General features: G+C 69.7%; 105 protein-coding genes and 3 pseudogenes (1 of these 108 only partly in view). 41 read left to right on the top strand and 67 right to left on the bottom strand.

The genetic code is table 11. The annotated features are described in order from the left end of the window. Positions 1-530: the 5' end (the start) of an SPOR domain-containing protein gene (locus tag BM145_RS08900; protein ID WP_093333306.1), read on the bottom strand. It extends 1552 nt beyond the left edge of the window; the window shows 530 of its 2082 coding nt (coding positions 1-530); it begins with the start codon at positions 528-530; the stop codon falls past the left edge of the window. A 117-nt stretch (positions 531-647) separates the two neighbouring features. Here BM145_RS08900 and BM145_RS16030 point away from each other — a divergent pair, with 117 nt between their 5' ends. Next, complete coding sequence (locus tag BM145_RS16030) at positions 648-797, top strand: hypothetical protein (RefSeq protein ID WP_177200136.1); 150 nt, start codon at positions 648-650, stop codon at positions 795-797. Positions 798-1186: 389 nt separating this feature from the next. On the opposite strand, the gene ftsZ is transcribed toward BM145_RS16030, so the two are convergent. From ftsZ to BM145_RS08805, 19 genes are all read right to left on the bottom strand, one after another. Further along, positions 1187-2659, bottom strand: a complete 1473-nt coding sequence (ftsZ, locus tag BM145_RS08895; RefSeq protein ID WP_093333305.1) for a cell division protein FtsZ — start codon at positions 2657-2659, stop codon at positions 1187-1189. 136 nt (positions 2660-2795) lie between these two features. Continuing rightward, the gene (gene ftsA, locus BM145_RS08890) at positions 2796-4058 is read right to left on the bottom strand and encodes a cell division protein FtsA (RefSeq protein WP_093333304.1); all 1263 of its coding nucleotides are present in this window, start codon (positions 4056-4058) and stop codon (positions 2796-2798) included. A gap of 3 nt (positions 4059-4061) precedes the next feature. Next, entirely contained in the window at positions 4062-5018 is a 957-nt protein-coding gene (locus BM145_RS08885) for a cell division protein FtsQ/DivIB (protein WP_093333303.1), read from the bottom strand. Then, positions 5015-5974 carry a D-alanine--D-alanine ligase gene (locus BM145_RS08880; RefSeq protein ID WP_093333302.1) on the bottom strand — a complete coding sequence of 320 codons (960 nt, stop codon included), beginning with the start codon at positions 5972-5974 and terminating at the stop codon, positions 5015-5017. Before BM145_RS08880 ends, BM145_RS08885 begins: the two co-directional genes overlap by 4 nt. A gap of 139 nt (positions 5975-6113) precedes the next feature. Beyond that, the gene (gene murB / locus BM145_RS08875) at positions 6114-7157 is read right to left on the bottom strand and encodes a UDP-N-acetylmuramate dehydrogenase (RefSeq protein WP_245739213.1); all 1044 of its coding nucleotides are present in this window, start codon (positions 7155-7157) and stop codon (positions 6114-6116) included. Then, positions 7136-7336: a hypothetical protein gene (locus tag BM145_RS08870; RefSeq protein ID WP_093333301.1), complete on the bottom strand. Its 201-nt coding sequence runs from the start codon at positions 7334-7336 to the stop codon at positions 7136-7138. The genes murB and BM145_RS08870 overlap by 22 nt, the downstream gene beginning before the upstream one ends. Next, positions 7333-8739, bottom strand: a complete 1407-nt coding sequence (gene murC, locus BM145_RS08865; protein WP_093333300.1) for a UDP-N-acetylmuramate--L-alanine ligase — start codon at positions 8737-8739, stop codon at positions 7333-7335. The genes BM145_RS08870 and murC overlap by 4 nt, the downstream gene beginning before the upstream one ends. 42 nt (positions 8740-8781) lie before the next feature. Further along, positions 8782-9933 (bottom strand): undecaprenyldiphospho-muramoylpentapeptide beta-N-acetylglucosaminyltransferase, encoded by a 1152-nt coding sequence (gene murG / locus BM145_RS08860; RefSeq protein WP_093333299.1) that lies wholly within the window; start codon positions 9931-9933, stop codon positions 8782-8784. Between the two features lie 163 nt (positions 9934-10096). Continuing rightward, complete coding sequence (locus tag BM145_RS08855) at positions 10097-11278, bottom strand: FtsW/RodA/SpoVE family cell cycle protein (protein WP_093333414.1); 1182 nt, start codon at positions 11276-11278, stop codon at positions 10097-10099. Between the two features lie 74 nt (positions 11279-11352). Then, positions 11353-12783: a UDP-N-acetylmuramoyl-L-alanine--D-glutamate ligase gene (gene murD / locus BM145_RS08850; protein ID WP_245739209.1), complete on the bottom strand. Its 1431-nt coding sequence runs from the start codon at positions 12781-12783 to the stop codon at positions 11353-11355. Beyond that, entirely contained in the window at positions 12780-13850 is a 1071-nt protein-coding gene (gene mraY, locus BM145_RS08845; RefSeq protein WP_093333297.1) for a phospho-N-acetylmuramoyl-pentapeptide-transferase, read from the bottom strand. The genes murD and mraY overlap by 4 nt, the downstream gene beginning before the upstream one ends. Next, a complete protein-coding gene (locus BM145_RS08840) occupies positions 13851-15221 on the bottom strand; it encodes a UDP-N-acetylmuramoyl-tripeptide--D-alanyl-D-alanine ligase (protein ID WP_093333296.1) in 1371 nt (456 codons plus the stop codon). A 124-nt stretch (positions 15222-15345) separates the two neighbouring features. Then, positions 15346-16761: a UDP-N-acetylmuramoyl-L-alanyl-D-glutamate--2,6-diaminopimelate ligase gene (locus tag BM145_RS08835; protein ID WP_093333295.1), complete on the bottom strand. Its 1416-nt coding sequence runs from the start codon at positions 16759-16761 to the stop codon at positions 15346-15348. A 10-nt stretch (positions 16762-16771) separates the two neighbouring features. Then, positions 16772-18502 carry a peptidoglycan D,D-transpeptidase FtsI family protein gene (locus BM145_RS08830; protein WP_177200135.1) on the bottom strand — a complete coding sequence of 577 codons (1731 nt, stop codon included), beginning with the start codon at positions 18500-18502 and terminating at the stop codon, positions 16772-16774. Then, positions 18499-19128, bottom strand: a complete 630-nt coding sequence (locus BM145_RS08825) for a hypothetical protein (protein WP_093333294.1) — start codon at positions 19126-19128, stop codon at positions 18499-18501. Before BM145_RS08825 ends, BM145_RS08830 begins: the two co-directional genes overlap by 4 nt. Then, on the bottom strand, positions 19125-20075 hold the full coding sequence (gene rsmH, locus BM145_RS08820) for a 16S rRNA (cytosine(1402)-N(4))-methyltransferase RsmH (RefSeq protein WP_093333293.1): 951 nt from the start codon (positions 20073-20075) through the stop codon (positions 19125-19127). Before rsmH ends, BM145_RS08825 begins: the two co-directional genes overlap by 4 nt. Next, positions 20072-20578 carry a division/cell wall cluster transcriptional repressor MraZ gene (locus BM145_RS08815; protein WP_093333292.1) on the bottom strand — a complete coding sequence of 169 codons (507 nt, stop codon included), beginning with the start codon at positions 20576-20578 and terminating at the stop codon, positions 20072-20074. Before BM145_RS08815 ends, rsmH begins: the two co-directional genes overlap by 4 nt. A 629-nt stretch (positions 20579-21207) precedes the next feature. After that, positions 21208-21477: a hypothetical protein gene (locus BM145_RS08810; RefSeq protein ID WP_245739207.1), complete on the bottom strand. Its 270-nt coding sequence runs from the start codon at positions 21475-21477 to the stop codon at positions 21208-21210. Positions 21478-21534: 57 nt separating this feature from the next. Then, on the bottom strand, positions 21535-22503 hold the full coding sequence (locus BM145_RS08805) for a cysteine synthase A (protein ID WP_093333291.1): 969 nt from the start codon (positions 22501-22503) through the stop codon (positions 21535-21537). Positions 22504-22603: 100 nt separating this feature from the next. Here BM145_RS08805 and BM145_RS08800 point away from each other — a divergent pair, with 100 nt between their 5' ends. The 5 genes from BM145_RS08800 (at position 22604) to aat (ending at position 25713) form a co-directional block, all read left to right on the top strand. Beyond that, positions 22604-22867 (top strand): type II toxin-antitoxin system VapB family antitoxin, encoded by a 264-nt coding sequence (locus BM145_RS08800; RefSeq protein WP_093333290.1) that lies wholly within the window; start codon positions 22604-22606, stop codon positions 22865-22867. Continuing rightward, positions 22864-23259: a type II toxin-antitoxin system VapC family toxin gene (locus BM145_RS08795; RefSeq protein WP_093333289.1), complete on the top strand. Its 396-nt coding sequence runs from the start codon at positions 22864-22866 to the stop codon at positions 23257-23259. Before BM145_RS08800 ends, BM145_RS08795 begins: the two co-directional genes overlap by 4 nt. A 230-nt stretch (positions 23260-23489) precedes the next feature. Then, a protein-coding gene (locus BM145_RS08790; protein WP_143090148.1) for an IS5 family transposase occupies positions 23490-24247 on the top strand; the annotation gives its coding sequence in 2 pieces (ribosomal slippage) (positions 23490-23808 and positions 23808-24247; 759 coding nt in all). 242 nt (positions 24248-24489) lie between these two features. Beyond that, positions 24490-24870 (top strand): hypothetical protein, encoded by a 381-nt coding sequence (locus BM145_RS08785; protein WP_093333287.1) that lies wholly within the window; start codon positions 24490-24492, stop codon positions 24868-24870. A gap of 108 nt (positions 24871-24978) precedes the next feature. Continuing rightward, positions 24979-25713, top strand: coding sequence for a leucyl/phenylalanyl-tRNA--protein transferase (gene aat / locus BM145_RS16355; protein WP_093333286.1), 735 nt, complete (start codon positions 24979-24981; stop codon positions 25711-25713). Positions 25714-25748: 35 nt separating this feature from the next. Here aat and BM145_RS08775 read toward each other — a convergent pair. The 5 genes and pseudogenes from BM145_RS08775 to BM145_RS08755 form a co-directional block, all read right to left on the bottom strand. After that, positions 25749-25982 (bottom strand): annotated as a pseudogene (locus BM145_RS08775) (DUF2155 domain-containing protein); the annotation flags it as partial. A 216-nt stretch (positions 25983-26198) separates the two neighbouring features. Then, positions 26199-26591, bottom strand: coding sequence for an NADH:ubiquinone oxidoreductase subunit NDUFA12 (locus BM145_RS08770; RefSeq protein ID WP_093333285.1), 393 nt, complete (start codon positions 26589-26591; stop codon positions 26199-26201). Between the two features lie 11 nt (positions 26592-26602). Then, positions 26603-27100 carry a DUF192 domain-containing protein gene (locus tag BM145_RS08765; RefSeq protein WP_093333284.1) on the bottom strand — a complete coding sequence of 166 codons (498 nt, stop codon included), beginning with the start codon at positions 27098-27100 and terminating at the stop codon, positions 26603-26605. Beyond that, complete coding sequence (locus BM145_RS08760) at positions 27097-27672, bottom strand: cold-shock protein (protein ID WP_093333283.1); 576 nt, start codon at positions 27670-27672, stop codon at positions 27097-27099. Before BM145_RS08760 ends, BM145_RS08765 begins: the two co-directional genes overlap by 4 nt. 24 nt (positions 27673-27696) lie before the next feature. Next, positions 27697-28278 (bottom strand): RecX family transcriptional regulator, encoded by a 582-nt coding sequence (locus BM145_RS08755; protein ID WP_093333282.1) that lies wholly within the window; start codon positions 28276-28278, stop codon positions 27697-27699. Between the two features lie 95 nt (positions 28279-28373). Here BM145_RS08755 and BM145_RS08750 point away from each other — a divergent pair, with 95 nt between their 5' ends. Then, complete coding sequence (locus BM145_RS08750; protein ID WP_093333411.1) at positions 28374-30152, top strand: fatty acyl-AMP ligase; 1779 nt, start codon at positions 28374-28376, stop codon at positions 30150-30152. A 133-nt stretch (positions 30153-30285) separates the two neighbouring features. Beyond that, positions 30286-32631: a putative bifunctional diguanylate cyclase/phosphodiesterase gene (locus BM145_RS08745; protein WP_245739205.1), complete on the top strand. Its 2346-nt coding sequence runs from the start codon at positions 30286-30288 to the stop codon at positions 32629-32631. Between the two features lie 172 nt (positions 32632-32803). Here BM145_RS08745 and BM145_RS08740 read toward each other — a convergent pair whose 3' ends face one another. Further along, positions 32804-33271: an MAPEG family protein gene (locus tag BM145_RS08740; RefSeq protein WP_177200134.1), complete on the bottom strand. Its 468-nt coding sequence runs from the start codon at positions 33269-33271 to the stop codon at positions 32804-32806. Positions 33272-33346: 75 nt separating this feature from the next. After that, a complete protein-coding gene (locus BM145_RS08735; RefSeq protein WP_245739203.1) occupies positions 33347-33937 on the bottom strand; it encodes a uracil-DNA glycosylase in 591 nt (196 codons plus the stop codon). 143 nt (positions 33938-34080) lie between these two features. Here BM145_RS08735 and BM145_RS08730 point away from each other — a divergent pair, with 143 nt between their 5' ends. The 4 genes from BM145_RS08730 (at position 34081) to BM145_RS08715 (ending at position 38242) form a co-directional block, all read left to right on the top strand. After that, complete coding sequence (locus BM145_RS08730) at positions 34081-34983, top strand: ATP-grasp domain-containing protein (RefSeq protein WP_093333280.1); 903 nt, start codon at positions 34081-34083, stop codon at positions 34981-34983. Further along, entirely contained in the window at positions 34983-35999 is a 1017-nt protein-coding gene (locus BM145_RS08725; protein ID WP_093333279.1) for an LLM class flavin-dependent oxidoreductase, read from the top strand. Before BM145_RS08730 ends, BM145_RS08725 begins: the two co-directional genes overlap by 1 nt. A 426-nt stretch (positions 36000-36425) precedes the next feature. After that, positions 36426-37724, top strand: a complete 1299-nt coding sequence (locus BM145_RS08720; RefSeq protein ID WP_093333278.1) for a dicarboxylate/amino acid:cation symporter — start codon at positions 36426-36428, stop codon at positions 37722-37724. Then, positions 37721-38242 (top strand): biliverdin-producing heme oxygenase, encoded by a 522-nt coding sequence (locus BM145_RS08715; protein WP_245739201.1) that lies wholly within the window; start codon positions 37721-37723, stop codon positions 38240-38242. The genes BM145_RS08720 and BM145_RS08715 overlap by 4 nt, the downstream gene beginning before the upstream one ends. Positions 38243-38248: 6 nt before the next feature. Here the strand turns inward: BM145_RS08715 and BM145_RS08710 are convergent, their stop codons facing one another. The 7 genes from BM145_RS08710 to rpiA form a co-directional block, all read right to left on the bottom strand. Then, complete coding sequence (locus BM145_RS08710) at positions 38249-40357, bottom strand: histidine kinase dimerization/phosphoacceptor domain -containing protein (RefSeq protein WP_093333277.1); 2109 nt, start codon at positions 40355-40357, stop codon at positions 38249-38251. 88 nt (positions 40358-40445) lie between these two features. Beyond that, positions 40446-41195 (bottom strand): HAD-IIB family hydrolase, encoded by a 750-nt coding sequence (locus BM145_RS08705; RefSeq protein WP_093333276.1) that lies wholly within the window; start codon positions 41193-41195, stop codon positions 40446-40448. Continuing rightward, entirely contained in the window at positions 41192-41998 is an 807-nt protein-coding gene (locus tag BM145_RS08700) for a Cof-type HAD-IIB family hydrolase (protein WP_093333275.1), read from the bottom strand. The genes BM145_RS08705 and BM145_RS08700 overlap by 4 nt, the downstream gene beginning before the upstream one ends. A gap of 121 nt (positions 41999-42119) precedes the next feature. Beyond that, the gene (gnd, locus tag BM145_RS08695) at positions 42120-43115 is read right to left on the bottom strand and encodes a phosphogluconate dehydrogenase (NAD(+)-dependent, decarboxylating) (protein WP_093333274.1); all 996 of its coding nucleotides are present in this window, start codon (positions 43113-43115) and stop codon (positions 42120-42122) included. 22 nt (positions 43116-43137) lie between these two features. Then, positions 43138-44259, bottom strand: coding sequence for a transaldolase (tal, locus tag BM145_RS08690; RefSeq protein ID WP_093333273.1), 1122 nt, complete (start codon positions 44257-44259; stop codon positions 43138-43140). Between the two features lie 121 nt (positions 44260-44380). Further along, positions 44381-46486 carry a transketolase gene (gene tkt / locus BM145_RS08685; RefSeq protein ID WP_093333272.1) on the bottom strand — a complete coding sequence of 702 codons (2106 nt, stop codon included), beginning with the start codon at positions 46484-46486 and terminating at the stop codon, positions 44381-44383. A 66-nt stretch (positions 46487-46552) separates the two neighbouring features. Beyond that, entirely contained in the window at positions 46553-47236 is a 684-nt protein-coding gene (gene rpiA, locus BM145_RS08680; RefSeq protein ID WP_093333271.1) for a ribose-5-phosphate isomerase RpiA, read from the bottom strand. A 118-nt stretch (positions 47237-47354) separates the two neighbouring features. Here rpiA and BM145_RS08675 point away from each other — a divergent pair, with 118 nt between their 5' ends. The 7 genes from BM145_RS08675 to BM145_RS08645 all read left to right on the top strand — a co-directional run bounded on the left by BM145_RS08675 (position 47355) and on the right by BM145_RS08645 (position 56606). Beyond that, positions 47355-48575 (top strand): efflux RND transporter periplasmic adaptor subunit, encoded by a 1221-nt coding sequence (locus tag BM145_RS08675; protein ID WP_245739200.1) that lies wholly within the window; start codon positions 47355-47357, stop codon positions 48573-48575. A 7-nt stretch (positions 48576-48582) separates the two neighbouring features. Beyond that, positions 48583-51879, top strand: coding sequence for a multidrug efflux RND transporter permease subunit (locus BM145_RS08670; RefSeq protein WP_093333269.1), 3297 nt, complete (start codon positions 48583-48585; stop codon positions 51877-51879). 98 nt (positions 51880-51977) lie between these two features. Further along, a complete protein-coding gene (locus BM145_RS08665) occupies positions 51978-53612 on the top strand; it encodes an efflux transporter outer membrane subunit (protein ID WP_093333268.1) in 1635 nt (544 codons plus the stop codon). Between the two features lie 32 nt (positions 53613-53644). Continuing rightward, positions 53645-53992 carry a hypothetical protein gene (locus BM145_RS08660; RefSeq protein ID WP_093333267.1) on the top strand — a complete coding sequence of 116 codons (348 nt, stop codon included), beginning with the start codon at positions 53645-53647 and terminating at the stop codon, positions 53990-53992. Positions 53993-54135: 143 nt separating this feature from the next. Then, positions 54136-55200 (top strand): alpha/beta fold hydrolase, encoded by a 1065-nt coding sequence (locus BM145_RS08655; protein ID WP_093333266.1) that lies wholly within the window; start codon positions 54136-54138, stop codon positions 55198-55200. A gap of 13 nt (positions 55201-55213) precedes the next feature. Then, positions 55214-55750, top strand: coding sequence for a GNAT family N-acetyltransferase (locus BM145_RS08650; RefSeq protein WP_093333265.1), 537 nt, complete (start codon positions 55214-55216; stop codon positions 55748-55750). 52 nt (positions 55751-55802) lie between these two features. Then, positions 55803-56606, top strand: coding sequence for an esterase/lipase family protein (locus BM145_RS08645; RefSeq protein WP_093333264.1), 804 nt, complete (start codon positions 55803-55805; stop codon positions 56604-56606). 291 nt (positions 56607-56897) lie between these two features. Here the strand turns inward: BM145_RS08645 and BM145_RS08640 are convergent, their stop codons facing one another. The 3 genes from BM145_RS08640 to BM145_RS08630 form a co-directional block, all read right to left on the bottom strand. Beyond that, positions 56898-57371: a phasin family protein gene (locus BM145_RS08640; protein WP_093333407.1), complete on the bottom strand. Its 474-nt coding sequence runs from the start codon at positions 57369-57371 to the stop codon at positions 56898-56900. Next, entirely contained in the window at positions 57371-58861 is a 1491-nt protein-coding gene (locus BM145_RS08635) for a WS/DGAT/MGAT family O-acyltransferase (protein WP_093333263.1), read from the bottom strand. The genes BM145_RS08640 and BM145_RS08635 overlap by 1 nt, the downstream gene beginning before the upstream one ends. A gap of 120 nt (positions 58862-58981) precedes the next feature. Further along, a complete protein-coding gene (locus BM145_RS08630; RefSeq protein ID WP_143090147.1) occupies positions 58982-59311 on the bottom strand; it encodes a hypothetical protein in 330 nt (109 codons plus the stop codon). Positions 59312-59418: 107 nt separating this feature from the next. Here BM145_RS08630 and BM145_RS16025 point away from each other — a divergent pair, with 107 nt between their 5' ends. Then, positions 59419-59574, top strand: coding sequence for a ferritin family protein (locus BM145_RS16025; RefSeq protein ID WP_177200133.1), 156 nt, complete (start codon positions 59419-59421; stop codon positions 59572-59574). A 156-nt stretch (positions 59575-59730) separates the two neighbouring features. On the opposite strand, the gene BM145_RS08620 is transcribed toward BM145_RS16025, so the two are convergent. From BM145_RS08620 to BM145_RS08600, 5 genes are all read right to left on the bottom strand, one after another. After that, positions 59731-62916, bottom strand: coding sequence for a cytochrome P450 (locus tag BM145_RS08620; protein ID WP_245739198.1), 3186 nt, complete (start codon positions 62914-62916; stop codon positions 59731-59733). Between the two features lie 168 nt (positions 62917-63084). Beyond that, entirely contained in the window at positions 63085-63375 is a 291-nt protein-coding gene (locus BM145_RS08615) for a hypothetical protein (protein WP_093333259.1), read from the bottom strand. An 87-nt stretch (positions 63376-63462) separates the two neighbouring features. Continuing rightward, positions 63463-63996 (bottom strand): hypothetical protein, encoded by a 534-nt coding sequence (locus BM145_RS08610; protein WP_093333258.1) that lies wholly within the window; start codon positions 63994-63996, stop codon positions 63463-63465. Between the two features lie 91 nt (positions 63997-64087). After that, positions 64088-64666, bottom strand: a complete 579-nt coding sequence (locus BM145_RS08605; RefSeq protein WP_093333257.1) for a hypothetical protein — start codon at positions 64664-64666, stop codon at positions 64088-64090. Between the two features lie 89 nt (positions 64667-64755). Next, positions 64756-66027, bottom strand: a complete 1272-nt coding sequence (locus tag BM145_RS08600) for an AAA family ATPase (protein WP_093333256.1) — start codon at positions 66025-66027, stop codon at positions 64756-64758. A 158-nt stretch (positions 66028-66185) separates the two neighbouring features. Here BM145_RS08600 and acnA point away from each other — a divergent pair, with 158 nt between their 5' ends. Continuing rightward, entirely contained in the window at positions 66186-68873 is a 2688-nt protein-coding gene (gene acnA, locus BM145_RS08595) for an aconitate hydratase AcnA (protein ID WP_093333255.1), read from the top strand. Between the two features lie 61 nt (positions 68874-68934). Here acnA and BM145_RS08590 read toward each other — a convergent pair whose 3' ends face one another. The 8 genes from BM145_RS08590 to BM145_RS08550 all read right to left on the bottom strand — a co-directional run bounded on the left by BM145_RS08590 (position 68935) and on the right by BM145_RS08550 (position 76919). After that, entirely contained in the window at positions 68935-70347 is a 1413-nt protein-coding gene (locus BM145_RS08590; RefSeq protein WP_093333254.1) for an amino acid permease, read from the bottom strand. A gap of 79 nt (positions 70348-70426) precedes the next feature. Beyond that, positions 70427-70780, bottom strand: coding sequence for a HesB/IscA family protein (locus BM145_RS08585; protein WP_093333253.1), 354 nt, complete (start codon positions 70778-70780; stop codon positions 70427-70429). Between the two features lie 119 nt (positions 70781-70899). After that, positions 70900-71355 carry an SUF system Fe-S cluster assembly protein gene (locus BM145_RS08580; protein ID WP_093333252.1) on the bottom strand — a complete coding sequence of 152 codons (456 nt, stop codon included), beginning with the start codon at positions 71353-71355 and terminating at the stop codon, positions 70900-70902. 10 nt (positions 71356-71365) lie between these two features. Then, on the bottom strand, positions 71366-72586 hold the full coding sequence (locus BM145_RS08575; protein WP_093333251.1) for an aminotransferase class V-fold PLP-dependent enzyme: 1221 nt from the start codon (positions 72584-72586) through the stop codon (positions 71366-71368). Then, on the bottom strand, positions 72583-73659 hold the full coding sequence (locus BM145_RS08570; protein WP_245739196.1) for a SufD family Fe-S cluster assembly protein: 1077 nt from the start codon (positions 73657-73659) through the stop codon (positions 72583-72585). Before BM145_RS08570 ends, BM145_RS08575 begins: the two co-directional genes overlap by 4 nt. 145 nt (positions 73660-73804) lie before the next feature. Then, positions 73805-74659: a Fe-S cluster assembly ATPase SufC gene (sufC, locus tag BM145_RS08565; RefSeq protein ID WP_093333249.1), complete on the bottom strand. Its 855-nt coding sequence runs from the start codon at positions 74657-74659 to the stop codon at positions 73805-73807. A gap of 323 nt (positions 74660-74982) precedes the next feature. Then, positions 74983-76467 carry a Fe-S cluster assembly protein SufB gene (gene sufB, locus BM145_RS08555; protein WP_093333248.1) on the bottom strand — a complete coding sequence of 495 codons (1485 nt, stop codon included), beginning with the start codon at positions 76465-76467 and terminating at the stop codon, positions 74983-74985. Further along, positions 76467-76919, bottom strand: a complete 453-nt coding sequence (locus BM145_RS08550; protein WP_093333247.1) for an SUF system Fe-S cluster assembly regulator — start codon at positions 76917-76919, stop codon at positions 76467-76469. The genes sufB and BM145_RS08550 overlap by 1 nt, the downstream gene beginning before the upstream one ends. Positions 76920-77119: 200 nt before the next feature. On the opposite strand from BM145_RS08550, the gene BM145_RS08545 reads away from it, so the two are divergent. Genes BM145_RS08545 through BM145_RS08535 form a run of 3 tightly spaced genes read left to right on the top strand, consistent with a single transcriptional unit; the run spans position 77120 to position 81766 of the window. After that, positions 77120-78169, top strand: coding sequence for a quinone-dependent dihydroorotate dehydrogenase (locus tag BM145_RS08545; RefSeq protein ID WP_093333246.1), 1050 nt, complete (start codon positions 77120-77122; stop codon positions 78167-78169). 33 nt (positions 78170-78202) lie between these two features. Then, a complete protein-coding gene (gene ggt, locus BM145_RS08540) occupies positions 78203-79939 on the top strand; it encodes a gamma-glutamyltransferase (protein ID WP_425441088.1) in 1737 nt (578 codons plus the stop codon). Positions 79940-79978: 39 nt separating this feature from the next. Further along, entirely contained in the window at positions 79979-81766 is a 1788-nt protein-coding gene (locus BM145_RS08535) for an AMP-dependent synthetase/ligase (RefSeq protein ID WP_093333405.1), read from the top strand. A 12-nt stretch (positions 81767-81778) separates the two neighbouring features. Here BM145_RS08535 and BM145_RS08530 read toward each other — a convergent pair whose 3' ends face one another. Continuing rightward, positions 81779-82006 carry a hypothetical protein gene (locus BM145_RS08530; protein WP_143090146.1) on the bottom strand — a complete coding sequence of 76 codons (228 nt, stop codon included), beginning with the start codon at positions 82004-82006 and terminating at the stop codon, positions 81779-81781. 57 nt (positions 82007-82063) lie between these two features. After that, entirely contained in the window at positions 82064-84973 is a 2910-nt protein-coding gene (locus BM145_RS08525; RefSeq protein WP_093333244.1) for a M16 family metallopeptidase, read from the bottom strand. A 196-nt stretch (positions 84974-85169) separates the two neighbouring features. Here BM145_RS08525 and BM145_RS08520 point away from each other — a divergent pair, with 196 nt between their 5' ends. From BM145_RS08520 to BM145_RS08465, 12 genes are all read left to right on the top strand, one after another. Further along, on the top strand, positions 85170-85742 hold the full coding sequence (locus BM145_RS08520) for a NifU family protein (protein WP_093333243.1): 573 nt from the start codon (positions 85170-85172) through the stop codon (positions 85740-85742). Further along, complete coding sequence (locus tag BM145_RS08515; RefSeq protein ID WP_093333242.1) at positions 85742-86341, top strand: malonic semialdehyde reductase; 600 nt, start codon at positions 85742-85744, stop codon at positions 86339-86341. Before BM145_RS08520 ends, BM145_RS08515 begins: the two co-directional genes overlap by 1 nt. A gap of 137 nt (positions 86342-86478) precedes the next feature. Then, positions 86479-87132, top strand: coding sequence for a tRNA (adenosine(37)-N6)-threonylcarbamoyltransferase complex dimerization subunit type 1 TsaB (gene tsaB, locus BM145_RS08510; protein WP_093333241.1), 654 nt, complete (start codon positions 86479-86481; stop codon positions 87130-87132). Further along, complete coding sequence (locus tag BM145_RS08505) at positions 87132-87599, top strand: GNAT family N-acetyltransferase (protein ID WP_093333240.1); 468 nt, start codon at positions 87132-87134, stop codon at positions 87597-87599. The genes tsaB and BM145_RS08505 overlap by 1 nt, the downstream gene beginning before the upstream one ends. A gap of 84 nt (positions 87600-87683) precedes the next feature. Continuing rightward, on the top strand, positions 87684-88106 hold the full coding sequence (locus BM145_RS08500; RefSeq protein WP_093333239.1) for a Fur family transcriptional regulator: 423 nt from the start codon (positions 87684-87686) through the stop codon (positions 88104-88106). Positions 88107-88236: 130 nt separating this feature from the next. Continuing rightward, entirely contained in the window at positions 88237-88947 is a 711-nt protein-coding gene (locus tag BM145_RS08495; RefSeq protein ID WP_093333238.1) for a lysophospholipid acyltransferase family protein, read from the top strand. A gap of 27 nt (positions 88948-88974) precedes the next feature. Continuing rightward, positions 88975-90291, top strand: a complete 1317-nt coding sequence (miaB, locus tag BM145_RS08490) for a tRNA (N6-isopentenyl adenosine(37)-C2)-methylthiotransferase MiaB (RefSeq protein WP_093333237.1) — start codon at positions 88975-88977, stop codon at positions 90289-90291. Positions 90292-90358: 67 nt separating this feature from the next. Further along, positions 90359-91369 carry a PhoH family protein gene (locus BM145_RS08485; RefSeq protein ID WP_093333236.1) on the top strand — a complete coding sequence of 337 codons (1011 nt, stop codon included), beginning with the start codon at positions 90359-90361 and terminating at the stop codon, positions 91367-91369. Positions 91370-91427: 58 nt separating this feature from the next. Further along, positions 91428-91937, top strand: a complete 510-nt coding sequence (gene ybeY / locus BM145_RS08480; protein ID WP_093333235.1) for an rRNA maturation RNase YbeY — start codon at positions 91428-91430, stop codon at positions 91935-91937. Next, positions 91938-92834, top strand: a complete 897-nt coding sequence (locus tag BM145_RS08475; RefSeq protein WP_093333234.1) for a hemolysin family protein — start codon at positions 91938-91940, stop codon at positions 92832-92834. Between the two features lie 160 nt (positions 92835-92994). Beyond that, positions 92995-95211, top strand: coding sequence for a catalase/peroxidase HPI (katG, locus tag BM145_RS08470; protein WP_093333233.1), 2217 nt, complete (start codon positions 92995-92997; stop codon positions 95209-95211). Positions 95212-95417: 206 nt separating this feature from the next. Continuing rightward, entirely contained in the window at positions 95418-96740 is a 1323-nt protein-coding gene (locus BM145_RS08465; RefSeq protein WP_093333232.1) for a PQQ-dependent sugar dehydrogenase, read from the top strand. Positions 96741-97066: 326 nt separating this feature from the next. On the opposite strand, the gene BM145_RS08460 is transcribed toward BM145_RS08465, so the two are convergent. Further along, a complete protein-coding gene (locus tag BM145_RS08460; RefSeq protein ID WP_093333231.1) occupies positions 97067-97369 on the bottom strand; it encodes a polyhydroxyalkanoic acid system family protein in 303 nt (100 codons plus the stop codon). 6 nt (positions 97370-97375) lie between these two features. After that, positions 97376-97798: a VOC family protein gene (locus BM145_RS08455; RefSeq protein WP_093333230.1), complete on the bottom strand. Its 423-nt coding sequence runs from the start codon at positions 97796-97798 to the stop codon at positions 97376-97378. Positions 97799-97962: 164 nt separating this feature from the next. On the opposite strand from BM145_RS08455, the gene lnt reads away from it, so the two are divergent. After that, on the top strand, positions 97963-99513 hold the full coding sequence (gene lnt, locus BM145_RS08450; protein ID WP_245739193.1) for an apolipoprotein N-acyltransferase: 1551 nt from the start codon (positions 97963-97965) through the stop codon (positions 99511-99513). A gap of 40 nt (positions 99514-99553) precedes the next feature. Then, complete coding sequence (gene metK / locus BM145_RS08445) at positions 99554-100759, top strand: methionine adenosyltransferase (RefSeq protein ID WP_093333228.1); 1206 nt, start codon at positions 99554-99556, stop codon at positions 100757-100759. A gap of 47 nt (positions 100760-100806) precedes the next feature. Here the strand turns inward: metK and BM145_RS08440 are convergent, their stop codons facing one another. The 3 genes from BM145_RS08440 to BM145_RS08430 all read right to left on the bottom strand — a co-directional run bounded on the left by BM145_RS08440 (position 100807) and on the right by BM145_RS08430 (position 102989). Then, positions 100807-101436, bottom strand: a complete 630-nt coding sequence (locus tag BM145_RS08440; RefSeq protein ID WP_093333227.1) for a hypothetical protein — start codon at positions 101434-101436, stop codon at positions 100807-100809. 121 nt (positions 101437-101557) lie between these two features. Next, a complete protein-coding gene (locus BM145_RS08435; RefSeq protein WP_177200132.1) occupies positions 101558-102169 on the bottom strand; it encodes a phosphatase PAP2 family protein in 612 nt (203 codons plus the stop codon). Positions 102170-102179: 10 nt separating this feature from the next. Then, entirely contained in the window at positions 102180-102989 is an 810-nt protein-coding gene (locus BM145_RS08430; protein WP_093333225.1) for a formate/nitrite transporter family protein, read from the bottom strand. 65 nt (positions 102990-103054) lie between these two features. On the opposite strand from BM145_RS08430, the gene trmB reads away from it, so the two are divergent. From trmB to dcd, 3 genes are all read left to right on the top strand, one after another. Beyond that, the gene (gene trmB / locus BM145_RS08425) at positions 103055-103744 is read left to right on the top strand and encodes a tRNA (guanosine(46)-N7)-methyltransferase TrmB (protein WP_093333224.1); all 690 of its coding nucleotides are present in this window, start codon (positions 103055-103057) and stop codon (positions 103742-103744) included. A 126-nt stretch (positions 103745-103870) separates the two neighbouring features. Continuing rightward, entirely contained in the window at positions 103871-106048 is a 2178-nt protein-coding gene (locus tag BM145_RS08420; protein ID WP_093333223.1) for a TonB-dependent receptor, read from the top strand. 73 nt (positions 106049-106121) lie between these two features. Next, positions 106122-106676: a dCTP deaminase gene (dcd, locus tag BM145_RS08415; RefSeq protein ID WP_093333222.1), complete on the top strand. Its 555-nt coding sequence runs from the start codon at positions 106122-106124 to the stop codon at positions 106674-106676. Here dcd and BM145_RS08410 read toward each other — a convergent pair. From BM145_RS08410 to BM145_RS08365, 10 genes and pseudogenes are all read right to left on the bottom strand, one after another. Next, entirely contained in the window at positions 106671-106970 is a 300-nt protein-coding gene (locus BM145_RS08410; protein WP_093333221.1) for a hypothetical protein, read from the bottom strand. The two genes, dcd and BM145_RS08410, sit on opposite strands and share 6 nt — an antisense overlap. Further along, positions 106958-107959, bottom strand: a complete 1002-nt coding sequence (locus tag BM145_RS08405; protein ID WP_093333220.1) for a chemotaxis protein CheB — start codon at positions 107957-107959, stop codon at positions 106958-106960. The genes BM145_RS08410 and BM145_RS08405 overlap by 13 nt, the downstream gene beginning before the upstream one ends. Positions 107960-107989: 30 nt before the next feature. Continuing rightward, a complete protein-coding gene (locus BM145_RS08400; protein WP_093333219.1) occupies positions 107990-108430 on the bottom strand; it encodes a chemotaxis protein CheW in 441 nt (146 codons plus the stop codon). A gap of 23 nt (positions 108431-108453) precedes the next feature. Beyond that, complete coding sequence (locus tag BM145_RS08395) at positions 108454-108816, bottom strand: response regulator (protein WP_093333218.1); 363 nt, start codon at positions 108814-108816, stop codon at positions 108454-108456. Between the two features lie 29 nt (positions 108817-108845). Beyond that, positions 108846-109406, bottom strand: coding sequence for a chemotaxis protein CheD (locus tag BM145_RS08390; protein WP_093333217.1), 561 nt, complete (start codon positions 109404-109406; stop codon positions 108846-108848). Then, positions 109403-110434: a protein-glutamate methylesterase/protein-glutamine glutaminase gene (locus BM145_RS08385; protein WP_093333216.1), complete on the bottom strand. Its 1032-nt coding sequence runs from the start codon at positions 110432-110434 to the stop codon at positions 109403-109405. The genes BM145_RS08390 and BM145_RS08385 overlap by 4 nt, the downstream gene beginning before the upstream one ends. Next, positions 110431-111291 carry a CheR family methyltransferase gene (locus BM145_RS08380; RefSeq protein ID WP_093333215.1) on the bottom strand — a complete coding sequence of 287 codons (861 nt, stop codon included), beginning with the start codon at positions 111289-111291 and terminating at the stop codon, positions 110431-110433. The genes BM145_RS08385 and BM145_RS08380 overlap by 4 nt, the downstream gene beginning before the upstream one ends. Beyond that, positions 111288-113407, bottom strand: a pseudogene (locus tag BM145_RS08375) (chemotaxis protein CheA). The gene BM145_RS08380 and the pseudogene BM145_RS08375 overlap by 4 nt, the downstream one beginning before the upstream one ends. 15 nt (positions 113408-113422) lie before the next feature. Beyond that, complete coding sequence (locus BM145_RS08370) at positions 113423-113683, bottom strand: STAS domain-containing protein (protein WP_093333214.1); 261 nt, start codon at positions 113681-113683, stop codon at positions 113423-113425. A 37-nt stretch (positions 113684-113720) separates the two neighbouring features. Continuing rightward, a pseudogene (locus BM145_RS08365) lies at positions 113721-114096 on the bottom strand (methyl-accepting chemotaxis protein); the annotation flags it as partial.

Genomic DNA, 114096 nt, shown 5'->3' with positions numbered 1-114096 from the left:
TCGAGCTGTTCCAGCGCCTGCGCCTGCTTGCCGGCGATGCCGAGCGACAGGGCGTAGCGGCGCGCGGTTTCGTCGTCGGCGCCGTTCTGGAGCGCCAGGCGATAATCGCGGTGGGCACGCTCCTGCTGGCCGACGAGATCGAGCGCGAGGCCACGGTCGGCGGCGTAGCGCGCGACCGGCCAGCCCAGGCTCTCGGCCTGACCGAAGAAGCGCAGCGCCTCGCCCGGCCGCTCGGATCGCACCAGGATCGATCCCATGCCCGCCTTCACCCGGCCGCTGCGGGGATCGACCTTGTCGGCGCGCGCGAACAGCGCGGCGGCGCCGGACAGGTCGCCCAGGCGGAGCGACAACTCGCCCGCGGTGGTCAGCGCGACGATGTTGCGCGGGTCGGAGGCGAGCAGCCGCATCTGCGCGGCGAGGAGGTCGGCGTCGGTCTGGCCGAGCGGCTGGACCACCTCCTGTGCGACGAGGCCGACAGGCAGGCACGTCGCGGCGAGGAGGGCGGCGATCAGGGAATGATGGCGGATCATGAGCGTCCCAAACCTACACCCCAGCCGGGCCGTCGCGGCAACGCCGTGGGCGCAGCGCAGCGACGAAGCGGGCTCTTGAGGCGACGAAAGGGAGTGTCATCGATCGACGCTGGAAGCTTGGCGGGGATCAACATGCGGCGTCGCCCCAACTTTGTCGGCTCGTCTGGCCTGGCGCACGTCGAGTTCGGCGCGGCGGCGGAACGGGACGCCATCGCCCGCGGCCAGCCTCTCTCCATGCGGGCTCTCGACCCCGAATTGCTGAAATAGAGACGAACGACGAAGGCCAGTGCCGCTCGCCAACGTTCGCCGTCCACTCTCCCGTCACCCCTGCCTAGAGGATGATGACGTTAGCTTGGACCCAGCACCGTTCGCCCTGAGCGACGTCGAAGGGCAGGCCCCAGGTGAACCGTGCGCGGCCTGTGCTTCGACTTCGGCGCCATGCGCCGAAGTTTATCCTCAGCTTGTCGAAGGGCTCAGCCACGAACGGGTCAGGTGGATGTCATCGTGCTCTACTGCCGGGGTCCACCGCGCCTCCAGATCAGACAACCGTTCGTTCGCGGCGCGGTGGATGCCGGAACAAGTCCGACATGACGGAGAGCTTCCGCATAGGTTCCGCTTCGACCCACGTAAGGTCAGGTCAGAAGCGGATCACGTCCTCACTGATTGTTCTGGCGGTGCAGGAAGCGGGGGATGTCGAGCGGCTCGGCGGTGTTCGCCGCATCGTCGTCGCGCGGGGCACCGCGCGCGGCGTTGGACATCCGCTCGAACAGCGTGCCGCCCAGCTTGACGCGCGGTGCCGCGGCGGGTTCGGGCGTCGCGGCCTCCGTACCGGGGGCGAGCCAGCGGCGGCGCGATCCGCCCTCGTCGGCGGCGGGCGTCGGCGCGGCCACCGGTGCCGGGGCGGGTACGGGGGTAGGCGCAGGCGGCGGCACCACCGCCTCGGCGCCGAGAACCAGTTCATCCTCCTGCGCCTGCGGGATGGGCGCGGGCGCGGATACCGGCGGCGCGACCTCGGCCGCGGGTGCCGGCACGGGCGCGGGCGGCGGCGCGGCGGGCGTCGGCTCGGCTGCGCGGTGAGCGGCGGGCTCCTCGCGGCGCGCGCCGGCGAAGCTGAACGAGCGCGCGGGCTCGGCCTGCGCCTTCACCGGCTCGGGCGCGCGCTCCACCGCCTCGATGCCGGTGGCGACCACCGACACGCGGATGCGGCCCTCCAGATCGGGGTTGAACGCCGAGCCCCAGATGATGTTGGCGTCCGGATCGACGAGATCGCGGATGTGGTTCGCCGCCTCGTCCACCTCCAGCAGGCGCATGTCGTCGCCGCCAGTGATCGAGATGATGACGCCTTTGGCCCCCTGCATCGACACGCCGTCGAGCAGCGGATTGGCGATCGCCTTCTGCGCCGCCTCCAGCGCGCGGTTGTCGCCGGACGCCTCGCCCGTGCCCATCATCGCCTTGCCCATCTCCTGCATCACCGAGCGGACGTCGGCGAAGTCGAGATTGATGAGGCCGGGCATGACCATCAGGTCGGTGATGCCGCGCACGCCCTGCTGCAGCACCTCGTCCGCCATCGAGAACGCCTCCTTGAAGGTGGTGTTCGCGTTGGCGATCAGGAACAGGTTCTGGTTCGGAATGACGATCAGCGTGTCGACGTACTTCTGCAGCTCCTCGATGCCCTGGTCGGCGGCCTTGGAGCGGCGGTTGCCTTCGAAACTGAACGGCTTGGTAACGACGCCGACGGTCAGGATGCCCATGTCGCGCGCCGCCTTGGCGATGACGGGGGCCGCGCCGGTGCCGGTGCCGCCGCCCATGCCGGCGGCGATGAACACCATGTGCGCGCCCTCCAGCATCTTGGCGAGGTCGTCGATCGTCTCCTCGGCGGCGGCGCGGCCGATCTCGGGACGGGCACCCGCGCCCAGGCCCTGCGTGATCTTGGTGCCGAGCTGCACGCGGCGCGGCGCCGTCGACTGTTTCAGCGCCTGCGCGTCGGTGTTGGCGACCAGGAAGTCCACGCCCTGCACGTCCGCGCGCATCATGTTCGCGATCGCGTTGCCGCCCGCGCCGCCGACGCCGATCACCGCGATCCGCGGAGTCAGCTCGTCCACCTCGGGCGCCATAAATTCGATGCTCATCGCCACTTCACTCCGCCGTCACCGATCGGGAAACGCGCCGACCGGACCCCTGATTAACCCTTTTACATCCGCATCGCCGCGCCGCCACTACAAAAGCGCCGCCCCTGCAAAAGCATCGCCCCAGTATAGGCCGCACTCAGTAGTTCGCCCGTGCCGCCTGGATCAGCTTGCGGAAGATGCCCATGCCGCTCGGCCGATGCACCGTCTGCGCGGGGCCGGCGACGCTGCGCAGATCGACCGGATCGGACGCGGCATAGTAAGCGAGCCCTGCCAGCGTCGCGAAGGCGGGGCCGGCATGCGCCTCCGGCAGGCCGGTCAGCCCGCGCGGCCGACCGAGCCGGACCGACCGGCCGAGCGCCTGCTGCGCATAGTCGGCGATGCCCTTCAGCTCCGCGCCGCCGCCGGTGAGCACGACCTGGCGGCCGACCGGCCCCTCGAACTTCAGGGCGGCGAGCGCTTTCCTGATCTCGCCCATCTGGTGCTCCAGCCGCTGGCGGACGACGCCGATCAGCTGCGCCTTGGTGATCTGCGTGCCGCCGTGCACGTCGTCCTCCGCGCCCACCGGGGTCACCGGGATCATGTCGTGATTGTCGCGAGGGGATGCGTTGGCGGAGCCGTGGAAACATTTCATCCGCTCGGCCTGCTGGCGGCGGGTGCCGAAGGCCGAGGCGATGTCGTCGGTGATGTCGGCCGCGCCCATCGCGATCGAGTGGAGTCCGACCAGCATCCCGCCCGCGAACAGCGACACGTTGGTGATCCCCGCGCCCAGCTCCACCAGCGCCACGCCCAGCTCGCGCTCCTCGTCGCTCAAACAGGCGAGGCCGGTGGCGACCGGCGAGGCGATGATCGACTTCACCTCCAGATGCGCCGAACGGACGCACAGGTCGAGGTTGCGGACGGGCGACCCGTCGGCGGCGACGACGTGGATGTGGACGCCCAGCCGGTCGGCGTGAAGGCCGAGCGGCTTCTTGACCCCGGTCAGTCCGTCCAGCGTATAGAGCGCGGGCTGCGCGTGCAGCACCATGCGCCCCTGCGGGTCGATCGACTGGCGACCGGCGTGGAGGAGCGCATCGATGTCCTGCTGCTCGACCCGGTGGCCGCCCAGTTCCAGCTCCACCTCCGCGACGTCGCTGACCAGGCCGCCGGCGGAGAAGCCGACCCACACATTCTCGATGTTCAGGCCGGCGATCCGTTCCGCCTGTTCCACCGCCTCGCGCACCGCCGCCTCGGTCGCGGTCATGTCGGCGATATAGCCGCGCTTGACGCCGCGGCTCTCGCGCTGGCCAGTGCCGAGCACGACCAGCTCGCCGCCGTCGCCCTTCTGCGCGATCATCGCCGACACCTTGGACGACCCGATGTCGAGCGCGGTGATGAGACCTTCCGGTGCCGCCTTGGCCATGCCCTACCCCTCAGCCGCCCCCGCGGCGTTTGCCTCGCCTGCCGTCGCGCCGCTCTCGGCGGGATCGGGTGCGCCCGTCAACGCCGGATCGGCCAGGGCATGATTTTGATTCATCCCCGGTTTTCTTGCAACCAGCTTCGACGGATCGCGCATGTCGAACCGCAGCCAGCCGCGGCCGAGCAGCGGCCGCTGCCCGTCCAGCTCGGCGAAGGTGACCAGCGCCTTGGCCGCCCCCTCCTCCGGCAGGGCCAGTACCTCGCCGCTCTCGAACGTCAGATCCCAGCGACGATTGCCGACCCAGGTGGCGGCGCGCACGCGGGGTTTGAGCGCCGGAGCGGCATTCAGCAGCGCCTGATAGGACGCCTCCTGCCGGTCGGCGCCGGGGCCGATGACCAGCGGCAGGTCGGGGATCGCGTCCGGTCGCACTGCCTCCAGCAGCACGCCGTCGGCATCGATCAGCGTCAATTGCCCACGATCCTGCCACACGGCGGCGGGCGTGCGCTCGACGATGTCGATCAGCAGCGTGTCGGGCAACCGGCGCGACACGTGCGCGTCGGCGATCCAACCGTAGCGGAGCAGCCGCTGGCGAATGCCGTCCAGGTCGACCGCCATCATCGACGTCTCGTTCTGCTTGTCCTCCAGCGCGACGGCGTAGACCGACATGCGGTCCATCCGCTTCAGCCCCGTGATCTCGATCTGCTCCACCCGCAGCCCCGCCTGCCCGGCCGTCTCGGCGAGCGCCGCGCCGACCATGCCGGGCACGCCCAGCCACATCAGCCCGGCCAGCACCACGGCGCCGGCGGCGCCCGTCATCGTCCAGGTCACGGTGCGCTTCAGCACCGCCTCGCTGACCGGCAGGCACTGCACGACGCGGTCGAGAACCGACACCTTGCGGACCGGCTGCTTGCGCCGCGGCGAGGGCCGCTGCGGCGCGGCGCCGCGCTTGATCGTGCGGCTCACGGAACAGGGTCCCGCGGATGGTCCTTCAGCGCCTCGTCGACGATCGCCTGGACCAGCTCGGCGTAGCTCATGCCGATATGGCGAGCCTGTTCGGGAACCAGGCTGAGCGGCGTCATGCCCGGCTGGGTGTTGACCTCCAGCAGGAACAGCCCGTCGACGCCGCGCTCGTCGTCCCAGCGGAAGTCGGAGCGGCTGGCGCCGCGACAGCCGAGCAGGCGATGCGCCTCCAGTGCCAGCGAACGGCATGCCTCCGCGATCTCGTCGGGGATCTGCGCGGGGCAGACATGGGTGGTCAGCCCGTCGGTATATTTGGCGTTGAAATCGTACCACCCGTTCTTGGGGATCAGCTCGGTGACGCCCAGCGCCCGGTCGCCCAGCACGGCGGCGGTCAGCTCGCGCCCGCGGATATAGGGCTCGGCCAGCAGTTCGTCGAACTCCTGCCACGGGCCCTGAGCATCGGGCGATATCGGATTGCCGTAGTTACCCCCAGGTCCATCGGCGTCGGTGACGATGGCGACGCCGACCGACGAGCCCTCGTTGACGGGCTTGAGGACGTACGGCCGCGACAGCGGGTCCGCCGCGTGGATGTCGGCCGACTTGACGATGCGGCCGCCCGGCATGGGGATGCCGTGCGGCACCAGCGCCTGCTTGGTCAGCACCTTGTCGATCGCGATCACCGAGGTGGCGAGGCCGGAATGGGTGTAGCGCAGGCCCATCAGGTCCATCATGCCCTGCACGGTGCCGTCCTCCCCCGGCGAGCCGTGCAGCGCATTGAAGACGAGGTCGGGCGTCGCCTCCGCCAGCCGCGCGGCCACGTCGCGCCCCATGTCGATGCGGGTGACGCGGTGGCCGAGCGACTCCAGCGCATCAGCGATGCCCGCGCCGGATTGCAGCGATACCGGCCGCTCGGCCGACCAGCCGCCCATCAGGACGACGATGTGGAGGGGGGTGGTCATAAGGATCGATCCGGCAAATGAGGCGCATCATCGCTGCGACCTTCGTCACACCGGGCTAGTCCCGGTGTCCAGGACCAAGCAGCGCCATCGTTCGCGGCTCTGGATGCCGGGACGAGCCCGGCATGACGACGGAGGTGGGTCATGATCCTCCCCGTTCACGGGGAGGTGGCGCCGCGTAGCGGTGACGGAGGGGCGTTTCCTCGTCGCGTGGGGCTCGCGAAGAGGCCCCTCCACCATGCTCCGCATGGTCCCCCTCCCCGCGAGCGGGGAGGATCGGAAGCGACGCCACCCCCACCCGCTGGATTTCCCATTCGAGGCTCACGCCCGAATGCGCCCTCACCCGGTCCCGCACGTCGTCGCCGAGCGCCTCGATGTCCGCGCTGGTCGCGTCGCCCGTGTTCAACAGGAAGTTCGTATGCTTCTCCGATACCTGCGCGCCGCCCCTCGTCAGCCCCCGGCACCCCGCGGCGTCGACCAGCGCCCACGCCTTGTGGCCGTCCGGATTCTTGAAGGTCGAGCCGCCGGTCTTCGACCGCAGCGGCTGAGACGCCTCGCGCGCGGCGGCGATGCGGTCCATCTCGGCGGCGATCGCGGCGGGCTCGCCAGGCTGGCCGCGGAAGGTGGCGGAGACGACTACCGCCCCCTCGGGCAGGTCACTGTGCCGGTAGGTGTAGCCGAGATCGCCCAGCGCCAATGTTTGTCGCTCGCCCGAGCGGAGGACGACGTCGCACTCCACCAGCACGTCCTTCACCTCGCGGCCATAGGCGCCACCGTTCATCCGCACGAAACCGCCGACCGTGCCGGGGATCGAGCGCAGGAACTCGACGCCCGCGACCCCAGCGTCGCGCGCGATCGAGGAGACGAGGATGCCGCTCGCGCCGCCGCCGCAGCGCAGCGTCGTCCCGTCCAGCGCCTCGACCCTGGCGAAGGGCTTGCCGAGACGCACGACGATCCCGGGCACCCCGCCGTCGCGGACGATGAGGTTGGAACCGAGACCAAGCGCCATCACCGGCACCGCCGGATCGAGGCCGCGGAGGAGATCGGACAAATCGTCGGCGTCCGCGGGCTCGAACAGCCACTCGGCCGCGCCCCCCGCCTTGAACCAGACCAGCGGGGCGAGCGGTGCGCCGGGAGTCAGTCTGCCGCGAACGGCCGGCAGCGTCACCACGGACCGGCGCCCCACAGCCGCATCCACGCCTGCCAGGCGGCGACGTTCGCCTCCGCCGCCTTGACCGAGGCGGCCTGCGCGTCGGCGAACGCCTTGCCCGTGTCGACCGCCTGCTGGCCGAGCTTCAGCCCCTCCGCCTGCGCGTCGAGGATCTGCTTCTGCGCGTCGAGCGATGCCTTGAACCAGTCGGTCATCTCGTCTTCTCCCGCACCGCGTCGGCCAGGCCGGCGGCCCATTTGGTGATGTCGCCCGCGCCCAGGCAGACCACCATGTCGTCGGGCCGCAGCGTGCCGGCGAGTTCCGCGGCGAGCGCGTCGGCATCGGCGATCGTCGCGGCGTGGCGATGGCCACGGCGCTTGAGCCCGCCGACCAGCGTGTCGGCGTCGACGCCCTCCACCGGCGCCTCGCCCGCGGCGTAGACGGGGGTGACGAGCACGCGATCGGCGTCGTTGAACGCGGTTTGGAACTCCTCCATCAGATTGCCGAGCCGCGAGTAACGGTGCGGCTGGACGACGGCGATCACCCGCCCCTGCGCGCCTTCCCTGGCGGCGGCGAGGACGGCGCGGATCTCAACCGGGTGGTGGCCGTAATCGTCGATAATGGTGGCGCCGCCCACCTCGCCTACCTTGGTGAAGCGCCGCTTGACCCCGCCGAACGCGTGGAAACCGCGCTGGATCGTCGCGTCCTCGATGCCGAGTTCCAGCGCCACGCCGACCGCGGCGAGCGCGTTCTGCACGTTGTGGCGGCCGGCCATCGGCAGCTCGATCGCCTCGATCGTCCGCGTATGGCCGTCGCGGTCGCGCACGGCCACGTCGAAGCGGTTGCCGCCGGGAACGGGCGTCACGTTCACCCCGCGCACGTCGGCCTGCGCCGAGAAGCCGTAGGTGACGACGCGGCGGTCGCGCACGCGCGGCAGGATGCCCTGCACTTCCGGATGATCGAGGCAGAGCAGCGCCGCGCCGTAGAAGGGCACGTTCTCGACGAACTCGACATAGGCGTCCTTCGCCCGGTCGAAGCTGCCGTAATGATCCAGATGCTCGGGATCGATGTTGGTGACGACCGCGATGGTGCCGTCGAGACGCAGGAAGCTGCCGTCGCTCTCGTCGGCCTCCACCACCATCCAGTCGGATGCGCCCAGGCGAGCGTTGGAGCCGTAGCTGTTGATGATGCCGCCGTTGATGACGGTCGGGTCGACGCCCCCTGCATCGAGCAGCGCCGCAACCATCGACGTGGTGGTCGTCTTGCCGTGCGTGCCGGCCACCGCCACCGTGGATTTCAGCCGCATCAGCTCGGCCAGCATCTCCGCGCGGCGGACGACGGGCACGCGCTTCTCCAGCGCCGCCTCGACCTCGGGGTTGGAGCGGACGATGGCGGTGGAGACGACGACGACGGCCGCGTCGCCGATATTCTCCGCCTTGTGGCCGATGGCCACCGCGATACCCCGGTCGCGCAGGCCCTGGACGACATAGCCCTCGGCGACGTCGGAGCCCTGCACGCGGTAGCCGAGATTGTGCATCACCTCGGCAATGCCGGACATGCCGATGCCGCCGATCCCGACGAAGTGGATCGTGCCGATATCGGTCGCGACGCCGCGCATCCTAATTCCTCCCCTGCAAGGGGAGGTACGAAGACAACGAAATCACGCGAACGCCTCCCTGGGCTGACGCGTGGCGACCGGCAGGCGCGCCAGCGGCGCATCGAGGCTCTCGACCAGATCGGCCAGATCGCTCACCGCCGTCGGCCGACCGACGCTCTTGGCGCGACCGGCGGCATTCTCCAGCGCTTCCGGATCGAGGCCCAGCTTCTGCATCTGCTTGGCGAGTTCCACCGCGGTGAACGCCCCTTGCGCGATCGTCCGCGCGCCGCCCGCCGCCGTCATCTCGCGCGCGTTCGCCGTCTGGTGATCGTCGGTCGCGGAGGGCAGCGGCACCAGGATCGCCGGCCGCCCCGCCGCGGTCAGCTCGGCGATCGTCGACGCGCCCGCGCGACCGATCACGAGGTGTGCCCAGGCGAGCTGCTCGGGCATGTCGGGCAGGTAGGTGGCGAGCTCGGCGGCGATGTGGTGCTCGGCATATTGCGCGCGCGCCGCGTCGATGTCCTCGATCCGCGCCTGGTGCGTCACCTGCAGGCGGCGGCGGAAATTGGGCGGCAGCATCGCCAAACCGTCGGGCACCACCTTGGACAGCACGCTCGCGCCCTGGCTGCCGCCGGTCACCAGGACGCGGAAGATGCCGTCCTCCTCCAATAACGGATAGGGTCTGGCACGAAGCGCCAGAACCGCCTCGCGCACCGGATTGCCCACGAGGTGCGTCTTGCCCGCGAGCCGCGCCGGCAACCGCTGCGTCTCCGCGTAGGAGGTGGCGATCGCGTGGACCTTGCCCGCGACCAGCCGATTGACCCGGCCCAGCACGGCGTTCTGCTCGTGCACGGCGGTGGGGATCTTGTCGGCGAAGGCGGCGAGCAGCGCCGGCAGCGCCGGGTAGCCGCCGAAGCCGACCACGGCGGCGGGACGGAAGGTCCGGTACAGTTCGCGCGCCATCGCCCGCCCGCGCCACATCTCGCGCACCGCCGACGCCCAGCCCTGCGGCCGCTTCACCTGAAAGCGACCGGCAGGCAGGACGTGCGTCTGCACGCCCTCGAACAGACCCGGAAAGCGCACGCCGCGCGCGTCGGAGACCAGCGCGACGCGGTGGCCACGTCTCGTCAATTCCTGCGCCAGCGCCGCCGCCGGTACCATGTGACCGCCCGTACCACCGGCCGCCAACACATAATGTCTAGGTTGAGAACTCATGATTGCCGATGGCCATGACGGAGCCGGATCGAGCTCGCAGGAAGGAAAGAGGAGGAGGCGATGCGGCGCATCGTTGACGACGAATGACACACCTGCGGGATCGATCCGGCCCGCCGCTTCGCGGTCGCCCGGAGCCGTCGGCAATCATGAGTTCTCACCCTTGTCATTCACCGCTCCAGCGGACCACGTAGGGGCTCCGCGTCAGGAACGGATTGCGCCGGGTGAAGGCGAGGAGCAACCCCATGCCGATCGACAGCGCGATCATCGACGATCCGCCATAGCTGATGAACGGCAGCGTCATCCCCTTGGACGGCGCCAGGCCGGTGTTGACCGCCATCGAGACCAGCGCCTGCGCGCCGAACTGCGTCGCCAGGCCGGCGGCGGCGAGGAGCTTGAACTCATCCTGCTCGTCGAGCAGTTTCACGAACACGCGCACCACGATGGCGAGGAAGACGACCGCGACGACCGAGCAGGCGATCAGCCCGAACTCCTCGCCGATCACCGAGAAGATGTAGTCGGTATGCGCTTCCGGCAGCCCGAACTTGGCCGATCCCGCGCCGGGGCCGGTGCCGGTCCAGCCACCGCTGGTCAGCGTGCGGTGCGCGGCGTCGACCTGGAAATGGTCGGCGGCCCCCTCCCCCTCGATGCCGGGGAACAGGAACGCGTCGATCCGCTGACGCGCCGTGCCGTAGAAGAGATAGGCGCAGACCAGCCCGACCGGCACCATGCCGACGATGCCGGCGAGCACCCGCGTCGGCGTCCCCGCGATCATCAGCAGCGCCATCCATACCGAGCAGAAGATCACCGTCTGGCCGAAATCGGGTTGCAGCATCAGCAGCACCGCCACGCCCGCGGTCATCGCGCCGGTGATGAACACGGTCGGCAATTCGCGATCCTTCGCCTTCAGCGACAGCAGCCAGGCGACCGTGACGATGAACAGGGGCTTCAGGAACTCGGACGGCTGGAACTCGGCGATGCCGACGCCGATCCAGCGGCGGGCGCCGTTATGCTCGGCGCCGATCACCGGCGCGAGCGCGAGCAGCGCGACGAACACCGCCGCGCCCGACACCGCCAGCCGCCGCGCCTGCGCGACCGGCAGCATCGACACCGCGATCAGCACCGGCAGCGACAGGCCCACCCACATCAGCTGGCGCCAGAAATAATAGAGCGGCGCGATCTTGTGATGCTCGCCCGAGTAGCGCACCGCCGTCGCCGGGCTCGCCGCCGCGACCGCGATCAGGCCGATCGCGATCAGGCAGGCGGTGAGCGCCAGCAGCATCCGGTCGATGTCCCAGAACCAGGTGCCGAGCGGCGACCGGTCACCGCGGCCGCCACGCTTCCTCATCTGCGCCATCAGCGCGCGACCGCCCCTGTCATTCCCCAGACGGTCGGTTCCCGAACCGCCGGCGCGGACGTCGGTCATGCGAGCTTCTCCACGAGAGACCCGAACGCGGCCCCGCGCTCTTCATAGTCGCGATATTGATCGAAGCTAGCGCAGGCGGGCGACAGCAGCACCGTGTCGCCGGGCCGCGCCGCGGCGGCGGCGTGCGCGACGGCGATGTCGAGCGAGCCGGCGTTCTCAACGACGGGCACGCGGCCCTTCAACACTTCGAAGAACCGCGGCCCCGCCTCGCCGATCGTGTAGGCGGCGACGACGTTGCCGAAATAGGGCGCGCAGGCGTCGAGATCGTCGCCCTTGGCGCGCCCGCCGACGATCCAGTGGATGCGCGGAAAGGCACCGAGCGCGGGCGCGGCGGATTCCGGGTTGGTGGCCTTGGAATCGTTGACATAGGCGACGCCGTCGATCGTGGCGACGCGCTGCATGCGGTGGGGGAGGCCGGTGAAAGTGCGGAGGCCTGCGTCGATCGCGCCGTGCGGCAGGCCCAGCGCGAGGCATGCGATCCTGGCCGCCCAGGCATTCTGTGCGTTGTGCGGGCCTTGCAGGGAGGGCCAGTGCGACTGCTCGTCGGCAAAGTCGATGGCATAGTCGCCACCGAACCATTGCGTCAGCTCGGCTCCCGTCGTCATCGCGCGGACGGCGCTGCCGACCCCGTTCTCGTCGCTCGCGACCACGGCGACCTGGTCCCATGCCTGCATGTCGAGCAGCCGCAGCTTGGACGCGCGATAATCCTCGAAGCCGTCGTAGCGATCGAGGTGGTCGGGCGTGACATCGAGGAGCACCGCCACCTCGCAATCGAGCGTGCGGGTCAGGTCGATCTGGTAGCTCGACAGCTCCAGCACGTAGACGCCGCCTTCCAGCAACGGCTCCTGCGCCAGGATCGGCAGGCCGATATTGCCGCCCATCAGGCTCGGCACGCCCGCGGTTCGCAGGATGTGGTGGACGAGCGCGGTGGTGGTCGACTTGCCGTTGGTGCCGGTGATGCCGACCACCTTGTGCGGCGGCAGCGACGCGCGCGCCTCCGCGAACAGCTCGATATCGCCGATGATCGGCACCCCCGCCGCCCGCGCCACCGCGGCGATCGGGTGGGTGTTGAGCGGCACGCCCGGCGACACCACCAGCGCGTCGAAGCCGGCGAGGTCGTCGAGCGGGGCGATCACCACGTCCTCCCCAAGCCTGCTTGGGGAGGGGGACCGCTCGGCGTCAGCCGAGTGGTGGAGGGGCGCCGTCGAAGACGGCGGCTGCGCCACCTGCCCCTCCACCATCGCCTTCGGCGACGGTCCCCCTCCCCGAGCAAGCTCGGGGAGGACTGAAGAACGCCGCGTCTCGTCCGCATCCCACGCCTGCACGTGCGCGCCCGCCGCCAGCAACGCCCGCACCGTCGCCGCGCCCGACCGCGCAAGGCCCAGCACCGCGTAGCGCCTGCCCCTCCAGACCGGGGAGACGATCACCGGAGTTTCAGCGTCGACAGCCCGGCGAGCGCCAGCACCAGGCTGATGATCCAGAAGCGGATCACCACCGTCGGCTCGCTCCAGCCGAGCTGCTCGAAATGGTGGTGGATCGGCGCCATGCGGAAGACGCGCTTGCCCGTGCGCTTGTAGAAGAACACCTGGACGATGACGCTGAGCGCCTCCACCACGAACAGCCCGCCGACGATGCCCAGCACGATCTCGTGATGCGCGACCACCGCGATCGTGCCGAGCGCGCCGCCGAGCGCCAGGCTGCCGGTGTCGCCCATGAACACCGCCGCGGGCGGCGCGTTGTACCAGAGGAAGGCGAGCCCCGCCCCCACCACCGCGCCGCAGAAGATCGCCAGCTCGCCCGCGCCGGCCACGTGCGGGATGCCGAGATAGTCGGCGAAGCGGACGTTGCCGGCGAGGTAGACGATGACCATGAAGGTCACGGAGGCGATGATGACCGGCATCGTCGCCAGCCCGTCCAGCCCGTCGGTCAGGTTCACCGCGTTGCCGAACGCGACGATCGTGAACGCCGCGAACACGGGGTAGAACCACCAGAGTTCGAGGTAATAGCGGTTGGTGAACGGCAGGAAGAGCCCCGACCCGTTCTGGCGCATGATGATCCAGGCGGCGATCCCTGCGATCAGGAACTCCAGCAGCAGCCGGACGCGGCCGGGGATGCCGGCGGTGGTCGCCTTCCGGACCTTATCGTAATCGTCCATGAACCCGATCGCGCCGAAGCCCAGGGTGACGAACAGGCATGCCCAGACGAACGGGTTCGACAGGTCCATCCAGAGGAGGATCGCCAGGCTCATCGCGGTCAGGATCATCAGGCCGCCCATGGTCGGCGTGCCGCGTTTGGCGAGGTGGGTCTGCGGCCCGTCGGCGCGGATCGGCTGGCCCTTGCCCTGGCGCACGCGCAGCCAGCCGATGAACTTCGGGCCGATGATCCAGCCGATGATGAGCGCCGTCGCCACCGCCGCGCCGGTGCGGAAGGTCTGGTATCGGATGAGGTTGAGCAGCCCCGGATAGCCCAGGTGCGCCGCGATCCAGAACAGCATCTACGTCTCGTTCCTCAAGCCCGCCCTCAACCCCGCGACCACGCGCGACAGCCCCACCCCGTTCGATCCCTTGACCAGCACCACATCGCCGTCGGTCAGCTGGGCACGGGCGGCGTCGAGCGCGTCGAGGGCGGACGCCACATGGACGAGTCCGACGCGCCCCTCAAGCGCGGCGGCGAGCGGCGCCATCGCTTCGCCGACCAGCACCACCCGTTCGACGCGCGCGGCGATGATCGGCTCCGCGAGGTTCGCGTGATAAGCATCTGATCCGGCGCCGAGTTCGCGCATCTCCCCCAGAATCGCCAGGCGGCGGCCGGGTTCGCGGCCGAGCACGGCCAGCGTCGCGCGCATCGACGAGGGGTTGGCGTTGTAGCTCTCGTCGATCACCAGCACGTCGCCCGCGGTCCGGAACCGTTCCCCCCGCCCCTGCAACCCGCCCAGATCGGCGAGCGCGAGGCCGGCGAGTCCCAGGTCGCCGCCGACCGCGTCGACCGCGGCGAGCACGGCGAGCGCGTTGGAGACCCAGTGGTCGCCCGGCTGCGACAGGGTGAAGCTCAGCTCGCGCCCGCCGACCCGCGCGGTGACGAAGCTGCCGGCCGACTCCAGCCGCACCGCCTCGATCGCGTGGACGTCGGCACCGCGATCGAGGCCGAAGGTGACGACCCGGCCCGCGTACGGCGCGGCGGCGGCGAGCAGGCGGTCACGGTGCGGGCTGTCATAGGGCACGATCGCCGTGCCGCCCGGTTCGAGGCCGCGGAAAATCTCGCCCTTGGCGTCGGCGATCGCCTCCTCGCCCGCGAAGAACTCGGTGTGCGCGGGCGCGATCGCGGTGACGATGGCGACGTGCGGGCGGACCAGCGTGGTCAGGTGCGCGAGTTCGCCCGCGTGGTTCATCCCCATCTCGAACACGCCGGCGCGCGACGCCGCGGGCATCCGCGCGAGGCTCAGCGGAACGCCGGTATGGTTGTTGTAGCTCTTGACCGAGCGATGCACCTGCCCCCGCCACGTCCGGTCGAGACAGGCGGCGAGCGCCTCCTTGGTGCCGGTCTTGCCGACCGAGCCGGTGACGCCGACGATCATGGCGGCCGTCCGCGCGCGGGCAGCGCGGCCGAGCGCCTCCAGCGCGGCGAAGCTGTCGGCGACGCGGACATGGGGCTGGTCGGTCGGCGCCGACACGATCGCGCCCGCCGCCCCTTGCGCGAACGCCTGGTCGAGGAAGCGGTGACCGTCGGTCGCCTCGCCCTTCAGCGCGACGAACAGGTCGCCGGGCCCGACCTCGCGGCTGTCGAAGGCGACGCCGGTGACGGCAAAATCGGCCGAGGAAGTGCCCCCGATCGCCGCCGCGATCTCGCCGGAGGTCCAGAGGCTCACTTCTCCCCTCCCGATGTCGGGAGAGGCCGAGGAAGGGCAGTTTCCTCGTAACGAAGCCCGAGCTTGGGACGACCGCCCTTCTCCGCCCCTTCCCGCACGCGGGAGGGGAGATCGTTCGTCCCGCTCAACCCGCGCACTCCCGCGCGACCGCGACGTCGTCGAACGGCAACACCAGATCCCCCACGATCTGTCCCTGCTCGTGGCCCTTGCCGGCGATCAGCACGATGTCCTGCGGCCCGGCCCCGGCGATGGCGGCGGCGATCGCCTCGCGCCGGTCGCCGATCTCCGTGGCACCGCGCGCGCCGGCAAGCACGTCGCGGCGGATGGCCGCGGGGTCCTCGCCGCGCGGATTGTCGTCGGTGACGATGACCACGTCCGCTCGCTGCACCGCGACGAGGCCCATCGGCTCGCGCTTGCCCTGGTCGCGGTCGCCGCCGGCCCCGAACACGGCGATCAGCCGCCCGGCCGCGTGCGGCTTCAGCGCGGCGATCGCCGCCTCCAGCGCGTCGGGGGTGTGCGCGTAATCGACGTAGACCGGCGCGCCCGATCGGGCGATCGCCGCACGTTCCAGCCGCCCGCGCACCGGTTGCAGCCGGGCCAGCGCCTGCAGCGTCGCCGCCACCTCGCCGCCGGTGGCGATGACCAGCCCTGCCGCGACCAGCGCGTTCGCCGCCTGATAGGCACCGATCAGCGGCAGCTGGACGTTGTGGCTCGCGCCCTCCGCCTCGATCACCAGCCCCTGGCCGAGCAGCGTCGGATCGCGACCGACCAGGCGCAGCGTCTGGCCCCGCTCGCCGACGGTGACCAGCCGATTGCCGCGGGCGCGCGCCAGGTCGATCACCCGCGCGCTCTCCTGGTCGTCGGCCCAGACCACCGCGGTGCCGTCGTCGCTCAGCACCTCGGAGAACAAGCGCAGCTTGGCGGTCAGATAGGCCGCCATGTCGCCGTGATAGTCGAGGTGGTCGCGGCTGAGATTGGTGAACGCCGCCGCCGCGACGCGCAGCCCCTCCGTCCGATACTGCGTCAGCCCGTGGCTCGACGCCTCGAAGGCGAGGTGCGTCACCCCCTCGCGCGCCAGCCCGGCGACGTTGGACAGGAAGGTCACCACGTCGGGCGTGGTCAGCCCGGTGGTCACCCGCTCGTCGGCGGTGGTGACGCCCAGCGTGCCGATCGAGGCGGCATGGTGGCCGGCCATGCGCCACAGCTGGCGCGTCATCTCCACGGTCGAGGTCTTGCCGTTGGTGCCGGTCACCGCCACCGCGGTGTCGGGGAACGGCCCGAAGAAGCGCGACGCCAGCCGCGCGAACGCGGCGCGCGGCTCGTCGTCGGCGATGTGGACGGCGCCGTCGACCATCGCCTCGGGCCGCGCGACCACCGCCACCGCGCCGCTCCTGACCGCGTCGGCGATGAAATCCTCGCCGTTGACCCGCGCGCCGCGAAAGGCGCCGAAGATCGTACCGGGCGCGACCTTGCGATGGTCGATCGCGAAACCGGTGACCGCCGCTTCCTCCGTCCCGCCGGTCAGGGTGCCCAGCTTCATCCGATCCCCCTCAATGCCCCGCGACCGTCTTGGCGCCCGGCTCCTGCCACAGCAGCGGCGTCAGGTCGGACACGTCGATGTCGCGCGATTCGTCCGGCATCACGCCCAGCATCGCGCCGACGCGCGAGATGGTGCGCCCGACCACCGGCGCCGCGTTCCAGGCGGCGGTCTTCCACCCGCCCGTCTCCTTGGTGCCCTGCGGCGAGTCGAGCATCGCGACCACGACGTAGCGCGGCGCGTCCATCGGAAAGGCGGCGGCGAAGGTGGCGACGTTGCGCGACCGGTCGTAGCCGCCGGCCACCGCCGCCTCGGCCGTGCCGGTCTTGCCGCCGACGCGGTATCCCGGCGCCTCGCCCTTGCGCCCCGTGCCGCGCAGCACGATCAACCGCAGCATCTGCCGCATCCGCGCGCTCGTCCCCTCGGTGATGACGCGGCGGCCCTCGGCGGCGCGGCCGGGCTCCACCTTCATCAGCGTCGCCGGCCGCCAGACGCCACCGTTGACCAGCGCCGCGTAGGCGGAGGCGAGGTGGAGCGGCGTCACCGCGATGCCGTGGCCGTAGGCGGTGGTCATCGTCGTCGTCCGCGCCCAATAGGTCGGCCAGAGCGGCCGGCCCTTCTCGCGCAGCTCGATATCGGGCTTGGTGTCGAAGCCCAGTTTTCTGAACATCGTCTGCATCCGCTGCGGCCCGACCAGGTCGGCGACGCGCGCGGTGGCGACGTTGGAGGAGTAGATCAGCGTTTCCGCCATGTTCAGCCAGCGCTTGGGATCGCCGCGCTCGTCATGGATGGTGAAACCGCCGACCTTCAGCGGGTGCGTCGCGTCGAACCGCCGCGCCATGCTGGTGACCACGCCGGTGTCCATCGCGGTCGCCATGGTGATCGGCTTGAACGTCGATCCCAGCTCGAACACGCTCTGCGTGGTGATGTTGCGCAGCTCGTCCGGCCCCGACATGCCGACGCGGTTCGGGTTGAACGTCGGCAGCGACACCATCGCGATCACCTCGCCGGTATTCGCGTCGAGCACGACGCCGCCGGCGCCCCGCGCGGAGAAGGTGGCCATCGCGCGGGACAGCTCGCTCTCGATCGCTGCCTGCACGCGCGTGTCGATCGACAGCGCCACCGGCGCACCGCGCGTGGCCGGATCGAGCAGCCGCTCGTCCAGCACCCGCTCCATGCCGCTCATCCCGTGTCCCTCGGGCGACAGGAAGCCGAGCGCGTGGGCGGCGAGCGCTCCTTGCGGGTAGAGGCGCTGCGTCTCGCGCGCGAAGACGATCGCGGGTTCGCCCAGCGCGTTGACCTGCTCGACCAGCGCCGGCGAGGCGCGCCGCTGGAGATAGGTGAAGCTGACGTCCTTGGTCAGCTGGCCGTAGAACCAGGCCTGGTCGCCGCGATCGGGCATCAGCGCGGCGAGCTTGGCGGCCAGGTCCATCCTGTCGCCCATCAACTCGCGCGGGTGGACGGCGATCGTCCAGGCGTCGATGGTGCGCGCGAGCGGCGCGCCGTTGCGGTCGACGATGTCCCCGCGCGACGCCAGCGTCGCCACCGCGGCGCGCGCCTCCGCGCCCGAGAACAGTGCCAGCACGCCGAGCCGACCGATGATGAGGACGACGCCGGCGGCGAAGAGCAGCATCAGCATCATCAACCGCATGTGCGACACCGCGGCCATCTGCTGACGCTGCTGGCTGCCCGCGCGGCGGGACGCGGGCGGCCGGGCGACGGGTCGTGCGACCAGCGCGGTCAACGCTTGCGACCCGCCTCGGCACGCGCGCTCGCCAGGATATCGCCCAGGGTGGAGTCGGACAGCAGCTTGCGGTCGAGCATCGCCACCGCGTCGGGCCGCACCTTGGCAACCGCGGCGACGCTGCGCGCCGCGGCGATCGGGGTCGTGCGGACGGGCACGGACACGGCGGCGGTACGGACGACGGCGGCGCGGGCAGCGGCAGCGGCGGGGACGGCGGGCAACGGCGCGGTGGCGGCGACCAGCGTCATCGCCGGTTGCGCGGGCGCGAGCGCCGGTGCGCCCGACGGCACCACCAAGGCGGCGGTCCGCAATCCGGCCCCGCCCATCGGCGCGGTCACGTCGAGCGAGGCGAGCGCCGTCTCGTCGGCGACGTACTGGCCGGCGGTCGGCGCCGACAGCGCCAGCGTGTCGCCGTTCCACCGCTCCAGCTGGACCAGGTTGGCGCGCGTGTCGAACTCGGTCTCCAGCGCGCGGATGTCGCGCTCGGCCGCGGCGATGCGCTTGTTGACGCTTTCCAGCTTCTTGCGCTCGCCCGCGACCTGGAGCGACACGAGGTAGAAACCGAGCACCACGGCGACGCAGCCGCCGAACCAGCCGATCCCCTTCAATCGATACGCCGCCGTCATACGCTCACCTCCGCCACACTGCCCCGCCCATTTCCCTGCCACGCCGGAGCCGCCGTCCGCGTCGCCACTCTCAGGGTCGCCGAGCGCGCGCGCGGGTTGCGCGCGATCTCGGCCTCGCCGGCCCGCACGCCGCGGCCGACCTTCTCGAAACTCGGTGCCGCGCCTGCCGTGGCAGCGGGCAGATGACGCGAAGCTGAAGGCGCCGCGCCCGACCGGTCGCGCAGGAACCGCTTCACCATCCGGTCCTCCAGGCTGTGGAACGTCACCACCGCCAGCCGCCCGCCGGGTTTCAGCACCCGCTCGGCCGCGGCCAGACCGTCGGCCAGCTCGCCCAACTCGCGGTTCACGTGGATGCGGATCGCCTGAAAGGTCCGCGTCGCCGGGTCCTTCTTGTCGTGCGGCTTGTACCCCACGGCGCGGCGGACGATGCCGGCGAGCTCGGCGGTGCGCGTCACCGGCCGCGCGGCGACGATTGCGCGCGCAATGCGGCGCGACTTTGGCTCGTCGCCGTATTGATAGATGACGTCGGCGATCTCGCCCTCGTCCGCCTCGTTGACAAAGTCGGCGGCACTCATCCCCGCCTGCGCCATGCGCATGTCGAGCGGCCCGTCCGCCTGGAACGAGAAGCCCCGCTCCGCCTGGTCGAGCTGCATCGAGGACACGCCGATGTCCATCGTCACGCCGTCCACCGCCTCGCCCGCCAGCGCCGCTTCCATCGACGAGAAATCGGCGTGGACCAGCCGCAGCCCGTCCAGCGCCAGCGACTCGCCCGCGGCGATCGCGTCCGGATCGCGGTCGAACGCGATCACCGCCGCGCCGCTGGCCAGCAGGGCACGGGTGTAGCCGCCCGCCCCGAACGTCGCGTCCACCATCGTCTCGCCAGACATGGGGGCGAGCGCGGCGACGACCTCGTCGAGCAGGACGGGGACGTGGGGCGCATCGCTCACAGCGCGACCCCCTTCTGCATCATGTGGAAACGCGCCGCCGCCTTGACGTTGTCGGCCATGCCGTCCGTCTCGATCAGCGTCTTCGGATCCCAGATCTCGATGTAATCGAGCGTGCCGTAGAAATAGGCGTGCTCGCCGATCCCGGCGTAGAAGCGAGGGAATGCGGGCATGATGAAACGGCCGGACCCGTCGAAGGGCACGCCCTCGCCCGCCGCCGCGCGCCGTTTGATGTTGTAGTCGAACTCGCCGTCGGGGCCGGTGAACGCCGCCTCGCGCCGGTCGAGCTGCTCGGCCAGAATGTCGAGATAGCCGGTGTCGTAGGCGATCAGGCACTTGGTCGCCGGATTCTGGTGCGGGCCGACGATGATCGTGCCGCCGGTCTTGCCGTCGGCCTTGGGCGCGTTGGCGGCGAGCGTCGCACGCAGCGCGGCGGGAATGGCTACCCGGCCCTTGTCGTCGACAAGGCCGATACCGTCTCCCTGATAACGCCCCCTGCTCAACACGCCAACTCCGCACTCTGGCGCGCACGACTTCCCCGTTCTCGGAATCGAACTCGCGTCCGATCCCGCTCGCGAACACGCGATGGAAGAACATGCCCCTGAATTAACCTGGACGTATCAGCCGCTATCGCGGGTCGCAACGGGATTTTACGGGATTTCGCGGGAAACGACGTTCAAACCCGTTCAATCACGGGGATGCCGCGCGCCACACATGCCCGATCTCGTTCGACCGACAGGGCAAAAAGATGCGATGCGCCAGGCGGCGCTCGGAAGACAGCCTCGGCGTTGGAGCTTGCGAAGCGCCTCGACCTGATTCGCAGCCGCAAGTTCGCAAACGTGCGATGGTGTTTCGCGCGGTGACGTCGAATCGAGCACGACCGGACACCGGAGCACGACCACATCAACCTGACCCGTTCGTGCCGGGCCCTTCGACAAGCTCAGGATAAACTTCGGCGCATGGCGCCGAAGTCGAAGCACAGGCCGCGAACGGTTCACCTGGGGCCTGCCCTTCGACATCGCTCAGGGCGAACCGTGCTGGGTCAAGCTGACGTCATCATACTCTCATGGTCGCAGACCGACCGTCCGGATTTCGCCGGAGCAGGGCTGCCGACTCGCCACGATCGAGTCCGTTGCTACCGAGGAGCGCCACCATCCTGGACGTTGCCCGCGCTCGGCGCCACGCCCATCTCGGCCAGAGGTTCGCCCGTCGCCGCGCCGCTGGCATTGCCCGCCGCGATCTGCGCCACGAGATTGCCCTGCGCGAGGCCCGCGGGCGACTGGTCGCGGGTCGCCGATCCCAGGATCGCACTGGCCAGCGCGATCAGCAGCACGACGGCGAACAAGCCGATCAGGCCGACCTTGATTCGCTGCAACGGTTGCGAGGGTTCGGGGCGCTCGGTCATCTCGTCGCTGAAACGTAACTACTCGTCCTCACGGCGACAAGCCCGTGTCGGCCCTGTTCAGCCCAGCCTCTTGGCCGCCCGCCACGCCGGATCATGCAGCGTCGACAGATAGCGGAAGCCGGTGTCGCACAGGATCGTCGCGATCCGCTTGCCCGGTCCCAGCTGCCGCGCCAGCCGCACCGCGCCCGCGACGTTGATGCCCGACGACAGACCCAGGCACAGCCCCTCCTCGTCGAGCAGGCGACGGACCCAGCCATATCCCTCCACGTCGGAGACGCGGAACTGCGTGTCGATCGGCGCGCCCTCCAGATTGGCGGTGATCCGCCCCTGGCCGATCCCCTCCGCGACCGACGAGCCTGTCGCCTTCAGCTCGCCGTGCGCGTAATAATCGTACAGCGCGGCGCCATCGGGATCGGTCAGCGCGATGCACACGCCTTCATCTTTCGCCTTCAGGCCCAGCCCCACGCCGGCGATGGTGCCGCCGGTGCCGGCCGCGCAGGTGAAGCCGTCGATCCGCCCCTCCATCTGCGCCCAGATTTCCTCGGCCGTGCCCATGATGTGCGCGCGGCGATTGGCGGTGTTGTCGAACTGGTCGGCCCAGATCGCACCGGGCGTCTCCTCGGCGATCCGGCGCGAGGTGTGGACGAAATGGCAGGGTGACGAATAGGGCGCCGCGGGCACCAGCACCAGCTCCGCACCGAGCGCGCGCAGCGTGTCCATCTTCTCGCGGCTCTGCGTCTCGGGCATGACGATGATGGTGCGGTATCCCTTGGCGTTGGCGACCAGCGCCAGGCCGATGCCGGTGTTGCCCGCCGTGCCGTCGACGATGGTGCCGCCCGGGCGCAGCGTGCCGCGCTCCTCCGCGTCCTCGACGATGAACAGCGCCGCGCGATCCTTCACCGAGGCGCCGGGATTGGTGAACTCGCACTTGGCGAAGATGTCGCACCCCGTCTCCTCGCTCGGCCCCCGTAGCCGGACGAGCGGCGTGTTGCCGATGAGCGCGAGGGTGTCGGGAGTGGTGACCATCCCCATGACATAGGCGCGGGCGGACGGACGGCCAAGCGGGCGGCGGCTTGGTTGTGGGCAAGCCGGGCTGGTGGTAGAATGTCGGCCGACGGAGGTAGAGATGGGCGTACAGCTGAACATCAAGGACCCGGAAACCGTGCGGCTCGCGCGCAAATTGGCGGGTGCGACGGGACGGTCAGTCACCGAAACCATCCGGCAGGCGCTCGAACAGGCGAATGTCGATCGCGAGGCCGAGATCGCCGCGCGGATTGCCGCGATCGACCACATCACCGAGCGGGTGCAGCGCAAGCTCACCCCCGAGATGCGGAAGATCACGTCGAAGGAGGCGATGGATTCGATCTACGACGACGGCCTGCCCGCTTGATCGTCGACACGTCCGCACTGTTCGCCATTCTGCTCCACGAGCCGGAGGGCCTGCGATTCCGCTCGCTCATCGCCAAGGCACATACGCCGCGCATCTCGGCCGGCTCCGTGGTCGAGCTTCAGGCGGTATTGACGCGCCGGTTCAACGGGGAACTCGACGACGAGGCGGATGAATTGTTGGCTGCCTCGCGGCTCGTTATCGTGCCCGTGACCGGCGACCAAGCGCTGATCGGCCGCGAAGCCTATCGCCGCTACGGCATCGGCACCGGCCACCGCGCGAACCTCAACTTCGGCGACTGTTTCGCCTACGCCCTCGCCAGGGCGACGGGCGAGCCGCTGCTGTTCAAGGGCGACGACTTCACCCACACCGACGTGCCACGCGTCATCGGCTAGGACGGATCGACATTCGGCATTTTTCCACCCCGAAGGCCGGGGTCCCGTCGGGAAGGTCGTGGAAGAGGTGCGACGACCGACCGTTCGCGTTTCCCAGCTGGACCCCGGCCTTCGCCGGGGTGGATGATGAGGCGCAGCGCTGAATGTCGATCGGCGCTAGGCGGCGTCTGCATTTAGAGGATTCCGTTTGCGCGCGAGTTCTGATTCAAGGCTGGCGACGGAGCCGGTTGATGAGCAGACGCACGCTGACGGACGAGCAATGGGACCGGATTGCGGGGTATCTTCCGGGTCGAGATGGCACGCGCGGGCGTAGCGGCGTGGACAACCGGCTGTTCGTGGACGCGATCCTGTGGATGGCGGGCAATGCGGCGCGCTGGCGTGACCTGCCGGAGGTATTCGGCAAGTGGACAGGGGTGCATGCGCGGTTCCGGCGGTGGTCGCATGCCGGTGTCTGGGAACGACTTTTCCATAGCCGGACCGACACGCCGGACTTTGAATACGTCCTGATCGACAGCACCATCTCGAAAACCCACGCCGATGCGGCGGGCGCAAAAGGGGGGCTGAAGCTGCCGCGATCGGCCGGTCCCGCGGTGGCCTGACGACCAAGCTACATGCGGCGGTCGATGCCATCGGCCTGCCGATCCGCATCCATCCGACGCCTGGACAATGGGGTGATCGTCCGCAAGCGGAGGCACTGCTGACAGGCCTGAAGGGCGTCGGCCACGTCATCGCCGATGCTGCCTATGACGCCGATCCGCTGCGTGCCTTCATCGCCGATGACCTCGGCGCCACCGCCCACATCAAGGCTGACCCCAGCCGAACGGCAAAACCTCCCATCAACTGGCGCCTCTACAAGGAGCGCCATCAGGTCGAGTGCTTCTTCAACAGGCTCAAGCGCTTCCGCCGTATCGCCTTGCGCTGCGAGAAAACCATCACCGCCTTCATGGGCTTCGTCCATCTCGCCTGCGCCATGATCTGGTTACGCTAAATGCAGACGCAGCCTAGTGCATGATGACGAGCGATTGACGTACCACCGTTTGCCGCGAGCGACGTCGAAGGGCAGGCCGCCAGCGAGCCGGTCGTGGCCCGTGCTTCGACGTCGCTCGGCACGAACGGGGCTGGGTAATGTCATCCCGCGCTAACCCCGTGCCGTGAAAGGAAAGCTTTGCGCGACGGAAAGCGCGACGCGTCTTGACCCTCGCCCATGCTTCACGTCATGCGGACCGCCTCATGAAGAGCATCCTTCCCCTCCTCGCCGCCCCGCTCTGCGTCCTGGCCGCCTGCAATGCGCAGCCCACGACCGAAGTGGTCAACGACAACCCCGATCCCATGGCGACCCAGCTCGCCAACGCCGCGCCGGTCGAACTGCCGCCCGCGATCCGTGCCGACAAGACCATGCGCTGCGCCGACGGTTCGGTCATCGGCGTCGTCTTCTTCCAGGGCGACAAGCAGGTGAACGTGCGCGTGCCCAACACCGCCCAGCCGCAGCGCCTGACCACGGCCGAGGCGGGCCAGCCCTATACCGCCGAGGGTGGGTGGAAGCTCGCCGGCAGCGACAGCGCCGTCACCGTGACGACGGACGCGGGCAAGTCGCTCACCTGCCACACCTGATCGCCGTCACACCGTTCGCGTAACCAGGGCCGGCGGGACTATCCCGCCGGCCCTTTTTCTTGCCCCCTATTCTTGTCAGCGCCCGCCCGGCTCGGCACGGATACGCAGATGGCCGACGCGCTCGACCCCCAACTCGTCCTCGGCGCCTACTCGGTGGGCGTCTTCCCGATGGCGGACGCGCGCGACGCGGACAGCGTCTACTGGGTGGAACCGCGCCGCCGCGCAATCCTGCCGCTGGAGGGCTTCCACCTATCGCGCTCGCTGCGCAAGACGGTCGCCGCCGACCGGTTCCGCGTCACCGCCGACACGGCCTTCGCCCAAGTGTTGCGACTATGCGCGGAGAGCGCCGTCGACCGTCCCGACACCTGGATCAACGGCGGGATCGAGGACGTCTTCCTGCGCCTCCACGCGATGGGATACGCCCACTCGGTCGAGTGCTGGCAGGGCGACCGACTGGTCGGCGGCCTGTACGGACTGGCGCTCGGCCGCGCCTTTTTCGGGGAGAGCATGGCGAGCCGCGCGACCGACGCGTCCAAGGTCGCGCTCGCCTGGCTGGTCGCGCGGCTGCGCGTCGGCGGGTTCACGCTGCTCGATTGCCAGTTCCAGACCGCGCACCTCGCCTCGCTCGGCGCGGTGGAGATCGACCGCGACGATTACGTGGCGTTGCTCGCCGCCGCCCTGTCGCCGCCGCCGCTGGCGCCATCGTCGTCGTCCGATCTCGCCGGCGCCTCGGCGCGCGGTGCCGGCGATTTCGGCGCGCTCGACCGCGGCGGCGACAGCGATTCGGTGTCGGCGCCGCTCGCGGGGAAGGACATCGCGCAGCTCTTGGTCCACACGTCGTAGACCGGGTGCGGCACGACGTTGAGGCCCGGCCGCTCCTTGAACAACCAGCCCGAGAAGGCCCGCCGCCACGCCCGGTCCGGCCCGCGCACGATCATCTGGACGAACGCGCCGGTCAGCTGCTCCGGCTCCCACGGCGCCGTCCGGTCGCAGGCGCGCAGCCGCACCACCACGTCGCCGACCCGCACCGCCTGACCAGGGCGCAGCGTCAGCTCGCGGCTCTCGCCGTTGCGCTTGTTGAGCAGGCCCAGCACCGCGACCCGCTCCGCCATCGGCGTGGTTCCCGCGATCGGCACCGCCGAGTCGGTCCCCACCGTCTCGATGTCGGAGGACGGGCTCTCGGGCACCGCCTGCTCGACGCGCACCGGCGCGGGCGGCGTCACCTCACGCCACGCCTGCCACCCGAACCAGCCTGCGATGGCCAGCGCCACCGCCAGCACCGCGGCGGCGATCCAGCGGGTCACCTGCCCGTTCTCAACCGACCGGGCTCACTCGGGCGACCAAGCTTCGTAATCGCCCGTCGCCGCTGCGCGCTTACCGCCCTTCTCCATCGCGCCCTGCGGTCGATAGGCGAGCGCGGTGCCGGTCAGGTTGGGCAGTGCCGGCTTCTCCCAGGCGCGGGCCTGCGGCAACGCCTTGTCCGGCACGTCGTCGATCATGTGCCGCAGCCAGCTGAACCAGTCGGGCGGCACCCGGCTGGCGTCGTTGGCGCCCTGGTAGATCACCCAGCGGCGCGGCACGCCGTTGGTGTCCTGCCCACCCTGGTAATAGACGTTGCCGAGCGCGTCCTCGCCTATCCGCGTCTTGCCGCGCAGGCCGTAGAAGCGGGTGCCGATCGTGGCGCCAGTCCACCAGGTGAAGATCGAGGTCATGATGCCCATGGCGCCAGCGCTTACCGCGTGGCCGCCGCACCTTCAACCGCGATCGCCGGCCAGCGGACACGGTCGCCCGCCGCCAGCCCCAGTTCCGCCATGCGGCCGCCGCGCACCTCCAGCACCGCGGCCACCGGCTCGCCGGAGGGGACGGGCGCGCGGTCGAACGGCACCGTGTTCTCGGCGACGCGGGCGATCGTGCCGTCGGCACGGATGAAGACGATGTCGAGCGGGCTGGGCGTGTTCTCCATCCAGAAGCTCGCCTCCCGCGGCGCGCCTCCGTCGGGCGGGTAGGGCGCGAACAACATGCCTCCGTCCGCGGCGATGTCGGTGCGGTACATCAGCCCCCTGGCCTGCTCGTCGACCGTGCGCGCGACCTCGACGCAGAAGGTGTGCCGCTTGGTCGCACCCGTCACCGTGACCGGCACCGTTCCGGCCGCACGACAGATGGGCGGCGCGTCGGTAGCCGAGCGACAGCCCGGCAACGCGAGCAACAGCAGCAACGCCGCCGCCCTCATGCCCCCGGCTCCACGGCGTCTTCCACCGCGACCGCCAGCGACCCCTTGCGCCCGGCGACGATGCGCGCGCGCAGCGGCTGGTCCGGCTCCACCGTCTCGATCCCGCCGCGACGCAGCGTCTCCATGTGGACGAACACGTCCGCGCCGTCGCTGCCGCGCACGACGAAGCCGTAGCCTTTCAGCCGGTTGAACCATTTGACGGCGACCGGCTCGAACGGCCCGGCGGCGTCGATCAGCGCGACCGGATCGATCCGGTCGCCGCCCTCGCGCGGCCTGGCCGGCGGCGGTTCCACCGCATTGGACAGGTCGATGCTGACGATCTCGCGCGCCTGGAAGCCGCGGCCGCGCTGCACCGCCAGCGCCTCCACGCGCGCGCCTTCGGGCAGGCTGCGCCGGCCGTGCGGCTGCAGCACGGAGAAATGAACCAGCACGTCTCCGATCGTCGCGTCGTCCGCCACCGCGAAGCCGAAGCCGCGCGTGGTGTCGAACCACTTGATCGTTCCCCCGATCGGCACCGCGTCCCCGAGGGCTCCCCCGTCGGGCGCGATGCTGGTCTGCGCATCCACTTGCATATAGTCACCCCTGACGCAGCCCTGCTACCACGCTTCGTCGCGCCTGCAACGACTTGCGCCGGTGTTGTCGTCGAATTCGCCCGGATCGGCCGCGACGATGCGCCGCGCCAGCGCGAAGGAATGGCCCGCGCGCACCATCCGGGCGAGCTGCTTGTCGCGCAGGGCCCGGTCGGCGCCCTCGGCGGCATAAGGACCGATGCGCCGGCGCCGCGCGAAGTCGAGCGCCGCCGCGACCGCCGCCTCCGCCAGCGCGGGCGCCACCGCCGCGGCATCCTCCTCGCCGACATGCGCCTGGCGGAGCGCCGCCGACACCCGCGCCGCGCCCAGCCCCCGCCTGGTCATCGCCGCCGCCCGCGCCTCCGCGAAGGCACGGTCGTCGACATAGCCCAGTTCCACCATTCGCCCGGCGACCGCGTCCGGGTCGACCGCGGCGCCGTCCCATCCCCGCTCGCGCACCTTGCGGCGCAGGTAATCGGCCAGCTTGCCGCGCGTCGTCGCGAACCGTTCGACGTAGCGCAGCGCCAGCCGGTCGAGCGCGGCGGCGTCCAGCGGCGGCGGCGCGCGCTTCCGGTCTGGTGAGCGGGGTTCACGGGAGCGATCTTGCATGCGCCATGTTTGTGCCACACTGGGTGCCGATGACGAAAGCGGACAATTGCCCCCGTATCTATCCCACCACGATCCTCCAGCCTGCCGGGACCATGATGACGACCGAGCCATTCCAGGCCCCGCCCCCGACCGCGGAGGCACCGACGCCGACGCCCACCGGCGACGACCGGCCGCGCCGCTACGCCGATTTCGGCACGCTGGGCGAGGCGCTGGACTATGCCGCCGGCGGCGTCCGCGGCCTCAACTTTCACGACGCGCGTGGCACGCTGGTTCAGCCCTATCCCTTCGCCACGCTGCGCGACGACGCGCTACTCGCCGCGCGCCGGCTCCTCGCGATGGGCGTGGCGCCGCAGGACCGGATCGCGCTGGTCGCCGAGACCTCGGCCGAGTTCGCCGCCCTGTTCTTCGGCGTGGTCTACGCCGGTGCCTGGCCCGTGCCGCTGCCACTGCCGACCTCGTTCGGCGGGCGCGATTCGTACATCGACCAGCTCAAGGTGCAGCTCGGCAGCTGCGACCCGCGCCTGCTGATCTACCCGCCCGAACTCGCCTCGCTCGCCGGGCAGGCCGCGACCGACGCGGGCGTGGAGGGGATCGACTGGGCGACGCTCGCCACCCATGCCGCCGGCGACGCCCCCCTGCCCGCCGCCGCGCCCGGCGACATCGCCTATCTGCAATATTCCAGCGGCTCGACGCGCTTCCCGCACGGCGTCGCGATCACCCACGCGCAGTTGCTCAACAACCTCGCCGCGCACAGCCACGGCATGGCGATCGGCCCGACAGACCGGTGCGTCTCCTGGCTGCCCTGGTATCACGACATGGGGCTGGTCGGCTGTTTCCTGTCGCCGGTCGCCAATCAGGTCTCGACCGATTACCTGAAGACCGAGGATTTCGCGCGCCGCCCGCTCGCCTGGCTCGACCTCATCAGCCGCAACGAGGGGACGACCCTCTCCTACTCGCCCACTTTCGGCTACGACATCTGCGCGCGTCGCATATCGTCGCAGACCAAGGCGTCCGATCGCTTCGACCTCTCGCGCTGGCGCGTCGCAGGCAACGGCGCCGACATGATCCGCCCCGACGTGATGCAGGGTTTCGTCGACGCCTTCGCCGACGCCGGCTTCCAGGCCTCCGCCTTTCTCCCCTCCTACGGCCTGGCCGAGGCGACGCTGGCGGTCACGCTGATGCCGCCGGGCGAGGGCATTCGGGTGGAACTGGTCGAGGAGACGGAGCTGTCCGGCGGCGACACCGGCGGCGACCGCCCGCGCCGCTTCCGCGCCATCGTCAACTGCGGCAAGCCGGTGCGCGACATGGCGGTCGAGGTGCGCGAGGAGGACGGCACGCCCCTGCCCGAGCGCGCGATCGGCAAGGTGTGGTGCAGCGGCCCGTCGGTGATGGTCGGCTATTTCCGCGACGACGCGGCGACCGCGGCGTGCATGGCGCCCGATGCTCACGGCACCGCCTGGCTCGACACCGGCGACATGGGCTATCTCAGCGACGGCTATCTCTACATCGTCGGCCGCGCCAAGGACATGATTATCGTCAACGGCCGCAACCACTGGCCGCAGGACATCGAGTGGGCGGTGGAGCAGCTGCCCGGCTTCAAGGCGGGCGACATCGCCGCCTTCGCGATCACCACGCCCGGCGGCGAGGAGACGCCGGCGGTGCTGGTCCAGTGCCGCAGTTCCGACGATGCCGAGCGCAGCCGCCTGCGTGAGGCGATCCGCGAGCGCGTCCGCTCCGTCACCGGCATGAACTGCGTGGTGGAACTGATCCCGCCGCGCACCCTGCCGCGCACCTCCTCGGGCAAGCTGAGCCGGGCCAAGGCGCGCAACCTCTACCTCGCCGGCGAGATCAAGCCCTACGACATCGCGGCGTAGGACCGGACCCGTCGTCTCCACCCGATCCTCCCCGTGAATGGGGAGGATCGGCCGATTACCACGCCCCGATATTTTTGCGGGCGGGACGTGATGCTCAACCATCCGTCAACTTGCTCTCGATTAACGTCGCGGGGTGAGCACGCAGCCATCCCCTTCCCGCGTCGCCGTCGACCTGGGCCCGCTCCTCGCCCTGCGCGAGGGAACCGATCCTGCCGAGTGGAGCCGCATCCGCGCCACCCAGCTCGCCGCCGGCCGACAGGCGGCGCCGTTGCTGTTCGCGGCCAATCTGGCCGGGGGCGTGGCGATGCTGCTGCTGACGCTCGGCATCGTGCCGGTGTGGCAGATCGCCGGCTGGCTCGCGATCCTGGCCGCGGTCGCCGCCACCGTCGCGGTGCGCCGGCTGCGCACGCATCACCGCAGCGACGGCTATGCCGAGATCGAGGCGGTGCGCCGCACGGCCTGGGAGGGCGCCGCGCTGGGCGCCGCCTGGGCGATCGTGCCGCTGTTCTTCTGCCCGCACCTGCCCGCCGGCATCGACGCCGGGGCGGGCATGGTGTTGGCGGTGCTGACGGTCGCCGCCGCGTTCAGCCTGGCGCCGCTGGTGCTGGCGACGATCGGCTTTCTGGCGGTACTCGGCCTCGCCGCGGCGGGACAGCAGGTGCTGGACGGGCACGGCGCGGCGGCGGCGGGCGTGGCGCTGTTCACGCTCGGCCAGGCGGCGATCTGCGTGACCCGCGCGCGCGGCCTGGTGGTGCTGCGCGCCGCGGAGATCGCGCTGGAGGAACGCGACGAGACGGTCAGCCTGCTGCTGCGCGAGTTCGAGGATCACACCGCCGACTGGTTGTGGGAGACCGATGCCGCGCGTCGCGTTGTCAAGGCGTCGCCCCGCTTCGCGGTCGCCTGCGGCCTCGACCCCGTCGGGATCAACGGCATGTCGCTGCTCCAGATACTCGCCGGCCCGTCCTGGGACAGCGGCCGCTTCGCACCCGGCCTGCGCGCGCTGGCCGAGAAGCTGAAGGCGCGCGAGAGCTTTCGCGACCTGCGCCTCCCCGTCATCATCGACGGGCAGGAGCGCTGGTGGGAACTCGCCGCCTCGCCCCGCTACGGCGAGGGCGGCCAGTTCGCCGGGTTCCGCGGCGTCGGCTCCGACGTGACCGAGCAGCGGGCCTCGTCCGACAAGATCGCGCGCCTCGCCCGGTACGACACGCTGACCGAACTGCCCAACCGCCTGCTCATCAACGAATCGCTCGCCCGCGCGATGGCGGACGCGGAGAGATGGGGCAGCCGCTCCGCCTTCATGCTGATCGATCTCGATCGGTTCAAGGCAGTCAACGACACGCTCGGCCACCTGGTCGGCGACCGGCTGCTGGTCCGCGTTGCCGAGCGGCTGGCCCAGCTGATGGGCGAGGGTAGCATGTGCGGGCGGCTGGGCGGCGACGAGTTCGCCGTGGTGGTCAGCGACGCCTCCGACCCCAATCTCGTCGAACGGCAGGCGCACCGCATCATCGAGACGCTGTCGCGCCCCTACGAGGTGGACGGCAACACGCTGCACATCGGCGCCTCGGTCGGTCTGGCGATCGGGCCGCGCGACGGCCGCACCGCGGAGATGCTGATCCGCTCCGCCGACCTCGCGCTCTATCGATCCAAGGACGCGGGCGGCGGCGTGTTCCACGCCTACGAGCCCAAGCTGCACGCCGAGGCGGAAGAGCGGCGGCTGCTGGAGATGGCGCTGCGCACCGCGCTGGAACGCGGCGAGCTCCACCTCGCCTACCAGCCGGTGGTCGATGCCGGCACCGGCCAGCTGACCGGGTTCGAGGCGCTGCTGCGCTGGCACAGCGCGGAGTTCGGCAACGTCTCGCCCGCCAAGTTCATCCCCCTGGCCGAGGAGGCACGCCTGATCGCGCCGATCGGCGCCTGGGTGGTGCGCACCGCCTGCGCGGAGGCGGCGCGCTGGCCCGGTCACGTCCGCGTCGCCGTCAACGTCTCGCCCGACCAGCTGCAGGACGCAGGGTTCGTCACCACCGTCACCCAGGCGCTCGCCACCACCGGCCTGCCGGCCGAGCGGCTGGAGCTGGAGGTGACGGAGAGCGTGTTCATGCACGAGGGCACCGGCGCGGTGCGCGTGCTGGAACGGCTGCTGGACCTGGGCGTGCGGCTCAGCCTGGACGATTTCGGCACCGGCTATTCCTCGCTCGGCTACCTGTCGCGGACGCGCTTCTCGTCGATCAAGATCGACCGCAGCTTCGTGCAGGCCGCCGCCAAGGGAGAGCGCGAGGCGCTGGCCATCATCCGCGCCGTGGTCGCGCTCGCGCGCAGCCTGGGCATGGCGACCACCGCCGAGGGGGTCGAGACGCAGGCCGAGCATCGCATGGTGGAGGAACTCGGCTGCACCAAGGTCCAGGGCTATTTCTTCGGCCGGCCGCTCCCCGTGGAAGAGGCACGCGCGCTCGCCAATCGGCGGATCGCCCACGCGGCCTAGGGCGGATCGACATTCAACGCTGCGCCTCATCATCCACCCCGGCGAAGGCCGGGGTCCAGCCGGGAGACGCGAACGGTCGGCCGTCGCACCTCTTCCACGACCTTCCCGATTGGAGCCCGGCCTTCGGGGTAGAAAATGCCGAATGTCGATCCGTCCTAGCGTTCCGACCGGGTCAGCCGTGCAGCGCGATCCCCAGCGCGCGCTGATAGGTCGCGGCGGCGCGGACGAAATCGACGAAGAAGCCGATCCACATCGCCGCCAGCACGACGTTGGACAGCAGGAACGCGCGAAAGCGCCGCCGCACGTCGTTGCCGCCGAGATGGATCCAGCTATGGGCCGCGCGGCAGATCACGTAGAACCAGGCGAGCACCACCTGCGCGATCCCCGCCTGCTGCGTGCCCATCAGCAGCGGCACGAGCGCGAAGAACAGCACCGGCATCTCGAACAGGTTGGACAGGTTGCGGTCGGCGTTCTCGACCGGCTGGAAATAGCGCTGCGACGCGGCGACCGAGGCAAAATCGTCGCGCCTCGGCGGCGTGGCCTTGACCAGCCGTAGTCGCCGGCTCGCCACCGTCAGCATCACGGCAAAGGTGAGCAGCACCATCGCGAAGGTCGGCCAGAGGATGTGCAGCAGGATCATGGAACGCCCCCTTGTTGTCCGCGCGATCATGGCGGATCGCGCGCAAGCGGGCTAGCCGCCACGGGCGTCGCGCATTCACCGCAGGATCGCCGCCACCTCCGCCAGTCCTTCTGCGATCCGCGCGCCGATCCCGGGGCTCGTGCAGACGATGGTGGGGCTCGGATGCGGCACGGGAATCACGGGCAATCCCGGCCGTGCCGCCTCGATCACCGCCGCCGCGCCGCGCGCGACCCGGCCGGAGAGCACCGCCACCGCGAGCCGCGGCAGCAGGTCCAGGAAACCGGGCAGCATCGCCAGCCCGTCGCGCACCTCGCCTGCCCGCACCGCGCGGTTGCGCGCGCCGGGCGCGTGGATCACCCAGGGCACCGCGTTCCAGATCAGCATCTCCTCGCGCGCGATCCCCGCTTCGCCCAGGAAGCGCCTGAGATTGCGGCCCGTCCCGGTCGGGTTGTCGCGCGACACGAAGCGCAGCCGCGCCGCGCCCGGCCCCGGCGTTTCGAGCAGCAGCAGCAGCCGCGCCGCCGTGCCGCCGTCGAGCGGATCGGCATGCGGCAGCGGCCGCGCCTCGCTCGTCGCGCGGGCCCGCCATGCCTCGATCGCGCGCATCCGCGGCTCGGCGAGCAGCGCCGCGCGCGCGTCGAGCGCGTCGGGGGACGAGAGCAGCACGCCCCTGCAACGCCCAGGCGCCCGTTCCCGCCGCAACCAATTCTTGAACGGCGTCAAGCCGATGCGGCATGGAGCCGCCACGCCGCGCGTGCCAGTGCGGCGATCTTCTCCGCTCCAGACCTCGCCCAGGATTTCCGCCGCCGATGACCGATCTCGCCATCCTCTACGAGCATCCCGAGTGGTTCCGCCCGCTCTTCGCCGCGCTCGACGCGCGCGGCGTCGACTACCGGGCGTTCGGGCCGGAGGGTGCCTGGAACCCCGCCGATCCGACCCTGCCCGCCCCCGTGGTCCTCAACCGCATCGCCATGTCGAGCTTCCTGCGGTCCGGCGAGCACCCGATCTTCCACTCGGTGGCGCTGCTCGATCATTGGCGCCGCGGCGGCGCACGCGTGGTCAACGACGCCGCGGTGCTCGCGATCGACTCGTCCAAGGCGCGCCAGCTGTCGCTGATCGCCTCGCTCGGCCTCGCCATCCCGGCGACGCGCGTCGTCCACCGCGCCGCCGACGTGCCCATGGCGGCGGAGGCGATCGGCTTCCCGCTCGTCGTCAAGGCGAACATCGGCGGATCGGGCGCGGGGATCAGCCGCTTCGACAATGCGGCCGAGCTGCGATACGCGGTCGAGGCCGGCGAGCTGCCGGTGAGCGTCGACGGCGTGCTGCTCGTGCAGGACTATGTGCCCGTGCGCGACGGCACGATCACCCGGATCGAGACGCTCGACCGGCGCTTCCTCTACGCCATCGACGTGGCGGGCGGCGGCGCGTTCGACCTGTGCCCGGCCGATGCCTGCGTCGCCGGCTCCCCCATCACCATGACCGCGGTCCAGCCCGCCCCCGCCCTGGTCGAGGGCGCCGAGGCGATCGCGCGCGCCGTCGGGCTGGACGTCGGCGGGGTCGAGGTGATGGTCGACGACCGCGACGGCGTCGCCCGCTTCTACGACGTCAACGCGCTCTCCAACTTCGTCGCGCGCCCGCTCGACATCCTCGGCTGGGACCCGCACGACCGCCTCGTCGATTACCTGGTCCGACTGATCGAGGAACACCGCTGATGCGCTACGGCTACTGGACCCCCGTCTTCGGCGGCTGGCTGCGCAACGTTCCCGACGAGGGCATGGAGGCGAGCTGGGCGTACACCCGGAAGCTGACGCAGGACGCGGAAGCTTGGGGCTACGACCTGACCCTCATCGCCGAACTCAACCTCAACGACATAAAGGGCATCGAGAAACCCGCGCTCGACGCCTGGTCGACCGCCGCCGCGCTCGCCGCGGTGACCGACCGGATCGAGCTGATGGTCGCCGTCCGCCCTAATTTCCACCAGCCCGCGCTGTTCGCCAAGGCGGCGGCCAATATCGACAACATCTCGAACGGTCGCCTCGCGCTCAACGTCGTCTCGTCCTGGTGGGCGGACGAGGCGACGCAGTACGGGCTCCAGTTCGACCAGCACGACGATCGCTACGCGCGCACCTCCGAGTGGCTCAAGGTGGTCGAGGGCCTGTGGAGCGAGGAGCGGTTCAGCTTCCAGGGCGATTTCTACCGCACCGAGAACGCGATCTGCGCGCCCAAGCCGGCGCACCACCCGGTGATCTACGCCGGCGGCGAGAGCGACAAGGCCAAGACCATGATCGCCGCGCAGTGCGACGCCTATGTCATGCACGGCGACCCGGCCGCCGCGATCGCCCCCAAGATCGCCGACATGGCCGCCCGCCGCGACGCCGCCGGCCGCCCGCCGATGCAGTACGGCATGGCCGCCTACGCCATCGTCCGCGATTCGGAGGCCGAGGCCCGTCGCGAGCTGGAGCGGATCACCACCGTCACCGACCTGCCCGCCGGCTACGCCAATTTCGACCAGTGGCTGTCGGGCACCCAGCTGGAGCGCGAGCTCAAGATCCAGGAATATTCGGTGTCCAACCGCGGCCTGCGCCCCAACCTCGTCGGCACACCCGAGCAGCTCGCCGAGCGGATCGAGGAATATGAGGCCGCGGGCCTCGACCTCCTGCTGTTGCAGATGAGCCCGCAGGCCGAGGAGATGGAGCGTTTCTCCGCCCAGGTGATGCGGCGGGGCTGATTTCCCATCGGCGGCTCGGCTCCGTGTCGGCATGACGAAAGGAGGCGTTTGTGGCTCTGTTTCGCGACGGACCTGCCTCTTCCTTCTCCGTCACCCCGGACTTGATCCGGGGTCCATGGTTCCGCGAACGTGCGGGCGGCGGCTCACGCGGTGAGATGGACCCCGGATCAAGTCCGGGGTGACGGCGGAAAGATGGCATTCCGTAATTTGGACGTAAGCGGACAAGATGCGGCACCGTCCGCATACGGCATGTGGCGCAGCTCGTGTCCTCCGCTCTCGTCACCCCGGCCTCGCGCCGGGGTCCAGGGCCAAGCAGCGAGTCGTTCGTGGCCGTGGAGCCGGTACAGGGCGGGCATGACGGATGGCTTGCCGCCGCCCAAGCAAAGCTCTCTGGCCCCTTCCTCGCGCGCTACGCATTACACCGCGATGACCTCCACGCGCCTCCGCCTGCCCTCCTTCACCGTGCAGGTCTTCCTCGGCATGGCCGCAGGCCTGCTGCTCGGCTTCTGGGCGCGCGCGCTCGGCGAGGCGTCGGCGCCGGCCGAGGGATTGCGGATCGTCGGCGAGACGTTCGTGCAGCTGCTCCGCGCGCTGGTGGTGCCGCTGGTCTTCACCGCCATCGTCGCCTCGATCGCGGCGCTGCGCGATCTCGGCAACGCGGCGCGGCTGGTGGCGAGCACGCTGCTGTGGTTCGCCGTCACCGCGCTGATCGCCGTCGCGATCGGCCTGACGCTCGGCACGCTGATGCAGCCGGGCGCGCGCGCCGCGGTCGACGCCGCCGCCGCGATACGCCCCGCGACCACGGGGTCGTGGCTCGATTTCCTGCGCGGACTGGTGCCGTCCAACATGCTCGGCCTCGCCGCCTCGACCAAGCTGGAAGGCGGTGTCGCCACCACCAGCCTGTCGTTCAACGTCCTCCAGATCATCGTCGTCGCCATCGCGCTCGGCATCGCCGCGGTCCGCGTCGGCGCCGCGGGGGAGCCGTTCCTCGCCTTCAACGCCGCCGCGCTCGCCATCTTCCGCCGGGTGCTGCGCTGGGTGGTGCGACTGACGCCGATCGGCACCGCCGGGCTGCTCGGCCACGCGGTGGTGCAATATGGCTGGCAGTCGCTGTCCGCGCTGGGTGCGTTCGCGGGGGCGGTGTATCTCGGCCTCGGCCTGGTCCTGTTCGTCGTCTACCCGGTGCTGCTGCGCGTCAACGGCCTGTCGGTGTCAGGCTTCTTCGCCGCCGCCTGGCCCGCGATCCAGCTCGGCTTCGTCTCGCGCTCGTCGATCGCGACGCTGCCCGTCACCGAGGCCGCGGCCGAGCGGATCGGCGTGCCGCGGGAGTTCGCCGCCTTCGCCGTGCCCTTCGCCGCCACGACCAAGATGGACGGGTGCGCGGCGATCTACCCCGCCGTCGCCGCGCTGTTCGTGGCGCAATATTACGGCCTGCCGCTGCACGCCTCCGACTATCTCCTGGTGATGCTGGTCTCGGTCGTCGGCTCGGCCGCCACCGCCGGGCTGACCGGCGCGCTGGTCATGCTGACGCTCACGCTGTCGACGCTCGGCCTGCCGCTCGAGGGGGCGGGGCTGCTGCTCGCGATCGACCCGATCATCGACATGGGCCGCACCGCGGTCAACGTCGCGGGGCAGGTGCTGGTGCCGACCATCGTCGCCAAGCGCCAGCGGCTGATCGCCGGCATTGCCGCGGCCGACCCGGATGCCGTACCCGCCGCGGCATGACCGTGCCCGCTTTCGCCATCTCCCGACTACGCAGCCACACCGCCCCCGCCCACGACGCGGTCGACGCCGCCTTCGGCGCGCACGACCTGTCCGCGCCCGACAGCTACCGCGCCTTTCTGCTGGCGCACGCGCTGGCGCTGCCGGCGGCGGAGGCGGTGTTCGCCGCACACGCCGACCTGCCGCCCTGGCGCGAGCGGACGACGCTGCTCGCCGCCGACCTCGCCGATCTGGGCCGGGCGATGCCGGCCCCCCTCGCCTTCGACCTGCCGGCGCTGCCCGGCGCTGCCTGGGGGGCGCTCTACGTCACGGAAGGGTCGCGGCTCGGCGGCATCATGCTCGCCCGCGGCGTGCCGGCGACGCTGCCCTCGCGCTATCTCGGTGCCCGTCACCGGAGCGGCGAGTGGCGCACCCTGCTCGCCGCGATCGACACTGCGGGGGAGAGCGGCGGCGACGCCTGGGTCGCCGGCGCGATCGCGGGCGCCGATGCCTGTTTCGCGCTCTACGGTCGCGCGGCGTAAGGGGCTTCAGCCCTCCTCGATCGGCGCGGTCAGGATCGCGCGCAGGCCCGGACGGTTGTCGGCATGCTCGATCTCGCCATTCAGCTTGGCGACCATCGCGCCCATCATCCGGCTGCCGAAGCCGGTGTTCGTCCCCGACTTGCCATGCCCCGAATCGGCGACGATCAGCCGCAGCCGGTTGCGATACTGTTCCAGGCCGATCGCGATCGGCCCCGGCTCGCCGCCATAGGCGTATTTGGTCGCGTTGATGACCAGCTCGGTCATCACCAGGCCGACGTTCACCGCCCGGTCGCTGGGGATCAGCACCGGCGCCAGATCCAGCGTCATGGCCGATGCCCATGCCTCGCCCAGCGACAGCTTCATATCGCCCGCCAGTTCCTCCAGGTAACGGGCCAGGTCGATCGTCTCGACGCGGTCGTCGCGGTAGAGCCGGCGGTGCACCTGCGCCACCGCGGACAGCCGCGCCTGCGCCTCGCGCAGCGCGTCCGCCACCTCCGCACCGGCACTGCGCGCCTGCATCGCCAGGAACGCGGAGACGAGCTGGAGCGAGTTCTGGATGCGGTGGTCGACCTCCTTCATCAGCAGGTCTTTCTGCTCCAGCAGCGCGTCCTTGTCGGTCAGCGCGCGCGTCAGCTTGGCGTTGAGCTCGCGCACCGTGCGCGCCTGATAAGCGTCGTGGAACGCGCGGCGCAGGCGGTGCGCCGCCTCCATCTCCTCCAGCGTCCAGCGGCGCGAGCAGCCGCGCACCGCCTCCGTCCACGTCTCGAACGAGGCACGCGGGCTCAGCGTCTCGCCAGGCGCGAGCGCCACCGACTTGTGCGGGTTGCCCGCCCACTCGACTTCCTCGACCTGCTCGGCGCGGAACCAGAGCAGCAGCCCGCCCTCCTCGATCAGCGGCACGGCGAGCAGCCCGCTCGCCCAGGGCGTGAACTCGGCGAAGGCGGGCACCGCCGCGCCCAGCTCGCGCGTCGCGAACGGCTCGGTCCCGCGCGCCTTGGCCCACTCGGCGATCTCGGTCAGCGCGTCGCGCGGCGGGCAACGGCCCTCGCACACCAGCGTGCGGCCGTGGACCAGCGCGAAGCCGTCGCCGCCCAGCATCTCGCGCAGCTCCGCCTTCACCCGCTCCGCCGATTGCGGCAGGCCGACCGCGCCCGCCAGCTTGGGCACCACCACGTCCTCTGCCGCGCGCAGGCGCAGCCGCTCGCGATAGGTTTCCGCCTCCTCCTTGGCGCGGATCTGCCGGGCGAGCCCCGCCGCCAGCGTCGCCGCGGCGGCGCGCACGTCCGCCGTCATCGTCCGCGGCCCGTGATGATGGCAGGCGATCAGCCCCCAGAGCAGCCCGTCCTTGACGATCGAGATTGACGCGGACGCCTCCACGCCCATGTTGCGCAGATATTGCAGGTGGATCGGCGACACGCTGCGCACCGCCACGTCGCTCAGGTCGGTGCCCGCATAGGCGGCCGGGCGGATCGGCTGCGGCACGTAATCCACCGTCGGGATCGTCCGCGTCCGGTTGCGGACGTAGAGCGCGCGCGCCTGTCTGGGGATGTCGGAGGCGGGGAAATGGTGGTGGAGGAAGGTGCCGAGCTGCGGCGCCCGGTCCTCCGCCACGACGCGCCCGGCATCGTCGTCGAGGAAGCGGTAGACCATGACCCGGTCGAACCCGGTCAGTTCGCGGAACGCCACCGCCGCGCGGCCGCACAGCGCCTGCAGGTCACCCGCCCGCTCGAATCCGGCCGCGTAGCCGCCGAGCAGCGCCAGCATCTCCGCCACCGCCATCGGCCGCTCCGCCGCCGGCTCCAGCTCGGCGACGATCAGCTCGCCCGCGCGGTGCAGCGCGACGTCCAGCCGCCGTCCGCCGCGCTCCACCGGCCGCGCCGCGCCGCTGGCCGGCAGCACGTCGACCGGCTGGTCGATCAGGTCGGCGAGCGGCATGCCCAGCCAGTCGCGTGCCAGCCGGCCCTCGATATCGCCGGCGCCCGCCACCACCGTGCCCAACGCGTCGGCGATCAGCAGCAGGCCGTGCGGCTGGATCGATCCGGAGACGTGAATCGGCTCGCGGTCGCACGCGGTGATGTCGAGCGACGGATCCGTCGTGATGCTCTGCGAGGCCATTCAGATCCCGTGATGACGCGGTGGTGGCACGCGACATGGACGGATCGTTCCGTCAATGCAAATCGCACCCGTCCCACGCTGATCTGGATCAATCCCTCTGGCAGGCGACGATCGCCGCGATCACCGACAGCGTCTCCTGCGGATCGCGGACGCGCACGGTATCCAGGCCCATCTCCTTGGCCGGATAGTCGTTGCCGCCGGGGAAGATCGCGTCGCCGATGAACATCATCGCCCCCTCCGCGATGCCGCTCTCCTTGGAGAGACGCCTGAGGCCGTACGCCTTGTCGACGCCCTTCTGCGTGATGTCGATCGAGGTCGCACCGCCCATGTTGATCGACAGGTCGGGCAGCCGCTTCTTCAGGTCGGCTTGGATCACCTTGCGCTTGGCGAAGTCGGGGTCCCAATGTTCCTTGGCGTCGATCGGCGCCTGCTGGCCGAGCGCGGAGAAGGTGATCTGCGACCCGCGATCCTCGATTCGCTCGCCCCAGACCTGCTCCGGCACGAAGCCGGTCGCCTCCAGCGAGGCATTGAACGCGTCGATGATCTCGCGCTTCTGCTCGTCGCTGAACAGCTCGGCATAGACCGCCTTCCACTCGCCGGACTGGTGCGTGTAGAGCTTGGTCCCCGTGGTCGGCATCAGCCACAGCTTCGACCGGTCGGCGCGTTCCGGCAGGCGGCTGGCGACCTGCTTGTCGAACTGCGGCCAGTCTCCGCCGGAGATCACCGCGACGTGCGCGACGTCCAGCAGGTCGGCCAGCGCCTCCCCCATATCGTCCTTCAGCGGCTGCTTGCTCTCCGCCAGCGTGCCGTCCAGGTCGAACGCGACCAGCTGCTTCATGATGTCCCCTTCAGAATGATGTTGTCGATTGCCCAGGCGACGCCGTCCTCGTCGTTCGCTCGGCTGACGTGCTGCGCCTTCGCCTTCACCGCGTCGGGCGCGTTGCCCATCGCGATCGACAGGCCCGCCTTCTCCAGCATCGCCAGGTCGTTGGCCTGGTCGCCGATCGCCGCCGTGTCGGCCAGCGACACGTCGAACGCCGACGCCAGTTCGGTGATGCCCACGCCCTTGTTCGCCTGGAGCGCGGTGACGTCCAGGTAATAGGACTGGCTCTGCACCACCGTCACCCGGTCGCCGAAGCGCGGTTGCACCCGGTCGTGCAGCGCGCGCAGCAGCGGCTCGTCGTCGCTGACGAAGGTGATCTTGTCGGCGCGGTCCAGCAGGTCGCCGAAATCCTCGATCACCACCGGCTCCTGGTCCGACGCGATCCGCTCGTGCGCGACATGGACGCCCCCGTCGGTGGAGGCGTACCAGCGATCGTCGGCGAACACCCATCGGTCCACCTTCGCGTCGCCGATCGCCGTCCAGATGCCCTTCGCCACGTCCGCGTCGATGCGATGACGCTCGATCACCTCGCCCGATCGCCGGAACACGATGCCGCCGTTGAACGCGCCGACCGGCTCGTCGAGTTCGAGCGCGTCGAGCAGCGGCATCAACCCCGATCGCGGCCGCGCGGAGATGATCGTGAAGCCCACCCCCGCCTCGCGCAGCCGCCCGACCGCGGCGACGGTGCCGTCGGTCAGCTTCTTGTTCTTGTCGACCAGCGTCCCGTCCACGTCGGAGACGACGAGGCGGACCGTCATATAGCCCCTCCGTCATGCCGGGCTTGACCCGGCATCCATGGTGCCGCGAGAGTATCGGCCTGTTGTGTACGCGGAACCATGGACCCCGGGTCAAGCCCGGGGTGACGCTGGCTGGCAAGGCTCACTGAGGGATCTCGACATGCCCGCCGAAGCCGAAGCGCATCGCCGACAGCACCTTGTCACCGAACGTATGCTCCACCCGGCTGCGATAGCGCGCGAACAGCGACGCGGTCAGCACGTTGGCGGGCACCTTCTCCTCCATCGCCGCGTCGATCGTCCACTGCCCCTCGCCCGAATCGGCGACGTGGCCGCTGAAATGATCCAGGTGCTCGTCCTTCGCCAGCGCCGCCGCGGTCAGGTCGAGCAGCCAGGACGAGATCACCGACCCGCGCCGCCACACCTCGGCGATGTCGGTCAGGTTCAGGTCGAACCGCTCTTCCTCGGGCAGCTTGTCGCTCGCCTTGCCCTTCAGGATGTCGAACCCCTCGGCATAGGCCTGCATCAGCCCGTACTCGATGCCGTTATGGACCATCTTGACGAAATGGCCCGATCCCGGCGGCCCGGCATGGATGAACCCCTTCTCGGCGCGCCAGTCGTCACCCTCCGGCCGGTCGTACGGCGTGCGCGGAATATCGCCCCTGCCTGGCGCCAGCGTCTCGAAGATCGGGTCGAGATAGGTCAGCGTCTCCTCGCGCCCGCCGATCATCATGCAGTATCCGCGCTCGCGACCCCACACCCCGCCCGAGGTGCCGACGTCGACGTAATCGATGCCCTTCTCGGCCAGCGCCTTGGCGCGGCGGACGTCGTCCTTGTAGAAACTGTTGCCGCCGTCGATCACCACGTCGCCCGCCTTGGCATCGCGCGCGATGGTCTCGACGGTGGTCTCGGTGATCTCGCCCGCGGGCAGCATCACCCACCAGATCGAGCGCCCGTCGCCGCCCGCCACCAGCTTGCCGCGCATGTCGTCCAGCGAGGAGGCCGCGACCGCGCCCTCGGCGGCGAGCTTCTTCACCGCTTCCTCGTCGCGGTCATAGGCGACCACCTCGTGCCCACCGGCCATCAGCCGCCGCGCCATGTTGCCGCCCATCCGGCCCAGGCCGATCATTCCCAGCTTCATATGCAATTCCCGTGAGAGAAGGTCAGGCCGCCGGCTGCTTCTTTGCGATCGCGTCCATCAGGTCGTCGAACGCCTTGGCGAACGACGCCACGCCCTCCAGCACCAGCGTGTCGGTGACGCCCGGCAGGTCGAGCCCGAGCCGGTCGACCTCCGCCATCACCGCCCGCGCCTGATCCACGTCCTGCGTCAGCGTCTCCGCCACCGTGCCGCGCTCGCGGAACGCGTCCATCGTCTTGGGCGGCATGGTGTTGACCGTGTCAGGGCCGATCAGCGTGTCGACGTAGAGCGTGTCCGGATAGGCCGGGTCCTTGACCCCGGTCGACGCCCACAACAATCGCTGCGGCCGCGCGCCCTTGGCGGCGAGCGCCTGCCAGCGCTCCGACGCGACGAACTCCTGATACCAGGCATAGGCCAGCTTGGCATTGGCGATCGCCACCTTGCCGCGCAATGCCTTCAGCGCGTCCGCCTCCGCGTCGCCCTTCTCCACGCGCTCGTCGATCTGCTTGTCGATCGTGGTGTCGATCCGGCTGACGAAGAAGCTCGCGACCGATGCCATCCGGTCGATCGGCTGGCCCTGGCGGACCCGCTCCTCCAGCCCCATCGCGTACGCCTCGGCGACCCTCTGGTACGCCTCCAGCGAGAAGAGCAGCGTGACGTTAACGTTGATGCCCGCCGCGATCGTCGCCGCGATGGCGGGCGCCCCGGCCGCGCTGCCGGGGATCTTGATCATCACGTTCTCGCGGTCGACCGCGTCCCACAGCTTCTTCGCCTCGGCGATCGTCGCGTCGGTGTCGTCGGCGATGTAGGGCGAGACCTCCAGGCTGACGTAACCGTCGGCCGCGTCCAGCCGGTCGTACACCGGCTTCAGCGTCTCGGCCGCCGCCTTGATGTCCTGGATCGCCAGATGCTCGTACCGGTCGATCGTCGCCGCGTCCGGATGTTCCTTGTCGAACGACGCCAGCGTCTCGTCATACGCCTCGCCGTGGCCCATCGCCTTCTCGAAGATCGACGGGTTGGAGGTGACGCCGGTCAGCCCGTCCTCGGCGACCAGCTTCTTCAGCCCGCCTTCTTCCAGGAACTTGCGGTCGACGAAGTCGAGCCACACCGCGGTGCCCGCGGCGGATAGATCGTTGAGCTTACCCATCTGGCCTAATCCTCAATCTCAGCATTTCCACATTCGTCATGCCGGGCTTGTCCCGGCATCCAGGGTCGTTAACGCAACGCTGCTTGACCCTGGACGCCGGGACAAGCCCGGCGTGACGGCTTTACGACGCAGCTTCCATCGCCTCGCGCGCGACCTTCGCCACATTATCCGACGTGAACCCGTATTTGTCCTGCAGCTTCGCGAGCGGCGCCGACGCGCCGAAGGTCGACATGGTGATCGTCCGCCCGCCGGTGCTCGCGCGCCCGACGTAACGGTCCCAACCCATCGACCCGGCCATCTCCACCGCGACGCGCGCGTGCACGCCCGGCGGCAGCACCGCGTCCTGATATTCCTGGTCCTGCAATTCGAAGCGGAACCAGCTCGGCATCGACACCACGCGGCTGCGCACGCCCTGGCCCTTCAGCGTCTCGTGCGCGGCGGCGACCAGCGCCAGCTCGCTGCCCGTCGCCATCAGGATCACCTCCGGCTCGCCGTCGCAGTCGGCCAGCACGTAACCGCCCTTCATCACGCCTTCCGCGCTCGCGTATTTGCTCCGGTCGAGCGTCGGCAGCGCCTGGCGCGACAGCACCAGCGCGGTCGGCCGGTCGGCCTTCTCCAGCGCCGCGCGCCATGCCCAGGCCACCTCGTTGGCGTCGCCCGGCCGGATCGTGTCGAGGCCGGGGATCGCGCGCATCGTCGCCAGATGCTCGATCGGCTGATGCGTCGGCCCGTCCTCGCCGACGCCGATCGAATCGTGCGTGAACACCCACACCGCGCCCAGTTCCATGATCGCCGACAGGCGCACCGGCGCCCGCATGTAATCGAGAAAGACGAGAAAGGTGGAGCCGTAGGACCGCAGGTGCGACAGCGCCATGCCGTTCACCACCGCCCCCATGCCGTGCTCACGCACGCCGAAGTGGAAGTTGCGGCCCGCGTAATTGCTCGCCTCGAACGAATCGGCGCCCTTGATGTCCGTCTTGGTCGACGGCGCCAGGTCGGCCGAGCCGCCGACCACCCAGGGCACGCGCTTGACCAGCGCGTTGAGCACCTTGCCCGACGAATCGCGGCTGGCCAGCCCCTTCTCGTCGGCCGGAAACTCGGGAATGTCGGCGTCCCAGTCCGCCGGCAGCTCGTCCTTGAGCAGCAGGTCCAGCTCGGCGGCGAGCTCGGGATGCTCGGCGCGATACCGGTCCATCATCGCGACCCACTCGTCGCGCAACGGCCGTCCACGCTCGACGATCGACGCCTTGAACGCCTCCGCCACCCCGTCCGGCACGTAGAACGACTTGTCCTCCGGCCAGCCATACGCCTTCTTGGTCGCGCGGACATTGTCCTCGCCCAGCGGCTCGCCGTGCGCCTTCTCGCTGCCCGCCTTGGGGCTGCCCCAGCCGATCACCGAGTGGACGACGATAAAGGTCGGCTTGTCGTTCGTCTCGCGGAACGTCCGCAACGCCGCCGCGATCGCGCCCGTGTCGTTGGCGTCGTCGATGTGCAGGACGTTCCAGCCATAGGCCTTGAAGCGCAGGCCGACGTCCTCGTCGAACGCCAGGTCGGTGCCGCCCTCGATCGAGATGTGGTTGCTGTCGTAGATCCAGCACAGGTTCGACAGCTTCAAATGCCCGGCCAGGCTCGCCGCCTCGGCGGAGACGCCTTCCATCATGTCGCCGTCGCCGCACAGGACGTACACGTCATGGTCGTACACCGGGAAACCGGGCTTGTTGTACCGCGCCGCCAGCCAGCGCTCGGCGATCGCCATGCCGACCGAATTGCCGCAACCCGCGCCCAGCGGCCCCGTCGTCGTCTCGACGCCGGTGGTGTGGCGGTACTCCGGATGCCCCGGCGTCTTCGACGACAGCTGCCGGAACTGCTCTATATCGGCGAGGCTGACCGCCTCCTTGCCCGATTTCTCGCCGTCCGCGCCGATCTCCTCGATCCCCGCCAGGTGGATCAGGCTGTACAGCAGCATGGACGCGTGACCGACCGACAGCACGAACCGGTCGCGATTGGGCCAGTCGGCATGCGCGGGATCGTAGCGGAGGAACTGCGACCAGATTGTCCAGCCAACCGGCGCCAGCGCCATCGGCGTGCCGGGATGGCCGCTGTTCGCCTTCTGCACCGCGTCCATCGACAGGGTGCGGATCGTGTCGATCGCCAGCCGCTCGGGCGACCCGTCCTCGTGCAGGCCGGGCACGGGCTTGACGGCCGCGGGGGCCTCGGAACTGGACATGGGAAATCCTCAGCTTGGAACTCGGGTTCGAAGGCGCAACGCATCGCCGCCGCGCCGGTTGCGCCCCTAACCCGCCCTGCGCTCTCGTTCCAGTCGCGTAACGGTGCCGTGATCGGCGATATAGGCGGCGTCGACCTCCAACAGGAACAGCCCGTGCCCGATCACGCCGGGCACCGCGTCCAGCCGGCGGGCGAGGTCGCGCCAGTTGTCCACCCGCGCGCCCCGGCAGTCGAGCACCGGATTGCCGTTGTCGGTCAGGTATCCGGCCCGCGCCTCCACGACCCCGAACATCGCGGCCAGCGCATCGGCGACGTAGCACAGCGCGAACGGCAGCACCTCCACCGGCAGCTTCGCCGCGCCGATCGTCGCCACCCGCTTGGACGCGTCGGCGATCACCACCATCCGGTCGCTCGCCGCGGCCACCACCTTCTCGCGCAGCATCGCCCCGCCCGCGCCCTTGATCGCGCGGAACCGGTCGTCGATCTCGTCGGCACCGTCGATCGTCAGGTCGACGCGCGCGACGCCGGCGAAGTCGCGCACCCTGATCCCCACCGACCGGGCCAGCGCCGCGCTCGCCTCCGACGTCGCCACCGCCTCGATGGCCAGGCCCGCGGCCCCGATCGCCCGGATCGCGTGCGCCGCGGTGGAGCCGGTGCCGAGCCCCACCAGCATCCCCGCCCGCACCTCGCGCGCGGCCGCCTCGGCGGCGAGGCGTTTGTCGGCGTCGGTACAATCTGCGACAACATCCATGGGCTTTTCAACTCATCGGCGCTTGATCCGTGCCGCCCGCCCGCGCACAATATGGCAGCCTCGGCAACCAATCGGCGCGCGCCGCGGCGTGTCCGCCCAGAAAACGGAACGGCCTATCTTGCGACTCCATCACGTGCGGCCCGCCGCCGCGTGTCTCGCCCTCGTCCTGGCGCTCGCCGCGTGCGGCGGCAAGGACGAGGCCGCGCAGAAGGGACAGGGCAAGGCCGGTCAACCCGGTCAGGGCACGCCGCAGGTCGGCTTCGTCGTCGTCCAGCCGACCTCCGCCGCGCTGGTCACCGAGCTCGCCGGTCGCACCACCGCGTTCGAGCGGTCGGACGTGCGCCCGCAGGTCACCGGCCTGATCCGCCGCCGCTTCTTCACGGAGGGCGCGCTGGTCCGCCGCGGCCAGCCCTTGTACGAGATCGACCCCCGCCTCTACCGCGCCGCCGCCAACGAGGCGCAGGCGAACCTGGCCAGCGCGCGCGCCAATCAGGAGGCGACGCGCATCCTGGCCGATCGCTACCGCCCGCTCGCCGAGATCGAGGCGATCTCCAAGCAGGATTACACCAACGCCGTCGCCCAGGCGCGCCAGGCGACCGCCTCGGTGGGGCAGACGCGCGCCGCGCTGGAGACGGCGCGGATCAACCTGAAATTCACCACCGTGCCCGCGCCCATCACCGGGCGTATCGGCCGCTCGCTGTTCACCGTCGGCGCGCTGGTTTCCGCGACGCAGGCCGATCCGCTGGCGCAGATCCAGCGGCTCGATCCGATGTTCGTCGACATCCAGCAGTCGGCCGACGCGCTGCTCTCGCTGCGCCGCTCGCTCCAGCAACAGGGCGTGTCGGCGACCACCGCGCAGGTCCGCCTGAAACTGCCCGACGGCAGCGACTATGGCCAGACCGGCACGCTGGAATTCTCGGAAGCGCTGGTCGATCCGACCACCGGCACCACCACCTTGCGCGCCCGCTTCCCCAATCCGCAGGGCCTGCTACTGCCCGGCATGTTCGTGCGGGCGAGCTTCGCCCAGGCGATCAACGACAATGCGTTCCTGGTGCCGCAACAGGGCGTCAGCCGCGATCCGCAGGGCAACGCCACCGTGATCCTGGTCGGCCCCGGCAACAAGGCGGTGCAGAGGAAAGTCACCGCCGATCGCACGCAAGGGCAATATTGGGTGGTGACGCAAGGGCTGAAAAAAGGCGACCGCGTGATCGTCCAGGGCCTGAGCAAGCTCCGGCCCGGCCAGGGCATCAAGCCCGTTCCCGCCGGCACGCCGCAGCGCGTCCAGGCACCGCCAGAGGGCCAGGGCGGCGACGCCCAGTCCAAGCAGAAGGGCGGCTGAGCCCTCCATGATCTCCCGCATCTTCATCGATCGCCCGATCTTCGCCTGGGTGATCGCGATCCTCATCATGCTGGGCGGCATCGGCGCGATCCTCGCCCTGCCGATCGCGCAATATCCGGACGTGGCTCCCCCGCAGGTCACGATCCGCGCCACCTATCCGGGCGCCAATGCGCAGACGCTCCAGAACGCCGTCACCCAAGTGGTCGAACAGACGCTGACCGGCATCGACGGCCTGCTCTATTTCCAGTCCACCTCGTCCAGCCGCGGCCAGGTGACGATCACCTGCACCTTCGACAAGGGGATCGATCCCGACATCGCCCAGGTCCAGGTCCAGAACCAGGTCCAGCAGGCGCTCGCCCGCCTGCCGCAGCAGGTGCAGCAGCAGGGGCTGATCGTCCGCAAGTCTAACCCCGACTTCCTGCTGATCGCCGCCGTCTACGACACCACCGACCGGTCCACCAACCGCGACGTCTCCGATTACCTGACCTCGACGCTCCAGGACCCGCTCGGCCGCACCGCCGGCGTCGGCGACACCAACGTGTTCGGCTCGCAATACGCGATGCGGATCTGGCTCGACCCGAACAAGCTCAACGCCGTGCAGCTGATGCCGTCCGACGTCATCACCGCCGTCCAGAACCAGAACACCGAGGTCGCCGCCGGCGAGATCGGCGGCCAGCCGTCGCCCGACACCCAGTATCTCAACGCCGTCGTCACCGCCCAGTCGCGCCTCCAGACGCCCGAGCAGTTCCGCAACATCGTCCTCAAGACCACCACCGACGGCGCCACCGTGCGCGTGTCGGACGTCGGCTGGGTCGAGCTGGGCGCCGAGAACTACGCCGCGCGCAGCCGCATCAACCAGCATCCCGGCGCCGGCATCGCCGTCCTGCTCGCCCCCGGCGCCGACGCGCTGGAGACCGCCGAGCTGGTCAAGGCGCAGGTCGCCGAGGCGGCCAAGAACTTCCCCCCCGGCTACGAATACAGCTTCGTCAACGACTCGACCGAGTTCATCAAGCTGTCGATCGAGGAGGTGGTCCACACCCTGGTCGAGGCGATGATCCTCGTCGTCCTCGTCATGTTCGTCTTCCTGCAGAGCTGGCGCGCGACGCTGATCCCGACGATCGCGGTGCCGGTGGTGCTGCTCGGCACGTTCGGCGTGCTCTACCTCGCCGGCTTCTCGATCAACACGCTGACGCTGTTCGGCCTCGTCCTCGCCATCGGCCTGCTCGTCGACGACGCCATCGTCGTGGTCGAGAATGTCGAGCGCCTGATGGAGGAGGACCCCGACCTCACCCCGCGCGAGGCGACGATCCGGTCGATGGACGAGATCACCGTGGCGCTGATCGCCATCGCGCTCGTCCTGTCGGCGGTGTTCCTGCCGATGGCGTTCTTCGGCGGATCGACGGGCGTCATCTACCGCCAGTTCTCGCTCACCATCGTCTCGGCGATGGTGCTGTCGGTCGTGGTCGCCCTCGTCCTCTCCCCCGCGCTCACCGCCACGCTCCTGAAACAGAAGAAGAAGGACGAGAACGGCGACGAGATCGAGGATGGCTGGCTCGGCCGCAAATTCCCCAGGGTGGCGCATTTCTTCGCCCGCGTCCGCGACGGCTTCAACAACTGGTTCGACCGCACCAGCGACCGCTACGTCGGCGCGGTAAAGAAGATCGTCGCCGCCAAATGGCTGTGGCTCGGCATCTATGTCGGCGCCATCGTGTTGCTCGCCTTCCTGTTCCTGCGCCTGCCCACCGGCTTCCTGCCGACCGAGGACCAGGGCATCGCCATTGTCCAGTTCCAGCTGCCCCCCGGCTCCACCCAGAACCGCACCTTCGAGGTCCAGAAGGAGGTGGAGAAATATTTCGTCGGCAACGAGAAGAGCAACGTCGCAACGATGTTCACCGTCAGCGGGGTCGGCGGCGGCGGCTCGCCGGGCGGGCAGAACACCGGCATCGGCTTCGCCGCGCTGAAGGACTGGTCCCTGCGCGAGGGCAAGGAGAACAGTGCCGAGGCGATCACCGGCCGCGCCTCCGCCGCCTTCTCCAACCTCCGCGACGCGCAGGTCTACGCGCTGGTGCCGCCCGCCGTCCGCGGCCTCGGCCAGTCGAACGGCTTCACGATCGAACTCCAGAACACCAGCGGCATGAGCCAGCAGCAATTCGCCGCCGCGCGCGACAAGCTGCTCGCCGCCGCCGCTGCCGAGCCCGGCCTCGTCGGCGTCCGCCTGACCGAACTGCCCGACGTGCCGACGCTGAAGGTCGATACCGACGCGCAGAAGCTGGCGACGCTCGGCCTCAACCAGGCGACGGTCAACTCGACGCTGTCGGTCGCCTGGGGCGGCCAGTACGTCAACGACTTCCTCGACCGCGGTCGCGTCAAGCGCGTCTTCGTCCAGGGCGACGCGCCCTACCGGTCGAAGCCGGACGACATCAACCAGTGGTTCGTGCGCGGATCGACCGGGCAGATGGCGCCCTTCTCCTCCTTCGCGCGGACCAGCTGGCAGCAGGCGCCGGTGTCGCTGTCGCGCTTCAACGGCATCCCGTCCTTCGAATTCCAGGGCCAGGCCGCCCCCGGCCAGAGCTCGGGTCAGGCGCTGGAGACGATGCGGCGGCTGGCGGGCCAGATCCCCGGCACCTCCGTCGCGCTCGCCGGTCTGTCCTTCCAGGAGGACGTGTCCTCGGGCCAGGCGCCGATCCTCTACGGCCTGTCGATTCTGGTCGTGTTCCTGTGCCTGGCCGCCTTGTACGAGAGCTGGTCGATCCCGTTCGCCGTGCTCCTCATCATCCCCCTGGGGCTGATCGGCGCCATCGCCTTCGTCACGCTGCGCGGCCTGACCAACGACGTCTATCTCCAGATCGGCCTGCTGACGACGATGGGCCTGGCGGCGAAGAACGCGATCCTGATGATCGAGTTCGCCGAACAGGCCGAACGTGGCGGCAAGCGCGTGCTCGACGCCGCGCTGGAGGCCGCCAAGATCCGTCTCCGCCCGATCCTGATGACGTCGTTCGCCTTCATCTTCGGCGTGCTCCCCCTCGCCATCTCGACGGGCGCGGGCGCCAACAGCCGCATCGCCATCGGCACCGCGGTGATCGGCGGCATGTTGTCGGCGACCTTCCTGGCGATCTTCTACATCCCGCTCTTCTTCGTCCTCGTCCGCCGCGGCGTCCGCGACGGCATGGCGAAGCTTCGCGGCCGCCCGACCGGCTTCCAGGGCAAGGACGGCGACAAGCGTGACGGCGACGGGGGCGACGACCACGACGAGCCCTACGGCCCACCCCAGATGCAAGGCCCTCACCGGCCGGAGCCGGCATGATGATCGATACCCCATCCTCCCGTCATGCCGGGCTAGTCCCGGCATCCAGGGCCACGAACGCCGACGCCCCTGACTCCGGATGCCGGCACCAGCCCGGCATGACCAAGCGCCTGAGGACAGCCCTTACGCTGACGCTGCTGGCGACCACCACCGCCTGCTCCATGGCCCCCAAATACACCCGCACCGACCTGCCCGTCCCCCCCTCCTGGCCGGTCGGCGACGCCTATCTCCGCCAGTCGGAGGCGGCGCTGCCGCAGATCACCTACGCGTCCGTCTTCACCGACCCCCGCCTCCAGCGGATCATCGAGCGCGCGCTCGCCAACAACCGCGACCTGCGCGTCGCCGCCGCCAACATCGACGCGGCACGCGCGCAGTACCGCATCCAGCGCGCCGACCTGTTCCCGACGCTCGATGCCACCGGTCGCTACAGCTACCAGGGCGGCGGCAGCGGCGCCGCCAACGCGACCGGCGCCGGCACCGGCAACGGTCCGGGCGGCACCGGCACCGGCGGCGGAACGGGCACCGGCACCGGCGGCGGAACGGGCATCGGCACCGGCGGCACGGGCACGGGCACGGGCACGGGCACGGGCACCGGCGGTACGGGAACCGGCACCGGCGGCACGATCGTCACCAGCTCGCGCGGCGGCAGCGCCTGGTCGGTCGGCCTCGCCACCACCGCGTTCGAACTCGACGTGTTCGGCCGCATCCGCAGCCTCAGCCGTGCCGCGCTCGACCGTTATTTCTCTACCGAGGCCGCCGCGCGCACCGTACGCGTCACGCTGGTCGGCGACATCGCCGACGCGTGGCTGACCTACGCCGCCGACCGCACGCTGCTCAAGATCGCCGAGGATACGGTCGCCGCGTCGCGCCGCTCGGTCGAGCTCACCGACGCGCGCCGCGCCGGCGGCATTTCCCCGCGCACCGACGTCCGCCAGGCCGAACAGGTGCTCGCCGTCGCCGAGGCCGACCTCGCGCAGCAGCGCACGGCCGTCGCGCAGGACGGCAACCTCCTCCAATTGCTCGTCGGCCAGCCGGTCGAGGGCGCGCTGCTCCCCGCCGGGATCGACGAGGCCGCCCCCACCATCGCCGCGCTGCCCGCCGGGCTCGACTCGCGCATCCTCCTGCGCCGCCCCGACGTGGTTCAGGCGGAGTACGAGCTGCGCGCCACCAACGCGGAAATCGGCGCCGCCCGCGCCGCGCTCTTCCCGCGCATCTCGCTGACCGGCATCGTCGGCCTCGCCTCCACCGCCCTGTCGTCGCTCTTCACCGGCGACGCGTTCAACTACTCGGTCACGCCGCAGGCCAGCTACTCGATCTTCCAGGCCGGCGCCGCGCGCGCCAACGTGCGCTTCACCCAGGCGCAGCGCGACGCCGCGCTCGCCAGCTACGAACGCTCGATCCAGTCCGCCTTCCGCGAGACCGCCGACGCGCTCGCCCGCGCCGGCACAATCGACGCGCAGCTCGCCGCCAACCGCCGCAACCTCGTCGCCACGCAGGACACGCTCCGCCTGACCGACGCCGCCTATCGCGGCGGCATCACGCCCTTCCTCAACACGCTCGACGCGCAGCGCACCTTCTACACCGCGCAGCGCACCTTCGTCGCGACGCAGCTCGTCGCCGCCTCCAACCGCGTCACCCTCTACCAGGTGCTCGGCGGCGACAGTTCGCTGGAGGCGACCGCCGACGGCCCCCGCCCCGTCACCCCGTCGGGCGCCCCGCGCACGGAGGGTTGACGCCCACTCGCATCGGGTGAACACTTCCCCCCATGACGACGAACGATCCGGCCGCGTTCTTCCGCGCGATGCTGGGCGAATGGGAGAAGATGGCCAACACCGTCGGTGGCGACGCGCTCCGCTCCGACGAGTGGAGCCGCGCGATGCACGGGGCGCAGGGTGCCACCCTCCAGGCCCAGGCCGCGTGGAAGGAGGCGAGCACCCGCGCCCTCGCCGCCGCCAACATGCCCAGCCGCACCGAGTTCGAGCAGCTCTCCGCCCGCATCGCGGGCATCGAGGAAAGCCTCGCCCGGATCGAGTCCGCCCTCGGCGCCCGCGCGCCCGCTCCCCCCAAGGTCCGCCCCACCCGCACCCGCAAACCACCCGAGCCGCAGGGTTGAGCGTACCGTTCCATCTCGCCTCAAACGTACGTCATGCCGGGCTCGTCCCGGCATCCAGGGCCACGAACGGCACCGCTGCCTGGCTCTGGACCCCGGGACAGGCCCGGGGTGACGAGAAACCGCACATGGAAGCGGTCTAGACGATGCCCCCCACCCCCGACCTCCTCACCGCCGCCCAGGCCGAGTTCGACCGCGCGCTGAAGCGCAACATCAAGGGCCTGGGCTATTTCACCACCTCCGGCCCCACCCTCGGCGCCAGCCCCAAGGACGTGCTGGTCGAGCGCGGCACCATGCGCCTCTACCATTACCACCCGCGCGTCGACGACGTGTACCGCGTCCCCGTCCTGCTCGTCATGGCCACCACCAACCGCGGCTACATCTTCGACATGGTGCCCGGGCAGAGCCTGGTCGAGTTCCTGCTCGACGCCGGGTTCGACGTGTTCATGCTCGACTGGGAAGCCCCCCGCCCCGACGAGCGTCGCCTCACCCTGGAACACTACGTCCTCGATTTCCTCCCCTCGGCCGTCGCCCACGTCGCGGAGGAGACGGGCGAGCCCGACCTGTCGGTCGTCGGCTACTGCTTCGGCGGCGTCCTCTCGCTTCTCTGGGCGGCACTCCACCCGGACCCGCTCGCCAACCTCGTCACCTTCACCACGCCCGTCGACTTCTCGAAGATGGAGATGTTCCAGGCCTGGGCCGACCGCCGCTTCTTCGACGTCGACCACCTCGTCGACACGCTCGGCAACTGCCCCGGCGACTATCTCTACACCGCCTTCGACATGCTCCGCCCCGGCTCGCGCGCCGCCGGCCAGCTGCGCCTCTACGACAATCTCCACGACGACGAGTTCGTGCGCGCGCACCGCATGTTCGATCGCTGGGGCGCCGACATCCTGCCGCTCGCCGGCGAGTATTTCCGCGCCACCACCAAGCAGCTGATGTGGGAGAACCGGCTGCTTCGCGGCAGCATGACCGTCGGCGGCCGCCCGATCGATCTCGCGCGCGTCACCGCCCCCTTCCTCCACGTCGCCGCGCAGCACGACCATATCGTGCCCCCCGCGGCGTCCGCCCCGCTCCTCGACCTGATCGGCTCGACCGACAAGCGGGAGATGGTGCTGAAAGGCGGCCATGTGAGTTTGGTCGCCGGGGCCAACGCGAAGAAGCGGCTGTGGCCGAACCTCGTCGTATGGCTCGGAGAGCGATCCCAATGAGAAAGTCAAAGGCGTGAACCACACGATCCGCCGCTTCGAACCGTCCGATCGCGACGCGATGGCGACCTTCGCCGCCGCCCTGCCGGAACACGACCTGCTGTTCCTCGGCCGCGACCTGCGCCACCCCCGCGTCATCGCCGCCTGGCTGTCGGCGATCGAGGAGGGCTGGATCGACAGCTTCGTCGCCGTGGCGGAGGATGGCGCGATCCTCGGCACCGCCGCGCTGGTCCGCGATCCTCTCGGCTGGAGCGCGCACGTCGGCGAGGTCCGCCTGCTCGTCGCCGCCTCCCTGCGCGGCCACGGCCTCGGCCGCGACCTTCTCGAATGCGTCTTCGCCGCCGCCCGCGGTCACCACCTGGCCAAGCTCACCGCGCAGATGACCCCGGACCAGGCCGGCTCGCTCGCCCTGTTCGAGAGCCTGGGCTTCCGCGCGGAGGCGCTGCTCAAGGATCACGTCCGCGGCCGCGACGGCGTCCCGCACGATCTCGCGATCCTCGCCTACGACGCCGCCCGCGTGGCGGCGCGACAGCAGGCCTTTGGAACAACCTGAACAATCGACGCACCGGAACGTTCATGCTGCACTGCAACGGAGATTTCTGACGATGGCGACCGCCCATCCCTACGCGGCGCGACGTCGCGCCGACATCAAGGCCCCCTCGCACCTGCTGGCGCTGACCGAGCTGCCGCGCGCGATGGCCGAGTTCGCCTCGCTGCCGCTCGCCGCGCCGCTGCTGGCGCGCGCGCCGCGCGGCGACGGCCACTCGGTACTGGTGCTGCCGGGCTTCATCACCACCGACGCTTCCACGGTGGTGCTGCGCTCCTTCCTCAAGCGCCTCGGCTACGACGCGCACGAATGGGGTCTCGGCCGCAACCTCGGCCCCCGCGCGATCGGCCGCGAGGGCGAGAAGCTGGTCGCCAAGCTGGAGGAACTGCACGACGCGTGCGGCACCAAGGTCAGCCTGGTCGGCTGGAGCCTCGGCGGCGTCATGGCCCGCCTCGTCGCGCAGCGCCTGCCCGAGGCGGTGCGCCAGGTCATCACGCTCGGCTCGCCCTTCACCGGCAGCCCGCGCGCCACCAACGTCTGGCGCACCTATGAGTGGCTGACCGGCCAGCGCGTCGACGATCCCCACACCCGCGGCCAGATCGCCGAGAGCGCCAGCCCGCTGCGGATGCCGGCCACCTCGATCTACTCCAAGGGCGACGGCATCGTCGCCTGGCAGAACTGCCTGGAGCCCGAAGGTGCCGAGGCGGAAAATATCGAGGTTCGCGGCAGCCATTGCGGCCTGGGCGTCAACCCCTCCGTCCTCTACGCCGTCGCCGACCGCCTCGCCCAGGCCGAGGGCGACTGGCACCCCTTCGACCGCAGCGGCATCAAGGGCCTGGTCTACCCCGCAGGCAACGCCTGACGACTTCCTGTTCCTCCCCGTTCAAGGGGAGGTATCAGCGCACCAGCGCTGACAAAAGGGGGTCACGTCCGAGCGCCCGCGCGAGCCCCATGATGCCATCCATGGTCTCGCGGCCACGGACTAGCTGTTGCGAAACCCCTGCTCTCCCCACCTCCCCGGCGAAGGCCGGGGTCCAGTCGGGTGACGGCCCGAATGACGTACTAACCTTCTCCACCTGGGCCCCGGCCTTCGCCGGGGAGGTGAAAGGAATATCCCCGCCATTCGCTCGCAGGGGCAGGATCAGGAACTCGCTTACCCGTTCCCACCACCCCGCAACGGCGCCACCGCATCGCGCCCGAACTGCATGATGAGATCGCCGATCTCGCGCGCCTGCGCCATCGATCGGGTGCCTTGTTCGCGCAGGTAATCGCCCTGGATCTTCATCACCTGGCTGATGTCCTTGGCCTGCGCCGCCTCGCGCATCGCGGCAAAGGCCTCGCGCGCGTTCTGCTCGGCCTGGTCGATCATCCTGGTGCCGATCGTCGAGCCGCCCTCGGCCAGCTTCTGGCCCGACTCGCGCATCGCCTCGCCCGCGCGCTTCGCCGGTTCGACAACGCGTTCCTGGAAAGCACCCTGCGCCTTCTGCGCACCATCGCGCAGCGCGTCCGTTCCCGACTTGGCGGCATTGGCCGCACGATCCGCGCCCGCTTTCGCCTGATTGGCGGCGAAGTCGGCGTTCTTCTTTGACTCGTCCGCCGCGGCGTTCGCGATGTTGTCGTCGGCCATCATTTCGCTCCTTTGCGCTGACGCGGCTTCTTCGCCGCATGGTCTTTGACCTCAACCGGCGGACTGGAGGGAGGTTGCATCGCGCCCGCGCGCAACCCTTCGAACGCGCCGCGCAGCGCCGCCGCGAACGCGTCCGGATCACGCAGCATCGCCCGGTCGGCGGTGAAGCTCACCGCGATCGTGTCACCGTAACTGTACACCGGGCAGATCAGCCCCATGCCGTCGAACACCGGCGCCGTGCCGTACATTCCCAGCATCTTGGCGCCGGCGAAATACAGCGGCACCCGGCTGCCCGGCACATTGGTGACGACGCAATTGTAGACGGGCGCGTGCGCGTTGGCCGCGCCCACCCGCGTGTACAGCCGCGCCGCCAGTCCGGCGAGCCCGGACGGGATCAGCTGCGAGTAATCGGCCAGGTTCTTCGCGCCGACGGCGTTGGTCAGCGCCTTCGAATTCACCGCCTCGCCGTGGACGAAGCGCAACCGCTCCACCGGGTCCTCGACCTGCGTGCCCAGTCCCACCACCATCGCCGACACCTGGTTGCCCAGCGCGCCCTTCTCTCCCTCGCCGCGCACGGAGATCGGCGCCATCGCCGTCATCGTGCCCTGCGGCAACTCGCCCTTGTCGAGCAGATAGCGGCGAAGCCCCCCACCCACGACCGACAGGATCACGTCGTTGACGGTCGCCCCCGGCACCGCATCCTTGATCGCGCGCACGTCCTTCAACGGGAACGGCACCGCGTCCCATACCCGGTGCGCCGAGACCTTGCCGTTGAACCGCGTCCTCGGCGCCGGCCGCGCGCCCGACAGCGACACGTCGCCCTTGCCCACCGACAGGCCCAGCTTCGCCACGCCCGGCAGCGACCGGCCGATCGTCTCCACCACGCGCATCGGCTGGACGAGGTTGTTGAAATAGCTCCGCGCCAGCAGGTCGGCGACCTTGGGCATGTCGTCGGGGCGCCACTCGTCGGGCCGGCCCACGCCGCCGGCGGACGGGTCCAGGTCGTGTACCGCCGCCGACATCTCCACCCCCGACATGCCGTCGATCGCGGCGTGGTGGACCTTGGACACCAACGCGAAACAGCCCGGCGGCAGCCCCTCGACATGGTCGAGGCCCTCGACGATCGTGAACTCCCACAGCGGCTTGGTCAGGTCCATCGGCCGCGCGTGCAGCCGCGCCACCTGGATGCACAGCTGGCGCCAGTCGCCGGGCTTGGGCAGCGCGATGTGGCGGACGTGGAACTCGATGTCGAACTCCGGGTCCTCGATCCAGTAAGGGTGGTCCAGGTCGAACGGCACCCGCACCAGCCGCTGGCGAAAGCTCCGCGCGCCCGACAGCCGCCCCTCGATGAAGGCCAATATGTCCTTGAATCGCACGAACCCGCCGGGCGCGGTGGAGGGGTCGTAGATCGCTACCGATCCGATATGCATCGGCGTGTGCGGCGTCTCCAGGTACACGAACGCCGCGTCCTGCGCGCTCAGCTGCTGCATGCCGGCTCTCCTCGATCGCGGCACTCTCGGGGCGCCATCGGGGATCAGCGTATCGCGCTTTGCCCGGCGGCGAAAGCCGCGCCCGGCCCGACGACGAAAGCCGCGCCCGGCCCGCCCGCGTCAGGCCACCGCGGCGAGCGCCTGCCGGTGATAGGCGTCCATCCGGTCGAACGCCGTGTCGGTCAGCCCGACCACGTCGCCGTCCACCGCGACGATGGCGTCGTTCAACAGGTGACGGATCCACCGGTCGCCGATCACCTTGCTCTTGGAGGTCAGGTTGATGATGTTGTCGACGTACATCGTCTGCCCGCGCAGCCGGGCGACATACATGTGCAACATCATGTCCCATGCATATTCGTCGAAGATGTCGCCCGGGAAATGGCCGTATCGCAGCGCGCGCAACGCGATTTGCGTCTTCGCCAGATCCAGACAATTGTCGAACAATGCCACGACCCGCTCCTCGCTGCCGCCCACCAACCGCCCGGCTAGGAAGATTGTATCGAATGCGGTATGGAGCTTTCACCAAGAAGTACAGCGATCAAGATCAGGATTCGCGCTTGACCGGGCCGACCGACATCAGCCGATTGCTGCAACTCCTCCGCGACGCGCTGGCGGAGGCCGATGCCTGCGGCGACACGCTGATCGCCGCGCTGCTGACCGAGTGTATCGAGACCGCCGAACGGCACCACACGCCGCACTCGCCCGGCGGTTGAGCACGGGTCGCTCGCCGGCCGCCGCTCGGCCCGCTAGACCTGAATTCCACCAAATATGTTCACCTCCGTTCGCCCTGAGCGAAGTCGAAGGGCACGCCTCCACAAGGTGCTTCGACTGTGCTCAGCACGGACGGCTCAGGCATAAGGCTCCCCCCGCTATTTGCCGAAACCGAACACGTCCTGGTGGAACCGTCCGCCGGCGATCATCTCCTCCAGCCACGCCGACCCTTGCGCGTGCTCGCCGCCGGTCGCCTGCATCCAGATGCGGATCAGCGTGTCGCGCACCGCCGGCGCCATGAAGCGCCCGTCGCCGCAGACGTAGATGCTCGCGCCCGCCTCGATCAGCGCCCACACCTTCTCCTGCTCCGCCCACAAAGCGTCCTGGACGAAGCGCCACGGATGCTGCCGCCACGCGGAAAAGGCGAGCAGCAGCTCGGCGACGCCGTCCGCCTGCCAGCGCTCCATCTCGTCCCGGCACAACCAGTCGTGCTCGGGATGGCGGCATCCGAAGACGAGCAGCGACCGGCCCACCTCCTCGCCCGCCGCTCGTTGCGCCGCCCGCTCGGCCAGGAAACCGCGCAAGGGGGCAAAGCCCGTGCCGGGTCCGATCAGGATCGTCGGCGTGGCCGGGTCGGCCGGCGGCGCGAAGGGCGGATTGGGCCGCCGGACGTAGCCGAACACGCGCTCGCCCGGCGCCACCTCCGCCATGTAGGTGGACGCGAAGCCGCGATGCTCGCCCAGGCCCGACCAGGCGGGCGCCGCCGTCGTGCCGACGATCAGGTCCGCGACCCGGTCGTCGTTCAGCGGCGTGGACGCGATCGAGTAGAAGCGCGGGGCAATGGCCGCCGACCATTCGACCAGCTCGGCCAGCGTCGCGGACGCCGCCGGCGTCCGGTCGAGCACGTCGACCAGCGACAGCCGCCGGGCGCCGACCGCGGCGTCGTAGTCCGCCTCCAGCGCCGCCAGCGCCTCCCTGCTCGCCGGGCAGCGCGTGCCCTCGCGCAACGCCGCCAGCGCGCGCTTCGACACGGGGTCGGACAGTTCGACGAAGTCGGTCAGCAACTGCCGCACGCTCACCTGCTGCCCCAGCGGCAAATGCCGGAACCGCCCGCCGGCGCCGTCCACCCGCACCTGCTCGTCGCCGTGGAGGTCGAGCCGCGCGATCACCCGCTCCACCAGTTCGGGCCGGTTGCGCGCGTACACCGCGACATGGTCGCCCGTCCGATAAGTCTGCCCCTCCGGCAGTCGCAGCCGGATCAGCCGGGTCGACGGCCGCGGCGGCTCCTGCGCGAAGTCCCACAATCCGTCGGCAGGGCGCACCAGCTCGTCATTGGCGACCACCTCCAGCCGCTGCGCGTGCTCGGGCAGCGCGCCCATGCGGGCCGCATCGGCGTCGACCGCCGTCAGCGTCAGCCGCGCCGCGCGGTCGCCCTCGTTCGGCCCCGCCTCCGCGCCCAGCGCGCGCCACAGGTCGCGGACGAAGCCGGCCACCGCACCGTCGAAATCGCCCTGCCCGTCCGCTTCCGCGCGCGCCACCAGCCGCGTCGCGCCGGTCGCCGCCAGCGCCGCGTCGATCCGCTTGGGGAAGAACTGGTAATTGGGCCACTGGCTGTTGCCGATGCCCAGCACCGCGTACTGCGCGTCGGGCCAGCTCGCCCCCGCGAACGCCCCCGCGTCCAGCGCGCGCTCCACCTCCACCGCGCTGTCGGGCGCGCGGCCGTTATAGGTCGCGGTGACGACCACCAGCACCCGGTCCTCCGGCGCCGCCCCGCCCTTGAAGCTGTCGTCCATCGACCGCACGACCACATCGAACCCGTCGACGCGCGCCCGCTCGGCGATCTCCTCGGCGATGTCGCGCGCGGTGCCCAGCGACGATCCGTACAGCACCGCGAACCGCCTTCCCGTGCCCGCGACCGCGCCGACCTCCTCCTCGGCCGCCGTCTGGGTCGCGCCGAGCGAGAGCCGCTCGTGCGGCTGCCGCTCGCGCACGCGCATGAAGAACGCGTCGGGCTTGATCGACAGCGTCTCCTTGATCGTCAGCCGGTATCCATGCGGATCGGCGATCGTGAAGGCGCGCAGCAGCATCGCCATCGCGATCTTGGCCTCCACCATCGCGAACTGCCGCCCGATGCACGCGCGCGCGCCGTTGCCGAACGGCTTGCTCCCGTGCGGATGATGCGCCGCCTCCTTGTCGGGCAGCCAGCGGTCGATGTCGAACTCGTCGGGCCGGTCCCACGCCTTGGGATTGCGGTGCAGCCCGGCGGCGAAGACGTTGACCGGCCGATCCTTCTTCAGCAGCCACCGGCCGCCCACCAGCTCGTCCTCGAACGGCGCCAGCGTGAAGGCCGGCGCCGTCGGCCACAGCCGCAGCGCCTCCTTCAGCACCCGCTCGATCACCTCCAGCCGCGCCACCTGCGCGTAATCGGGCCGCGCGTCCCCCGGCATCACCCGGTCCACCTCGGCGTAACATTGCGCCAGCACCGCCGGGTTGCGCAGCAGGTAGCTGAACGCGAAGGTCAGCATGCCGCTTGTCGTCTCGTGCCCCGCGATCAGGAAGGTCAGCACCTGGTATCGGATGTTGACGTCGTCCAGCCGCTCGCCCGTCTCCGGGTCGAACGCGGTCAGCATCAGGTTGAGCAGGTCGCGCCCGTCGGTCGGATTCCGGCGGCGATCGGCGATGATCCCGTCGACCAGCGCGTTCATCTCGTCGATATCGGCGTCGTACTGCCGCTGTCCCTTCCGGGCGAAGCGGTTCTGCACCGGCAGCCGCGTCACCATCGACAGCGTCGTCCCCAGCGCCCGGCCGAGCGCGAGCAGGAAACTGTCCAGCTCCTCCCGCGCGAAACTGTCGAACCGGTGCCCGAAGCCCGCGATCGCGATCGAATCGAGCGTCAGCCGCGTCATGTCGTCGGCGACCAGCACGTCCGTGCCGCTCGCGCGCCGCCACTTGGCGACCAGCTGGTCGCACACCTCGACGATCATGTCGAAATAACCGCGCATCGCCCGCTGCGAGAAGGCGGGCAGCAGGATGCGGTGCGCCTTGCCCCAGTTGGGCTCGTCGCCGAACGCGGTGAACAGCCCGTCGCCCGCGAACCGCCGCACCACGCGCAGCGCCGGCCCCGGCATCTTGCGGAACCGCGTCTCGTCGGAGAGTTCGGCGACGATGTCGGGATCGACCGTGAAGATGCCCAGCCGCGACCCGAAACGCAGCTTGAACAACCCGTCCGGATAGTCCCGCCCGACCTTGAGCAGATGCCCGACCAGCCCGGCGCGCGCGATCTGGTGCAGGTGCCCGACGACCGGCAGACCCGGCGGGCTCGGAATGCTCGGACGCGTCGCCATGCTCATCTCTCCCGCCGCGCATCCGAGCACGCGCGCGGCGACGGCGCAAGCCGGCGGCGAGAGGCGATCACCCCCGCGCCGGGCCCCTCGGCTCTCCAACGCCGCGGGACGTAGCGTCGGCCGGCGAGAAGTTTCCGGCCCGCCCCCCGCCCGCGGCGACGGCCAGCCCTACTCGTTCGACGGTTCGTCCCCCAGCGCGCGCGTCTGCGCCTCCTTCTCCGCCAGTTCCTCGCCGCCGCCGTGCGGCAGTTCGGCATCGATCGGGCTGTTGGGAGTCGCCGCGCCCGCCTTGCCCATCGCCGTGCCGGCATCGGCACCGCCCGCGCCCGCCACCATCAGCCCGCCGCCGCCCGGCGCATCGTCCATCCGCCCGTCGGACAGCACCGCCGCGGCGCTCTCCCCGTCGAGCGGCTGCGGCGCGGTGTCGGTCGGCTGGTTGTTCGGCTGCTCGGTCGGCATGGGCGTCTCTCCTGGGATGGTCCGTCCCCAACGGCCGAGCGGCACCCCCGATCCCCGTCCCCTCCCCGGCCCCTTCCCGGCGGTCGTTCAGGGACACAGTCCCGCCGCCCGCATCCGGTCCGCCGCCTCCGCCGCCGCGGCGCCCGCGGCGGCCTTCTCCTCCGTCGCCTCCCGTTCCAACCGGCGCTTGAGCGCCCCCAGCTTGCGCAGCAGCGACGCCTCCAGCTCGTCGATCGGAACGTTCTTCACGTTCATCTCCGGCGGCGTCTCTACCCCGCGCTGGTACAATGCCTTGAGCAACGTGTCGGAATAGCGCCGCCGCACGCCGACCTGCTTGCCGCCCTGGAAGATCGGCTCGTCCCAGCCCTCCACCGCGCGCCGCCGCACCTCCGACTCGATCGACGGCCGCGACGCATCGACGGCATCGTCCCAGCGGTTGCGAAAACCGCGCACCCGCTCGCGCGCCTTGTAGGCGGAGGTCGTCGACTTGCCGACCACCTCGCACGCGTCCGTCACCGACCCGCTCTTCGCCAGCGCCTCGCAGAACGCCGTCTGCCGCGCCACCGTCCACCCGTCATGCCGCACCCGCGGCGCCTTCTCCGGCGGTAGGATGTCCTCCATGTTCTGTGCTCCCCTGTTGCAAAGGAGCGAACCATATATCGCAGGTCTGGGCTTGTAGGACAGGGGTATCGCTACGGTTTGTTCCCCCGGTTTATGGAGCGATCAAGGCCCGCACCGCCGCCGCGAAGGGTGGAAAGCTGACTGGGCATCGCCGGCCGATCGTGTCGAGATCGGAAAGGTGCGCGATGTCGCGCCTGATCGCCATATCGGCTTCGATGTTCGCCGACGCGCAGACTCTCTCGAATACGACCTTCGGGTGCTGGCCAGCCTGATCGCGGGGCCGTCCCCACAACGTCTCGGGCGACGCTGCGGGGAGGGCACGTCCGTCACGCAGGCCTACCCCCTGCCACGCCGCCTCATCCGCCAGCAACCATGCCTCGGAAGTGCCCATGGGAACGCAGGCGACCGCAGCCACGTCGTTGTCGATCGATGCCAGCCCGGCCTCGACCTCCGCGACGACCATCGCGCGCTCGGCGGGATCGTTACTGTCGGCGTCAGTCGCGTAGATCAATGCGGAGCATTGCAGGCCGTCGGCCATCACGCGCGCGAGCGCGGCCTTGCGCGCCTGGCCAGGCAGGCCGCCCTGCTTGCCCGGAAACGTCACCAGTTCTCGGTGCCGCCGGGCGATCGTCTCGCAAGGACCGATCAGCGCCGCCACGATCGGCTGCATCCATCCTTCCTTCGTTCTGTCAGCGCCCGCTCGGCGATCCCAGTCCCGCCGCCCGACGTCGTGGAATCCTTCCCCGCATAGCAGCACCGTCACGAGCGCGCCGCCGCGAACCGCCGGATGCGCTCGACATCGGTCGAATCGTCCCTCCCGGCGCTTTGCCGGTCGGATCGTCGCGCTTCGCGTGAAAGCCGGTCGGCGGCGGTATTCGCCCATATCTCGCCGACGCCCAGAAATTGCGCCGACGACGCGAACGACTTCATGTCCGCCGTTTCCGCGATGATCGTGCTGCCGTCGTCATCACGCGTCAGAAACCTGATTTCGTCGGCATCGAAGAAGTTGACCAGCAACGGCGAATGTGAGGTCATCAGCAGCTGCGCCTGCGATTGGCCGGCTATCGAGCGGATGAGGTCGGGAAGAATATGCGGCTCGATCCCGTCCTCCACCTCGTCCAGCAGCACCATGCTGACGTCCTCGGCGAAATCCGGAATCGCGCACAACGCCAGGATACGCAGAAACCCGTCGCTCATATGCGTCGGCGTGAAACGCGCGATATTGGTGAACGGCTCCTGGATGCGTACGTCGATCCAGCCTGCCGTCTTGCGCGTGGCATCCAAGCCGCTCAACGGGTAGAACGTCGACAGCCGATCCACCAGCCGTGCCCGCCCCGCCGGGCCCAGCGCGGCGAGAAATCCGGCGAGCCGCTCGCCTCTGGGTCCAATGTCGCGAGGCTGCCCCCTTGTGTTGCGGCGCATTGCGACGGGGCTTAGCAGTTCCAGCGAGGTGATGCCGCGAGCCCAGTTCCGGATCGCGTTCAATATTGCCGCATCGGCCCGTCCCTCGCTGATCGCGCCGACCGGCAGCAGGGCCATCGCCGATCCGGGAAACCGAAGGTCGTCCACCTTGATGCTGTCGGACGACGACTCCGGACTGACGCGGGTCGATCGCGCGTAGGAGAAGATACGGCGCGGCGCGGCGTCCGGTGCCACGTCCCAAATCTGCTCGGACATCGTCTGCTGCGCGACGTAGCTCCAGCTGAACTCCCACACGATGGAATGGCCGGTCTCGGGTTCGAGCAGCAGGCGAAATTGCAGGTTCTTGGTCGGCAGCACGCGCACCCGGCCGCTTTTCCCCACCGGTCGAAGGTTCTTGCGTGGCCGGACGTCGCTCCACTTCCACTGTCGATCCGAGATGAATTGATCGACGTTCCCGCTCGCGAATGCGCGCACGAAGGACAATGCCTGCAGCACCGAACTCTTACCCGCACCGTTAGTGCCGATCAGGAAAAGCAGGTTATAGGGCATATCGAACGAGAGATCGTCCAGCGCCTTGTAGCCGTCGATCGTCAATCGCCGCAGTTTCACGTCCCACGCCCTTCAGCTGCGGGCAGGTTAATGACGGTATGTGCGTGACAATGCAAACTCCCCCGCCCTTCCCCAACCCCCCGCCCCCTGCTATCGCCCGCGGCGATCCCCTTCCCCTCGCGCGCATGCCCTCGCGCGCCCGTCAGCCAAGGACCCCCATGACCGCCATCGGACAGGACACGCTGAACACCCGCTCCACCCTCACCGCGGGTGGCAAGAGCTACGATTACTACAGCCTCGCCAAGGCGGCCGCGCAGCTCGGCGACGTGTCGCGCCTGCCCTTCTCGATGAAGGTGCTGCTGGAGAATCTGCTCCGCTTCGAGGACGGCAAGACGGTGACTCGCGCCGACATGCAGGCGATCGTCGACTGGCAGAAGGACGGCAAGTCCAATCGCGAGATCCAGTATCGCCCCGCCCGCGTGCTGATGCAGGACTTCACCGGCGTCCCCTGCGTGGTCGACCTGGCCGCGATGCGCGACGCGATGACCGCGCTCGGCGGTGATCCGGAGAAGATCAACCCGCTCGTCCCCGTCCACCTCGTCATCGACCACTCGGTGATGGTCGACGAGTTCGGCACGCCGCAGGCGCTCGCCGACAATATGGACCTCGAATATCAGCGCAACGGCGAGCGGTACGAGTTCCTGAAATGGGGATCGAAGGCGCTCGACAATTTCCAGGTGGTGCCGCCGGGCACCGGCATCTGCCACCAGGTCAACCTCGAATATATCGGCCAGGCCGTCTGGTCCTCGACCGAGACGGGCGAGTTCGCTACGGCCGAAAAGCTGATCGCCTATCCCGACACGCTGGTCGGCACCGACAGCCACACCACGATGATTAATGGTCTCGGCGTGCTCGGCTGGGGCGTCGGCGGGATCGAGGCGGAGGCGGCGATGCTCGGCCAGCCCGTGTCGATGCTGATCCCCGAGGTCGTCGGCTTCAAGCTCACCGGCGCGCTGGGCGAGGGCATCACCGCCACCGACCTGGTGCTGACCGTCACCCAGATGCTGCGCGCCAAGGGCGTCGTCGGCCGCTTCGTCGAATTCTACGGCCCCGGCCTTGCCTCCATGACGCTCGCGGACCGCGCGACGATCGCCAACATGGCGCCCGAATACGGCGCCACCTGCGGCTTCTTCCCCGTCGACGACCGCACGCTCGAGTACATGCGCCTGACCGCGCGGCCCGAGGAGACGATCGCGCTGACCGAGGCGTACGCCAAGGAGAACGGCTTCTGGCGCCACGACGACGCGCCCGATCCGATCTTCACCGACACGCTGGAGCTCGACATGGGCACCGTCGTCCCCTCGCTCGCCGGCCCCAAGCGCCCGCAGGACAAGGTGTCGCTCGGCAAGGTGGACGAGGTGTTCAACAGCGACCTGTTCAAGGTCTACCACAAGGAGCGGCCCGCCCGCGTCGCGGTCGCCGACCGTGACCACGACATCGGCGACGGCGACGTGGTGATCGCCGCGATCACCTCGTGCACCAACACCTCCAACCCTTCCGTGCTGGTCGCCGCCGGCCTCGTCGCCCGCAAGGCGCGCGCGCTCGGCCTGACGCCGAAGCCCTGGGTCAAGACCTCGCTGGCGCCGGGATCGCAGGTCGTCACCGACTATCTCGACAAGGCCGGCCTGTCCGAGGATCTGGACGCGATGGGGTTCAACCTCGTCGGCTACGGCTGCACCACCTGCATCGGCAATTCGGGGCCGCTCGCCGAGCCGATCTCGGCCGCGATCAACGACAACGGCATCGTCGCCGCCTCCGTCCTGTCGGGCAACCGCAACTTCGAGGGCCGCGTGTCGCCGGACGTGCGCGCCAACTTCCTCGCCTCGCCGCCGCTCGTCGTCGCCTACGCGCTGAAGGGCTCGGTGGTCACCGACATGAACACCACGCCGCTCGGCCAGGGGTCCGACGGGCAGGACGTGTTCCTCGCCGACGTGTGGCCGACCAACGACGAGGTCGCGACGCTGATGAACGCCAACATCGACGACGGCATGTTCCGCGCGCGCTACGGCGACGTGTACCGCGGCGATGCCAAATGGTCGGGCATCGACGTGACCGGCTCGGACACCTACCAGTGGCGTGCCGGCTCCACCTACGTCGCCAATCCGCCCTATTTCGAGGGGCTCGAGATGACGCCGGCGCCCGTGACCGACATCATCGAGGCCAAGCCGCTGGCGATCCTCGGCGATTCGATCACCACCGACCACATCTCTCCCGCCGGCAGCATCAAGGCGGACTCGCCGGCCGGAAAATACCTGCAGGAACATCAGGTTAGCCGCGGCGACTTCAACAGCTACGGCGCCCGCCGCGGCCACCACGAAGTCATGATGCGCGGCACCTTCGCCAACATCCGCATCCGGAACGAGATGGTCCCCGGCATCGAAGGCGGCATGTCGAAATACGAGGGCGAGGTGATGCCCATCTACGACGCCGCCATGCGCCACAAGGCGGACGGCACACCGCTCGTCGTCGTCGCGGGCAAGGAATACGGTACGGGCTCGTCGCGCGACTGGGCGGCCAAGGGCACCAACCTGCTCGGCGTCCGCGCCGTGATCGCGGAGAGCTTCGAGCGTATCCACCGCTCGAACCTGGTCGGCATGGGCGTCCTGCCGCTCCAGTTCGCGGCCGGCGTCGATCGCCAGTCGCTGAAGCTCGACGGGTCGGAGACGTTCACGATCCAGAACGTCGCGTCCTTGCGCCCGCGTCAGGATGTGGAGGTGACGCTGGTTCGCGCCGACGGCTCGACGAGCAAGTTCGCCACCCGCTGCCGGATCGATACCGTCAACGAGCTGGAATATTTCCTGAACGGCGGCATCCTCCAGTACGTGCTCCGCAAACTGGCGGCGTAAGCACCGGGGATCGACGAAGAGCGGTGGGGTTTCGGCCCCGCCGCCCTTCGCATGCCCGAACTCAGGCGTTCGACACGCGGTGACGCGCGTAGAGGAGATAGATCGCCAGCCCGACCAGGTTCCAGCCCAGGAACCACAACTGCGTCCGGGTCGGCAGGCTGACGAACAGATACAAACAGCCGCCGATCGCCCCCAGGCCGACCAGCCAGGCCGCGGGCGTGCGAAATGGGCGCGCCATGTCGGGCGCGCGACGACGCATCACCAGCATGCACACCGCCACCGCGACGAACGCCGTCAGCGTGCCCGCGTTCGCCAGTGCGGCGATCGCGTCGATCGGCAGGAAGCCGGCGAAGAGCATCACGATCGCCGCGGTGAACACCGTGATCCTGACGGGAACCCCGCGCGCCGATACCTTGGCAAGACGATCCGGCAGCAGCCCGTCGCGCGCCATCACGAAGAAGATGCGGCTCTGCCCGTAGAGGAAGGCGAGGATCACCGTCGGCAGCGCAATCACCGCCGAGGCCGCGAGGAAGGTAGCCACGCCGGTGCGGCCGAGTTCGCGCAGGATCAGCGCCAGCGGCTCGGGGCTGTCGGCGAAGCGGGCGAAGGACAGCGCGCCGACCGCCGCGACGGCGACGACCATGTAGATGGCGACGCAAGCGATCATCGACCCGACGATGCCGATCGCCAGGTCGCGACCAGGTTTCTTGGCCTCCTCCGCCGCGGTCGAGATCGCATCGAAGCCGTAGAAGGCGAAGAAGATGATCGCCGCCGCCGCCATCACGCCGCGCTCGACACCGTCGCTCCCCATCGTCTTGGCGAAACCGAACGGCGAGAAGGGCTGGAGGTTGGCGCCGTCAAAATAGGGGAGCGCGACCGCGACGAAGATGGCGAGGGCGATCAGCTTGACGACCACCAGCACCGCGTTGATCGTCGCGCTCTCCCGCGTACCGAGCGTCAGCAGAGCGGCGACCGCGGCGACGATGACGAGCGCGGGCACGTTGATGCCCCAGGCGGAGACCGCCCCGTCCACCAGCGTCGGCCCGTGGGTGAGCGCGCCCGGCAGATGGATGCCGAGCCCGCTCAGGAAACCGACCATATAGCCCGACCAACCGACCGCGACGGTCGCCACGACCAGCGTGTACTCGGCCAGCAGGCTCCACCCGACTACCCAGGCGATCACCTCGCCCAGCACCGCGTAGCTGTAGGTATAGGCGCTGCCCGATACCGGCATCATCGTCGCCATCTCGGCATAGGCGAGCGCGGCGCAGGCGCAGATCGCGCCGGCGATGGCAAAGGACAGGATCACCGCTGGACCGGCGCGGTCCGCGCCCACGCCGATCAGCGTCAGGATGCCCGTGCCGACGATCGCGCCGACGCCGAGCGCGACCAGATGCGGCCAGGATAACGTGCGCGACAGCCGCCCGCGCCCCTCGGGCAGCACGATCTCCTTGCGCCGAAACATCCCACCCATGACAGCTCCCCTCTACAGATCGGGGATCACGCTAGCCGCTGGCGGCCGGTCTGGCGATGTGTCGCGGCAGGGATGAGGATCAGACGGTGAAACTCTCGCCGCAGCCGCAGGCACCCTTGGCGTTGGGGTTGGCGAAGACGAAGCCGGCGGTGAAATCGTCCTCCACCCAGTCCATCGTGCTACCGACGAGATAGAGGATCGAGCCACCGTCGACGAACAGGACGCCGCCGGGCGTCTCGATCCGCTCGTCGAAGGGTTTGGCCTCGGTGACGTAGTCGACCGAGTAGGCGAGGCCCGAGCAGCCACGCCGCGGGGTGGAGAGCTTGACGCCGAGAGCCCCATCGGGCGCGCGCGCCATAAGGGCCGCGATGCGCGCCTGCGCCGATGCGGTCAGTAGGAGCGGCGCGGGGCGCGGACGGAGCGTGGAGGCCATCTTACTTCTCCCCCCTCCAATCCACGGGAGGGGTCGGGGGAGGGCCTGTCCCTGGAAAACCAGCGATCATTCCGGGGGACAGGCCCTCCCCCAGCCTCTCCCGCGAGCGGGAGGGGAGCTTACAACATGCCGAGTTCGAGTTTGGCGTCGTCCGACATCTTCTGCGGGTCCCATGGCGGGTCCCAGACCAGATTGACGTCGGCGACGGAGATGCCCGGCACGGCGGCGACGCGCATCTCGACTTCCGCGGGCATCGACTCGGCCACAGGACAGTGTGGCGTCGTCAACGTCATGGTCACGACCGCTTCGCCGTTGTCAATCACGTCGACGCCGTAGATCAGGCCCAGATCGTAGATGTTGACCGGAATCTCGGGGTCGTAGATTTCCTTCAGTGCGTCGATCACCGCCTCGTACAATGCGCCGCCCGGCTCACCGGGCACGTCGTCTCGCGGCTTCTGCGCGAGGAAGCCGGACAGGTAATCGCGTTCGCGCTCGACCGACTTGGGAGCGTCATCGACGCGCGCCTTGGGCGGCGTCTCGACGCTGTCGACCTGCTCGACCTCGAAGCTGCTCATGCGAATATCCCTACCCAAAAATGCGCGTCACGCGTTCGACGCCTGTCACCAAGGCATCGACGTCGGCCGGACCGTTATAGACGCCGAAGCTGGCACGCGCGGTCGCTTCGACGCCGAGCGCCTCCATCAGCGGCTGCGCACAATGGTGGCCCGCGCGGATCGCCACCTGACCCTCGTCCAAGATGGTGGCGACATCGTGCGGATGCACCCCCTCCACAGCGAAGGAGACGATGCCGGCGGAATCGTCCGGACCGAGCAGGCGGACGCTGTTGAGGCTGCCCAACGCGTCGCGCGCCTGCGTCACCAGCGTCGTTTCGTGCGCGTGGATCGCCTCCAGACCGATCGCGTCGACGTAATCGATCGCGGCGTGCAGGCCGAGCGCGCCGACGATGTGCGGCGTGCCTGCCTCGAACCGGCCGGGCGGCGGTGCGTAGGTGGTGCGCTGCCAGCTAACCTTGTCGATCATCGAGCCGCCGCCCTGCCAGGGCGGCATCGCGTCCAGCAACTCCGCCCTGCCCCACAGCACGCCGATGCCGGTCGGACCGTAAAGCTTGTGGCCAGAAAAGACGTAGAAATCGCAGCCGAGCGCTGCCGCATTGACGGGAAGGCGTGGCACCGCCTGACAACCGTCGATCAGGATCTTGGCCCCGACGCCGTGCGCCAGTGCCACCGCGCGCTGGACATCCAGGATCGAGCCGAGGACGTTGGAGACGTGGGTCAGCGCGACGAAGCGATGTTGATCGGTGAGCATCGCCTTCATCGCGTCGAGGTCGATGCGACCGTCATGCGTCAGCGGCACCACATCGATCGCGGCACCGACGCGCTCCGCCGCCATCTGCCATGGGACGATGTTGCTGTGATGCTCCAGCATCGACAGCATGATGCGGTCGCCGGCCTTCAGCTGCGTCGCGGCCCAGCACGCAGCGACGAGGTTGATCCCCTCGGTCGCGCCGCGGACGAAGACGCACTCGTCGGGCGACCTCGCACCGATGAAGCGGGCGATGCGCGCGCGCGCGGCTTCGTAGGCGAGCGTCATCTCGGCCGAACGCTGGTACACGCCACGGTGAACGGTGGCGTAGGTCTCGCCGTAAGCACGGGCGATCGCGTCGACGACGACCTGCGGCTTCTGCGCGGTGGCCGCGGTGTCGAGATAGGCCCAGCCGGACGGGATCGCCGGGAAGTCGGCCAGCGTGTCCAGCGGCGTTCCCGATCCGGCAGTCCGAACGCTCACAACACCCGCTCCAGCCAGGCGTCGGCGTCGGCCACGAACGCCTCGCGCACCTCGTCCAGGCCGATGCGGTCGAGCGCGTCGGCGACGAAAGCGCGGGTGAGCAGCGCCTGCGCCTTGGCACGCGGGATACCGCGGGACTGCATGTAGAACAGCGCGCGCGCGTCGAGTTCGCCGACGGTCGCCCCGTGCGCGCACTTCACGTCGTCGGCGAAGATCTCCAGCTCGGGCTTGAGGTTCACGGTCGCGGTGCGGTGGAGGAGCAGGCCGCGCAAGCTCTGCTCCCCGTCGGTCTTCTGCGCGTGACGCGCGACCTCGACCGCGGCGGCGAGGCTGGCGGCGGAGCGGTCGGCGGCGACCGCACGCCACAGCTGGTGCGACTGGCCGTTCGGCTCGGCGTGGCGCAGGCGGACGGCGCATTCCTGGCGCTGCTCGTCGGCGGTGAGGAGCGCGCCGCCGTACTCAGTGTACGTCCCTTCACCCGCGATCAACTGCGCGTCGATGCGGCTGCCGGCATGGCCGGCGCCGAGAAAGGTGGTGACCAGGCTGGCGCCCTGCCCCAGCTCGGCATCCTCGCGCAGCGACTGGAAGCCGGCCGACTGGAGGAAGCGGACCGAACGCATCAGGCGCGCCGCGCGGCCGAGCTTGACGGAGAGCGCGCGGTTGGACCAGCCGGCGCCGGCGTAGGTTTCCACCACCGTCGCCGTCGCGTCGTCGGCGAGGACGATCTCGGACGCCAGATGGTTGGCACCGCCGGTGGCGAGGTGGACGACCTGCACCGGGTCGGCCGCCGCGTCCTCGGCGAGGCGGAGCGACCAGCCGGGACCGGCGGTGCGACGGCCGAGCGCGTGCTCGGCCGCAGCGACATGGGTCAGGCGTACGCGACCTAGGTCGCTCGCGCTCTCGTCGACGATGCCGTCGCGGATCAGGATGCGCGCGCCGGGAAGATCGAGGAACAGGCTCGCGGGGTCGATCGCGGTGGCATCACGCGGCAGCGCGGCGGCGGTGGCGATGCCGGCGACGTCGGCGTAGCGCCACGCCTCCTCGCGGGTGGAGGGGAGTTCGAGGACGGACACGCTCAATCCCCTCCGCTCGCGGAGAGGCGGCAAGGCGCGGCGCCGATGGAGGGAACGGGCGTCGATGCGCAGCGGGCGTGGAGAAGCCCCTCCACCATGCTGCGCATGGTCCCCCTCCCCGTACCAGGGAGGATCAAGGAAGGAGTCACGCCGCCACCTCGGCATAGCCTTCACGCTCGAGCTGGTGCGCCAGCTCCGCTCCGCCCGAGCGGGTGATCCGCCCGTCGGCCAGCACGTGGACGAAGTCGGGACGCACATAATCGAGCAGGCGCTGGTAATGCGTGATGAGCAGCACCGCCTTGTCCGGCCGCCGCATGATGCGGTTGATGCCATCGCCGACGATGCGCAGCGCGTCGATGTCGAGGCCGCTGTCGGTCTCGTCGAGGATCGCGAACGTCGGATCGACGATGCCCATCTGGACCATCTCGTTGCGCTTCTTCTCGCCGCCCGAGAAGCCGACGTTGACGGGGCGCTTGAGCATCTCGGCGTCCATCTCGAGGGCGGCGGCCTGCGCGCGTGCGAGCTTCAGGAACTCGGCTCCGGACAGCGGCTTCTCGTCGCGCGTCGCGCGCTGGGCGTTGAGCGCCTCGCGCAGGAACTGGACGTTGGAGACGCCGGGGATCTCGACCGGATACTGGAAGCCGAGGAACAGGCCCGCGGCGGCGCGCTCGTTGGGTTCGAGAGCGAGGAGGTCGATCCATTCGCCCTCTTCACCACCTTCGTCACCCCGGGCTTGTTCCGGGGTCCAGGATTGCTCGGCCGTATCGCTCGTGGCTCTGGATGCCGGGACGAGCCCGGCATGACGGGGAGCGCGGAACAACACCGACCCTTCCGTCACCTCATAGCCCGGCCGGCCGCCGAGGACGTAGCCGAGCGTCGACTTGCCCGCGCCGTTCGGGCCCATGATCGCGTGCACCTCGCCCGCGTTCACGGTGAGCGAGAGGCCCTTGAGGATCGGCTTGCCGTCGATCTCGGCGTGGAGGTTTTCAATCTTGAGCAATGCCGAAGCCTTCTGTCCAATGGTCCTCGTCAACCACGTAGGGGTCGACCTGAAATCCGGCGGGATGATCTTTGAAGCCGGGCTAATTCCTGACGCGCTTAATTACCGCACGTGCTGCCGCGTCGGATGAGTAGATGCCGATGAGCTTGGCATAATCCCCTTGTTCATCGTCGTCGCGAACGTGCCAGAGCGAGTGGACGACGGTCATCTAGGCACCACGTCACCCCGGACTTGATCCGGGGTCCATTTCACCGCGAACTCCGGAGTTCGCGGATGGATGGATGCCGGATCAAGTCCGGCATGACAGAGGTGGGTAGGTTTCGTCATCCAACGGAACCCTCCAAGCTGATCCCGAGCAGCTTCTGCGCCTCGACCGCGAACTCCATCGGGAGTTGCTGAAGCACCTCGCGGGCGAAGCCGTTGACGATCAGCGCCACCGCCGCCTCGGCGTCGAGGCCGCGGCTCTGGGCGTAGAACATCTGGTCCTCGCTGATCTTCGAAGTGGTCGCCTCGTGCTCGATCTGCGCGCTAGGGTTGCGGACCTCGATATACGGCACGGTATGCGCGCCGCACTGGTCCGACAGGAGCAGGCTGTCGCACTGGGTGAAGTTGCGGACGCCCTCGGCGGTCGGCGCGACGCGGACGAGGCCGCGATAGGTGTTGTCCGAGCGGCCGGCACTGATCCCCTTCGACACGATCGTCGAGCGGGTGTTCTTACCGAGGTGGATCATCTTAGTGCCGGTGTCGGCCTGCTGACGGTTGTTGGTGACCGCGACCGAGTAGAATTCGCCCACCGACCCTTCGCCCGCCAGCACGCAGCTGGGGTATTTCCACGTGATCGCCGATCCGGTCTCGACCTGGGTCCACGACACCTTGCTGTTCCTGCCTTGGCAGAGCGCACGCTTGGTGACGAAATTGTAGATGCCGCCGACGCCGTTCTCGTCACCGGGATACCAGTTCTGGACGGTCGAATATTTGATCTCGGCGTCGTCCATCGCGACCAGTTCCACCACCGCGGCGTGGAGCTGGTTCTCGTCGCGCATCGGCGCGGTGCAGCCCTCCAGATAGGAGACGTACGACCCCTTATCGGCGACGATCAGCGTCCGCTCGAACTGGCCGGTATTCTCGGCGTTGATGCGGAAATAGGTCGACAGCTCCATCGGGCAGCGAACGCCCTCAGGAATGTAAACGAAGGTGCCGTCTGAGAAGACCGCGGAGTTGAGCGTCGCGAAGTAATTGTCACGCTGCGGCACGACCTTGCCCAGCCACTTGCGGACGAGGTCGGGATACTCACGGATCGCTTCGGAGATCGAGCGGAAGATGACGCCGGCGGCCTCCAGTTCCTTGCGGAAGGTGGTCGCCACCGAGACGCTATCGAACACCGCATCGACCGCGACGCGGCGCTTGGGCTGACCGCTGTCGTCCAGATCCTCGACGCCGGCGAGCATCTTCTGTTCGGCGATGGGGATGCCGAGCTTCTCGTAGACGCGCAGGATTTCGGGGTCGACCTCGTCCAGGCTGCCGAGCTTCGGCTTCGCCTTAGGCTCGGCGTAGTAATAGGCGTCCTGATAGTCGATCGGCGGCACATTGAGCTTCGACCAGTCGGGCGCCTCCATCGTCTGCCACAGGCGAAACGCCTTCAGGCGCCATTCGAGCATCCACTCGGGCTCCTGCTTCTTGGCGGAGATGTAGCGAACCGTATCCTCGCTCAGCCCCTTGGGCGCGAAGTCCTGCTCGATATCCGAATGGAAGCCCCACTCGTACGTCTTCGAAATGGCGGCATAGGCTTCGGCGTTCTTGGTCGCCATCACGCGATCTCCACGATCTTGGTCTGTTGGCCGCCATGTACGGGGGCGGCTTGGGCGAGTTGGGCGAGGGTGACGCCGGCGAGCGCGCCGCGGACGGCACGGTTGACGATCGCCCAGTGCGGCTTGACGCGGCAGCTGCCGTCGAGCGCGCAGTCGTGGCGCGCCTCGTCGACGCAGGTGGTGAGCGCGATCGGCCCCTCCACCGCCTCGATCACCTCGGCGAGGTCGATCGCCGAGGGCGGACGCGACAGGCGGAAGCCGCCGCCCTGTCCACGCGCGCTCTCCAGCAGGCCGGCGGCGGCGAGACGGCTGACGAGCTTCTGCGCAGTGGGCAGCGGCACGCCGGTTTCCTCGGCGAGCGTGGTCGCGTTCAGCCGCGCGACGCCGCCGCAATGGCGGGCCGCGGCGGACATTATCACGACCGCGTAATCGGCGAGGGAGGAGAGGCGCATGGGCTAATCGGACCGTATCGTTCGGATTGCAGATGGTGCAGCGCGGCAGGGGGATCAACCGCTATCTTTGCTAACGACTCGCAAGCGGGCTCTCCTCCGCTTGCGGGAGCGGACGGGCGAGGGCAGAGCCGCCCGCGCATCGTTCGTTGCATCGCCCTCCCCCAGCCCCTCCCGCTCTTGGAAGGGGAGAAGGACATCGCATGGCCTGGTATCACCCCGCGCTCTTCGCCCTCGATGCGGAGCGGGCGCATCGCCTTACGATCGACGCGCTGGGCGGATGGGCGCGCGTCGGGATGCCGCTGGCGCGGAGCCCCGCCCTCTATCCGCGGCTCGCGACGACAGTGGCCGGAGTCGACTTCGCCAATCCGGTGGGGCTCGGCGCGGGGGTGGACAAGGACGGGGAGGCGATCGCCGGGTTCTTCGGGCTGGGCTTCGGCGCGGTCGAGATCGGGACGCTGACCCCCCTGCCCCAGCCGGGAAATCCCAAGCCCCGGCTGTTCCGGCTGGTCGAGGACCGGGCGGTGGTGAACCGCTACGGCTTCAACAATCGCGGGCTGGACGCGGGGATCGAGCGGGCGCGGGCGGCGAAGCGCCCATCGACGAAGCTCAGGACAGGCGTGCTCGGCATCAACGTCGGCGCGAACAAGGATGCCGCCGACCGGGTGGCGGATTACCGCGCGGGCGTCGCCGCCGCTGCGCCGGTCGGCGATTACGTGACGATCAACATCTCTTCTCCCAACACGCCGGGCCTGCGCGACCTACAATCGGGATCGGCGCTGGCCGAGCTGCTGGCGGCGTGCGCGGAGGTGAAGGGCGCGACGCCGCTGTGGCTGAAGGTCGCGCCCGACCTGTCGACCGCGCAGGTGGACGAGATCGCGCGGGCGGCGATCGACGGCGGGGTCGACGCGCTGGTCGTCGGCAACACCACGGTCTCGCGCCCGCCGCTCGCCTCGCGCCACGGCGGAGAGACGGGGGGATTGTCGGGTGCGCCGCTCGCGCCGCTGGCCAGGCAGGCGCTGGCGGCGTTCCGCACCGCGACGGCGGGCGCCGTGCCGCTGGTCGCGGTGGGGGGCATCGGCTCGGCGGAAGAGGCCTATGCGCGCATCCGGATGGGCGCGAGCCTCGTCCAGCTCTACACGGCAATGGTGTACGAGGGACCGGGACTGCCGGGCCGGATGCTGCGCGGGCTCGACGCGCTGCTGGCGCGCGACGGCTTCGCCAGCGTCGGCGAGGCGGTCGGGACGGGCTGACTTGCGCGTGCGTGGCCGCTACGATCGTCGCCGATGAAGAGGTTCCTGCTCACCGCGGTCGCGGCCTTGGCGATCGCCGCGCCGGTCGAGGCGCGCCGTGCCGCGCCCGCGCCATCAGGCATGGTCAGCGCCGCCGATCCACGTGCCGCGGCCGCGGGCGCGGAGATGCTGCGCGCGGGCGGGTCGGCGACCGACGCGGCGATCGCGACGATGCTGGTGCTGGGGGTGGTCGAGCCGCAGAGTTCGGGCCTCGGCGGCGGCAGCTTCTGGGTACGGCACGACGCGCGCGGCACCACGACGATCGACGCGCGCGAGACGGCACCCGCCGCGGCCGGCCCGCGCTGGTTCTACGGCGACGACGGCAAGCCGCTGTCTCACCGGCAGGCGGTGCCGGGCGGGCGCAGCGTCGGCGTGCCCGGCGCGATCCGCGGCATGGCGACGGCGCACCGCAGCGGCGGCAGGCTCCCCTGGGCAAGGCTGTTCGCGCCGGCGATCCGGCTGGCGACCGGCGGGTTCGAGGCGAGCCCGCGGCTCGTCAACAGCGTCGCGCGCTACGGCGGGCACCTGATGGCGGAGGCCCGCGCGATCTACGCCGGACCGGGCGGGCGGTCGCTGGCGACAGGCGACCGAGTGACCAATCCGGCGCAGGCGGCGCTGCTGCGACAGCTCGCCGCGCGAGGCCCGGACAGCTTCTACGTCGGGCCGACTGCGGCGACGGTCGTCGCGACCGTGAACGGCGCCGCGCGAAACCCGTCGAGGATGACCGCGGGCGACCTCGCCAGCTACGACGCCAAGGTGCGCCCGCCGGTGTGCGGGACATACCGGACCTACAAGGTGTGCGGCATGGGCCCGCCGTCGTCGGGCGGGATCGCCGTACTGATGATCCTGAAGCAACTCGAACGTTTCGACATGGCCGGGCTGGGCAAGGACAGCGCGACCGCGTGGCACCTGTTCGCGGAATCGTCGCGGCTCGCCTATGCCGACCGCAACCTCTACGTCGCCGATCCCGATTACGTGCGGGTGCCGGTCCAGGGATTGCTCGACCCGCAATATCTCGCGTCGCGATCGGCGCTGATCTCGCCCACCGCCACCATGGCGAGCGTGTCGGCGGGAACGCCGCCGGGCGCGCCGCCGCGGGTGCCCGCACCGGTCAGCGAGGTGGCGGGGACGACCGACTTGGTCGCGGTCGACCGCCAGGGCAACGTCGTCGAGGTGACGACCACGGTGGAGGGACCGTTCGGATCGGGGCTGGTGGCCGACGGGATCGTGCTCAACAACCAGTTGACCGACTTCGACACGGTGCCGGTCAAGGACGGCCTACTGGTCGCCAACCGGGTCGAGGGCGGCAAGCGGCCGCGATCCTCGATGGCGCCGACGATCGTGTACGACGCCGCCGGCCGGGTGCGGATCGCGCTGGGTGCCGCGGGCGGATCGACCATCATCGCGCAGGTCGCCAAGGCGCTGATCGCGGTGCTCGACTGGAAGATGTCGGCGCAGGACGCGATCGGGCTCGGGCTGGTCTACGCGCCCGGCCTGAGCGCGACGGCGGAGGCGGGTACGCAGGCGGAGGCGATGGTACCGGCCCTGCGCGCGCTCGGCGAGCGGATCGAGGTCGCGCCGATGGGCCTCAAGGCGAACGCGATCGAGCGGGTGGGCGGCCGCTGGGTGGGTGCTGCCGATCCGCGCAGCGAGGGCGTGTCGGTTTCCCAAAACGGTACGGTAACGGCGCCGGTCCGCGCGGTGCAGCCGGCGAACCGCCCCTCGGAATGAACAGGAGCGCCCGGCGAAAGGCGCGAGCAGGAGAGCATGATGGCCCGGCAGCTGGAGCATTTCCCCAACCTCGTCGCGATGTTCTTCGCGCGCGCGCGCGAACGCGGCGACGCGCCGTTCCTGTGGGCGAAGAAGGAAGGCGCGTGGCGGTCGATCAGCTGGGCGGAAGCGGCGCAACAGGTGGCGAGCCTCGCGCGCGGCTTGCAGGCGGTGGGCATGAAGCGCGGCGATCGCGTGATGCTGGTCAGCGAGAACCGTCCCGAATGGTGCATCGCTGATCTGGCGATCATGGCGGCGGGCTGCGTCACCGTGCCGACCTACGTCACCAATACCGAGCGCGACCACCTGCACATCCTGGAGAACTCCGGCGCGTGCGGGATCATCGTGTCGACCGCCAAGCTCGCCCGCGTGCTGATGCCCGCCGTGCTCCATTCCAACCAGGGCCAGACGGTGATCGGCATGGAGGAGATGCGCGCCCCCTCCGGCTCGATCGAATTCCATCAATGGGAGCGGCTGATCGCCGACCATCCAGCCGATCCTGAGACGGTCGCCGCGGAGGCAACCTTCACGCGTGAGGATCTCGCCTGCATCATCTACACCAGCGGCACCGGCGGTGCGCCGCGCGGCGTGATGCAGCATCACGGCGCGATCCTGCACAATGTCAACGGCTGCGTGGTCGTGATCTCGGAGGATTTCGGCTGGGGCGACGAGGTATTCCTGTCGTTCCTCCCGCTCTCCCACGCTTACGAACATAGCGGCGGGCAGTTCCTGCCGATCGGGCTGGGCGGGCAGATCTACTATGCCGAGGGCTTGGAGAAGCTCGCCGCCAATATCGAGGAGGTGCGCCCGACGATCATGGTCGTCGTGCCGCGGCTGTTCGAGGTGCTGCGCACGCGGATCAGCAAGGCGATCGAGAAGCAGGGCGGCATGGGGCAGAAATTGCTCGGCCGCGCGATCGACATCGGCACCAAGCGGTACGAGGGGCGACTGGGCCTGCTCGACCGCCCCTCGCAGCTATTGGTCGATCTGCTGTTCAAGCCCAAAATCGGCAAGAAGTTCGGCGGGCGATTGAAAGCAATGGTGTCGGGCGGCGCGCCGCTCAATCCGGAGATCGGCGTGTTCTTCCAATCGCTCGGCGTCACCTTCCTGCAGGGCTACGGCCAAACCGAGGCGGCGCCGGTGATCTCCTGCAACCGGCCCTCGGCGGGGATCAGGATGGACACGGTAGGCCCGCCGCTCGCGAACACCGAGGTGCGGATCGCCGACGACGGCGAGATCCTGGTGCACGGCGAACTGGTGATGCACGGCTACTGGCGCAACGAGGCGGAGACGGACCGCGTCCTGCGCGACGGCTGGCTGCATACCGGCGACATCGGCGAGATCGACGAGGCCGGCCGGATCAGGATCACCGATCGCAAGAAGGACCTCATCATCAACGACAAGGGCGACAACGTCGCGCCGCAGAAGGTAGAAGGGATGCTGACCCTCCAGCCGGAGATCGGCCAGGCGATGATCGCCGGCGACCGGCGGCCCTATATGGTGGCGCTATTGGTGCCCGATCCCGAGTGGACGCAGGAATGGTGCGCCAGGGGCGGCGGCCGCTGCGATTTCGCCCGGCTGAGCGAGAACCCCGACTATCGCGCCGCGCTGTCGGCGGCGGTGAAGCGGGTGAACAAGGACCTGTCGGTGACCGAGCGGGTGCGCCGCTTCGTGCTGGCGGACGCCCCCTTCACGATCGAGAACCAGCAGCTGACGCCGAGCCTGAAGATCCGCCGCCACAAGATCCGCGAGGAATATGGCGAGCGGCTGGACGCGCTCTACCGCTGATCCCGTCCCGCGTCAGCGTCCGCTCTTCACCGGCTGGCCGCAGACCCGCTTGTCCTGCCCGCGCTGGCGGACGATGCGGCAGCGGGTATTGCGCTTGGTCGCGTTGGCCTTGGGCTCGCCGCGATATTGGCGGCTCTCCTGGTTCTGGATGCGCACCTTGTCGGTATCGCGGGGATGCGCGTCCTGCGCATGCAGCGCGCCCGACGTCATCAGGACGGCGATCATCGCAATAGTTTTCATCGGCTTGTCCTCTTGGGCGGTGAACGTCGGAAACGCGCCCCCGCCCGGACGTATCCGTTAGCGGGCCGCCGGCACCTTCGCCTTCGGCACCACCGCCAGCGTCCAGTCCTTGTCGGGGCGCAGGTAACGGGCGGCGAGCGCCTGGATGTCGGCGGGCGTCGCGCCCAGCACGTCGGCGCCGATCGTGCGCACCGCGGTGATGCGGCGCGGGTCGTAGGCGCCGCCGCCCCACTGGCTGAGCCAAAACTGGCTGGAGGTGGAAGCGCGCAGCAACTGCTGGTGGATCGGCGTGACGATGCGGGCGAGCTCGTCGGCGCCGACCGGCTTGGCGGCGAGGTCGGCGGCGATCTCGCGCGCCAGGCGGAAGAACAGCGGCACGTTCTCCGGCGTCACCTGGCCGATCGCCAGGATGCGCCCCCCGCTGGTCGCGCCGAGCGGCCATTGGCTCGCCACCTGCGGGCTGTAGCTGGCGCCGGACTCCTGACGCAGCCGCTCGAACAGCCGGTCGGAGAAGATCTGCGCCAGGATGTCGAGCTGGCGACTGGTGCGCACCTCGGCGATGCCGCCGCCGGTCGGCCAGGCGATCACCGCCGCCGCCTGCGTGTCGACGCCGTCATGGGTGCGGATCACCGGCTGGGCGACGTGCGCGGGAAAGCTGGTGGCGCGCGGGATCAGCGGTTCGGTGTCGCGCGGCTTCATCGCGCCGAACGTGGCGGCGACCGCCTCGATCGCCTTGTCGGCGGGCACGTCGCCGAACACCGACACCTCGATCGGGCCGGAGGCGAGCAGCGGTTTCCAGAACGCGCGGAAGTCCTTGGGATTGAGCGCGTCGATCTGCGCCGGCGTGGGCGTCGTCCAGCGCGCATCGTCGGCACGCAACAGTCCCTCCAGGTCGCGGCTGAGGATGCCGGAGGGTGAGGAGGAGAAGCTCGACTGCGCGGCCTGCGCCGCCGCCTTGGCGCGCGCGATCGGCGCCGGGTCCCAGCCGGGCTTGGCCAGCTTGGCCGCCATCAGCTTCAGCTGGTCCTGGAAGTCGGCGGGCGATGTCATGGCGGCGAGCTGGAAGGCATCGTCGTCGATGCCGAAGTCGAGCCCGATGCGGCGCCCCGCCGACAGCTGGTCGAGGTCGCCCTGGTCGAGCTTGCCGACGCCGCTGGCGACCAGCGCGGTATCGCCCGCCCATGCCGGGCTCGGCGTGGAGGGCAGCGCGCCGTAGCCGCCGCCGAAGCGCGCGCGGACGTAGACGCGGCCAGATTCGGCCGGATTGGGGAAGATCAGCAGACGGACGCCGTTGGCGAAGTTGACCTGTTTCAGGCCGAGCTGCGCCTCCGCATCGCGCTGCGACGCGATCGTGCCGGGAGGGCCGAACTTCGGAAGTTTGGAGAAATCGACCGCGGCCTGCACCCGGCGCTCGCCGGCGAGCTTCGACACGTCGGCGGCCAGCGCCGCCGCGAGCTTGGCGGCGACGCCCGGCTCGGCCGTCGGCGTGTTGACGATGGCGCGGGTGGCGTCGCCCGTGAAGATGCGCTTGGTGGCGGCGAGCACCGTCGCGGGCGTGAACATGTTCTTGGCGCGCGCGTCCTTGAAGATCGCGTAGGAGGTGGCGGGCGCCGTCGTCGTCTCGCGGATGTCGAGCGCGCCGGCCATGTCGTCGGCCTGCTTGGCGCCGGCCTCGACCCGGCTCGTCTCGGTGATGGTGCGCATCACCGTGTCGTAATCGGCGAGCTCGCGGTCGATCTCGGCCTGGGTCGGCGCGGTCGCGGTCGCGTCGGCGATCACCGCGCGCACGTCCTTCAGCGCCGCCTCCCACTGATCGCCGATCGGCACGATCGAGGTGAAGGTGGCGTTGGCCGAGCGCGACTGATCGTCGAGCGAGACGGAGGCCTGGAGGAAGCTGCCGCCCGCCCGCGCTCGCGTCTCCAGCCGGCGGCTGACGAGGCGCGAGGCGACGGTGTCGACCATCCGCTTCTGGTTGAAGATCACCGTATCGTCCTGATACGTCCAGGGACGCAGCACGGCGGTGGCGACGACCGCGGGCATGCCGGGTTCGACTAGCGTCGCGGTCGGCGGCTTGGTCGGATCGGGCTTGCCGAAACCGGGGGCGGGCACGTCGGGCCCCTTGGCCTGCCAGCCGGCGAAATTCTTGACGATCAGCTTCGAGAAGAGCGCCGGGTCCATGTCGCCCGAGATGATGACCACCGCGCGGTTCGGCCGATACCAGCGGTCGTGGAAGGCGCGCATGGTGGCGCCGTTCGCGCCCAGCAGCGTCTCCTCCGTGCCGATCGGCGAGCGTTCGGCGAGCGGCTGCCCCGCGAAGAACGTCTCGCGCAGCGCATTCTGGAAACGGACCTGCGGCCCCGGCTGCTCGCGCCGCTCGGACAGCACGATCGGGCGCTCGGCGTTGACGGCGGCGTCGGTCAGCACGGGCGCCGCCATCATGCCCGACAGGATGTGGAGCGATTCGTCCAGCCCCGCCTCGGTCGCGGAGGGCAGGTCGAGCTTGTAGAGCGTCTGCGTCGGCGTGGTGGAGGCGTTGGTGTCGGAGCCGAAGGTCGCGCCGAACCGCTGCCACACGCGCTTCGCCTCCCCGTCCGCGACATAGGCGGAGGAGCGGAAGCTCAGATGCTCGATGAAATGCGCGAAGCCGCGTTCGCTGTCCTTCTCGTACAGCGAGCCGACGTCCATCGCGACGCGGACCGACACCTGCCCCGGCGGCACGCCGTTGCGGCGCACGGCGTAGCGCAGGCCGTTGGGCAGCGTGCCGAAGCTCCACGCCGGATCGGGCGTGATGTCGCTACCCTTGTAGAGCCAGGCCGACGTATCGACCGGCACCGCGGCGGGGGCCGCCGTCGCGGGCGGCGGGGGCGCCGCCGGATTGCGCTTGGCCACTTGCCCGACGAGCGGGGCGGTGGAGGCCAGGAGGAGGGGAAGGAGCGAAACGCGGAACGCGCGTGACCAGGACGCCATGGGGGGCATGTAGCGACGCGGGCACGGCACCGCCACTTTCTTCGTGTTCCAGCGCTTTCCGTCATGCCGGGCTTGTCCCGGCATCCAGGCCGCCAGCGTGCCGCTGCCTGGCCCTGGACTTCGGGACGAGCCCGAGGTGACGCGGTTATTGGACGAGTGGCTTGATCCCCTCCCCTCCCCGCGCCACATGCGGCCCATGCTGATCGAAACCGAAACCACGCCCAACCCGGCGACGCTCAAGTTCCTGCCGGGTCGCACCGTCATGGAGGCGGGGACGCGCGACTTCGCGACGCCGGAAGAAGCGGAGGCGAGCCCGCTTGCCGACGCGCTGTTCGGCTTGGGCGACGTCACGGGCGTGTTCTTCGGGCGCGATTTCGTGTCGGTGACGATCGCGCCGGGCAGCGATTGGCGCGATGCGAAGCCCGACATACTGTCGATCCTGCTCGACCATTTCTCCGCGCAGATGCCGCTGTTCCGCGGCCCCTCGGCCGGCTTCTCGGTGCCGCCCGCCGAGGAGGAAGTGACCGACGATCCCGCCGACGCCGAGATCGTGGCGCAGATCCGCGAGCTGATCGACACGCGGGTGCGCCCGGCGGTGGCGAACGACGGCGGCGACATCGTCTATCGCGGGTTCGACAAGGGCAAGGTGTTCCTGCGCATGCAGGGCGCGTGCGCCGGCTGCCCGTCGTCTTCGGCGACGTTGAAGAACGGGATCGAGCAGCTGTTGCGCTACTACGTCCCCGAAGTCACCGAAGTGAGGGCCGTTTGATGCCGTTCGATACTCCTATCGACGATGCCGCGATCGCGCAGTTGTTCACCGAAGGCCGCAGCTACAACCATTATCTCGACCGACCGGTCGAGGAGGCGCAGCTCCATGTCTTGTGGGATCTGATGAAGATGGGGCCGACCTCCGCCAACCAGCTGCCGGCGCGGCTGGTGTGGTGCGTCAGCCAGGAGGCGAAGGATCGCCTGGCCGAGTGCGCGACGGGCACCAACGGCGACAAGCTGCGCACCGCGCCGGTGTCGGTGGTGATCGGGATGGACACCGAGTTCCACGAACACCTGCCCGAACTGTTTCCGCATACCGACGCGAAGAGCTGGTTCGACGGCAATCGCGAACTGCGCGAGGCATCGGCGTTCCGCAACTCGTCGTTGCAGGGCGGTTATTTCGTCGTGGCGGCGCGGGCGCTCGGCCTCGGCACGGGGCCGATGTCGGGCTTTGACGCGGGCGCGGTGGACAAGGCGTTCTTCGCCGACACACCGTCGGTGCGAACGAACTTCATCGCCACCCTGGGGTACGGCGACCCAGCGAGTTTGCACGATCGTTCGCCCCGGCCGGCGTTCGAGAAGTTCAACCGGATCGTCTGACGCTCAGACGCGGCGCTTACCTCCGCCTTTCCGGCACCCCGGGCTTGACCCGGGGTCCAGAGCCAAGCAGCGCTGCATCCGCGGCTCTGGATGCCGGGACGAGCCCGGCATGGCGGTCGCCAACGTCGTGGATCATCATGCGCACCCTGGTCATCGACACCGCCACCATCGCCTGCTCCGTGGCGTTGTTCGGGGATGCGAACGACAGTTTCGGTAACGAGCATGAAGTGGTCGGCCGTGGCCATGCCGAACGGTTGCTGCCGATGATCGCGAGGCTGCCGGATGGCGGTCGTGCCGATCACATCCTGGTCGATGTGGGGCCGGGCAGCTTCACCGGTATTCGTGTTGGCATCGCCGCCGCGCGCGCGCTGGCGTTCGGCTGGGGGGCGACCGTGTCGGGCTATTCGTCGCTGGCGCTGATCGCCATGGACAATTTCCTCTTCGCGCAAGGAGCGGACCGTCCCTTTGCCGTGGTGATCGAAGGCGGTCACGGCGAAGTGTTCATGCAGCGCTTCGTGGGACGAACCAACATTCCCATCGTGGCCGGCAACTTCGCGGCGTTGGACGAGTTCGTCTCGCTGAAGCCCGCCGACGCGGTCGCACGAGCGGGCGACATGGAATTCGTGGGTAGCGGCATTTCCCGGCTGGGCGACTTGCCGGCAGCTCGGCTAGGGGCGGAACTGCTGCCTTGGGCATTGCTGGCGAGGGAACTGCCCCCATCCTACCGCAACCTGCCGCCCGTGCCGCTCTACGGCCGCGCGCCGGACGCCAAGCTGCCGGGCGCACGCTGATGGCGACTCGCAGCTTGGTGCTGAAGACCGGCGATGCGCGCGACGTCGGCACCGTCGACGCACTGATGGCCGCCGCTTTCGACCCGCGCTTCGGTGAGGCGTGGACGAGCAGCCAGTGCCTGGGCGTGCTCGCCATGCCGGGCGTGCGCCTGCTGATCGCGTGGGACGAGGAGGTGCCGACGGGCTTCGCGCTGTGGCGGACGATCATGGACGAGGCGGAGCTGCTGCTGCTCGCGGTCGCCCCCGGGCATCGCCGCCGCGGCGTCGGCGGCGCGCTGCTCCGCGCGATGATCGCCGACGTGGCGGCGAGCGGCGTCGCGACGATCCACCTGGAGGTACGTGCCGGCAACGACGCCGTAGCGCTGTACCGGACCGCGGGTTTCGCGAAGATCGGCGAGCGGCGCGGCTATTACCGCAGCCGCGACGGTGGGCAGCACGATGCCCACACCTATTCGCTGGCGCTCTGACCTTTGGTCCTTGTTGCGAGTCGGTATCCCTTTTCGCAACAAGCCGGAGCGCCTAGGGGGAAATACGACACACGGGAACCGGCCATGGCACGCAAGATCGATCTGGAAGCACTCTGCAACGAGAAGGGGCTGCGCATCACCGAGCAGCGCCGCGTCATCGCGCGCGTGCTGTCGGAGGCGGAGGACCATCCCGACGTGGAGAAGGTCTACGAGCGCGCGTCCGCGATCGACAAGGGCATCTCGATCGCCACCGTCTACCGCACGGTGCGGTTGTTCGAGGAGGCGGGCATCCTCGACCGCCACGATTTCGGCGACGGCCGTGCCCGGTACGAGCCCTCGCCCGAGGCGCATCACGATCACCTGATCGACGTGGAGACCGGCAAGGTGCTCGAATTCGTCGATCCGGAACTGGAGCAGCTGCAGAAGGCGATCGCCGAGCGGATGGGCTTCCGGTTGGTGGATCACCGGATGGAGCTGTACGGCGTCAGCCTGGAGCGAAAGGCCTGACCGCGGCAGTGCAGGGATGAACGCTGACGATCACGTCCGTCACCCCGGGCTCGTGCCGGGGTCCAGGGCCAAGCAGCGCCATCGCTCGCGGCCCTGGATGCCGGGACTAGCCCGGCCTGACGAGAGTTAGGTGGCAAGCCTCCACCTCGTCCTCCGTCTTCTCGCGCTGGCGTCGGCGCTGATCCTCGCCCTGCCGATCCACGGCCTCTGGCGGCTGCTCCGCCTGCCCTCCCCTTGGCCGCGCCGGTTCCTCGGCCTGTGCGCTCGCATCGTCGGCGCACGCGTCAGGGTGGTGGGCACGCCGCTCACCCGCGACGCGGTGATCCTCGCCAATCACCTCAGCTGGATCGACATCCTGCTGCTCGCCGACAGCGCCAACGCGGTGTTCGTCGCCAAGGGCGAGTTGGCGAGCGCACCGCTGGTCGGCTGGCTCGCCGGGCTGAACGACACCATCTTCGTGGCGCGCGGCGACCGGATGGCGATCGGCGATCAGGTGGCGCAGGTCCGCGCGGCGCTGGGGCCGCGACCGGTGGCGATCTTTCCGGAAGGAACGACCGGCGACGGCGTGACGCTGCTGCCGTTCAAGCCGGCGTTGCTCGCCGCGCTCGTCCCGCCGCCTGCGGGGGTCCGGGTGCAGGCGGTGCGGATCGACTACGGTGACGCGACGCGCGACCTGGCCTGGGTCGGCGACGAGAACGGAGCGGCGCACGCGCTCCGCGTCCTGCGCCGACGCGGTCGCTTCACGGCGACGCTGCGCTTCGCGGAGCCGTTCGCGCCGTCCGGCGACCGCAAGGCGATCGCCGCCGAGGCACGCCGGCGGATCGAGGCCCCCTCCCCCTGAGGTCCGCCGTCTGCTAGGGGCGGCGCCATGAAGTCGCCCCCGAAAACCTTTCACGTCAAGTCGTTCGGCTGCCAGATGAACGTCTACGACGGCGAGCGGATGGCCGAGCTGATGGCCGCCGACGGCATGGTCGCGGCAGAGGCGAGTGACGCCGATCTCGTCGTGCTCAACACCTGCCACATCCGCGAGAAGGCGACCGAGAAGGTCTATTCGGACATTGGTCGCCTGCGCAAGGATGCGGGCAAACAGGGCCGTGCGCCGATGATCGCGGTGGCGGGCTGCGTCGCGCAGGCGGAAGGGGCCGAAATCGTCGCGCGGGCCAAGGTCGACGTGGTCGTCGGTCCGCAGGCGTACCACCATCTGCCCGCGCTGGTCGCCAAGGCCGCGGCAGGCGAGGCGGCGCTCGACACCGACATGCCTCCCGCGTCCAAATTCGGTGCGTTGCCCAAGCGGCGGCGGGTGGGCCCGTCGGCGTTCCTGACGGTGGCGGAGGGGTGCGACAAGTTCTGCACCTACTGCGTCGTCCCTTATACCCGCGGCGCCGAGATCAGCCGCCCGTTCGACGCGATCGTCGAGGAGGCACGCGCGCTGGTGGAGGCGGGAGCGCGCGAGATCACGCTACTCGGCCAGAACGTCAACGCCTGGGACGATGACGGACGCGGGCTGCACGACCTGATCCGCGCGCTCGACCGCCTGCCGGGGCTGGCGCGGCTGCGCTACACCACCAGCCACCCCAACGACATGCGCCAGGGGCTGATCGACGCGCACGCGCAGGTGCCTTCGCTGATGCCGTTCCTCCACCTGCCGGTACAGTCGGGCTCGACCCGCATCCTGAAGGCCATGAACCGCAGCCACGGTCGCGACAATTACCTGCGCCTGCTCGACCGGGTGCGCGCCGCGCGGCCCGACATCGCGCTGTCGGGCGACTTCATCGTCGGCTTCCCCGGAGAAACGGACGCGGATTTCGCCGACACGCTGAGCCTGGTCGACCAAGTCGGCTACGCGCAGGCCTTCTCGTTCAAGTACAGCCCCCGCCCCGGCACCCCCGCCGCCGCCATGGCCGACGAGGTGCCCGCGGCAGTGATGGATGAGCGGCTCCAGCGGCTCCAGGCGGCGCTCGGCCGCGATCAGGCGGCGTTCAATCGCGCGAGCGTCGGGCGGTGCTGCGAGGTACTGATCGAACGGCAGGGCAAGCTGCCGGGCCAGATGCTCGGCAAGTCGCCCTGGCTGCAATCGGTCCACGTCATGGGCGATCACGCGATCGGCGACATGGTCGAGGTGGAACTCGCTGCCGCCGGCCCGGTGTCGCTGACCGGCGTCGCGCGGATCGCGAAAGCCGCCTGATCGCGCTTCCCTTTCGGGTCGGGGCACCCCACATTCCGGTTCGAATCATGCGACCCGAAAGGACCCAATGAGCCGCAAGCCCGTCCCCGCCCAGGCAGGGGAGCGTTCCCGCGTCGAGGTGACGTTCGACAAGCCGCAGGCGCTGGTGCAGCTGTTCGGCCAGTACGACCAGAATCTGGTGGCGCTGGAGAACCGGCTGGGCGTCTACATCACCGCGCGCGGCAACCGCGTTGGGCTGGAGGGGACCGCCGAGCAGGTGGCGCTCGCCCGCGACGTCCTCCACGACCTCTACGGCCGCATCGGCCGCGGCGAGGTGGTCGACACCGGCCTGGTCGACGCGGCGATCGCCATGGCGCACGAGCCGGTGCTCGACGGCATCGTCTCGCTGGAGGGGCAGCGGGTCGGCAACGGCGGCATCTCGATCCGCACGCGCAAGAAGACCATCGTGCCGCGCACGCCCGCCCAGGCGCATTACATGCGCGAGCTCGTCTCCAACGACATGATCTTCGCGCTCGGGCCGGCGGGCACGGGCAAGACCTATGTCGCGGTGGCGCAGGCGGTGGCGCAGCTCATCACCGGCTCCGTGCAGCGGCTGATCCTGTCGCGGCCGGCGGTGGAGGCGGGCGAGCGGCTCGGCTTCCTGCCGGGCGACATGAAGGAGAAGGTCGATCCCTACCTGCGCCCGCTCTACGACGCGCTCTACGATTGCCTGCCGGCCGAGCAGGTCGAGCGGCGGATCGCGAGCGGCGAGATCGAGGTCGCACCGATTGCCTTCATGCGCGGGCGGACGCTCGCCGACGCGTTCGTGATCCTCGACGAGGCGCAGAACACCACGGTCGCGCAGATGAAGATGTTCCTGACCCGCTTCGGCCAGAACAGTCGCATGGTGATTTGCGGCGACCCGAACCAGGTCGACATCCCCGGCGGCGTCGCCGCGTCTGGCCTCGCCGACGCGGTCCGCCGGCTGGAGGGGGTGGAGGGCATCGCCATGAGCCGCTTCACCGCCGCCGACGTCGTCCGCCACCCGATCGTCGGCCGGATCGTCGAGGCGTACGAGGGTGTCGGCGGCACCGGTTGATCTTGCCGGGGCCCCGCGTGCCTCTAAAGCCGGTCGGGATTGTTCAGGGGACATCGCGATGATCGAGATCGAACTCTCCCAGGAGGAGCCCTGGCCCGAGCGGGACTGGACCGCCCTCGCCACCCGCGCCGTCCGCGCGGCGGTGGCGCAGACCCCGCACGGACCGCTCGCGACCACGCCGGCGCTGGTCGAGGTGAGCGTGCGGCTCACCTCGGACGAGGAGGTCCACCATCTGAACCGCCAGTATCGCGGCAAGGACAAACCGACGAACGTCCTGTCCTTTCCGATGGTGCAACCCGATCTGCTGGAAACGATCAGCGCCAATTCGGACGATGGCGAGGTGCTGCTCGGCGACATCGTGCTCGCGCACGGCGTCTGCATGCGCGAGGCGGCGGAACGCGGCGTATCGGCCGAGGATTACGCGTCGCATCTGGTGGTGCACGGCACGCTCCACCTGCTAGGATACGACCACCTGACCGACGCGGACGGCGACGCCATGGAGGAGATCGAGCGCACCGCACTCGCCACCCTCGGCATCGCCGACCCCTATTCTGTACGCGAGGACTGATTGCCCGAGGACCGAAGTAGCGCCCAGCCGGGCGAGGACAGCATCTGGAGCGGCCTCAAGTCGCTCATCTTCGGCGCGCCGGAGGAGTCGCTGCGCGACCAGCTGGAAGAGGCAATCGACCGGCATGAAGGCGATCCCGCGCCTGATGCCAAGGGCGACCTCTCGCCGCTGGAGCGGCAGATGGTGCGCAACCTGCTCCATTTCGGCGAGCGCGACGCGGGCGACGTCGGCGTGCCGCGCGCGGACATCGTCGCGGTGGAGGAGAAGACCAGCTTCGCGCACCTGGTCCAGATCTTCGCGGAGGCCGGCCACAGCCGGCTGCCGGTGTACCGCGACAAGCTCGATACGATCATCGGCATGGTCCATATCAAGGACGTGTTCACCATCCTGGCGACCGGTGCCGAGCACCCGGCCGACATCGCCGCGCTGATCCGCGAGCCGCTCTACGTGCCGATGAGCCGCGGCGCGCTCGACGTGCTCGCCGACATGCGCCAGCGCCGCGTCCACCTGGCGGTGGTGCTAGACGAGTATTCGGGCACCGAGGGCCTGGTCACGATCGAGGACCTGATCGAGGAGATCGTCGGCGAGATCGAGGACGAGCACGACGACGCGCCGACCGCTCTGCTGGTGCCGCTCGATGGCGGCGGCTGGGATGCCGACGCGCGCGCGCCGCTGGAGATGGTGGCCCACACCGTCGATCCCCGCCTCGCCGAGACGGATGCCGATGTCGACACGCTGGGCGGCCTCGCGGCGGTGCTCAAGGGGCATGTGCCCGCGGTGGGCGAATGCGTCGGCCATTTCTCCGGCTGGAAGCTGGAGGTGACCGAAGCCGACGAGCGTCGTATCCACCGGCTGCGGCTTCACCCGCCCGCGGCGATGGAGATCGAAGAGGAGTGACACCCCGTCGCCCCGCCCGATCACGACGGACGTAACGGGCACGGATCGCCGCGTCACTGATCGATTTCGCCACTCTCCGCCACAAGGCAATTGCATTCGAAATCCGTCGCGCACCCGCCTATCTAGGTCGACAAGCGAACGCCAAGAACAGGAGCATCACATGGACGCCATCACCGAAGGCAGCCCGATCAACGATCCCAAGAAGCAGCCCGCCGCCGCGCGCGCGCTGCTCGGTCGCACCGCGCGCGACTGGTGGCCCGACACGCTGCCGCTGGAGATCCTCCAGGTCGAAGGCCTGTCGACCAACCCCTACGGTGACGATTTCGATTATCGCGAAGCGTTCAAGACGCTCGATTACGCCGCGGTGAAGGCGGATCTCGTCGCGCTGATGACCGACAGCCAGCCTTGGTGGCCGGCCGATTACGGTCATTACGGTCCCTTCTTCATCCGCATGGCGTGGCACTCGGCCGGCACCTACCGCACCGGCGACGGGCGCGGCGGTTCCTCATCGGGCGCGCAGCGGTTCGCCCCGCTCAATTCCTGGCCGGATAACGGCAACCTCGACAAGGCGCGTCGTCTCCTCTGGCCGATCAAGGCCAAGTACGGCCGCGCGCTCAGCTGGGCCGACCTGTTCATCCTGACCGGCAACGTCGCGATCGAATCGATGGGCGGCCCGACCTTCGGCTTCTCCGGCGGTCGCGCCGACGTGTTCGAGCCGCTGAAGGACATCTACTGGGGCACCGAGGAAGAATGGCTCGGCCAGACCCGCATCGACGAGGAAGCGGGCATGGCGCTGGAGGAGCCGCTGGCGGCGATCCAGCACGGCCTGATCTACGTGAACCCGGAAGGTCCCGGCGGCTGCCCCAACCCGATGGGCTCGGCCCGCGACATGCGTGAGACGTTCGCGCGCATGGGCATGAACGACGAGGAGACTGCGGCGCTCACCGCCGGCGGCCACACCTTCGGCAAGGCGCACGGCAACGGCGACTCGTCCAAGGTCGGCAAGGAGCCCGAAGGCTCCGACATCACGTCGCAGGGCCTCGGCTGGACGTCGACGCACGGCACCGGGATGGGCGACGACACCATCACGAGCGGAATCGAGGGCGCGTGGACGCCGACGCCGATCACCTGGGACATGACCTATTTCGACATGCTGCTCGACCACGAGTATGAGCTGACGAAGAGCCCCGCCGGCGCGCATCAGTTCCAGCCGGTCGGCAATCCCGAGGACACGCTCGCCCCGTCGGCGCACGTCGAGGGCAAGAAGGTCCCGACGATGATGACCTCGGCCGACATGGCGCTGAAGGTCGACCCGGCCTACCGCGCGGTGATGGAGAAGTTCCGGGCAGACCCCGCCTACTTCGCCGATGCGTGGGCGCGCGCCTGGTTCAAGCTGACCCACCGCGACATGGGCCCGGTGCAGCGTTACCTCGGCCCTGAGGTACCGACCGAGGAGCTGATCTGGCAGGACCCGATCCCCAAGGCCGATTACCCGCAGATCGACGCCTCGGACGTGTCGTCGCTCAAGCAAGCGATCGCCAATTCCGGCCTGGAGATCGCCGAGCTGGTGTCGACCGCCTGGGCGTCGGCCTCGACCTGGCGCAAGTCGGATCATCGCGGCGGTGCCAACGGCGCGCGCATCCGCTTTGCGCCGCAGAAGGACTGGGACGTCAACGAGCCCGAGCAGCTCGCCCGCGTCCTGAAGGTCTATGACGGCATCAAGGCCGACTTCGACGGCAAGGGTGAGAAGAAGGTTTCGATCGCCGACCTGATCGTGCTCGGCGGCAGCGTCGGCATCGAGGCGGCGGCGAAGGCGGCCGGATCGACGATCGAGGTGCCGTTCACCCCCGGCCGCGTCGACGCGACCGAGGCGCAGACCGACGCCGAGAGCTTCAAGGTGCTGGAGCCCAAGGCCGACGCGTTCCGCAACTATCTCCAGACGCGCTACACCGTGCCGACCGAGGAGCTGATGATCGACAAGGCGTCGCTGCTCGGCCTGTCGGCGCCCGAGATGGCGGTGCTGGTGGGCGGCCTGCGCGTGCTGGGCGCCAACCATTCCAGCGCCAAGGAGCACGGCGTCTTCACCGATCGTCCGGGCCAGCTGACCAACGACTTCTTCGTCGGGCTGCTCGACATGAACACGGTGTGGAAGCAGGTGTCGGAGGAGAGCGACCAGGAATATGTCGGCACCACGCGCGGCACCCACGATCACAAGTGGACCGCGTCGCGCACCGACCTGGTGTTCGGCTCCAACTCGCAGCTGCGCGCGCTGGCGGAAGTCTATGCCTGCGCCGACGCCGGGGAGAAGTTCACCACCGACTTCGTCAAGGCATGGACCAAGGTGATGAACGCCGACCGCTACGATCTACTCGCCTAAGCGACCGTTCCGACGCGGACAGGAGGGCCGTCGGCAGCGATGCCGGCGGCCTTTCCCGTTCTATCTGGCGTCACCCCGGGCTTGTCCCGGGATCCAGGGTCAAGCAGCGCTGTCGTTCGTGGCCCTGGATGCCGGGAGGAGCCCGGCTTGACGATGAAGTTGGAACCCCCGTTGCCCACGTCCCGCTCCCCGCCTACGTTCCCCCCATGCTGAAACACGTCCTCCGCGTCCTCGCGATCGTCGTCGTCATCGCGATCGGCGTCGTCGTCTACCTCGCCTGGCCCGACAAGGCCGAGGTGCCGCTCGCCCAGGTCACCGGCGCGCGGCCGGAGATCACCGCGCCCCGCGTCCAGACGATCCCCACCGTCAAGGTCGCCAAGGCGGTCGGCTGGCCTGCCGGTGCGAAGCCGACGCCCGCGGCCGGGCTTCAGGTCGCCGCCTTCGCTGAGGGGCTCGACCATCCCCGCTGGCTCTACCGCCTGCCCAACGGCGACGTGCTGGTCGCCGAGACCAACAGTCCGCCGCGCGAGGGCCCCGGCCTGGTTACCAGCGTGATGAACTTCCTGATGGGCCGCGCCGGCGCCGGCGTGCCCTCGGCGAACCGCATCACCCTGCTGCGCGACGCGAACGGCGACGGCGTCGCCGAGACGCGATCGGTCTTCATGTCGGGGCTCAACTCGCCCTTCGGCATGGCGCTGCTGGACGGGCAGCTCTACGTCGCCAACACCGACGCCCTCGTCCGCGTCCCCTATACCGAGGGTCAGACGCGGATCACCGCCCGGCCCGAGACGGTGGTGAAGCTCAACCCGGCCGGCAACCACTGGGCAAGGAACGTTATCGCCGCCGCCGACGGCAAGACGCTGTTCGTCTCGGTCGGCTCGGCCAGCAATATCGCCGAGAAAGGGATGGCAGCGGAGAAGTATCGTGCCAACATCCTCCAGGTCTGGCCCGACGGCAACTGGCGGGTATTCGCCGCCGGCCTGCGCAATCCCAACGGCATGGCGCTCAACCCGGTCACCCGCAACCTGTGGACCGTCGTCAACGAGCGCGACATGCTCGGCTCCGATCTCGCGCCCGATTACCTGACGCAGGTCGAGTTCGGCGATCATTTCGGTTGGCCCTGGTATTATTGGGGCGGCTATCCCGATCCGCGGGTCGAGCCGAAGAACCCCAGCCTGCAGGAATATTCCAAGCGCCCCGACTACGCGCTGGGGCCGCACGTCGCCGCGCTCGGCCTCACCTTCGCGGACGACGTGAAGCTCGGCAGCCGGTTCGCCACCGGTGCCTTCATCGGCGAGCACGGATCGTGGAACCGCACGCCGGTATCGGGCTACAAGGTCGTCTTCATCCCCTTTGCCGCCAACGGCTATCCCGTACCCAACGCCAAGCCCGTCGACGTGCTGACGGGCTTCCTCGACAAGGACGGCGAGGCGATGGGCCGTCCTGTCGGCGTGATCGGCGACCGCACGGGCGCGATGCTGGTCGCGGACGACGTCGGCAACAAGATCTGGCGAGTGACGGGCCGATAGGTTCGCCTTTAGCGAAGTCGAAGGGCAGGCCCTAAGTCAACCGTTCGCGGCCTGTGCTTCGACTTCGCTCAGCACGAACGGGTCGATCAACCGTCACTCTCTTTGCCATCGACGACGATGCGACACCTGTCGGCGTTCGGTTGTACGTTCACGGCGAAAGGCAGGTCGTTCGGCCGATCGTCGGCGATGGTACCGTCGAGACCATGGCGATCGCAGATACGCCGAGCAGAACCTGTTTCATCTCGACGGCAAAGTACGTCATGCAGCGATCACCGACGCGCGCTCCCACCAGCACAGACCCGTCGCTGCGCGCATGAACGACGGCGTCACTTCAACAGCTTCGGCGCCTCGCGCTCGATGACCGCCTTTACCTGACCCGCGAACACGCCGAGAAAGCCGGGCAGGTCGACGACTGCGTGGACCTTGTCAGCGTAGACGGTCGCGGTGGAATTCACGCTCTGCCCCATGGCGGAGACGGTGAAGTGCATCGTGTCGCCCTCCCAACGATGCTGGACATGGCCGCCGCCGGGAATCTTCTCGGTGATGCGGCTGATGCCGCCGTCGAGGCGCTGGCGTACGCCCTCCTTGCCGAGCGAGTGGGGAATGTCGAGCGAGATGGGCTGGGCCATATGGGATCAATCCTTGGCGAAGATGGAAGCGTCGTCGCCGAACGCCTTGAATTCGAGCGCGTTGCCGCTGGGATCGCGGAAGAACATGGTCGCCTGCTCGCCCGCTTGTCCGGCGAAGCGGACGTGCGGCTCGATGCCGAAGGGGATGCCGGCGGCGCGGACGCGGGTCGCCATCGCCTGCCAGTCGTCCATGGTCAGGATCACGCCGAAATGCGGCACGGGGACGTGGTGGCCGTCGACCTCGTTGGCCACCACGACGGGCTTCGCGGCGAGATCGAGATGGGCGACGGTCTGGTGCCCGGCCAATTCGAAGTCGATCCACTGGTCGCTCGACCGCCCTTCCGCGCAGCCCAGCACGCCGCCGTAGAAGGCGCGCGCGTGATCGAGATCGTGGACGGGGAAGGCGAGGTGGAAGGGGCGCAGCGTCATGAGCACAGCCTACAGCCCCCGTCTTTTTCCGTCACCCCGGACCTTTCGACAGGCTCACGACAGGCTTGCTCCGGGGTTCACCGTCCCGCAGGGATCGACGCCGTTGCTCCTGCCGCGCGGTGGACCCCGGAATGAGTTCCGGGGTGACGATAAGGAATGGTTCGGTGTTCACCCCTATTCGCAGGCTCGCCCTGCGCTTCCCCGCTTTCTCCTGCCTTCTCCTCGGCGCCGTCGCCGCCTGCGGCTTCGCGCCGCTCTCATGGTGGCCGCTCACCCTCGCCGGCCTCGCCGCCTGGATGGCGCTGATCCACGCCGCGCCCACGTTCCGCGCGGCGCTATGGCGGGGTTGGATGTTCGGGGTCGGGCATTTCACCGTCAACAACAACTGGTTCCAGCACGCCTTCGACTTCCAGGATGCGATGCCGCCGGTGTTCGGCTATTTCGCGGCGGTGGCGCTGGCGCTGTACCTCGCCGTCTACCCGATGACGGCGGCGGGGATCGCCTGGCGGTTCCGTGGGCGTGCACCCGACGCCGCATGGACCCTGCTGTTCGGCGCGGCGTGGATCGCGACCGAGTATCTCCGCGCGGTGCTGTTCACCGGCTACGCCTGGGACCCGCTGGCGGCGATCTGGCTGCCGGTGATCGGCGTCGCGCGCCTGACCGCGTTCGTTGGCACCTATGCCCTGTCGGGACTGACGGTGGTCGCGAGCGGCGCGCTGCTGCTCGCCGCCCGCCGTCGCTGGGCGATGCCCGCGATCGTTGCGGCCGGCGTCGCGCTCGCCGCGCTGTCGGCGCTGTGGACCGACGCGCCGCCCGCCCCCGTCGATGCCCCGCGTATCCGCGTGGTGCAGCCTAACATCGGCAACGAGGAGCGCGGCGAGCAGGCGGGCGAGCGGTCGCTGGCCGAGCTGATCCGCCTGTCCGGTCGCCCCGGCCGCGTGCCCCGGCTGGTGGTCTGGCCGGAAGGGCTGATCTACGACCTTCTGGAGAGCGGCTACCCGCGCGGCTGGTATGCGGGCCGCCCGGCGGAATGGGTGCGGGCACGGATCGCGCGCGTGCTCGGCCCCGGCGACACGCTGATGACCAACGCCCCGACGCTGTCGTTCGACCGGCGTGGCGAGATCGTCGGCGTCGGCAATTCGGTGCTGGCGATCGACTCGACGGCGCGGATCACGGGCCGCTACGACAAGGCGCACCTCGTCCCCTACGGCGAGTATCTGCCGATGCCATGGCTGTTGAAGCCATTGGGGCTCGCACGGCTGGTGCCGGGCGGCATGGACTTCACCTCCGGTCCCGGCCCGCGCGCGCTCGCCTGGCCGGGCGTCGGGCCGGTCGGCATCCAGGTCTGCTACGAGATCATCTTCTCCGGCGAGGTCGTCGACGAGGCGCGGCGCCCGCGCTTGCTGTTCAACCCGTCGAACGACGCCTGGTTCGGTCGCTGGGGCCCGCCGCAGCATCTGGCGCAGGCACGGCTGCGCGCGATCGAGGAGGGGCTGCCGATCGTCCGCGCGACGCCCACCGGCATCTCCGCGATCATCGCCGCCGACGGCCGCCTGCTCGCCACCGTGCCGCACGAGACCGCGGGCGCGATCGAGCTGCCGCTCCCCCCCGCCATGCCCCCGACCCTGTTCGCGCGCGCCGGCAACTGGCTCGCCGCGATCGTCGCGCTGGCGCTGGCCACACTCGCGATTGCCATCCGGCGACGCGCGCGTTAGTGCCCATATAAAGCTATCTTTATATCGTTATGAGGCACTGATGCGCTCTTCGTTCATCTTCACGTCCGAGTCGGTTTCCGAGGGCCATCCCGACAAGGTCGCCGACCAGATCAGCGACTCGATCGTCGACCTGTTCCTGTCCAAGGACCCCGAGGCGCGCGTCGCCTGCGAGACGCTGACCACGACGCAGTTGGTCGTGCTGGCCGGCGAGATCCGCGGCAAGGGCATCATGGACGCCGACGGCAACTGGGCCGAGGGCGTACAGCAAGAGATCGAGCAGACCGTGCGCGCGACGGTGAAGCGCATCGGCTACGAACAGTCGGGCTTCCACTGGCAGACCTTCCGTTTCGAGAACAACCTCCACCCGCAATCCGCCCACATTGCGATGGGCGTGGACGAGAGCGGCAACAAGGACGAAGGCGCCGGCGACCAGGGCATCATGTTCGGCTACGCCACCGACGAGACGCCCGGCCTGATGCCCGCCACGCTCTATTACAGCCACAAGATCCTGGAGAAGATGGCGGCCGACCGCCACTCGGGCGCCGCGCCGTTCCTGGAGCCCGACGCCAAGAGCCAGGTGACGCTTCAGTACGAGAACGAGGTGCCGGTGCGCGCGACCGCGCTGGTCGTCTCCACCCAGCACTCGGCCGACCTGTCGAACGACGCCGGTCAGGCTCGCCTGCGCGACTACGTCAAGGGCGTGTTCGCCGAGGTGCTGCCCGAGGGCTGGCTGCCGGCCGAGGACAAGATCTACGTCAACCCGACCGGCCTGTTCGAGATCGGCGGGCCGGACGGCGACGCCGGCGTGACGGGTCGCAAGATCATCGTCGACACCTATGGCGGCGCCGCCCCGCACGGCGGCGGTGCGTTCAGCGGCAAGGACCCGACCAAGGTCGACCGCTCGGCCGCCTATGTCGCGCGCTATCTCGCCAAGAACGTCGTCGCTGCCGGCCTCGCCAAGCGCGTCACCATCCAGCTCTCCTACGCGATCGGCATCGCCGAGCCGCTGTCGGTCTACGTCGACACGCACGGCACCGGCACGGTCGACGAGGCGGTGCTGGAGGCGGCGTTGCCCAAGCTCGTCCGCCTGACGCCCAAGGGCATCCGCGAGCATCTGAAGCTCAACGCGCCGATCTACTCGAAGACGGCCGCCTACGGCCATTTCGGCCGCGACGCCGAGGGTGATCTGTTCACCTGGGAAAAGACCGACCTGGTCGATCGGCTCAAGGCCGCCGTCGCCGCGTAGTGGATTATGGGCCCGGCCATCGGCCGGGCCTCCCGACATCAGGAAAGTTACCGATTAAAGACGCTGGGATCAAACCGCGCCGGTAGAATCTTGGCCTGCTCCTGCTTGTCGGGATAGGCGATCCTGGCTGTCTGTGCCGTAGGCGACTGAATGGCAAACCGCAGATCGTCCGCAAGATAAGCGGTCACGCTCGTGTCGGCAGGTACACGGCCACTAGTTCCGTGGATGAAAAACATGGGCCAAGCGACGAGAATGCCTCCGGCGATCGACAACGCGCCCTGCCCGACTCCCTCGCGACTGGATCGACCTGTCAACCGAATGGGGCCACTGGGCGTTTGCACGTGGAGCAGGCGAATATCGAGCTTGCCCCGCTTACCGAAATGGCCGTTGCGCTCTGCGCGCATCACCTCGCCCACCGCAACAGAACCCACCGGCACGACGACTTGACCGCGATAAATCAGCGGTTCCGCGACTTCGAGGTAAAAACGGTCTCCCGCGCGATGCTGCTTGGTATTGAGTTCCGTTCGCGTCGTGAGATGCAAGGCGGTGCCCATTGGAAAATAGGAATATGCTCCCGTAGTCGCGATTGGCGCACCCCAGCTAATCACCTCTTGCGCCGCAACTCCTGTCGAAACCGTCGCTGCCACAGCAACGATCAGCCCGTCGAATTTCCGCATGAACGTCTCCCCACTTCGAGTAGGGCGAGACATGACGTCGAGACTTGTAACGGCGATGAAGCTGGATGGTTAACGATGTAGAATTCGTTCCGTTTCGGATACGTCTTTACACGACGCACAATCAGCTCGGATGCGCCGCGGCTTCCTCCTCGGGATCGGGGGCGTCGTGCGCCTCGATCGCGGCGGCGACGCGGCGCAGGACGGCGTCGACCAGCCGTTCGGACGCCCAGCCGATGGCGGCACCGGCGAGGACGTCGCTCAGATAATGTTTGCCGCGCCGGGGCTGGAGCGCACCGACGCCGATCGCCGCCGCCTGCAACGGCAACGCCGCCAGGGGCGCCTCGGCGGCGACCGCCTGCGCCACGGCGACCGCGCCCGCGGTATGGCCGGACGGGAAGGAGTTGAGCGAGCTGTCGTCCGCGCCGTCGCCCTTGCCCACATGGTAACCCTCGGCCACTGCGCGACTGGGACGGGTGCGATCGATCATACTCTTCAGGATCGTCTTGACGCCGGTGGCGGCGAGGTGGCTGGCCAGCATCCGCACGCCGGCGCGCAGCACCACCGGCCGGCGCAGCGCGACGCCGGCCACGATCGTCGCCGCCGACAGCGCGATCAGCGGTGGCTGATCCGCGAGTTCGCTCGCCTCCCCGGCGAGCGTCATCAGCGGCCCGTCGAACGCGCGCGTCGCGGCATGGGCGTGGCGCCGGTCCGCCCGGCCGACGCGTCGGGCCACGCGTTTTGCTTTATCCCTCGCCATGGTCGGCATCGCTCCTGACTTGCGCGTGCGCCAGCACGGCGAACAGCCCCGCGCCGCCCACCAGATTGCCGAGCACCGCCGGGGCGATCAGCGAGAACGCCGTCTGCGCGATCCCGGTGCGTCCCGCGAACAGCAGCAGGAACGCCTCGTCCGATCCGACCACCGAGTGGCTGAACCCCGCCACCGCGACGACGTAGGTCACCGCCAGGATCACCCAGAACGCCTGGTCCCGCGCGTTGGGCAACAGCCAGGCGAGCGTCGCGATCAGGAAGCCCGCGGGAATAGCGTTCAGGAACGTATCCCACGCGCCCAGTTCCAGGATGCGTTCCGACACCTCCAGCGCGGCGGTGCGCAGCGCATCGTCGCCCAGCATGCCCGCGTCGATCAGCGCCGCCGCGATCATCGTCCCGACCAGGTTGGCGCCGAGCACGATCGCCCACAACCGCAGCGTCCGCGCAGCCGCCCAGCGCGAGGGACTGGTGACGACCGGCAGCATCGCGGTGACCGTACTCTCCGTGAACAGCTGCATCCGGCCCAGGATGACGATCAGGAAACCCATCGGATATCCCAGCGCGACCACCAAGTGGCGCCACGGCGCGTCGGGCAGGTCGCGGTGCAGCGCCGCCTCCGCGATCAGCGACGTGTTGATCGCCAGCCCGGCGGCGAGGCCCGACCAGAACAGCGCCGCGAACGGCCGCCGCAGCTCACCCTCGCCCTCCTCGCGCACCGTCTGGTGAAGCTCGCGGGCGTTCGCCGCCTTGAGGTCGTCGACGTCGCCGTCGTCAGCTTCTGCCATTGCAGCGGTGGAACGAGCCGCCCGCGACTTTGCTCCGCTGCGCAAGAGCGATAGGGCAGCCGGCCATGAACGATCCCAGCATCATCCGCCGCCTCTACGGCCGTCGCCAAGGCCACAAGCTGCGCCAGGGACAGGCGGCGCTGGTCGAGGAATTGCTGCCTCGGGTCAGCGTGCCCGACGGGCCGCTCGACGCCGCGACGCTGTTCGGCGAGGCCCAGGGACAGGGACGCCCCCTGCACCTGGAGATCGGCTTCGGCGCGGGCGAGCATCTCGCCGGCCAGGCCGCCGCGCATCCCGACACCGGCTTCATCGGGTGCGAGCCGTTCCTGAACGGCGTCGTCGGTGCACTCAACCATATCCGCGACGGCGACCTCGCCAACGTCCGCCTGCACATGGGCGACGCGCTGGAGGTGGTGGAGCGGCTGCCCGACGCCTCGCTGGAGCGCGTCTACCTGCTCCATCCCGATCCCTGGCCAAAGGCGCGCCACGCCAAGCGGCGGATGATGAACCACGGCCCGCTCGACGCGATCGCCGCCAAGCTGAAGCCGGGGGGCGAGTTCCGGTTGGGCACCGACGATCCTACCTATTGCCGCTGGTCGATGATGGTGATGAACCAGCGCCGCGACTTCACTTGGACGGCGACGACCGCCGCCGATTTCCTGACCCGGCCCGACGATTGGCCGGAGACCCGCTACGAGCGCAAGGCGCGTCGGCAGAGACACGAGGTCTGGTATTTCCGTTACCAACGGGTGTGAGCGGTCCCGCCCTGAAGACCGGGCGCTGAAGCCCGGCGATGACAAAAGCGTCATCCAGCCGCCCCTCCCTTGATATGTTGTTTCATCACGTCTAGGCGCCTCCCCGTCAGTTCGGGGAAGAGCAGCATGACCAGATATCTCGCCGGCGTCGCGTTCCTGTCGCTGGTGGCGACGCAGGTGCACGCCCAGTCCACGTCAGGCCCGGCGTCCACACCGGGGGCTGCCCCATCCGCCGCCGGCACCGCCACCACCTCGTCGCGCGCGCCGGTGCTCGGCCCCGACATCATCGTCACCGCGCCAGTGCCGCAGAGCGAGCGCGACGTGTTGCAGGGCACCTCCGTCCTGACCGGCGAGGCGCTGACCCGCGACCTGCGCCCGACGATCGGCGAGACGCTGTCCCGGCTGCCCGGCGTGTCGGCGACGTCGTTCGGCCCGTCCGCGTCGCGCCCCATCCTGCGCGGTTTCCAGGGCGAGCGCGTGCGCGTGCTGACCGACGGCATCGGCTCGTTCGACGTGTCCAACACCAGCGTCGACCATGCGGTGGTCATCAACCCGCTGCTCGCCGAGCGGATCGAGGTGCTGCGCGGCCCCTCCGCGCTGCTGTTCGGCTCGTCGGCGGTGGGCGGCGTCGTCAACGTCGTCGACACCCGCATTCCGCGCACCCGGCCGGAGAACGGATTTCGGCTGAACGCCCTAGCCAACTACGGCAGCGCCGCCAACGAGCGGTCGGGCCAGGCCGCGGCCGACGTGGCGGTCGGCGAGTATCTGGTCCTGCACGCCGACGGATCGTACCTGAAGACAGACGACCTGGAGATCGGCGGCTTCGCGCTGTCGCGCCAGGCACGCGCGGCGGCGCTCAGCCAGGTCGGCCTGCCCCAGCCCGGCGCTGAGGAGCCGATCGACTTCGCCGCGTCCGCCGCGATCAGGAACCGGCTGCCCAACTCGGCGTCGCGGACGTGGACGGCAGGTGCCGGCGCCTCCATCATCACCGACACCGGCAACCTGGGCGTCTCCTACAGCCGCTACGACAGCCTGTACGGCGTGCCGCTCCGCTACGCGACCGAGGTCGGGCAGGAGCAGGAGGCGCCGCGGCTCGACATCAAGCAGGACCGTTACGACCTGCGCGGCGAGGTGGAGACCGGCGGCGGCCTGTTCGACCGTATCCGTATCCGGCTGGGCCATGCCGATTACCGCCATTTCGAGCTGGAGGAGGACGGGTCCGTCGGCACCGCCTTCTACAACAACGGCACCGAGGGTCGGCTGGAGGTCGTCCAGGCGAACCGCGGCGGCTGGACGGGCGCGTCGGGCATCCAGTACCTCAACCGCCTGTTCAACGTCGTCGGCGACGAGGCTTTCCTGCCGCGCAACGAGACCAACCAGACCGGCCTCTTCACGCTGCAGCAATATGCCAGCGGCCGTTTCCGTGCCGAGGGTGGCCTGCGCTACGAGTGGAGCGACCTGGCCGCGCGCAACGACACGCTGAACCGGTTCTTCGCCGGCCAGCGCAGCTTCAACGCGCTGTCCGCCTCGCTCGGCGCCTCCTACGAGGTCAGCGACGCCGTCCGCCTCGGCCTCAACGGCTCGCGCACCGAGCGGGCGCCGTCGGCGGAGGAACTGTTCGCCAACGGCGCGCACGCGGGCACGCAGGCGTACGAGCTCGGCAATCCCGATTTCCGGCTGGAGAAGTCGTGGGGACTGGAGGCGACGCTGCACGCGCATACCGGCGCCGTGAACTTCGACGCCTCCGCCTATTACAACCGCTTCTCCAACTACATTTCCGAGAACCAGGTCGACCAGGCGGTGTGCGCCGCCGCCGCCGCGCCGTCCGGCCGCGAGGTCGACCTGCCCTGCTTCCAGTATCAGCAGGCCGACGCGCGCTATTACGGGTTCGAGGCGGACCTGTCGGCGACGCTGTTCACGCTCGGCACCACCCGCATCAACGGCGACGTCCTCGGCGACTACGTCCACGCCAACATCGTCGACCTCGGCCCCGTGCCGCGCATCCCCCCGGCGCGCGTGCTCGGCGGGCTGGAAGCGCAGGGCGAGCGCTTCACGCTGCGCGGCGAGGTGGAGCACCTGTTCGACCAGGATCGCATCACCGCGTTCGAGACGCCGACCAAGGACTATACGATCGTCAACGCCAGCGTCAGCCTGTCGCCGTTCGGCCGCGACAGCAAGACGACGCTGCTGCTGTCCGCGAACAACCTGTTCGACGTCAACGTGCGGCGCCACGCGAGCTTCCTGAAGGACTTTGCGCCGCTCGCCGGCCGCGACCTGCGCGCCACGCTGCGCTTCGGCCTGTAACGGCCCGCGTGCCGCGGGCTTGCCCGCGGCACGCATCCGGGCGATGGACACGGCGCCAAGGGGGAAGCTGCCGATGTCCGTGATGTCCGACCGCTGGATTCGCGCCCGCGCGCTGGAGGACGGGATGATCGAGCCGTTCGTCGAGGCGCAGCGCCGCGACGGCTGCATCAGCTACGGCCTGTCCTCCTACGGCTACGACGCGCGCGTGGCGGACGAGTTCAAGATCTTTACCAACGTCGATTCGGCGACGGTCGACCCCAAGGACTTCGCCGCCAACAGCTTCGTCGACCGCAAGACCGACGTATGCATCATCCCGCCCAACAGCTTCGCGCTGGCGCGCACGGTGGAATATTTCCGCGTGCCGCGCGACGTGCTGGTGATCTGCCTGGGTAAGTCGACCTATGCGCGCTGCGGGATCATCGTCAACGTGACCCCGCTGGAGCCCGGCTGGGAGGGGCACGTCACGCTGGAATTCTCCAACACCACGCCGCTGCCCGCCAAGATCTACGCCAACGAAGGCGCCTGCCAATTCCTGTTCCTGGAAGGCAACGAACCGTGCGAGGTCAGCTACGCCGATCGGCTGGGCAAATATATGGGTCAGCGCGGGGTGACGTTGCCCCGATTATGAAACCGCGGCCATCGCCCGGCCGAGGCGCGTCTTCATGTCCTCCAGCGTCACGCCCGCGAGCAGCTCGCCCGTGCGATCGAGCTGGCGCAGCGCCGCCGCGACCGCGAGCTGCGTCTGCGTGACCTGGTCGATCGCCTGCAGGCTGGCCATGTGCCGACGCAGCACCGCTTCGTCGGCACCGAGATCATAGGCGAGATCGGCGAGCAGCTTGGAGGCCAGCACCAGCTCTTCGGCCAGGGCGTCGGCGAGTGCCGGGTCGACGGCGACGGTGCCGACCGCGATCACTTCGAACACAGCTTCAGCATGGCGGCGGGCAGCGCGTCGCTCGCCGTCGGTTGCGACGCCATGTTGCGCGCCAGCGTGTAGCCCCCGCTGGCCGCCGGCGAGAAGGCGTAGCTGCCGGCCCCGAGCAGCGCCTTGAGCCCACCGCCGCCGTCTTCGCTGCCGTCGATCAGCAGCGCGCCGACCGCGTTGGCCCCCGCCGCCTTGGCCGCCGCGGCGAACAGCAGCGAAATGGAGGGCCGCTCCCCGGCGACCGGCTCGCGCGGCAGCAGGCGGAGCGTGCCCGAGGGCCAGGCGTCCACCACCAGGTGATGGTCGCCCTGCGGCGCGAAGTAGATCGTGCCCTGCTCCACCGCCATGCCGTCCTCAGCGACGACCACCTTGGGCGTGACCTGCTGCGCCAGTTTCGTCACCATCCCCTCGACCAGGCCGGGGCCCAGATGCTGGACGACCAGCGTCGGCGGGCAATTGGCCGGAAAAGCGCCGAACAGTTCGAACAGCCGGGCGGTGCTGGAGGCGTCGCCGCCGATCACCAGCAGGCGCCCGTTCCAGTCGATCGGTGGTGCCGCCGCCGCGACCGGCGCCGCCGCCTTGCGCAGCTCCGCGCCCTTGGCGGCCTTGATCCGCTTGCCCAGCTTGGCGATGATCGCGTCCAGTTCGGCCGGCGCCGCGACGCGGGGCTTTGGGAAACAGTCGATGGCCCCCAGCCGCAGCGCCTCGATCGAGTCCGCCGCCCCTTCGGTGGTGCGCGTCGAGAACATGATGACGGGCATCGGCTTGGAGCTCATGATCTCGGCGAGATAGTCGATGCCGCTCATGCCCGGCATCTCGACGTCGAGCGTCATGACGTGGGGCTGCAATAGCGCGACCAGCTCGCGCGCTTTCGCCGCGCCGTCCGCCAGGCCGACGACCTGGACGTTGGGGATGCGTTCCAGCGCGCCCGAGATAAGCGCGCGCATCGTCAACGAATCGTCGACCACGAGAACCTTGGTGGCGGCCATCGGAAAAATCCTAGTAAAAAGAAAAAAGGCTCAGGCAGCGTCCGCGTAATCGGTACGCTCGACCAGGCGGTCGAGTGCGAGCACCAGGATCATGCGCTGCTCGATCGTCGCCAGCCCGTCGAGGAAGCGCGACGCCTCCGCGTCGCCCACGTCGGGCAGCGGCTGCATCTGATCGGGCGCGATCGTCACGATGTCGTTGACGGCGTCGACGATGATGCCCTGGAGCTGCGATCCGATATGCACCACAATGATGACGTGGCGCGCACTGGGATCGGTGTCGCCCCAGCCCAGCCGGCGCCGCAGGTCGAGCACCGGCAGCACGACGCCGCGCAGGTTGACGACGCCGCGAACATAGGAAGGCACGTTGGGCAGCGGGGTGGCCGGCGACCAGGCGCGGATCTCGCGGATCGCCATGATGTCGACGCCCAGCACCTGGTCGCCGAGTTGAAAGGTGATGAGCTGACGCGACATCGCGGGTCTCCTGTCGTCGGGGGTCAATGGAGCACGCGGCGGATCGCCGCGGCGAGCTTGTCGGGGTGGAAGGGTTTGACGATCCAGCCGGTCGCCCCGGCGCTGCGCGCGCGCTGCTTCTTCTCGTCCGAACTCTCGGTGGTCAGCACCAGGATGGGCAGGCTGCGCCGCCCCTGCCCGCGCACCTCGGCGATCAGGCCGAACCCGTCCATGCGCGGCATGTTGATGTCGGTGATGAGCAGGTCGGGTTCGACGCCCCCCAGCTTCTCCAGCGCGTGGACGCCATCCTCCGCCTCGATCACGTCGTAGCCGAGATCGGTGAGCGCGACGCGCAGCAGCATCCTCATGCTGGGCGAGTCATCCACCGTCATGATCGTCTTGGCCACGGTAATCCTTTCTCGTGCGATATCGGTCATCAGAAGAACTCCACATCGCCGGTCGATTGCGGCGGCGGTGGCGGTACGCGGCGTATCACGGGCACCGCGCGCGCATCGGTGACGACGCGACAGCGGGCGAGGCCCAGCCCGGGGCGGAACTCCACCCGGCGGGCGCCGGTCCCGCCGACATCCTCTCCGACCAGCGGAATGCGCTCGTCGGTCAGGAAGCGGCGGGCGAAGGCGATGTTGGCACCACCGATGTCGCGAAACCCCTCGCGCATGCGCGCACCGCCGAAAATCCGCGCCTTGAGCCGGTGGCGCGAGGCGCCCATCGCCAGCATGGCGTTGATCAGCACCTCCATGGCGTAGACGCCGTAGCGTTGCATGGAGGCCGTGTCGGAGGCGGTGCCGTCGGCCAGCAGATAATGGTTGATACCGCCGACCCGGGCGACCGGATCGTAGAAACAGGCGGCGACGCAGCTGCCCAGCACCGTGGTCAGGATCACGTCGTCCTCGTCCGAGACACGGGTCTCGCCCTGCGCCACGGTGAGCCGGCGGAACGCGTTGGTGGAGCTGGAGGCGGAAGCGAGCGCGGTCATGCGCGGCACTCCGCGAGCAGGCGCGGCGCGATGCGGCGTAGCGGCAGCTGCTCGGCCACCGCGCCGATCTGGTAGGCGACCGCGGGCATGCCGTAGACGACGCTGGTCGCCTCGTCCTGGCCGAAGGTGATCGATCCGGTCGCGCGCATCGCCTTCAGGCCCGCCGCGCCGTCATTGCCCATGCCGGCCAGGATGGCGCCGACCGCGTTCGCGCCCGCGATCTTGGCGACCGAGTGGAACAGCCGATCCACCGAGGGCCGGTGCCCGTTGACCTTGGCATCCTCCACCAGCCGGCAATACCGCCGCGCGTCGGTGCCGCCGATCTCCAAATGCCGGCCACCGCCGGGCGCGAGATAGATCTTGCCCACCTCCAACACGGCGCCGGGGCGCGCCTCCTCCACCGTCGGCTGGCACAGCCGGTGCAGCCGGGCCGCGAAGCTGGGCGTGAAGCTCTCCGGCATATGCTGCACGATCACGGTGGGCGGGCAGTTGGCGGGGAACTCCATCAGCAGCGCGATCAGCGCCTCGACGCCACCGGTGGACGCACCGATCGCGATCATCCGGTCGCGATGCGGCGCGTAGGCGGACGTCGGTCGCGCGGGAGCGGCGGCCCGTGCCGCAGGCGCGTGGGGGCGCGAACGCGCGGCGGCCCGGAGCAAATCGGCGAGGCTCGGCGCGGAGGTCGACCCGAGGGGGCGGTTGAGCCGCGCCTTGTCGAAGCAATCGAACGCGCCGAGTTCGAGCGCGGCGATGCTCGCCTCCGCTCCTTGCGAGGTCAGCGTCGACAGCATCACGACCGGCGTCGGCCGCAGCCGCATCAGCCGTTCCAGGAAGTCGAGGCCGTTGATCCCCGGCATCTCGATGTCGAGCGTCACCACGTCGGGGTCGAGCGCCTTGATCTGCGCGCGCGCCTCATGCGCGTCGGCCGCGGTGCCGATCACCTCGATGCCGGGTTCGGCGGCGAGCTTGCGCCGGATCATCGCCGTCATCGCGGGCGAATCGTCGACGATCAGGGTGCGCACGGTCATGCCGTCACCTTGAGATAGGCGGTCCGGCCCACGCAGCGGAAGCGCTTCTCGACGCCGCCAGTCAGTCGCTCGGAATGGCCGATATAGAGCATGCCACCCTCCTCCAGCCGATCCGCGAGCCGCTCCTGGAGCCGCGCCTTGGTCGGCTCGTCGAAGTAGATCATGACGTTGCGGCAGAAGATGGCGTCGAACCGACCCTTCATCGGCCACTCGCCGAGCAGGTTGAGCGGGCGGAAGGCGATCGCGTCGCGCAACAGCGGCGACACGGTCAGCGGCTCGCCGCGCCCCTCCAGCCAGGCCGCGCGCAGGCCGGCAGGCACGGTGCGCACCGTGTCCTTCGAGTAGCGGCCCGCGCGCGCCGCGGCGAGCGCGGTGGGCGACACGTCGGTGGCGAGCATCCGCACGTCGTTCTTCAGCAGCCGCTGCGCGGTGCCGCGATCGTCGCCCAGCATCGCCATCAGCCAGGTATAGGGCTCCTCGCCTGTCGAGCAGGCGGCCGACCACAGCCGTACCCGCCCGCCCTTGGCCGCGCGCGCGGCGAGCGTCGGCCACATACGCTCGTTGAAATCGTCGAAATGGTGGCTCTCGCGAAAGAAGCTGGTGTGGTTGGTGGTCAGCGCGTCGATCGCGCGCCCGCGCTCTTCCGCATCGCGCCCGATCAGCGTGACATAAGCGCCGACGCTGTCCAGGCCGCACGCGCGCACGCGCGGGGCGAGACGGCCATAGACCAGCTGCGCCTTGCCGTCGGGCAGCAGGATGCCGACTTCGTCGTAGACCAGCGCGGCGATCGCCCGGTGATCGGCCGATGCGAAGGCGAACTCGCGCGGGCGGGCGGCGGTGCTCAGCGCGGCGCTCACGCGGCCTCCGCCCGGAATGCCGGATTGACGCGGCCGCGTGCGGTCAGCGCATCGACGTCCAGGATCAGCGCGACGCGCCCGTCGCCCAGAATGGTCGCGCCGGCGACGCCCTCGATCGCCTGGTAGTTCGCCTCCAGGCTCTTCACCACCACCTGCCGCTGATCGTGGATGGTGTCGACCAGCAGCGCGACCTGCCCCTGATCCCCTTCGACGACGATCAGCACTGCGTTCGCCGGATCGGACTCGGCATCCGCGATGCCCAGGTAATCGGCGATCGGCAGCACGGGAACGTAGGCGCCGCGCACGTCGAGCAGCGACCCGTCCGCACCGAAGCGGCTCAGGATCGTCGCGGTCGGCCTCAAGCTCTCGACGATATGGCTCAGCGGAATGACGAAGGTCTGCGCCCCGACGTGACGATCATGCCGTCGAGCACCGCCAGCGTCAGCGGCAGGCTCAGCGAGAAGCTCGACCCCGTTCCCTCGCGTGACTGAATGCCGATCCGCCCACCCAGCGCCTGGATGTTCTTTCTCACCACGTCCATGCCGACGCCCCGGCCCGAAATGTTGGACACGGTCGCGGCGGTGGAGAAACCGGGCGCGAAGATCAGATTGTCGATCTCCTCGTCGCTCAGCGTCGCGTCGGCCGCGACGATCCCGCGTTCCACCGCCTTGGCGCGGACCCGCGCACGGTCGATGCCCTTGCCGTCATCGGCGACGGTGATGACGATGCGGCCGGAATGATGCGCCGCGGACAGGCGCACGATCCCCTCGGCGGGCTTGCCGGCGGCGAGACGATCGGCGGTGCTTTCGAGGCCGTGGTCCACCGCGTTACGAATCAAATGGTTCAGGGGCTCGCCAATCCGCTCAACCACCGTCTTGTCCACCTCGGTCATCTCGCCCTCGACCTCCAGGCGCACGCGCTTGCCGGTCTCGCCCTCCAGTTCGCGGATGATGCGGGGCACGCGGCTGAACACCGTCTTCATCGGCTGCGCGCGGATCGCCATGGTCGATTCCTGCAATTCGCGCGTCAGATGCTCGAGATCAGTCAGCTCGGACGTGCTGCCCACATCATGTTCCGAGAGGCGCTGCGCCAGCATCGCCTGCGTAATGACCAGTTCGCCGACCAGGTTGACCAGCCGGTCCAGTTTGTCGAGGTCGACGCGGATGGTCTGCGTTACCACGGTCGCTGCCGGTGGCGCGGTAGCCGTGACCGGCGCGGGTGCGGCGGCGTTCGGAACGGGGGGAGCGGGCACGGCCGGTACCAGCTCGACGACGGGCGCCGCGACCGGTTGCTCGACGGGCGCAGGGGGCGCTTCGTTGGCGCGGAAGACCGTCACGGCGCAAGCATCGGTGAACTCGAACACCGCACGGATGTCGTCTTCCGCGACCTGCCCCGGCACAGAGATTCGCCAACCGAGATAGGCGCAATCGTGGTCGAGCGCGTCGAACAAAGGCAAGGTCGAGCGATCGCACGCCGTGATCGTTCCGCCTAGTGTGCGGAGTTCGCGCAACAGCAGCAGCGGCTCGGCACCATGGTCGAAGGCGTTGGCGGCTGGTCAGTAGTCGACCAGCCAGTCGGCGACCTCCGGCTCGACCGGCTCTTCGAGCAGGTCTGCGACCGGTGCGGTGGGCGCAGCAGCGACGTCGCCCAGCATCGCCATGAGGTCGTCGAAATCGTCGGGCGCGGCCACGGATGGCGCGGCCTCCTCCACGGCCGGCTCCAACGCGGCGGGGCTCGCCTCACCGCCCGACGCCGCGGCGAGCCGATCCAGCATCGCTGCGTCGGCCGGGGCCTCCTCACCGTCACGCGCGGCGCCGACATGGTCGGTGAGCAGGTCGAACGCCGCCATGACCAGGTCGAGCAGTGCCGGTGTCAGCGTCAGCGTGCCGTTGCGGACGCGGTCGAGCAGCGTCTCGTACTGGTGGGTATAGGCCTGCAGCCGCTCATGCCCGAACGCCCCCGCTCCGCCCTTGATCGAGTGAACGCAGCGGAAGACGCCGTTGATCGTCTCCGGCTCACGATCACCGGCGCGCAGCGCGGCGAAGCTAGCCTCCATGCCGGCAAGGCCTTCCTCGCACTCCTGGAAGAATATCTGCTGGATCGCATCGATGTCCACGGTATCGTTCCTGCGTCAGGCGAGAAGGTCGTCGAGGCCGGCGAGCGTCGCCAGTTCGACCAGCGGCGGACTGGGGTCGGCGATCCGGAAGGAGAGTCCCGCACGGCCTGCCGCCGCCTGCCCGGCCAGCAGCACTTGGAAACAGGCCTGACCCGCGCGCTCCACCGCGACCCCGTCGAGCAGGAGCGGCTCGCCGCGGTTCACCGCCTCGCAGAGCGCGAGCCGCAGCGGACCGGCAGCGGCGGTGTCGAGAACGGGAGCGAGGGAGAGGGTCATGGCTGCTTCCTGATGCTGAGAGCGGGAGACGGGTCGGTCAGAATGCCGACCAGTCGTCCTCCGCCACCGCGGCCGCGGCACCGCCGCCCCCGACCCGGCGACGGCTGGTGCGCGCGATGTCGCGACCGGCTTGGGCGGCGCGCGCCTGGAGCTTGTGGACGACGGTGGGCGTCGCCGCGCGCGGCTCGTCGTCCAGCGTGAAGCGCGCCACCTGGCGGGCCAGCTGATCCGCTTCCTCCGCCAGGCTGCGCGCGGCGGCGGTCGCCTGCTCCACCATGGCGGCGTTCTGCTGGGTCACACCGTCCATCTCGCTGACCGCGGTGTTGACCTGCTGGAGCCCCGTGGCCTGCTGCTCGGCCGAAGAGGCGATGCTGCCGACCAGCGTGCTGATCTCGCTGATGCGGGCGATGATG

This window comes from Sphingomonas rubra, assembly GCF_900115745.1.
GTDB lineage: Bacteria > Pseudomonadota > Alphaproteobacteria > Sphingomonadales > Sphingomonadaceae > Sphingomonas > Sphingomonas rubra.
Note: the sequence above shows the minus strand (reverse complement) of the source record. Positions and strands in the feature narration are given on the sequence as shown.

What these genes read in the sequence shown, in the direction of transcription:
- ftsZ (WP_093333305.1), bottom strand. Translation starts at nt 2,659, where the DNA reads ATGAGCATCGAATTTATGGCGCCCGAGGTGGACGAGCTGACTCCGCGG.
- ftsA (WP_093333304.1), bottom strand. Translation starts at nt 4,058, where the DNA reads ATGGCCAAGGCGGCACCGGAAGGTCTCATCACCGCGCTCGACATCGGG.
- BM145_RS08880 (WP_093333302.1), bottom strand. Translation starts at nt 5,974, where the DNA reads ATGACCACCCCCCTCCACATCGTCGTCCTGATGGGCGGCTGGTCGGCC.
- BM145_RS08870 (WP_093333301.1), bottom strand. Translation starts at nt 7,336, where the DNA reads ATGACCGACTGGTTCAAGGCATCGCTCGACGCGCAGAAGCAGATCCTC.
- murC (WP_093333300.1), bottom strand. Translation starts at nt 8,739, where the DNA reads ATGCGCGGCGTCGCGACCGATATCGGCACGATCCACTTCGTCGGGATC.
- murG (WP_093333299.1), bottom strand. Translation starts at nt 9,933, where the DNA reads ATGAGTTCTCAACCTAGACATTATGTGTTGGCGGCCGGTGGTACGGGC.
- BM145_RS08855 (WP_093333414.1), bottom strand. Translation starts at nt 11,278, where the DNA reads ATGAGGAAGCGTGGCGGCCGCGGTGACCGGTCGCCGCTCGGCACCTGG.
- mraY (WP_093333297.1), bottom strand. Translation starts at nt 13,850, where the DNA reads ATGCTGTTCTGGATCGCGGCGCACCTGGGCTATCCGGGGCTGCTCAAC.
- BM145_RS08835 (WP_093333295.1), bottom strand. Translation starts at nt 16,761, where the DNA reads ATGAAGCTGGGCACCCTGACCGGCGGGACGGAGGAAGCGGCGGTCACC.
- BM145_RS08825 (WP_093333294.1), bottom strand. Translation starts at nt 19,128, where the DNA reads ATGACGGCGGCGTATCGATTGAAGGGGATCGGCTGGTTCGGCGGCTGC.
- BM145_RS08810 (WP_245739207.1), bottom strand. Translation starts at nt 21,477, where the DNA reads ATGACCGAGCGCCCCGAACCCTCGCAACCGTTGCAGCGAATCAAGGTC.
- BM145_RS08805 (WP_093333291.1), bottom strand. Translation starts at nt 22,503, where the DNA reads ATGGTCACCACTCCCGACACCCTCGCGCTCATCGGCAACACGCCGCTC.
- BM145_RS08800 (WP_093333290.1), top strand. Translation starts at nt 22,604, where the DNA reads ATGGGCGTACAGCTGAACATCAAGGACCCGGAAACCGTGCGGCTCGCG.
- BM145_RS08785 (WP_093333287.1), top strand. Translation starts at nt 24,490, where the DNA reads ATGAAGAGCATCCTTCCCCTCCTCGCCGCCCCGCTCTGCGTCCTGGCC.
- aat (WP_093333286.1), top strand. Translation starts at nt 24,979, where the DNA reads ATGGCCGACGCGCTCGACCCCCAACTCGTCCTCGGCGCCTACTCGGTG.
- BM145_RS08770 (WP_093333285.1), bottom strand. Translation starts at nt 26,591, where the DNA reads ATGGGCATCATGACCTCGATCTTCACCTGGTGGACTGGCGCCACGATC.
- BM145_RS08765 (WP_093333284.1), bottom strand. Translation starts at nt 27,100, where the DNA reads ATGAGGGCGGCGGCGTTGCTGCTGTTGCTCGCGTTGCCGGGCTGTCGC.
- BM145_RS08760 (WP_093333283.1), bottom strand. Translation starts at nt 27,672, where the DNA reads ATGCAAGTGGATGCGCAGACCAGCATCGCGCCCGACGGGGGAGCCCTC.
- BM145_RS08755 (WP_093333282.1), bottom strand. Translation starts at nt 28,278, where the DNA reads ATGCAAGATCGCTCCCGTGAACCCCGCTCACCAGACCGGAAGCGCGCG.
- BM145_RS08750 (WP_093333411.1), top strand. Translation starts at nt 28,374, where the DNA reads ATGACGACCGAGCCATTCCAGGCCCCGCCCCCGACCGCGGAGGCACCG.
- BM145_RS08740 (WP_177200134.1), bottom strand. Translation starts at nt 33,271, where the DNA reads ATGATCCTGCTGCACATCCTCTGGCCGACCTTCGCGATGGTGCTGCTC.
- BM145_RS08730 (WP_093333280.1), top strand. Translation starts at nt 34,081, where the DNA reads ATGACCGATCTCGCCATCCTCTACGAGCATCCCGAGTGGTTCCGCCCG.
- BM145_RS08725 (WP_093333279.1), top strand. Translation starts at nt 34,983, where the DNA reads ATGCGCTACGGCTACTGGACCCCCGTCTTCGGCGGCTGGCTGCGCAAC.
- BM145_RS08720 (WP_093333278.1), top strand. Translation starts at nt 36,426, where the DNA reads ATGACCTCCACGCGCCTCCGCCTGCCCTCCTTCACCGTGCAGGTCTTC.
- BM145_RS08715 (WP_245739201.1), top strand. Translation starts at nt 37,721, where the DNA reads ATGACCGTGCCCGCTTTCGCCATCTCCCGACTACGCAGCCACACCGCC.
- BM145_RS08710 (WP_093333277.1), bottom strand. Translation starts at nt 40,357, where the DNA reads ATGGCCTCGCAGAGCATCACGACGGATCCGTCGCTCGACATCACCGCG.
- BM145_RS08705 (WP_093333276.1), bottom strand. Translation starts at nt 41,195, where the DNA reads ATGAAGCAGCTGGTCGCGTTCGACCTGGACGGCACGCTGGCGGAGAGC.
- BM145_RS08700 (WP_093333275.1), bottom strand. Translation starts at nt 41,998, where the DNA reads ATGACGGTCCGCCTCGTCGTCTCCGACGTGGACGGGACGCTGGTCGAC.
- gnd (WP_093333274.1), bottom strand. Translation starts at nt 43,115, where the DNA reads ATGAAGCTGGGAATGATCGGCCTGGGCCGGATGGGCGGCAACATGGCG.
- tal (WP_093333273.1), bottom strand. Translation starts at nt 44,259, where the DNA reads ATGGGTAAGCTCAACGATCTATCCGCCGCGGGCACCGCGGTGTGGCTC.
- tkt (WP_093333272.1), bottom strand. Translation starts at nt 46,486, where the DNA reads ATGTCCAGTTCCGAGGCCCCCGCGGCCGTCAAGCCCGTGCCCGGCCTG.
- rpiA (WP_093333271.1), bottom strand. Translation starts at nt 47,236, where the DNA reads ATGGATGTTGTCGCAGATTGTACCGACGCCGACAAACGCCTCGCCGCC.
- BM145_RS08670 (WP_093333269.1), top strand. Translation starts at nt 48,583, where the DNA reads ATGATCTCCCGCATCTTCATCGATCGCCCGATCTTCGCCTGGGTGATC.
- BM145_RS08665 (WP_093333268.1), top strand. Translation starts at nt 51,978, where the DNA reads ATGACCAAGCGCCTGAGGACAGCCCTTACGCTGACGCTGCTGGCGACC.
- BM145_RS08660 (WP_093333267.1), top strand. Translation starts at nt 53,645, where the DNA reads ATGACGACGAACGATCCGGCCGCGTTCTTCCGCGCGATGCTGGGCGAA.
- BM145_RS08655 (WP_093333266.1), top strand. Translation starts at nt 54,136, where the DNA reads ATGCCCCCCACCCCCGACCTCCTCACCGCCGCCCAGGCCGAGTTCGAC.
- BM145_RS08645 (WP_093333264.1), top strand. Translation starts at nt 55,803, where the DNA reads ATGGCGACCGCCCATCCCTACGCGGCGCGACGTCGCGCCGACATCAAG.
- BM145_RS08640 (WP_093333407.1), bottom strand. Translation starts at nt 57,371, where the DNA reads ATGGCCGACGACAACATCGCGAACGCCGCGGCGGACGAGTCAAAGAAG.
- BM145_RS08635 (WP_093333263.1), bottom strand. Translation starts at nt 58,861, where the DNA reads ATGCAGCAGCTGAGCGCGCAGGACGCGGCGTTCGTGTACCTGGAGACG.
- BM145_RS08620 (WP_245739198.1), bottom strand. Translation starts at nt 62,916, where the DNA reads ATGGCGACGCGTCCGAGCATTCCGAGCCCGCCGGGTCTGCCGGTCGTC.
- BM145_RS08615 (WP_093333259.1), bottom strand. Translation starts at nt 63,375, where the DNA reads ATGCCGACCGAGCAGCCGAACAACCAGCCGACCGACACCGCGCCGCAG.
- BM145_RS08610 (WP_093333258.1), bottom strand. Translation starts at nt 63,996, where the DNA reads ATGGAGGACATCCTACCGCCGGAGAAGGCGCCGCGGGTGCGGCATGAC.
- BM145_RS08605 (WP_093333257.1), bottom strand. Translation starts at nt 64,666, where the DNA reads ATGCAGCCGATCGTGGCGGCGCTGATCGGTCCTTGCGAGACGATCGCC.
- acnA (WP_093333255.1), top strand. Translation starts at nt 66,186, where the DNA reads ATGACCGCCATCGGACAGGACACGCTGAACACCCGCTCCACCCTCACC.
- BM145_RS08590 (WP_093333254.1), bottom strand. Translation starts at nt 70,347, where the DNA reads ATGGGTGGGATGTTTCGGCGCAAGGAGATCGTGCTGCCCGAGGGGCGC.
- BM145_RS08585 (WP_093333253.1), bottom strand. Translation starts at nt 70,780, where the DNA reads ATGGCCTCCACGCTCCGTCCGCGCCCCGCGCCGCTCCTACTGACCGCA.
- BM145_RS08580 (WP_093333252.1), bottom strand. Translation starts at nt 71,355, where the DNA reads ATGAGCAGCTTCGAGGTCGAGCAGGTCGACAGCGTCGAGACGCCGCCC.
- sufB (WP_093333248.1), bottom strand. Translation starts at nt 76,467, where the DNA reads ATGGCGACCAAGAACGCCGAAGCCTATGCCGCCATTTCGAAGACGTAC.
- BM145_RS08550 (WP_093333247.1), bottom strand. Translation starts at nt 76,919, where the DNA reads ATGCGCCTCTCCTCCCTCGCCGATTACGCGGTCGTGATAATGTCCGCC.
- BM145_RS08545 (WP_093333246.1), top strand. Translation starts at nt 77,120, where the DNA reads ATGGCCTGGTATCACCCCGCGCTCTTCGCCCTCGATGCGGAGCGGGCG.
- ggt (WP_425441088.1), top strand. Translation starts at nt 78,203, where the DNA reads ATGAAGAGGTTCCTGCTCACCGCGGTCGCGGCCTTGGCGATCGCCGCG.
- BM145_RS08535 (WP_093333405.1), top strand. Translation starts at nt 79,979, where the DNA reads ATGGCCCGGCAGCTGGAGCATTTCCCCAACCTCGTCGCGATGTTCTTC.
- BM145_RS08530 (WP_143090146.1), bottom strand. Translation starts at nt 82,006, where the DNA reads ATGAAAACTATTGCGATGATCGCCGTCCTGATGACGTCGGGCGCGCTG.
- BM145_RS08525 (WP_093333244.1), bottom strand. Translation starts at nt 84,973, where the DNA reads ATGGCGTCCTGGTCACGCGCGTTCCGCGTTTCGCTCCTTCCCCTCCTC.
- BM145_RS08520 (WP_093333243.1), top strand. Translation starts at nt 85,170, where the DNA reads ATGCTGATCGAAACCGAAACCACGCCCAACCCGGCGACGCTCAAGTTC.
- BM145_RS08515 (WP_093333242.1), top strand. Translation starts at nt 85,742, where the DNA reads ATGCCGTTCGATACTCCTATCGACGATGCCGCGATCGCGCAGTTGTTC.
- tsaB (WP_093333241.1), top strand. Translation starts at nt 86,479, where the DNA reads ATGCGCACCCTGGTCATCGACACCGCCACCATCGCCTGCTCCGTGGCG.
- BM145_RS08505 (WP_093333240.1), top strand. Translation starts at nt 87,132, where the DNA reads ATGGCGACTCGCAGCTTGGTGCTGAAGACCGGCGATGCGCGCGACGTC.
- BM145_RS08500 (WP_093333239.1), top strand. Translation starts at nt 87,684, where the DNA reads ATGGCACGCAAGATCGATCTGGAAGCACTCTGCAACGAGAAGGGGCTG.
- miaB (WP_093333237.1), top strand. Translation starts at nt 88,975, where the DNA reads ATGAAGTCGCCCCCGAAAACCTTTCACGTCAAGTCGTTCGGCTGCCAG.
- BM145_RS08485 (WP_093333236.1), top strand. Translation starts at nt 90,359, where the DNA reads ATGAGCCGCAAGCCCGTCCCCGCCCAGGCAGGGGAGCGTTCCCGCGTC.
- ybeY (WP_093333235.1), top strand. Translation starts at nt 91,428, where the DNA reads ATGATCGAGATCGAACTCTCCCAGGAGGAGCCCTGGCCCGAGCGGGAC.
- katG (WP_093333233.1), top strand. Translation starts at nt 92,995, where the DNA reads ATGGACGCCATCACCGAAGGCAGCCCGATCAACGATCCCAAGAAGCAG.
- BM145_RS08465 (WP_093333232.1), top strand. Translation starts at nt 95,418, where the DNA reads ATGCTGAAACACGTCCTCCGCGTCCTCGCGATCGTCGTCGTCATCGCG.
- BM145_RS08460 (WP_093333231.1), bottom strand. Translation starts at nt 97,369, where the DNA reads ATGGCCCAGCCCATCTCGCTCGACATTCCCCACTCGCTCGGCAAGGAG.
- BM145_RS08455 (WP_093333230.1), bottom strand. Translation starts at nt 97,798, where the DNA reads ATGACGCTGCGCCCCTTCCACCTCGCCTTCCCCGTCCACGATCTCGAT.
- metK (WP_093333228.1), top strand. Translation starts at nt 99,554, where the DNA reads ATGCGCTCTTCGTTCATCTTCACGTCCGAGTCGGTTTCCGAGGGCCAT.
- BM145_RS08440 (WP_093333227.1), bottom strand. Translation starts at nt 101,436, where the DNA reads ATGCGGAAATTCGACGGGCTGATCGTTGCTGTGGCAGCGACGGTTTCG.
- BM145_RS08430 (WP_093333225.1), bottom strand. Translation starts at nt 102,989, where the DNA reads ATGGCAGAAGCTGACGACGGCGACGTCGACGACCTCAAGGCGGCGAAC.
- trmB (WP_093333224.1), top strand. Translation starts at nt 103,055, where the DNA reads ATGAACGATCCCAGCATCATCCGCCGCCTCTACGGCCGTCGCCAAGGC.
- BM145_RS08420 (WP_093333223.1), top strand. Translation starts at nt 103,871, where the DNA reads ATGACCAGATATCTCGCCGGCGTCGCGTTCCTGTCGCTGGTGGCGACG.
- dcd (WP_093333222.1), top strand. Translation starts at nt 106,122, where the DNA reads ATGTCCGTGATGTCCGACCGCTGGATTCGCGCCCGCGCGCTGGAGGAC.
- BM145_RS08405 (WP_093333220.1), bottom strand. Translation starts at nt 107,959, where the DNA reads ATGGCCGCCACCAAGGTTCTCGTGGTCGACGATTCGTTGACGATGCGC.
- BM145_RS08400 (WP_093333219.1), bottom strand. Translation starts at nt 108,430, where the DNA reads ATGTCGCGTCAGCTCATCACCTTTCAACTCGGCGACCAGGTGCTGGGC.
- BM145_RS08390 (WP_093333217.1), bottom strand. Translation starts at nt 109,406, where the DNA reads ATGACCGCGCTCGCTTCCGCCTCCAGCTCCACCAACGCGTTCCGCCGG.
- BM145_RS08385 (WP_093333216.1), bottom strand. Translation starts at nt 110,434, where the DNA reads ATGACCGTGCGCACCCTGATCGTCGACGATTCGCCCGCGATGACGGCG.
- BM145_RS08370 (WP_093333214.1), bottom strand. Translation starts at nt 113,683, where the DNA reads ATGACCCTCTCCCTCGCTCCCGTTCTCGACACCGCCGCTGCCGGTCCG.